This is a genomic window from Anaerosporomusa subterranea (genome assembly GCF_001611555.1).
GTDB lineage: Bacteria > Bacillota > Negativicutes > Sporomusales > Acetonemataceae > Anaerosporomusa > Anaerosporomusa subterranea.
Genome location: NZ_LSGP01000013.1, coordinates 288,357 through 403,699 on the forward strand (window position 1 = coordinate 288,357; position 115,343 = coordinate 403,699).

Genomic DNA, 115,343 nt, shown 5'->3' on the forward strand with positions numbered 1-115,343 from the left:
GTAGGAATGACTATGAGTGGAGAGACGATCTCGTTTTCTCTCTTAGCAGGCAAATTATTAACCGGCTTAGCTGCGGGTGCGCTGGGCGGCTTGGTTGGGGTAAATCTTTCCTAGCAGTGTGCGTTTGTGTGAGTCGAGTTGCCTCACAACAGAGAGAGAAGAGACATGCAAGGGAGCGGAATAGCTCCCTCTTTTTTTATTTTCTTGCTGATTACGCAATTATTCTCTTAGATAATCCGATATTTAATCATCTAACATCATATTAACGCAAATACTGCTTTTATGATTAATTATCTTTTTCTAGTTGACGATAGGGCTTGTTTATGATATTTTAATAGTGCATTTAATATAGGAGGTAGGTCATGAGTACTGGAAATGATCAGAAAGTTCAAATTGTAGTTGCCGATCCGTCTGCGTTAGGTTTGTTTGGTCTTGCAATGGTTTGTTTTGTCGCATCTTCACAAAAACTCGGTTTAACAACAGGATTATCGTTTGTTGTTCCCTGGGCGATCTTTTTAGGATCAATTGCGCAAATGATGGCTTGCGTTTATGACTTCAAGCACAATAATCTTTTTGGCGCTACTGTGTTTGGTGGCTATGGCCTGTTTTGGATTAGCATGGCTGCAGTTTGGTTGATTAACATGGGTGCTTTCGGACCTGAGCTTGCTAAAGCTGTCGATGTTAAGCAACTTGGATTCGCGTTTATCGGTTACCTTATTTTCTCCCTGTTTGGAACTGTCGCTGCTATGGAAACCAACAAAGTAATCTTCAGCATTATGGCTTTAATCAATGTTTTGTTCATCACGCTCGCTCTGGATTCGTTTAAGATGGGTGGCCACTGGGCGCATACGATTGCCGCTTATACAGAATTAATTATTTCACTGCTCGGCTTCTACGGATCTGGCGCTACTTTCCTCAATAAGTGGTTCGGCAAGCCGACTTTGCCGGTAGGTAAACCCTTTGGCATTTTTAAGTAATTAATAGCAAAGAGTCCTTGCCATTTGTTGGCAAGGACTCTTTTTCTATATCAGAGTGCTAGAGAATCTACGCATTGATTAATAGGGGTAGAAATAACTTGGCACATTATAGTAAAATATATATATGCATTGACGGATAATCTCCGCGGGCAATAACATAGACAAGGTGATGAAAATGATAAACATAGCAATTATTGGCGGCACAGGCGTGTATGATCCGCGCATACTGTCGAATATTGGAGAAGAGTCTGTCGATACTCCGTTTGGCGGTGTAAAGTTTTTGGTCGGTGAATATGCAAATAAAAAAATTGCTTTTATTCCCCGGCATGGTAGTAAACACTCAATTCCGCCGCATCTAATTAATTATCGAGCCAATATTTGGGCGATGAAGCATATCGGTGTACGCAACATTCTAGCGACAACGGCCGTTGGTTCCCTTAACCTTGCGATGAAGCCAGGACATTTTGTGGTTGTTGATCAGTTCCTTGATTTTACCAAAGGCCGGGTCTCAAGCTTTTATGAAGGTGGACAGCGGGGAGTAGTTCATGTAGATGTCACGGACCCTTACTGCCCAACTTTGCGCCAAGTTGTCGTGACGGCTGCCGCGGCTGCCGATATTTCAATTCACGCCAGTGGAGTATATGTTTGTACAGAAGGACCGCGCTTTGAAACACCTGCCGAAATCAGGATGTTTGCGAAGCTGGGCGGTGATCTGGTAGGAATGACAAATGTGCCAGAGGTCGTTCTGGCCAGAGAAGCCGAGATGTGTTACTCAACGGTATCGATGGTGACCAATTTTGCTGCAGGCATATCCTCGCAGCCCTTGACGCACGGCGAAGTACTTGATACGATGCGAGAAAACAGTGAAAAAATTAAACGTTTAATTATGAAGACAATAGAGCTAACTGATGTCCAAGATTGCACCTGCCAGCATGCGCTACGCGAATATGGCGGTTTTAAACTATAAGATGGAAATGTGGTGCTGATTTGAAATCAATTCAGTGGTCGAATGACTGTTTGTGTTTGCTGAACCAAACAGCGCTTCCTGGAAGCCTGGAGTACATAGATTGCCGTGATCATCGGCGCGTCGGTGAAGCCATAAAAAGACTTGAGGTGCGCGGTGCGCCTGCCATTGGTGCAGCGGCAGCGTTTGGTCTGGTGCTGGGAGCCCGCGAATTGGCGGCAAATGGAGAAAATCTGCGAATGCTGTTGCCACAGGTTGCAGAGGAATTGCTAAACACGCGTCCCACTGCCGTCAACTTGTCATGGGCCTTGAAACGGATGATGGCTGTGTTGGATAGTGTATCTTCGGATGCGGATATTGTGGTTGCCTTAGAACAGGAAGCTGTTGCAATCATGGAAGAAGATCGCCAAGTGAATGCGGCAATCTCTCGCCATGGTCTTGAACTATTCGAGCAGCCGATTCATGCGATTCTCACTCACTGTAATGCCGGAGCGCTGGCAACTGTTGAGTACGGAACCGCCTTAGGCGTCATTCGTCAGGCGTGGGCGAATGGCAAAATCGGCCGGGTTTTTGCTGATGAGACCAGACCGTTGCTGCAAGGAGCTCGTCTGACAGTATGGGAATTGATGCAGGACGGAATTCCAGTTACCTTAATTACTGACAATATGGCTGGTTGGGTGATGAAGAAGCAAATGGTTCAGGCTGTTATTGTCGGAGCTGACCGAATCGCATTAAATGGTGATGTTGCCAATAAAATTGGCACATATAGCGTTGCGGTTCTTGCACAGAAACACAATATTCCATTCTATGTCGCAGCTCCACTGTCAACCTTTGATTTTAGTCTGCAAACAGGTGATAGCATTCCGATTGAGGAGCGCGACTCCTGTGAGGTGGCGGCATTTGGCGGACAGGTTGTTGCACCTGCCGGAGTCGAAGTCTTTAACCCGGCATTTGATGTTACTCCCCATGAACTGATCACAGCAATCATCACAGAGCATGGCGTTCTTCGCCCACCGTTCTGTACAGCTATAGCTTCTATTCAAAAAGAGAAAGGTGGTAAATAATTTGAAATCGATAATTCGTGATGCGTCACTTGCACCGCAAGGGCTTGCCAAAATTAACTGGGTTAAAGAACATATGCCGGTACTTAATATTCTCAATACTGAATTGTCTGTATCTAAGCCTCTCGCAGGTATTAACTTGGTGATCACTATGCACTTAGAGGCCAAGACTGCATACCTCGCCTTGGTCCTGAAGAATGCCGGGGCAAGTGTGGCTGTTACCGGCAGCAATCCGTTATCAACGCAAGATGATGTTGCAGCAGCCTTAGCGGAGCAAGGTGTCAACGTCTTTGCTTGGTACAATTCGACACAGGAAGAATATGATGACTTCTTACATAAAGCTCTTGATTGCAGACCGCAAATTATTGTCGATGATGGCGGTGATCTGGTTGCGCTGCTACATGGTGAGCGTCAGGAGCAAGCAACTGAAATTCTTGGCGGTTCAGAAGAAACGACTACCGGTGTCCTGCGCTTGCGCGCATTGGCTGGATCAGGGAGAATGCGCTTCCCAATGATTGCTGTCAATGATGCATACTGCAAATACCTCTTTGATAACCGTTATGGCACTGGTCAATCTACCTGGGATGGCATTATGCGGACGACCAATTTGACGGTAGCCGGCAAAACTGTTGTTGTGGCTGGTTATGGATGGTGCGGTAAGGGCGTTGCTATGCGAGCCAAAGGGTTAGGCGCAAATGTTATTGTTACCGAAATTGATCCGATCAAGGCGGCAGAAGCGGCGTTTGATGGCTTTGGAGTTATGCCGATGGCTGAGGCGGCAAGAAAAGGTGATTTCTTTGTCACTCTAACTGGCTGCGCTGATGTTATCCGCAGAGAGCATTTTGCCGTTATGAAGTCTGGTGCTATGCTCGCCAACGCGGGCCACTTTGATGTGGAGATTAATAAACTGCATCTCGCGGAAATGGCAATTTCTAAGCGTAGTGTCAGAAAGAACATTGAAGAGTATGCCCTTGCCGATGGTAGAAAGCTATATCTGTTAGCTGAAGGTCGGTTGGTCAATTTGGCGGCAGGCGATGGCCATCCAACAGAAATCATGGATTTGTCGTTTGCGATGCAAACGCTGGCGATCCTTCATATTTTACGGAACCACCAAGACATGAAGCCCGAGGTTTATACATTACCTGCTGAGCTGGACCAACAGGTTGCTGCTTTGAAAATACGGGCAATGGGCATAGCGATTGATGAGTTGAGTGACGAACAAAAACGCTATCTTCAGGGTGAGTAAAGGGGCAATGCTATGACCGGCAAGGATATACGGTATTGGCGCGAAAAGATCCTGGAGACAGGAATATACCTACTCGATAAGGGCTTGGTGACTGGGACCTGGGGTAATATTAGTGTGCGCATTAGTGAGAATCTATTTGCGATAACACCGTCAGGTCGTAACTACCGAACTATACAGCCAGACGATATTGTCATTGTGAATGCAAGCGGAGAAACTGTCGAGGGGCACCTCTCCCCATCGTCAGAATTGCCACTACATCTGGCAGTTTATGCGGCAAGGCCCGATATCGGCGGTATCGTGCATACTCATAGTGTGTTTGCCAGTGCGTGCGCAGTTTCACGTCGGGCAATACCACCAATAATCGAAGACCTAGTGCAGCTGGCAGGCGGGGAAATCTCTGTTGCACCATATGCGTTGCCGGGCACACAACAATTGGCCGACAATGCTGTCCACGCTCTAGCTAGCAAATTTGCTGTACTGCTCGCTAACCATGGCGTGGTGGCCTGTGGCAAAACTCTTAACGAGGCAATGACAGCCGCGGAATTAGTGGAGAAGGCAGCGCAGATCTTCAGTTGGGCGCAATTGCTAGGAGGAGCTGTCCCCCTCAGTGAAGAAGATGTAGCAGGAATGCACAGTTTCTATCTAGAACACTATAGGCAACGGCAAGGAGGTTAACCCATGGGAAATTTGTTACTGAAGAATGGTGAAGTCCTGTTGCCGAATGGCTCGGTTCAGCAGCTAGACATCGTTATTGAGAATAATGTAATTATGGCGCTCGGTCATGCACCGCTCAATTGGCAAGGTGAAGTGATTGACTGTACAGGAAAGCTAGCGATTCCGGGTTTTATTAATACCCACACCCATGCAGCCATGACGCTTTTTCGCAGCTATGCGGATGATATGCTACTAATGGATTGGCTAAAGAAAAAAATTTGGCCGGCTGAAGCTAAGCTGACAGGCGAGGATGTGTACTGGGGCTCATTATTGGCAATCGCCGAGATGCTGAAATCTGGAACAACTGCCTTTGCCGATATGTATTTCTTTATGGATGATGTTGCCCGCGCTGTAGCTGAAACCGGCATTCGCGCTTCTCTGGCCAGAGGTATGGCTGGCGTCGCGCCTACCGGGGAACAGGCACTTTTAGAGAGTGAAAGCTTTTACACTCAATTTAATGGCGCAGCCGATGGTAGAATCAGCGTGATGTTAGGACCGCACGCGCCGTATACCTGTCCGCCCGCCTATTTACGAAAAGTGGTTGCTATGTCAGAGAAGTTAGGCGCCGAAGTCCATATTCACCTTTCTGAGACTGCTGGTGAAGTGGAAGATTGTCTAAAGGAGCACGGCAAAACCCCGATTGCTCTTATGGAAGAGGTCGGCCTGCTTCAAAGAGGAGTCCTTGCGGCTCATTGTGTTCATGTAACGCCGGACGATATCCAGCTAATGGCTGCACGCAAGGTCCGGGTTGCGCACAATCCAGGCAGCAACATGAAATTGGCCAGCGGCATCGCACCGGTCGAAGATATGCTCAAGGCCGGATTATGTGTTGGTTTAGGTACTGACGGCGCGTCAAGTAACAATAACCTTGATATGATGGAAGAATTGCGGCTGGCTGCGTTATTGCAAAAGGTTAACCGCTATGATCCGTTGGTTATTCCTGCTGGAACTGCGATAGCCATGGCTACAGAGAATGGAGCCCGCTGTCTGGGATTTGAGAAAACTGGAAAAATTGAAGCTGGCTATCGCGCTGACATTACATTAATTAATATGAACGAGCCACACTGGTATCCTCGTCATGATTGTAGTTCACTGTTGGTTTATGCGGCGCAAGGCCGGGATGTAGATACGGTGTTGGTTGATGGTCGCATATTGATGAAAAATCGTCAGTTAACCACCATTGACGAAGAACGGTTGGCCCATGAAGTGCAAAAACGCGCTATGCGATTGGTCAAACAGTAGCGGTTATATATTTGCAAGTTAAATATAGTAGCAGTTTGGGGGAATAAATTTGTACGTCATTGAAAAAACAGAAGAATTATCGCAAGGAGTTAAAAGCTTTATTGTAAAAGCTCCACGCATAGCTAAAAAATGTCAACCTGGACAATTTATTATTCTTCGCACTGATGAAGATGGTGAACGGATTCCATTAACGATCGCCGATTTTAATCGCGAGACTGGCACCATTACACTAATCTTTCAGGAGGTTGGCTGTTCAACCCGTCAGCTTGGCAGACTTCAGGCAGGGCAAGCAATTCTTGATGTTGCCGGTCCACTTGGCAATGCCAGCCATATCGATAAATTCGGCACAGTCGTTTGCATTGGCGGCGGTATCGGAGTCGCTCCCGTTTATCCCATCGCCCGGGCTTACCGGGAGGCGGGAAATAAGGTGGTATCCATCATCGGTGCCAGAAATGAAAGCTTGTTAATTCTCGAAAAAGAAATGGCGGCAGTGAGTGATATTCTGCACGTAACAACTGATGACGGCTCAAAAGGACACAAAGGAATGGTTATCGATCCGCTAAAGTCCATGATTGCGGCAGGTGAGAAAATCGACTTAGTCATAGCTATTGGTCCTGTCGTTATGATGCGTGGTGTGGCAGAAGTTACTCGCCCTTATGGGATCAAGACCATTGTTAGCCTTAACCCGATCATGGTTGATGGTACTGGCATGTGTGGCGGTTGTCGGGTCAGTGTTGGTAATACCAATAAATTTGCATGTGTTGATGGTCCGGAGTTTGATGCTCATCAAGTTGACTTTACCGGACTAATGGCTAGACAAAGAATGTACCTTGAACACGAAAAAGAGGAACGCAAATGCGGAGGTGAATGCTCATGTCACTAAGACACAAAATGCCTGAGCAAACGCCCGATGAAAGGCGCAAAAACTTTAAGGAAGTTACTTTAGGTTATACTGCCGATATCGCTAAGGCTGAGGCGGATCGCTGCCTTCAATGTAAAACAGCGCCCTGTCGGCAAGGGTGTCCGGTTGAGGTTAATATACCGGCGTTTATTAAACATTTACGGGAAGACCGTCCTGATCAAGCTGTTGCTGAGATTAAGCAAAAGAACAATCTGCCAGCTGTTTGCGGTCGGGTTTGCCCACAAGAACATCAATGTGAAAAACTCTGTGTTCTCGCTAAGAAAGGGCAACCAGTTGCGATTGGCCGCTTGGAGCGCTTTGCTGCTGATTATGGTCTAAGCTGTGACTGTGAGCCGCGTGAAGTAGGCGCAGAACCGCTCGGCAAAGTTGCGATCATCGGCGCTGGCCCGGCAGGTCTGACTGCCGCCGGTGATCTAGCTTGTCTTGGCTATGACGTGACCGTGTTTGAAGCCTTGCATGAGCCAGGTGGGGTATTAATGTATGGGATTCCGGAATTCCGTCTGCCCAAGTCAATAGTCCGCAAAGAGATTGACGGTTTGAAGCAGCTTGGTGTTACGATTGAAGTGAACGCCATTGCTGGTAAAACCTTTACGATTGACGAATTGTTTGAGGAGGAAGGCTTTGAAGCTGTATTTATCGGTACAGGTGCCGGTTTGCCTCACTTTATGGACATACCTGGTGAAAATCTCAATGGAGTCTATTCTGCCAATGAGTTTTTGACCCGCGTGAATTTGATGAAAGCCTATCAATTCCCGCAATCAGGTACTCCGGTTCACATCGGAAAAAATGTTGCAGTCGTTGGTGCCGGCAACGTAGCGATGGATTCGGCGCGTACAGCTCTGCGCTTGGGCGCTGAAAACGTTTATATCGTTTACCGCCGTTCTGAAGCCGAAATTCCCGCGCGGGCAGAAGAATTGGAACATGCAAAAGAAGAAGGCGTTCAATTCCATTTGCTGACTGCGCCGGTCAGGATTATGGGCAGTGAAAAAGGATGGGTCAGTGGGCTGGAGTGCATCAGGATGGAGCTTGGCGAACCGGATAAATCAGGACGCCGTCGACCGATTCCGGTAGAGGGTTCCGAATACACCCTTGATGTTGATGCAGTTGTTATGGCAATTGGCCAGGGCCCCAATCCCTTAGTGCAACACACTACCCCGGGTCTAGAGGTGAATAAAAATGGCAATATTATCGCCAATGAAGCAGGTTTCACCTCTAAAGAAGGCGTATTCGCGGGTGGCGATATTGTGACCGGAGCCGCAACTGTTATCCTAGCTATGGGTGCCGGCAAGAAGGCTGCAGTTGCTATTCATCAGTTTTTGCAAGAAAAGCATGCTGTGAAGGAGTAAAGGGGGACTTTCAGTGATTGACCATGCAGTTCGAATGCAGGGTCTGACTTCGGCGATTTTTACACAAGTTGACGGATTGCGCAAACAAGCGGCAGCCGCTGGCAAGGATGTCATCAGTTTAAGTATTGGCAGCCCGGATTTAGCGCCAGCGCCGCATATCATCACTGCCATGAAAGAAGCCATTAATGATCCGAGGAATTACGGATATACTTTATCCAAAGGGGTTCCGGAATTTCTTCGCTCTGTCGCTAATTGGTATAAAAAATTTGACGTTGATTTAGATCCAGAGACTGAAGTGCATTCGCTGATCGGCTCACAGGACGGACTGGCCCATATTGCACTTTGTTTGGTCAACCCCGGCGACGTCGTACTTGTTCCTGATCCTGGCTATCCAATTTTCAGTGCAGGACCATTAGTTGCGGGCGCCGAATTGCGATTAATGCCCCTCACTGCTGAGAATGGTTTTTTACCTGACCTTGATGCCATCGATGAGGCAACTTTGCGCCGCGCCAAACTGATGATACTAAACTATCCCAATAATCCGCTGGCTGCGACCGCGCCCCGCGAGTTCTTCGCTAAAGTTGTTGAAATCGCCAAACGGTATCAAATTATCGTCTGTCATGATTTCGCCTATAGTGAGCTGGTCTTTGACGGCTATCGCCCTGACAGTTTCCTTAGTATTCCTGGAGCTAAAGATGTGGCAATTGAGTTCCATTCATTATCTAAGACGTATAATATGGCTGGTTGCCGAGCTGCGTTTGCGGTTGGCAATGCAGAAGTCATCTCGTTGTTGGGTCGTTTGAAGTCTAATTTTGACTACGGAATTTTCTATCCTATTCAAAAGGCTGCTGTTGCGGCTCTAACCGGCCCACAGGACTGTGTACGGGAAACGGCGCGCGTCTACCAAAACAGACGGGACGTATTAGTGGAAGGCTTTCGTGCTATCGGATGGAATGTTCCAAAGCCGCAAGCTTCGATGTATATATGGGCGCCAGTGCCAACATGTCAGTCGTCGTATGACTTTGTTGTTAGTTTAATTGAACACACTGGGGTATCGGTTACTCCGGGCATCGGTTTTGGCCCCCACGGCGAAGGATATATTCGTATTGCATTGGTGCAACCTGAACAAAGACTGGCCGAGGCTGTCGAACGCATTCGGAATTGGTTAGGAAGAATATGAAGATGAAGGAGGCAAAACCTATGCGTGCCCTAAGCTTCTATTCCGCGCAACATCACGAGCAATTGCAGAACCGGAGAAAAAAATGTACCATCCGTTTAGGCGATAAAACCGGTAAATACTCTGAAGGAGATATTGTCTGGATCACAGCAGGAAAACGCTATGAACCTAAACAAAAAATCTTCACTGCCGTCATTGACCGAGTCTTAGTTAAACCGATTGCCCAACTGACTAGCGACGATATTCATGGTGAAAACCCGGATGTCGACGGTGTCGGTGATGTGCTGGCCTTTTTAGAAGCGATGTATGATAAAACAATGACACCGACTGATAAAGTTACTGTCGTCTACTTTTCAGAGGTTATAGAATAGTTGCGCTTTGATTGCGTCAACAGAAAAAGAAGGAGAGATTGCAATGTCTACACCAAAAATTCCCGTAGGAGTATCTGGTCGTCATCTACATGTATCACGTGAACATTTAGACGTCCTGTTTGGTGAGGGGTATCAGCTTCACCCTATAAAGGACCTGTCCCAACCTGGCCAGTTCGCTTGTCAGGAGATTGTGGATATTGTCGGACCTAAAGGCAGCTTTAAAAATGTTCGCATACTAGGTCCGGAACGCAAAAAAACCCAGATTGAAGTAGCTTTGACTGACGCGATAAAGTTGGGTATTAATCCTCCTGTCCGCGATTCAGGAGATATCGCTGCTTCACCGGGAGTTACTATTGTTGGACCGAAAGGCAGTGTAAATCTTGAAGAAGGCGTCATCGCCGCTAAGCGTCATATTCATATGACTCCAGCAGACGCTCAAACGTTTGGTGTAAAAGACAAAGATATTGTAAAAGTTCGCCTAGGTGGTGAGCGTGGGCTGATCTTTGATGAAGTTCTCATTCGTGTGAATGACCAATTCAGCCTGGAAATGCATATTGACACAGATGAAGGCAATGCTGCGATGGCAAAGACGGGCGGTCAGGTAGAGATTATTGCATAATTTAGTGTGTTAACCCATAAAGCAAGAGCGCTTGGCCAAGCGCTCTTGCTTTATGGGAGTATTCTGTATTCTTGTGCGCTCTGGCAGGACTTTTATTTTGAAAATGGAATATAAATAACAGAACGATGTTCTTCCTGTGGAAACGCTATCGGGAAACGGAGGCGGGTAAGCTGCAAAAAAACAGCCCGTATCTGATCGCATCAGTTGATCGAGCTCTTGAACTGCTCATTATTTTGGGTAAATGTCCACGTGAAATGGGCGTTACCGAATTGAGTAATTTACTCAATGTTCAAAAGAGCACAGTGCATAGCCTGTTGGTAACGTTGGCGCAACGTGGCTTTGTTCGTCAGACGGAGGGATCTCGCTACACCTTAGGCTTACAATTAATACAACTAGGAGCAATATGCTCAGAACGCTTAGATATACGTACGATTGCTCGGCCTATTATGCTGGAATTGGCCGAACAATCGCAGGAAGTCGCGTTACTGGCTATGCTTTCAAAAGAAGAGTTGATGATAATAGAAAAAATCGAACCCCAGCGGGCATTTGTCCTGATCCCAAAATTTGACTTTAGTATTACTCTGCACAGCACAGCTATTGGCAAAGTATTGTTAGCAAATGCTACTACAAGTTTTATCGAAGCTGTGCTGGAACGTGGCTTAGCAAAATATACACCACAGACGCTGACCAACCGAGAAGCCGTGCTGGAAGAGCTCTCTGCTGTTTGCCGTCAAGGATATGCCGTCGGTTGTAACGAAACAATAGAAGGAATCTCTTGCATAGCAGCCCCTATTTACGATTCGACTGGCCAGGTTGCTGCCGCGTTGTCAATCTCCAGCTCAAGCTCTTCATTAACGCTCGAACGTCGCCAAGCCTTGGTTAACATGGTTTGTGATAAAGCGAGTTGTATCTCACAACGCATGGGATTTCATAAGCGATAACAAGACCATTTCATATTGAGTTTTATGAAGGGGGAAAGAATATGCCAAAACCGGTTTTTAATGTGGAGAGGTGCAAAGGCTGCGAATTATGCACTGCCGTATGCCCGAAGAAAATCATCGTGATGTCTAATCGGTTTAATAGTAAGGGGTACCGCTGTTCTTCCTGCTCTGACGAATCTCTTTGCATTGGCTGTATGTTGTGCGCTAGAACCTGTCCTGACATGGTCATTGAAATTCATAAGTAGGAGAGTGATTGGCTTGGCTGAGAAAATCCTAATGAAGGGTAATGAGGCGATCGGAGAAGCCGCCATTGTTGCCGGCTGCCGTCATTATTTTGGCTACCCGATTACGCCGCAAACAGAACTGACTGAATACATGGCCAGACGCATGCCGCAGGTAAACGGGGTCTTTTTACAGGCAGAAAGCGAAATAGCTGCCATTAACATGGTGTATGGAGCCGCCGGAGCCGGCGCGAGAGCAATGACTTCGTCCTCCAGTCCTGGTATTAGCTTAAAGCAAGAAGGAATTTCCTACATCGCAGGCGCCGAACTCCCCTGTGTTATTGTAAATATCCAGCGCGGCGGTCCGGGACTCGGCAGCATACAGCCTGCGCAATCAGATTATTTCCAGGCGACAAAGGGTGGCGGACACGGCGATTATCACTGCATTGTATTAGCGCCAAACTCTGTTCAAGAGCTAGTTGATGTGACCGTAGAGTCATTTGATCTTGCTGACCGCTATCGCAATCCGGTGCTGATTTTAGGCGATGGTGCTCTAGGTCAGATGATGGAACCGGTAGAGTTTCGCGCCAGCGTTGCAACTGTGGTTGAAAAGCCTTGGGCCGCTGTTGGGATGAAAAACCGAAACCAGCCGAATATCATTAATTCGTTACATCTAAAGGCTGATGAGCAAGAACAACATAATCATAAGCTGCAGGCTCGTTATGCCGCGATTACAGCATCCGAGACCCGCTGTGAGGAACTATACACAGATGATGCAGAACTAACGCTTGTTGCCTATGGCATCACCTCCCGCATAGCACGAACTGCTGTTGAGAAAGCGAGAGGGGAAGGCATGAAGGTAGGCCTGTTCCGGCCAATTTCACTATGGCCATTTCCCTCAGACCAGCTATTTTCGACTGCCTCTCGGACAAAAGCATTCTTAACGATAGAGATGAGTGCAGGACAAATGATCGAAGATGTAAAATTAGCCATTCGTTGTTCAAAACCAGTTTATTTTTATGGGCGATATGGCGGAATGATCCCAAGCCCCAGAGAAATTTACCACGAAATTGTTAAAATTTTTGATGGAAAAGGAGGCAGATAGTCATGGCAGAAGTGCTATTTTCACGCCCTAAATCACTTCTAGATATTCCCATGCACTACTGTCCCGGCTGTCATCATGGGATTATCCATCGCTTAGTTGCTGAAGTCTTGGACGAACTGAACGTCAGGGAAAGAACCATTGGGATTGCGCCTGTCGGCTGCTCTGTGCTGGCCTATGAGTACTTCAACTGTGATATGATGGAAGCAGCCCATGGCAGGGCTCCTGCGGTTGCTACCGGCGTCAAGCGGGTATTGCCGGAGTCGGTTGTTTTTACCTATCAAGGTGATGGCGATTTAGCAGCCATTGGTTGCGCCGAAATCATTCATGCTGCGGTACGAGGCGAGAAAATAACCACCATCTTTGTTAATAATGCTATTTATGGGATGACCGGAGGGCAAATGGCGCCAACTTCACTAGAAAGTCAAGTGACTACTACGTCTCCATATGGTCGCAAACTGAGTGAGTCAGGTATGCCGATTCGGATGTCAGAAATGATATCCACTATCGACGGAGCCGCATATATAACTAGAGTTGCCGTGAATAACCCTGCCAATATGGCTAAAGCCAAAAGCTCGATCAAGACAGCCTTTCAACTTCAAATGAGTGGAGCGGGTTTTTCGATGGTAGAGGTTCTTTCTACCTGTCCAACAAACTGGGGTATGACTCCGCTAGAGGCAGTTAAGTGGCTAGAGCAAAACATGATTCCTTATTATCCGTTGGGAGTCTTCAAAACTCCTGAGGGGGTGGCCAAAGTATGACGCACGAAATCATCATTGCCGGCTTTGGCGGACAAGGCGTCATGGTCATGGGTCAACTGTTGACGTATGCAGGAATGATCGAAGGAAAGAATGTTTCCTGGATTCCATCCTATGGTCCGGAAATGCGTGGCGGCACTGCAAATTGCTCGGTTATTATTTCAGATGAGCCAATTGGTGCTCCTATTGTCAGCGAATCAACTGCTGTAGTGGCGATGAACTTACCTTCTCTTGAAAAATTCGAGCCAACCATAAAACCAGAGGGTATCTTGTTAATTAATAGCTCCTTAATTGAACATGACACTCAGCGTTCTGATATCAAAGTCTATAAACTGGCTGTAAATGATATCGCCAACGAATTAGGCAACACCAAAGTAGCTAACATGGTAGCTCTTGGCGCAATTGTCGCCGCGACAAAAGCAGTAAGCCCAGCATCTGTTCTCAAGGCTTTTGATAAGATGTTTGCCAAAAGACCAGAACTATTAGAGATTAATCGGTTGGCCCTTTCAGCTGGCGCTGAGAAAATATAGAATATGGCGTAAATCAATTCTTGTTATCGAGGCGACTTTTCAGTTGCCTCGGTGTTTTTATTTATCGGTAAGAAAAGGCAGGAATTTCTTGTTTCGTGGCGAAAGACTTTTTAACAAACTGTGAGGTGGTTGACCACATGTTCAGAACATATCCTGCAGACCTGATCAAAGCTGTCGTTGACACTCTTCCCGCCGCTTTACTGTTGGTCAATCACGATCGCCAAGTTCAAGAGATATTTATCAGCAACCGTCGTCTGCGCTACTTTCGCGAGAGCGATTTAAGCACATTACTGGGAAAGTTTTTACTACCAGAGACGGTTGGCCAAATAGTTGCCCAATTTGAACAGGCTGTCGCATTCCAGCAAGCTGGTAAAGTTCACCGGATTAGTTTTCAGACTTGTCATGGTCTTGAAGAACATGTAGCTTGTCGCATCACGCCGCTACCCCAGCAACAAGGCGTGGCAATTATATTTCTGAATGAAAGTGAAAATGTTTTGCTGGAGCAAGAGTTTCAACTATTAACAGAACAAGCAGAAGTCGCACAACGGGAGCTGTGTGACGCGATGTCAGCGATGGACTTTCGCCTAATGGATTTAGATCAATCACATAAGCGATTGCAAGTTCTTTACGAAGTTGCTTCTATCGTGCAACGCAATGTCAGTGAACAAGAAGCCTTGGAAGATATCGTAAATATTGTCATGAGTGATTTTGCGTGTGTCCACTCGGCGATCTTTTTACTAAATGACATTGGTGATACGTTGATCATGAAAGCCCATCGTGGCTATTCCGATATTTGCGAAGTCCCACTAGATAGTGGAATTATTGGTTATGCAGCTCAGACTCGAGAACAGGTCTTTGTTCCTGATGTGTCAAATGATCCGCGTTACATTCCTGGAGCGCCTGATTGCGTGAGTGAATTAGCAATCCCCTTGATCGTGCGTGATCGGGTCATCGGTGTTCTTGACCTACAGTGCCCGGCTGAACGTTCACTCAGCCCTTATGATATCGAAATGTTACGAACAGTGGCTGCTCAGGCGGCTGTCGTAATAGCGCATGTTCAACATGTGGCACTGATTGAGAAAGTTGCTATCACCGACGAATTAACGGGATTGTATAATTTTCACCATTTTAGTACACTCTTGGAACAGGAGTACCGTCGGGCTTGTCGGTATCAGCACTCCTTATCGTTGTTGATGATTGATATCGATTACTTTAAACATATTAATGATTCATATGGACACTTAGCTGGTAATGAGATCCTCGCTCAAGTCGCTAAGCTGATCTCGCAGTCGTGTCGTGACGTAGACTGGGTCTGTAGGTATGGCGGCGAAGAATTTGCTGTATTGTTGCCGGAAACAACCTCAACAGAGGCGCAATTTATTGCTGAACGAGTACGCCGAGCCGTAGCTGAATACTCATTTCAGGAAATTATCGACTGCACCTTTCCCGGTCTCAGTATTAGTATTGGTGTTACTAGCCTCGCTGCGAGCATAGCCAACGCGAAGGATTTGGTGGCCCAGGCTGATTTAGCGCTATTAGCGGCCAAGCGGTCAACGAAAAATTGTGTCCGTGTTTATTCGGCAACTACAATGGAGTCCAAGGTGGGTGAAGCATGAACCGGGAACTTTATGATGATAATAAGACGTATTCACCGGTCGGTACGCATCAAGAAGTTGCCTTTATCGTCGAGACTCTCGGCATAGCCCCTCAGGCTAAAATTCTGGATCTTTACTGTGGGTATGGTCGTCACGCGATAGAACTAGCTAAAAGCGGATATCTAGTCACCGGCGTGGATGGTACACAGGCGTTTATTGATATTGCGCGTCAAAAAGCCATCGAAGCGGGGGTCTCAATTTGCTTTGAACAAAAAGATATGCGCGAATTAGCTTATGATAATCAATTTGATGCTGTAATTAATATGTTTGCTGCGTTTGGCTATTTCTCCGATGAAGAGAATGCTTTGGTTCTGAAACAAATTGCTAACGCGTTGCACAGTGGCGGATTTCTGTTGATGGATCTTCTGAATAGAGAACTGATGGCCAGAAGTAATCTTAACCGTTATTGGCGGCATCCAAGCGGCGAATATGTTTTGTCCTATAAAGCGGAACTGCAGCATGGCACTGCAAAAATGAAGCGAGAAGTTATTAACCAAAATTCCGGAAAAAAACTCCGATATGAATTCGACCTTCGCAGCTATTCGTTATATGAGATTGAAACACTGCTTGAAAATAGTGGCTTGAAGATTAGATCGACCTTCGGGAACTTTGATCGAACCCTTTACAACCATGAAAGTCCAAGGCTGATTGTCTTAGCTCAAAAGTTGTAAAAGTCGCCTACATGAAGGCGACTTTTCTCTGTCAATAGGACCCTAACAGATTTGTCGTTCATAAGATACATTACCTATGTAATGTTGAGGTGATCTCTTATGAATGGTAAGCAAGGGCCCAAGGCTAGGCCACGGAAAATTGGCTTAGCTTTGAGCGGCGGTGGGTTACGTGGGTTATCGCACATAGGAGTACTAAAAGCACTACAGGATAACGCAATTCCTATCGACTTTATTGCAGGTACGAGTGCAGGATCAATTATTGCGGCTCTACACAGTTGCGGTTATCGGCCAGATGAAATGCAATCCACTGCCAAATCGTTATCAGTGAGTGATCTTATAAAAGTTAAGATACCGTTTTCGGCTATGATAAAGCAGGGTAAAAAGTGGCTGTTTGGCAGAAAGCATCGGGTGTTGCCACCATTTCCATCAGGAATCATTCAAGGAGACCGAATTGAAAAATATTTTTCCCGCTTCTGGCTTAATCGTACAGTCAGGGACACAGCAATACCGATTGCGCTAACTGCAGTTGATTTGTACTCGGCAGATACTGTTTTTTTCCTTACGCCACATCCGGGAATGCGAGAGATACTGAATGCTCGCTATTATTATAATACCAGTTTGAGTGAAGCTGTGCGTGCGAGCATCTCTATTCCAGGAGTCTTTACACCTGTGAAGTATCGCGGCATGATGCTAGTGGATGGAGCAGTAAAGAACAATTTGCCGACAGATATTTTACGGCACATGGGAGCCGAGCGCATAATAGCAATTGATCTTGGCTATGCAGGACAGCCTGATTATGAAATTCAAAATGTCAGCGATATTTTATTGCGCTGCATTGAAATTATGAATCGTGAAGTGACACTATTAAAAGGGGAAGAGTATGCGGATATATTAATTCGCCCGCAAGCTTACATCGGACTATCTCCTAGCGCGGAACAAATTGATAAGTGCATAAAGAGCGGAGAGGAGGCTGTACTGGCTAAAATAGGAGAAATCCGTTCTTTGTTGACTAAGTAAGTGGGGGCTGGAAACATATTTGCCTGTTTGAAGGTTGATAAATATCTGTCAACTAAGTCACTTATATTTGCAGCCCGCATAGAATGTAGTGAGACTAACGATTTCTTTGAAGGAGGATAGAGACGTATGGGATTTTTTGATGACATATGCAACAGGGAATGGTGCGAAGAACTCGAGTGCAGCTGTGGAACCAACGTCGTCCTGTTTACAGCCGACGGGTTTGCCTTCTTTGGCTTGCTCGACAGGTTTGAAGATGGTATAGTGACCCTGGTTCCCGCATCATGTGAAAGTAACGTTTTTGTTGTAACACCTGGTGGAGAAGTATTACTCGAGGATTTAACATTTATCGATATCTGCATTATTGTGGCACTGTCGAAAAACGCAGTTAAAAATCCATTTGAATGTTTACTTAATTCGCCTACTACCACGGCGTAATGAAGGAGGGGAACGTAATGACTGAAGAATTGGTAGACCGCAACGCTAGGTGCAAACTCATTCACATATTAAAACGTCTTCAAGGTGAAGAAGATGTTATTCTGAGAACAGTAGGTGGCTTTCAGTTCGACACAGGCCGGCTCGTTCGCGTAGAAGATAATCTCGCCTCCGCTACGGATGTTGAGGTCCATCTTCCCGGTGGCGATTCAATCGACCTGGGGAATGTGACCGTTAATCTCTGCGCGGTAACTTCCGTCGGCGTAGACGACTAGGGAAAACTAGGAACTACATCAAAAACTGAGACAACTCCAGATTGAAGTCAAACCCCGCTTTCAAGCCGCAAGGCATGGAAGCGGGGTTTGCTTATGACCGATTTTTTAGCAAGCCGGAGAAAAAATACAGATATACATTCGTTGGTTAGGTGCAAAACCCTGAAACTGTCCAGGGTCTTGCACCTGCAAAAAATGATCTATTTAGTTGGTACTGTTGTAGTTTTGATAGAGGTAGTAAGATTATCCGGAAGTTCAATTTCAATTTCCTCTTCATCAATGTCAGCGTTTACACCGGCGTAAATAATATCACATACATTAACAGCAATGCACGAGCCTCTTTTGAACTCAACGTTTGCTACTGTTATCTCGATTTCTTCTTCACCATTTTCTTCACTTTCAATCTCAAGAAGGCTTACCGACTCAGCGTCTCTTGTCAACTCCAGCAAAATAAAGTCGCACTTGTCATCTACATCCACTTTTACATCCACTTTGGGTTTACAGCACTTATCATCGTGCTTCTTATCATGGTCACAGTCACAGTCGTCGTGCTTGTCATGATCATCGTGCTTGTCATGATGGTCGTGTTTGTCATGATGGTCGTGTTTGTCATGGTCATCGTGCTTGTCGCACCATTCGAACTTTTTACGATCGTCAAATTCTCCTACGATCTTTCCTGTCACTGTTTTAAAATCGCGAAGAATCAGCGTTACTTCCAAACAGCCAAGGAAATCAAAGCATTTTGGAACTCCCATGTTTTATCGCTCCTCTCACATGTTGGCTTTCTGCCTATTACATAATATGTATGTTGATTTTTAATGGTTACAACCAGCCCCAGTTGAATGAAGCTATTTCCTGGGCGGAGACGATGGTAGATCCAAATGGATGTCCTTTTGGGGGCATGTTATGACTATGCACTGACATTAACTTAATCGAACAATATGTCACTTACCGATTTTATCAAGAAAGCAAAGCAACACAGGGAGGAATGCAAGCGTGCAGCAGACAGAGCCATAATTAGAGAATTGAAAGAAAGTGAGGTTATCAAAGAGCAAAAGCAGTTCACATTTGAAGGCTTAATGAATCTATAAGTGGCTAAGGTATTCATACCAACCTCATAAATAAAAATGGCGCATAGGTGAATGTACGAGGTCATGATTGAACCATTACCATCATTACTGGGGCTTATTTCCATCGAACAATAAACCCCAATTAATTCAAGGGTAGTATGCTTGAATCCTTTATCGTGATAAAGGATATGGTGGAGGTAAATGGGGTAGGAGGGTATAAGGATAAATCCCAATATACCCTATACTTCTGACATTCTCAATCGAACAAAATAAAAAAGAAAGGAAGGCATTACGCCTTCCCTAATCCTCATGTTTCTGATTCTCAATATAAGCCTTTACAGCATCAACAGCAGTTCCACCAGTTGTGCTAATAAAATAACCAGTGGAGAACCCATGCCAATTCTCTTTTTGATCCTTGCCTATTGCTCTCGAACTGCAACCCTTAATCAGCTTTGCGAGATAAGCAGGGGAGAAGATGGCGGGGGCTTGAATTAATAAATGAATATGGTCAGGCATAATCTCACCAACATGAATGGTGATAGGATAATTGGCTATAGCAGCTTTGAATAGTTTGAGATCGATGCCCTCGAACTCAGGTTTTCTGCGTTTGGTTACTGTAACAAAGTGGTACACCAATAGACAGATAGAGTGATTATGCTTGATATATGGAATTTTCATACGAACACTTTTCAGTCGTTTTAACGACATACACCGCATAGCGGAAGGAAGTATTTTGGATGAATTTGGGTGAATAGAGGAATTAAACAATTTCCAGTGAATGTAATACGATGAAGCATTGATTGGGGGTAACTCAGTTGCCTACTGAACTAAATGAACCCACCGAAGCGAAGCAACAGACTCTAGAAAAATATCATTGGGGAAGGGATGCGTTAGTAGTTTTAATTGTTGCCTCGCTTTTTTACATAATCGTAGTAGCTATTAGGACTCCACAGCTTGATAAATGGATAATGAAAAACTTGACGAATGAATTTATGATTACTATATTTTGGGACTGGGATATTTGGAAATTAACAGTAGCAATTCTGATTACCTATCTCTGTATTCAGCTAAAGCACTACTGGAAATGGATCACAATTGCTTTGATTATACTCTGCTCAATAGAGAATTTGAAGATAGCTTTAGATTATCCCTGGTGGGGTTCACCACAACCTAATTGGATGTACCTGACTCTAGAACGAGCCTTAGGTGGCGTTTGGGTCTGCTTTATATTATTTTCCGTATTTGTCTATCCAACTGCATTAGGGATTAGGTTATGGCGAGGTAATAGAGCACTCAAATGAAACTTGTAGTGTGTTTACAGTATGCCCCTTTTTTCAAAAAAAGGGGAGGAGTCACTAAATTTTATGTTCTTGAGACGACTGTCCTATTCAATTATGACTATAGTCTATAGGAAGCTATTGGGAATTGGCGTAATTAATCTATAGCCATGCAAAATGAATAAATAAGCAAAGGGGCTATAACTATGGACATTAAGCAGAACTGGAAGGGGTTGCTCTAGATGGGTGATAGTAAGAAGGCAAATATCTCTATTCTGCTTGGAATAGGAACCATTCCACTTGTTGCATATTCGAACTTCTTAGCTTATAAATTATCTAAAATTTCTCCTTACCTAAACGAATTTTATAAAGAAATATGGCGACCGTTTTTGGAAAGTCCAAGTCCCTATAATGGTTGGTATTTTACTTATATTGGTGGTATGTTTTCAATTATTGGTGCATTGTTAGGGATAGCAGTATTAATGAAAAAAGCTACTGCATTTGTAAAAATCAAAGCTGTAATTGGCTTTCTTATGTGTATTTCAGCATTCTTAGCTTCACTTCCTAAAGTACATTGGGGTTTTTTATTCTTTCTGGCAGCACATGGCCCATGGACAATTAAGGGTGCTTTTAATGCTCTTTGGGCCCCAAGCCTATATTTATTAGCACCATTCTTCTTTGTTCAAATTAATCAATTTATTGAGGACGAAGAAAAGAATGTTTACCGTAGAGATGGTGGTCGAGATTAACTTGATTGCGAGATGCTTTCAGCTATCATCATCTATAATCATACAAACTCTAGCTAGTTTGCTATCATCACGAACCCCAAAACCTTGATTCATCAAGATTAGCTTGAAGCAGGTTTCAACCAGAACCATACATATTTAACAGTCACCACAATTCGCCTACGAACTGTGGCAGTTGTCATTGTAATAACGATGACTTCAGCAGTGGGAGTATGTCATTAAATTGATATGTGAAAGATATCTGGTAAAGGATGAGCGTCAAGGGAGAAAAAAGGAGGGTTATCATATTAGTGGATGATTTCTATATAGATTTTTTTCTTTTCTTCTTAACTGGCATAATATCAAGAAAATTAATAAAACAACAAATGTCAGCACAAGGATTATTTGTTAACCTTATTATTTATATTGCATTAGTCTCTACGTGTAAATTTCTCTTAAGATTAATGGATCAACTAGTTTCTTTAGATGATGCAATCATAATCATTACTACCTATCCTATGTTTGCAATAGTCTTACTCTTTGTCTTCTTGATTGAGGCTTATCGAATGGTAATATGGGTATTTAGGAAGGTGAGTAATCCAAACGACGTCTGATAAATAGAAAGCCAATCACAGACCCCAAACCTTGATTTATCAAGGTAAGCCCAGCAGGTTTCAACCAAACTCATATATATTCAACTCTCACCACAATTCGCCTAATTCCTATATACTTGATACTTCACTCGAATATAATGGTAAAGGGTATTTGGAAAGTGAGGTAAGACTATCATACGAAACACTCTTTATAAGATATATCTAATTGCGCTGTTAGGATTTTTAGTCTTTGTTGCTCTAAAATACGGCAAGCTATCAGATTTAGTCGTATTACTTGGCTTCGGTTATGACAAAGACGTTAATTATTCATATAGCTCGTCTGAAATTCTTGGATACATTGTGTTAGCTATTATTATTTTTGTAGTATGTGCCTTTTTGGGATTACCACCATGGTAAGAGGGGTTCTGGGTTCAACCATGTAAATCCTGACCTAATAGTTGTTACATCATGAAGATGCCAGATGGTCACACCAAGAAAAACCTTGATTAATCAATGTAGGCTCAAAGACAGGTTTCAACCATATCCATACATATTCAGCTACCAGCACAATTCGCCTACAGACTGTCATATCAAGCAAGTGACAGATTCATCTGGCTGATTGGGGGAATAGCATTGCGGTTTATTAAGTCAATACTTTTCATTTTCGTCCTCATATCCTTGTTGCCACTATACCTCATTTTTCTGGTATTTTCTTTATTTGTAGCGTTTGAGCCGCCAGCTATCCCGCAAAACGACTCTGCAGGTGGGGAAATGTTGTATCTAGCTATAAAGGCACCATATAGGTTCGTCAAAGAACTATACAAGAATGTTGTACAATGATGCGGTTAGAGAACCCAAAATCCTTGATTAATCAAGGTAGGCTCAAAAGACAGGTTTCAACCATATCCATATATATTCAACTGTCAGCACAATTCACCTACAAACTGTCACACCAAGAAATGAGAAGCATTGCCATCATTACATTCCGCCAGTAGGTAGGGGGAGGGGTCATATACTTGCAGACTTTAGCAGGGGGAGTTTCATTAAGGCTTTGCGAAGTGCTTGCGCTCACTCCACATACTTCCAAATTCGTATCGAGAATATGGGTTAATGTTTTCATGATAGAGATATTGTTTCAAATTTTCTAAGCATGAACAGCATAGTTTTTCGAATAGACCCACTGGAAACCCCAATTCCCATGGTCCATTTATATAACTATGGTAAAATGCCGAAGTATCTTCGTTGTCTTCAATGGCATATCCAGGCTTCCTGTATTCATGAATTAGCCTGTTTCGATATGCGTAGAATAATTCGGAATATCTTGCTTTCGTTACTGCAGATTCTTCCGCATTTTCTATATCAACTCTCTTATCTGGAAACGTCAACATTTTGCTTCCTTCGTCAAAAACGGGGTCAGCACTTGAGTCATAAACATGACCGCTTTCCCATGTGGCAATTTTTTCCCTGGTTGTGAGCAATAGTCGACTACTTTCTTTCTCTTCATCGGTGAGCATAAAATCCAGATTTAACTCAAGTTGAACTAGGCTAATTTTATCTTTATCTGCCCAATTTCCGTAATTTCTAACGAACGTCTTCATTCTATCGGAGGGAGATTTCTTGGGATACCTTGCTCTGCCAAGAGCATCAAGTATCGTAACGTATATTATTTTCTGATATAATTTGTTGTTTAATTCCTTGACTTTATGAATCTCCTCGTTAAAATGACTAATAAACTGATTAATTTTGTCATGCATATACAAGCAACTCCTTTCTTGTAAGTGTTTACCAAATTCGACACCCTGGTTCTAGTTCCTTTCATAATAATGCAAATAATTCTATGATAATCAAAGTAAGTTAAATTCCAACCGATTAGAACTCCTTGTAAGCCATACTCATAAAGTCTCGTAGGGTTTCTATCGTACCCACAGAAGTAAGTTCGTCCTAGAGCCATTAGACCGATGCTATCACCAATAACCCAAACCTTGATTTATCAAGGTAGGCTTGAAGCAGGTTTCAACAATAACCATACATATTCAACTGATACCACAATTCACCTACAGACTGTCACATCAGGCAATGAGCAGCATTGCCATCATTACATTTAGCCTGTCGGATAACATCTATTATGTCTAAGTAACCAGCAAGGGTGGGCGTGAAAATTGCATCTACAGATTAATTCATTCGATTGCAATTTTCATGACGACCCATGCGTTTCAATCAGGGGTCATGAATATGACCTCTCTTTACTGGTTACTTAACATAATAGATATTATCGGACGTAAAAAAGAGAGTAAAAAGAGGCTTAAAACTAGCCTCTTTTTTGTGGCGCTTATTTTGATTTTCCTTTTGTTTTTGCACCAACGCGAACAATCTTGTTGACTGGATTATATGTATCGTCCGCCAATGGTTCACGATTGAGTTCTTGTCCCTTGACGCTTCGTATCCGCGCAGTACTGACATGAAAACCTTTTTGCCCAACCTGGGTCGTAATTTGAACACCGGGATCGAGATCTGGATCTTGAATATATTCCGTCTTTGGCTCGACTGTAGTTAAGTCTGTTGTTACTATTCGAACCATTGGTTTGTCAGGTAGTGATTTGCCAAGTACTTTAACAATTAGTTCATTAGTTTTAGTTTCTATGGAAATATACACAGAGTCAGGCAATGGATTCTTGATCTTTAAATCGAGTTTCGAATCAAAATCAATTGTTGCATCAAGACCAATTGGAACATATCCTGCCGGGCGGAAATGCGGTGAACGCTCGATTATTGTCAAATCGGCCAGCAATGCCGCGTTGTATAAGGTGCTGCTGACTTGGCAGATGCCGCCTCCCCAATCGTCGGCTAGCTGCTCTTCGTTAACATAAGCTGGAGCCTTGCGATAGCCGCGCTGCTCGGTTCGTGGACCAACGCTAGCATTAAAGGAAAGGGTTTGCCCTGGACGTAGCAAAGTTGCATCTAGGCTATTGGCAGCTAAGTAAATATTTTGATTACGTGCTGTTTCGGCCGAATTAAATTCTGTTCTGTATTCACCTAAGACGTAATTGATATGCCGCAGATCCTCTTCGCTAACAGCAGGCACAACATCGCGGGTGGTTAAACTAACGGCTGGTTGAGAATTAAAGATAGCATTCTTCACGGCTTGCAAACTATTTACATCCAGTTCCCGGCCCTTACTCCCTGGAATAATGACAAAGTCATCATCATTTTCATGGCGAATTGACGCTGGCTTGGCAGCAATATAAAATTCTTTTGCTAAATTTTCCAGCAGGGTTGCCAACTTTGCTTCATTGAAAAATAGAACCGGCTTAACATCATGAATGCTGTGTAAAGCAAAAAAACGATGAAACAAATTGCCTTGACGCGGCTGTAAATAGGCGACTTGTGCTGTTCCTATCTCGTCAAAAGCTAAGTCGATATCTTTAGATTCAATCCACCATTGTTTATCCTCAACGGTAATAAGGAGAGAAGTTGAATTAAACGGAATGGAATTACTTAGTGCAGTTCGTGCATCCTCGATTGTTAGTCCGCTGATATCTGTCTCCCCTACTCGCACGGCAGGGAAAATATGCTGATCATGGCTGAGGGCTGTGTCAACAGCAATAATGTTAGCCCCCAAAAGCGCAAAAAGCAAAGCTAGATAAAGTCCTATTCGTTTCAATAACCGACGCAAGGTTACTCTCCTATCCTACATCATACTGGCGCAGGCGCGTCTGATGCGAATTCCCCGCTCCAGGCGGGGAATTACAATTACTTGGCAGTCTGATTAAGAAATACTCATCGATAATTCGACAAATTTGCCAGCTAGCTTAGCTTTTTGCAGCACAGCCTCTGTAATTTCTTCACCTTGTTCGATGACTACTACGCCGCTTTCAGCTTCGATCCGACGACTGGAGGTCTTACCCAGTAGATATTTTCGCTGCTTTTCTTCAAACATCTTTGCTAAGTCATCGGTTTCTTGCGCAGGTTCAACAGGCTCTTGATCCACTTCTAGATTTTGTACTGTTTCTTCACTAATAGGCGTTAGGGCATCGAATACAGGTGATGGAGCAGAGCTTACTGTTTCCAACCGCACAGGCTGCAATTCATTTTCAGCAGAAATGATGAGGACATCTTTGCCATATGTAATAACGCGTTGAGCCGAGAGACTACGAGTCTCTCCTGCTTCCTCAATTAAGCACTCGACGATTTTCCCATCAGCATCAATAACGATTTCGGCTACTGTTCCGCTAATATTGCCAACGCGGGTTAATGCCAAAGCGCCAACCACATTTGCATTTTGAAATAGTAGGTTATCGAACGTTGAAGATGGAGTTACAGACATAATATCTGCTTCAGTGTTGATAGTTACTGCATATTCACCCAGACCACTGATGGCGGAAAAAGGTAATGCCTTAGCTCCTAAATACCATTTTCCATCATCGATCAGCAAAGCCGCGACTCTGCCAGCAGCAGCATCAATTACAAGCTGATTTACGGTTCCCAATTCTTTACCTTCTTGAATACTGACGACAGTTAAGCCAATGATTTCACAGCTCTTTTTCATGTATTAGAACCCCCAGTTTCTTCAGACTCTTGGAGTTGCTGCAATTTTGACAGCAACTCATGGATTTGTCGCTCGATAGCGATTTTACCATGTATAGCAGAAAAGTTAAGACTGTCAGATAAGAGTTTGATCGCTTGCTGATATTCCCTTGCATGCTTCAGTGAATCTACAATCTGCAGAATAACTAATGGTGCGGCTTCACTATGGGGATTTGCGTCAAGTACTTTTTGAAAGAGTTTAGCAGCAGAGTGATAATCTTGCTGTTCTTTCAAATGAAAGGCTAATTCTAGTTGTTCGTCAAAAGTCTCGGGTGTAGAAAAAGCCTCATTAACGCTTACGGTTTCAACGCTGAGTGAGGCTTGTTCTTCCAAACACGATTGTTCACATGGAGGATTGACTATTTCTGTCTCGCACACAAAGTGATTAGCCGATCCTTGTACCATTTCTTGCTCTTGTACAAACAATGTCGCAGATACTGCTTCTAGGGGCGTAGGCTCGCTAAGACAAAGTGCCGTTTCAGACTCTGATTTCTGCGTGCAGTCGTCAAGCTTTTCATCATAGTAAGCCAAAAAATACGCAAAAATCACCGAGAAAACAGATAATACGCCTAACGTTCCCATCCAATCGGAATAACGGATGATAACTTTTGGCAATGCCATACTAACGAATAAGGAACAGGCGACGCATAGAATCAGTGGAATTATCCTCATCTTTATGCGAAGTATTTTATTAAGTAAAAAATATAATACGATAGCTGCTCCAGATGTAGAAAGCAGCGCAATAAAAAAATAATTCACAGCATCACCAGCAATAGTTATTACTTACATTTTATATAAGAGAATGGCTTATATGTATTAAGTCTGAGACTTTTATCCTTGTTATGCGAGGTCTTGTTCAGCAACAATGATCACATCTTTGCCAAAGGTTAGAATGTACTCACTAGAAAGCTGGGCTGAACCTCTTCCATTGGCAAGTTCAAGTTCACAAGCGGTAATTTTGCCTGCATCATCGACTGTATATTCGATGATCTTGCCCTGGATTCTACCTGACTTTGTTAGAACTTTTGCGCCAATAACTTTTACGCCAACGTTCAAGAGGCTGACGATGTCTGGAGAAGCTGCGACAGATGCCAAATTGTCAGAGTTTTCTACCATGACGGCATACTCGCCAATCCCGACAATGGCCATAAATGGCAGTACCTTTGCACCATAAAACCATTTACCGTCGTCCACAACTAGAGCGGCAACAGTTCCGCCAGCAGGGTTAATAACTAGCTCTTTAACGACCCCAAGTTCCTTGCCCTCAGTAATGCTAATTACCTTAAGCCCTAGTATTTCTGCGTTTTTCTTCATCATTTTATGCACTCCTCCTAAATAGCTTCCCCTAGTTTATTCCATTCCGCATATTCCGCATCAATTTCAGCGACAACCGCAGCCGGAATTCGTGAAAATGCTACGAGACTGAATCCTTTAGCCAGTAATACATTTTTAGTTATCCGAAGATAAGCGATCATATTGATAAACTCTTGTTGTAAAGGATGATTACACATAAGAGCCGGAAGTTTTTGTGCATTAGAGAACAATGCAATAGCTTCATCATAACTTCCTTTACTTTTTAGAAGGGCACCTATTTCTATGACTAAATAAGGAACAGTTGAAGCGCTTGGTTGTGAAGCAAGCGCACGCGTAAATGCACTCAGCGCTTCGTCGTATTTTCGTAGTTCTTTTGCCGCAAAACCATCGCTCATCAACAATTCGGCAGATATTGAATCTAGGGTTGAATTCAGAGTGTTGTCAGAATAACTGCAAGAATGCATACGTATACCGCCGCCTCGTTGTCAATAGTTCATTTCCTCAGGATCATTTATTCGACATCATGACGGGAAATCCTGTTAAGAAAGGAAATAAAGAAGAGGTATTTGTCGAAAAATACAAGATTAATTCAATGGGAACGGACAAAATCCAAGTTTCTCCCATGATTTGTTAATACACACCCGTAAAACGCTTTCTACACGACGCGCCATTATCTTTTTGAGTTCTGCTGATGACGATGCAAAGAGTCTGACTGCTGGGCTTGCACTACTGATGCTCACTTGGCGGTAAAATGCTGCTGTTTTTTCAAATATACTATTTACTAGCCATAGCCGAAGAAATTGTTGAGCTGGATCTTGGATTGTTTTGGCGTAAGTGGCAATGACCATCTGCCATTCTGCTTCATCGGGGATAATGTTAGAGGTAATTGACGGGAAGGCTATAGCATCAACCTCCGTTAGAGTAGCATCTTTAAGGGTTTGTAAAAATTGTTGTTGAAACGTAAGAAACACATTCATGGCGGGCAAAAGAGCGTCAGATGACTCCTGTGTTTGCTTCAATAGCTCAGACAAATTATTTTCTTCCATTTGCAACGCAAAGTCGAGGCGGTCTTTACTTTTATTCGCTTGAGTGTTCTTGCTCATAAATAAAATCCTTTCAAAGCCGATTAACGTAGAATCATATTATTTTTAGAAAGCAATATAGAAAAAGACCCTTTAGCATTGGGTCTTCTTCAAGTCACTATCTATCTGAGCGTAAAATTCCGCCTTCGCCAAAATGAGTCTTCTGCATTTCACAGATCACAATTTTGACGGCTTCTATTGGACAGCCTGCTGTTTCGACAATCGCGTCAGTTACTTTTTTCACCATGTCTCGCTTTTGTTCAATACTGCGCCCTTCAAGCAATTCAATGTGGACGATCGGCATAATGATACCTCCTTGTCGATTATAATGTGCTGTATTCGATAGAATACCGGTTATTTCCTGCATTTGTACTTCGCCGATACAGTGACTTCAAAACTATTATTTGGAAAAAAACATCGCCGTCCACCACGGCTTTTAGGGATAAATTTACAAAATAAAAAAACTCGCATCAATTGATACGAGCCAAATATGGGCTAGTATTAATGAGCGAGGAATTCCTTGAATATCTCGCAAGTTCCGTCTGACCAATGCACGCAATCGTCGCAACAACGGTCGAAGTTCTCCGGAGATACATTTACCCAAGAATATCCATAACCCATTGCCTGGATGACATGTTCAAAATGGTCACAGTGGTTAGCAATAAGTCGTAATCTTTCATGAGTGTAATGCGCCATAGTTTTTTTACCTCCTCGGCACAAGCCGTGATGTATAATCTAGTATGCGCTCAAATCGGGATTTTATTATTTTTTTTGCATGTATAGAACCTCGGAATAGTGAGCATAATTAGAATGTAAATTTTCTCCTCTCCCATATTTGAGGTGGCGTAAGCCACCTCCTTTTTTTAGCCTTGGACCCCTGTCATCCAAGTCGTAAAATAGTAATCTAGTGCTGGCCTAATTGTTTCCATCAAGGTGGGCGTGGAAACTGTGGTCTGAGCTGCTTGGCGAGCCTGCAGTAAGATTGGTAAGTCACGGATAACATCAGCTAGCTTCAATTCTGGAATGCCGTGCTGTTTTAGACCAAAGAATTGGCCAGGGCCACGCAGCAATAAGTCACGTTCTGCGAGCACAAAGCCATCCTGCGTTTCGGTCATGCTGCGCAGTCTAAACAGCGATTCGTCGCTTTGACTGTCAGAGATTAAGACACAAAACGATTGCTCCTGTCCTCTACCAATACGCCCACGCAGTTGATGAAGCTGAGCTAATCCGAAACGATGCGCGTTTTCAATGATCATTACTGTGGCATTCGGAACGTTAACGCCTACTTCAATTACTGTTGTTGCCACTAAAAGCTGGATTTTACCTTCACAGAAGTCTTTCATGATAAGTTCTCGTTCAGCATGACTCAGACGACCATGAAACAGTGCACAAGAAATGTTGTGCATATACTTTGTTTTCAATTCATCATAGAGAGCAACAGCAGATTGCATGTCTGAGTCTTCGGATTCATCAATCAAAGGACAAACTACATATACCTGTCGCCCCAATTCAATTTGTTTAACCACTAGATTCGAATAAACGCGGCTACGGAGTTCGCTGGAAACATGATAGGTTTTGATCGACTTTCGGCCTGGAGGAAGCTGTTTGATAGTCGATACATCAAGATCTCCGTAAACCGTTAAAGCCATAGTTCTAGGGATAGGGGTTGCGGTCATGACCAGCACATCAGGTGTTCTGCCTTTTGCTTCAAATTGAGCTCTTTGTTCAACGCCAAAACGGTGCTGTTCATCGGTTACGACAAGGCCTAGGTTTGCGAAAATTACATCCTTTTGTATTAAAGCATGAGTACCAATAATAATGTCAATTTGCCCTGTTCGTAAATTGAAGAGTGTCTCGGCCCTGACTTTTGCGCTGATGCTACCAGTCAATAAGGCTGATCGTACCTCAAGCGGATCAAGCAGTTCCTGCAAAGTCCGGTAATGCTGTTCTGCAAGTATTTCCGTTGGTGCCATCATGGCGCCCTGGAATCCATTTTCAACAGTTTTGATTAAAGCTAAGACGGCAAGCACAGTCTTTCCTGAACCTACATCGCCTTGCAGCAGGCGACGCATTGGCAGAGTTTCTTCCATGTCTCGGGTAATCTCATGCAGCGACAGTTTCTGGTCTGATGTCAGTTGGAATGGCAAAGTATCAAGTGTCTTTTGAAATAAGCTGCCATTGGTAGCATGTTTAATTCCTGACAGTGAATATTGTTGCTGACGTTTGTTATACAGCAAGGCACATTGCATATAATATAATTCCTCGAAAACCAATCTGCGTCTGGCTTCTTCTAGTTCTTGCTTATTACTGGGACAGTGAATAGATACCAAACATTTGTTGCGAGGCAGTAAGGAATATAATTTCATTATTTCATGTGGTAAGGTTTCTTCAAGATTTATAGTAGTTAACGCAATTTCGATAGCTAAGCGTAGCGCATTTTGATGGAGTTTTTCTGTAGAATTATAGATAGGAATGATTCCTCCTACCGTACTAGCATTGCCTGCCTCTTCCCATTCCACTTTTGATAACTGGGTTTTTCCGTAACGTTTTTCAACCAATCCTGATGCAACGATGCTCATATTGGGATGAAGAATTTGTTTGATATGCGGTTGATTAAACCACACAAGTACAGCGCTACCAGTATTATCGTGAACTGCTGCCGTTGTAATCACCAAAGAACCGCGCGGTTTACGTTCAGTAACCTGTACAACACTGGCTTGGATTGTTCCAAACTCATTATTATTCAATGCGCGAATCGGCGTAATGGCCCCGCGATCCTCGTAACGCATCGGGTAATGCTCTAGCAGATCTTGTACTGTTTTGATTCCCAGACGATTCATTTGAGCTGCCTTAACTCGCCCGATGCCTTTAATCGCGGTAACTAACCGAAGATCGTAATACAATAAGTTTCACTCCTTGCTTCCCCCCTAAACGGGTAGAAAAAAGAAATCTTGATGAAAGCTGGCCGAACCCTTGCGTCCAGACGAGTATATGTGATACAATATTTACATTGCAATGGGGATTTTGTGTCCTTTGTAAGGAGGTGGAATAGATGGCAAATATGTGTGAGATCTGTGGGAAAGGCGAACGTAGTGGCTTTAATGTCAGTCATTCCCATTTGAAAACAAAACGAACTTGGAAACCGAACATTCAAACGGTACGAGCTCTGAAGGACGGACAAATTAAACGGACTAATGTGTGTACTCGCTGTCTCCGTTCTGGCAAAGTTCAGCGCGCGATATAACTGAAGCGAGAGCTAAAAAAGACTTGGAAATCCAAGTCTTTTTTATTTTAGCTTAATGCTTGAATCTCTTGTTGTGAAAATTGGTATTTTTGGCTACAGAAATGGCATGTGAGTTCTGCTTGGCCTTCGGCTGCGAGTTGATCCAGCTCCTCTTTACCAAGGCTGATTAGAATTTTTTCTACTCTCTCTCGATTACACGAACAGGCAAATGCGATCGGTTTTTCATCTAAGAGAGTATACTCAATCCCAGTAAACAGCAGATCAAATATGTTCGTCGATTTGGCGCCTTCTTTTATCAATTGCGAAATTGGCGGCATATTTGCAATGTTGTTTTCAATTTGTTGGAGCACTTCATCACTTGCTCCAGGCATGGCTTGCACCATGAACCCTCCGGCCGCACTAACGTGCAGATCTGTTTCAACGAGTACTCCTAAGGCAACAGTAGAAGAAATTTGTTCAGATACCAATAGATAGTTGGTCACATCTTCTGCGATCTCGCCGCTGACCAGAGGTACACTGCCGGTAAAAGGGTCTTTCATGCCGGTAAAGCGAGTCACATGGATAAAGCCCTCGCCAACAGCCTGACCCACGGCCAATTTACCGTTACACAGCGGCAAATCAATTTGCGGATTGTTTACATAGCCTCTAACTGTTCCATTTGCGCGCGCATCAGCTACTACTTGGTCTAATGGACCATCACCTTTAATACGAATAGTGATGGTCTCTTCTGTTTTTAAATTAGCAGCCAGCAAAAGTGCGGCTGTCATAGTCCTTCCTAGTGCTGCAGCAGCTATCGGGTATAGGTTGTGTCTACGACGAGCTTCATCAACAAGGTCAGTTGTTATTGCAACAAAGGCGCGTACTCCGCCGCCTGAGGCACGAGCTAGATGGTCTTGCATAAATCCTCCACAGCAAATAGTTATTTCCTGGAAATATTACCTAAATTTGTTTAAGAAGATTGATCATTTCAATTGCTGAGACTGCTGCGTCGAAACCTTTATTACCCGCTTTTGTACCGGCGCGTTCGATAGCTTGTTCAATTGTTTCGGTCGTTAGTACGCCAAAGATAGTTGGAACCCCGGTTTCCATCCCGACATGGGCGACTCCTTTGGTTACCTCCGAACAAACATAATCAAAATGTGGCGTGCTGCCGCGAATGACCGCTCCAAGGCAGATTACCGCATCATAGTTTCCAGACCGAGCAAGTTTAGCAGCAACTAGTGGAATTTCAAAAGCACCTGGCACCCAAGCAACAGTAATGTTCTGATCAGAAGCTCCGTGCCGGTGAAGAGCGTCAACAGCGCCACCTAGTAACTTATTAGTAATAAATTCATTAAATCTCGCATTAACTATGGCAAAACGGGATCCCTCTGCCAACAATTTGCCTTCGATTATATTCATGATAGTCCCTCCTCTGTTGTTTTTAATAAATGGCCAAGCTTTGCACGTTTAACAGACAAGTAGCGTTTATTAAACTTGTTGGATTTAACTTCGATTGGTAACCGCTCGGTGATAGTTAATCCATAGCCTTCTAAACCGGCTCTTTTCTTTGGATTATTTGTTAGCAGCCGAATACTGGTTAGCCCTAGGTCTGCAAGTATCTGCGCCCCAATCCCGTAATCGCGCAGATCAGCCGGGAATCCAAGTATGACATTTGCCTCGACAGTATCTTTCCCTTTGTCTTGTAAGGCGTATGCCTTAATCTTATTCGCTAAGCCAATGCCGCGTCCTTCTTGTCGCATGTATAGCAAGACTCCCTTGCCTTCTTCTTCGATCCGTTTAAGCGCTAGCGCCAACTGCTCGCCGCAATCGCAACGCAAAGAGCCGAGTACGTCGCCGGTTAAGCATTCAGAATGAACTCTAACCAGAACGTTTGGCTCGCCCTTGACATCGCCTTTAACGAGTGCAAGGTGACAGAGGTTATCAAGGGGGCTCTCATAGGCAAAGACTTCAAAAGTACCATATTTAGTTGGCATACTCGCTGCAGCTGTTCGCTGGACGAGCTTTTCGTGAAATGTGCGGTATTTGATCAAATCAGCAATACTGATGAGTGATAGATTGTGTTTAGTTGTAAATTCGACTAATTGAGGCACTCGTGCCATGGTGCCGTCGTCGTTCATGACTTCGCATATAACTCCAGCCGGATAAAGACCAGCCAATCGGGCGAGATCGACCGCAGCCTCAGTATGACCAGCTCGCCGCAAAACCCCTCCTTCACGATAGCGGAGAGGGAATATATGTCCGGGACGACGGAGGTCTTCGGGGTTTGTACATGGGTCAAGTACTGCCTGAATTGTTGCCGCGCGCTCATGCGCAGAAATACCTGTTGTTACACTTTTGGCATCGATTGACACTGTGAATGCCGTACACAGTGCTTCTGTATTTTCACACACCATCGGACCGATTCCCAATTCATCGAGACGACTACCGGCCACAGGCATGCAAATTAGGCCGCGTCCATTAATAGCCATGAAATTTACAGCCTCAGGAGTAACTTTTTCTGCAGCCATCAAGAGATCGCCTTCGTTTTCTCTGTCCTCGTCGTCTACAACGACCACCATTCTACCTTCGCGTATGTCGCGGATGGCTTCTTCAATTGTACTAAATTTCATCTATTTGCACCTCTTTCATTTTGAACCGATATCTCAGTCAAAGAAACCGTGAGCCGCAAGGAAATTACGGCTTAGTGTTTCCGACTTTGTCTGAACGTCTGCAGACTGAGCCAAATCAAGCAGCTTTTCTGCATATTTGGCCATCATATCTGTTTCAATGTTAACTTTATCGCCTACTGATTTAAAATGCAGAGTAGTAGCTGACAATGTATGCGGGATGATGGAGACTGATAGCCAATCTTTGCCGCAATCTACGACAGTTAGGCTAATTCCATCCAACGCCACCGAGCCTTTGTTTACCACATAGCGAAGTAACCTTGAATCTGTCTGCAGTGTAATCAATATTGCATTATCGAGTGGCTGCTTGGACTGAATAATGCCAACTCCGTCAATGTGGCCGCTCACGATATGACCGCCAAGTCGGTCACTTAAACGGAGAGCTCGCTCGAGATTGACTTTTCGTCCGTTTGTCAGATCACCGAGTGCGGTTCGGTTCATGGTTTCCGGCATAACATCAGCGGAGAACCAGTTCCTGCCATGCTCAGTTACCGTCAAGCATACTCCGTTGACGGCTATGCTATCACCTAACTTAACATTTTGCAAAGTGATATCAGCGGTGATGGACAGCTTAGCTGATTGCCGACTGGTCATCACACTCTTGACTGTCCCTAATTCTTCCACAATCCCGGTAAACATTGCGTCCCTCCCTTGTTGTTAAGTAACCAGTGATCAATAAGTCATTGCCTACAAGTTCAAGCTCGATATCTTCCAACTCAGCAGCATCTTCTAAGCGTGCCACGCCAGTCCCTCCTATAGGACCAGGGGCTCGAACACCGCCCACAAGCTTTGGTGCTATAAACCAAAAGACGCTATCAACTAAATTTTCTTGGATTATCGAGGCATTGATCGTTGCTCCACCTTCTACTAGCACACTGGCCAATCCCTTTTGAGCCAAATATCGGAATAGAGCCCGCAAGTCTATGCCAGACGGTCCTGTTGGCAATTGGACAACCTCTATGTCGGCGTCAGCATATGCCTTCAAGCGGTCACTGGGAGCATTTTGACTAACAGCGATAATTGTATGAGCCGCCTTATCTGTTATTAGCAATGAGTCCAAGGGCGTTCGTGCATGACTATCAACCACTACACGTACCGGATTACGGCCCTGTATATGGCGTACAGTCAGTTGCGGGTTGTCGGCAAGTACTGTTCCGACACCAACTAGTACCGCATCAAATTGATCCCGTAGTTTATGAACGCGATGCCGCGACGCTTCGCCAGTAATCCATTGAGAGTGTCCGCTTGCTGTTACGGTTTTGCCGTCGAGTGTCATAGCCATTTTAATGGCGGTAAACGGTAAGCCTGTCGCGATGTACTTAATAAAAGCTTCATTTAATTTTGCTGCTTCACAGGCAAGAACACCCTCTGTAACCTCTATGCCAGCTTGTCGCAACATGCCAGCGCCGCAGCCAGCGACGCATGGATTGGGATCAGTCATAGCAAACACGACTCGGCGAATCCGCGAATGAATAATGGCATCAGTACAGGGACCTGTCCGACCGTGGTGGCAACATGGCTCTAAAGTAACATATAGAGTAGCACCGGCAGTCAAGGCTCCGGCATCACGCATAGCGTGAATTTCCGCATGTGCTGTTCCAGCCTTTTGGTGCCACCCTTGTCCGACGATATTCCCATCGCGGACAACTAGGGCGCCTACCATGGGGTTGGGGCTTGTTCGACCATAACCATTGCGAGCTAGTTTTAACGCCAAATCCATATAGTATTCATCTTGTGCAAGAATGTCCAACCCAGTCATCTCCAAATAAAAGAATAAAGGCTGACAACCTTTCGGTCGGCAGCCTTTGGCAAACAAAATAGACAGGGAAAGAGTCCCCAATTTCATGCCTTTTCCCATCCAGACTGTACTGTCGGTTCTGGAATCTCACCAGATCAGCCAAAAATGGCTCGCGGACTTTACCGCCGGTCAGGAATTTCACCTTGCCCCAAAGGCTGGCTATATGAATCTAAGCCTTATGTTACCACTTTATGCTGCTGTTTGGCAAGCCTTTCTTACACTTTTTTTAGTGACGCGATGGCTGCCTGGCAATCAACGACACCATAAATAGCTGAACCGGCGACCAAGATATCAGCCCCCGCATCTTTCAACTGAGCCGCATTTTCTGACGTCACTCCTCCGTCCACTTCAATCAATGCAGGAGAATTTATTTGCATTAGCATAGTTTTTAATCGTCTAATTTTTTTGAGGGCAGAAGGAATAAATTTTTGTCCACCAAAGCCAGGATTAACGCTCATAATAAGAATTAAATCAAGATCGTGAAGAATTTCCTCAATTACGCAAAGTGGTGTGGCCGGGTTTAGTGCAACGCCAGCTTGGATGCGGTGTTCCTTTATTGATTGAACTACTCGATGTAAATGAGGCGTTGCCTCAGCATGAATGGTTATTATGTTGGCCCCGGCTTCAGCAAAAGGTCTCACATATTCTTCTGGTTTATCGACCATCAAGTGGACGTCAAATGGCAATTGGGTAACCTTGCGGATAGCTTTAACAACGGGTGGGCCAAAGGTTAAATTTGGTACAAAATGACCGTCCATGACGTCAATATGTAACAAATCGGCGCCAGCGGTTTCAACTTTAAGGATTTCCTGTTCTAGGCGGGCAAAATCCGCAGACAAGATTGATGGAGCTATTTGAATCATTTTTTAATATCCTTTCCGGTTTTCACGCAACTCTGCCATTAGCGCGACATATGCGTCGTAGCGTTCGGGGAAGATGCTGCCTGCCGCTACTGCGTCTTTAACGGCGCATTGCGGTTCCTTTAAGTGAAGGCACGTCGAAAAGCGACACTTTGCTAATAATGGCAGAAATTCGGGAAAGCAACGCATTAACTCATTTTCCTCGATATCAGTGAACTCTGTGAAACTAAAACCAGGAGTGTCAACAACAAAACCTCCCGCCTCAAGCGGCAATAACTCCGCATAACGAGTGGTATGTCGTCCGCGTCCAATCTTTTTACTTACTTCTCCAGTAGTAAGAGTTAGTCCTGGCTGAAGTGCGTTTAAAAGACTGGATTTGCCGACACCGGACGGTCCTGCGAAGACTGTGACCTTATCGTTAAGAATCTCTCGCAGTTGGTCGATGCTCCACGCCTGCTTGGCTGATACCTGAATAACCTGATACCCAATCTGGCGATACCTATCAACAATTTTACCAATGTCTGCGGAATCGGCCATGTCCATTTTATTAATACAGAGTATGGCTGGCAATCCGGATAATTCCACTAAAGCCAGGAAGCGATCTACCAGAATGCAGCTAATATCCGGATTGACGGCGGCGAAGGTGAGCAATACTTGATCAACATTCGCGACCATCGGGCGTTTTAGCATGCTTCGTCTTGGCAGAATTTCTTCAATTACGCCCTTCTCATTTGCTATGTGATTAAACCTGACTACGTCACCAACAAGAAGCGAAAACCGTTCTTGCTTAAATCGGCCACGTAGAGTACATGTAACAACACTTTGACTAGTCTGAACGTAATAAAAGCTGTTGTAAGTTTTGATGACTGTGCCTTGGTTCACTATGGACCTCCCAAACGCTAGAACGTTTTTTCCTGTTTGAGCGTGTTGTTTATATACACTTGAACCCGCACCGGACTAGAAACCTCAAGTGTTTTCTCGATTCGTTCACCTGGCTTGTGAACACCTTCGTACAATACTTCCCTTCCATTAGCATCAGTGGCCACAATTTGTACGGATTGGCGAATTGGACCTTCGGGGACATCAACTTGAATTTTGATCTGTTTGGTCTCTTTCGCAATGTTGTTTTTAGCGACACTAAAATCAATATTAGAGTTTTCTAAAACTTCCGTGCCAGGCATAGGATTTTGATTACTAATGGTGCCGCTGGGATATTTGTCACTCGTTTCTTCAATTACTTTGCCTAACTTGAGTTTTAGAGTTTCAAGTTGTGTAACAGCTGCATTAAGCGTTGCTCCTCGAAAATCCGGAAGCGCAATTTTGCGTGGCTCAGGACCTTTACTGATAGTTAAATCGACTGAAGAACCTTTGCTGATTTGTACAGGTGGACGAGGATTTTGGTTGATGACAGTCTCCGGCTTTGCATCTGCGGAATAGGCCTCTTCCACTTTACCAACTACTAATCCTGAGTTTTTCAATTGAAGCTCTGCATCACGACGGTTAAGCCCACGGACATCGGGAACGCTAGTAATCTCGCCGCCCCTACTGATAATAAGGGCAACAGTTCGTTGTTCTTTAACAGTTGCGCCGGCTTCAGGATTTTGCGAAATGACGTAGCCTAAAGGCACCTTATCACTAAACGCATCCGTTTGAGTAACACGCAGATTTTGTTCTGCCATGATACTGCGAGCTGTCTCGACATGTTTACCAACTACATTAGGAACCGTAATTTCATTAGTAGTCCAAAACTTACCAAATGATAAAAATGCTCCAATTCCAAAGCCGAGCATGAGTATTCCGAGTAGAGCTATCGTGCCCCAACGTGAAGTGAAAGAAAGCTGTTTTGGCTCAGGCGGTGTAGGTTTTGCCCGGTTTTCATTATCTGATTCAGTTAGTTTCGGCAATACTTGGGTTGGGTAATCATCCTTTGCCAGCCGCTTAGTATGTTGGTCGCGCGAGTAATTTTGGGCAAGACGCAAATCAGCAATCATTGCCCCCATATCTGCATAGCGATCATCTGGATTCTTCGCTAGCGACTTTACAACGATCATATCCAAAATGGGTGGAATTTCAGGATTCACTTGACGAGGTGGCTGGACTTCCTCTTGCAGATGTTTAAGGGCAATACTGATCGGAGTTTCACCCGTAAATGGGACATTGCCAGTAAGCATCTCATACATCACTACACCAAGTGAATAAATATCTGATTTGGCGGTTATCATGACACCTTTGGCCTGTTCCGGCGAAAAGTAGTGCACCGAGCCGAGAATTGTACCTGTCTGTGTCATCGTAGCTGATGTCGCGGCACGTGCGATACCAAAGTCAGTAACTTTCACCCGACCTGTCCGGGTTATCAGGATATTATGCGGTTTGATGTCACAATGAATAATCTTATTTTGATGAGCGTTCTCAAGCGCTTCAGCGATTTCAATCGCAATAAATGCGACCATTTCTGTAGGCAGGGGGCCAAGTCTTTGAATACGCTGTTTCAACGTTTCACCAGAAACATATTCCATGACAATATAGTCGACATCCTGGTCTTTGCCAACATCGTAAATATTTACAATGTTGGGATGCGACAAACGCGCGGCGGCTTGCGCCTCACGCTGAAAACGGGAGATAAATTCATCATCGTTATTGAATTGAGAGTGAAGAATTTTTACGGCGACAGATCGATCAAGCAGTTTGTCATGAGCGCGATAGACGTCAGCCATACCGCCGCTACCGACACATTCGAGCAATGTATAACGGTCATCTAGAGTCCGGTTAATCATGCGCATCACCTCCTTAACGTACCACGTAGGATAATATCTGTCCGGCAATAGGCGCTGCCGTAGCACCGCCTGAGCCAGCATTTTCTACAATAACTGCAATTGCGAACTGAGGGTCCTTTACTGGGGCGAAGCCAATAAACCAGGCATGAGCGTCTCCGTGTGGGTTTTCAGCTGATCCGGTTTTTCCTGCAATTGAAACTGAGTAGGCATTTGCTGGTTTTCCGGTCCCCCGCTCAACTACTGTTTTCATCATAGCGGCTACTTTAGTAGCGTTTTCTACAGTCGTGGCTCGCAACCATTCCTGAGGTTGGGCTTGGAAAACAATGTCACCCTCAGAGGATAAAACTTTATCAACAATGTATGGCTTCATAACAACACCCTTATTGGCAAATGCTGCGGCAACTGTGGCCATTTTTAACGGTGTAGTCAGTAAACTGCTTTGACCAATGCCTGCCTGCGCTAGATCGCCATTGCCTAAATTACTAAAGTCTGGGACTTGGCTGGGCACTTCACCCAAATCTTCAATAACCTTCGAGAATCCGAAGCGCTCGTATGTGGAGGACATCTGGCTCCTGCCCAGTTCAAGCGCCAAACCGCCAAACGTAACATTACAAGATACAGCAAGAGCGTTCTCAAGATTGACTTTGCCGTGAATAGCGTTGCCGGATTCGTGTAGTATGTAGTCTGGAGGAACCTTGAGCTGTCCTTCGCAAAGAAATTGCTTATTTAGATTTGTGGCACTTTTCCGTAAGGCTGCGTCGGCAATCATGATTTTTACAATCGATCCAGGCGGATATAGCCCTTGAACGGTACGGTTTAAGAGAGGGCTATTGCTGGCTGTAGAAATAGTATTCCACTCTTTTTCGATTGCATTAGGGGCAAAACTGGGTTTACTAACGGAAATAATTATAGCGCCGGTTTTTACATTTAGCACAACGATAGCACCACGGCGATTGGCAAGAATACTATACGCCTGTTGCTGCAACTTGGCATCAACGGTAAGTGACAGCGAGTTACCGCTTTTAGGATTCAATAAACGAGCAACTGGTCCAAGCTGTCGCCCGGGATGACGATATCCGGCCAGATCGGCGTTATAAACTGCTTCAAGCCCTGCTCGGCCATAGGTAACGCTTTCATAGCCAATAAGCGGTGCAAAAATCGCACTATAAGGATACTCTCTCTCATAGCCACCAGATTTATCAAGTATGCTTTGAGCTAGTATTTCCCCCTTTCGATCGAGAATCTTGCCACGTTCTGTCCCACGGGCAGCGAGCTGAGTGCGTTTATTTAAATTGTGAGTGAACCAGAAGTCATGATGTACGATCTGTATATAGGCGATGTGTGCGAACAGTAGTATCAGTAGGCCAAATATCGATATCGCAACAATTCGAATTTGACGCCTAATTCTATCATTCATAAAACAGCCTCACCCGAGAAAGCCGCAAGCACTCCCATCAACAAAAAGCTGGACAACAATGAACTGCCGCCATAGCTGATGAAGGGGAGTGTGATGCCTGTCATGGGCAAAAGATTAGTTGTTCCAGCTAGTATAACAAAGATTTGAAGACCTAACAAAAGGGTCAGTCCAGCACTAGTTAATCCGCCAAAAACGGTTCGATTACGCATGGCAATTCGAAAACAGCGGTAAAGCAATATCATATATATTAGCAAAATACAGGCAATGCCAGTGAAGCCGAACTCTTCGCCGATCGCGGAGAAAATGAAGTCAGTATGTACTTCGGGAATGAGTTCAGGATGTCCAGAAGCAAGGCCGGAGCCGAATACTCCACCAGAACCCAATGCAAAAAGTGACTGTAGCAATTGATACGCCTTTCCATTTGGGTCAGACCAAGGGGCAAGCCAAATATCAATTCGGGTACTGACATGGGGAAACAATGTATAGGCAATCGATGAGCCGATCGCAAAAAATAATGCACCTAAGTAAGCAATAGACCATCGGCCGCTTGCCATGCAAGTTAGAATGAGAGTCGCGCCAAAGTACAATAGTGCCGCGCCTAAGTCGCGTTGGATGACCAACATTAGCATGGCTAATCCCCACACCATTAACAGAGGAGCCAGGAAACGAAAATGCGGCAACTGTATAGGACCGATTCTCGTAATCGATTGCACGAGCTCTATCTGACGACTACTTAAGTAGCCACTGATAAATAGGACAATACATAGTTTGGCAAACTCAGACGGCTGAACTCTAAAGGCGCCAACCGCGATCCAGTTCTTATTGCCGCCAATCTCGACACCAAAGACAAGTGTGGCTAACAGCAAAACGATGCCCAATAATCCGATGGTGTATTTATATGCATTTAATTGATATAGGTTGTGCCGTTTCCATACAACTGTGCAAAAAGCGCAAGTACCAATTGCTGACCAAATTAGCTGGGCATAAAATAGTGAGGGTCTAAGGCGAAAGATAAAAACGAGCCCGACGGCTGTTAAAAAATAGGTAATAGGCAACAATAAGCAATCAAGCGTTGGCGCATATTTGACGAGAAGGAATTGTGTCATCAACCAAAAACAGACTAGGCCAAACGACGAGAGTAGCGGCGAGAGCGCAATGTGACCAGTGGCTAGGCTGACAGTTGCAATACCTACGACCAAGAACAGACCAATGATCAATGTTAAATCGTACGGAGGACGAGTCATGTTAATGCCTCATGCTGCAACAGAATGACGGTTATATTGTCAAAGCCTCCTGCGCTATTTGCTGCTTCAATCAGTTCTGTTAGTCGCGCATCTAAACTATTGCTGCCGGCTAAGATCGTACAGAGCTGTCGATCGTCTAGCATATTTGTTAGTCCGTCTGTGCATAACATCAGGATATCGCCTTCATCCCATTCAAACTGTTCAAAATCAATTTGAACCGATTCTGCGGTACCGACTGCCCGGGTTAAAATATTGCGTTGCGGGTGGGTTCGCGTCTCTTCTAACGAAATTGTACCTGCACGCGCTAACTCCCATACCAAAGAATGATCTTCGGTTAGTTGACAAAGTTCACCTTGACGGAAGAGATATAGACGACTGTCACCCACGTGACCACAATAGACACTTTTCCCTTTAACCCAAACAGCTGTAAGTGTAGTGCCCATACCAGAGTAACGCGGGTCAGACTGGGATTCGCGAAAAACCACATGGTTTGCCTCAATAATTCCCTGCTCTAATAGCGAAAAAGGGTTATCAACTGATGAAGATAAATTGATATTGCTAATTAATGTGTCAATCGCCAATTTACTGGCAATCTCACCGGCAACATGCCCTCCCATCCCATCAGCGACGACAAACAGTTCAGGGATAAGAGCAGCATAGTTATCCTCATTGACGGGCCTAACCAACCCGATGTGCGACTTAGCGGAAACCAGCAATCTTGTTCACTCCTCAAACAGAAAAATCGTACTACCGATCGTGATCTTATCGCCTCGGTGCAAGACCGAATCGTCCTGTATTCGTAAATCATTATGGAGAGTGCCGTTAGTGCTCTTAAGATCAGACAAAAGATACTCGCCACAATAGTAGGATATACAGGCATGTTCAAAAGAAACAGTCGTCTCGTTGATGATAATATCATTGCCTTCACTGCGACCAATGTTGATAGTCTCACCAATCGGAAATTCGGCTTGATCAGTAACTAGAGAACCACGGTTTATCACTTTCAATTTGCCGGATTTCGGTTTAACCACTAGCAAAGAGGGATTCGTTGAACTATAAAAATCTAAGTATACGAGGTGTATTACCCGATACAGGAAAAGACACATCAACAGCAGCATACCATACTGCAGAACAATAACCAGCAAATTAGAGGCGAGTAGCTTGTTTGCCATGCGCTATTTCACCTCATATAGAATAACCGTGTTGCCGAGTTTGATTCGATCGCCTGAATGAAGTTGCTTGCGTGACACGCGATGCTGATTTACGTATGTACCATTTAGACTCTTAGCATCATAGACGACATGGGAGCCATGTTCAAACACGATGTATGCATGTAGGCGAGAAATATTGACATCACTCAAGGGCAATTCATTGCTATCCCGGCGTCCAAGATTGGCTCGCTTGGCGCCTATATCAACCGCTAATCCTGTATCACTACCTTCGATAACGGTTAACGAAGCGTCAAGTTGAACATGACGCAAGGACGTTTCGCCATACACAGGTTTATCAAATACCTGGGTCCCAGAAATATCATCATGTTTTGAGGAGGGGTCACTTTTACCCTCTTCCTGCTGCAAATTCGAAAAAGAAGCGAGAATTTGAAATGCACCACGCTTAAGCAATTTATCACTTTGTATTTCAATAACAGGCTTACTCGGGAGTGAATAGTCTTTTTTCTTAGCGTATTCTTGTATATAGGTTCGTAGTTCAGCGGTAATCAAGGCGAACGACGGCTCTAATTTTGCAAAGTCCTGCATAGTCAGAAAGACTATATAACGATCAGGAATGTAGATATGAGCAACACCTACCGCCTTTTCACGTTCGATCAGGCGGTGAATCTGTTTTGCAAGTTCAACCGGCTGAACTCCGCTAGAAAATTTTCTGTTAAAGAAATCTTCCAACTGGTTACCAATAAAATTCTCCAGCGAACGCACAAATTTCAAAAGAAACACTCCATTGTTGTAATATGTTACCATTATATGTGATTTGGCTGAGAGAGTCAAAGGCAAGTCTACAATCTGCCAGGAACTCTACGTCTGAGCTGCCCGCAGGCAGCCTGAATTTCTGTACCCATCTCCCGCCTCAGCGTAACACTTATCTGCTTTTGTCGCAATATGGCTTCGAATTGAGCAATAGTTTTCGCATCTGGTCGGGCCAAGCCTTTCTCAGGTACAGGATTTATCGGAATCAAATTGACATGCGCCAACCGACCATGTAACAACTTAGCCAATTCAACAGCATTTTCTTTGCTGTCATTCATTCCAGCGATTAAAATATACTCATACGTAACACGACGACCTGTTTGCTGGGCGTAGTAGTCTGCGGCTTGCAGAACTGACGCGATTGGGTACTGGCGGTTAATTGGCATGAGTTGCGAACGTAATAAATCGTTCGGAGCGTGTAGCGAAACAGCCAAAGTCACAGGAAGTTCTTCTGCGGCGAGCTTGAGGATACCGGGGACGATCCCTGAGGTTGATAGGGTGAAGCTTCGATAACTCATTTCATAACAATAAGGTTGTCGGCAAAGACGGATGAACCGAACCACTTGCTCATAATTGGCAAGTGGCTCTCCCATACCCATAATTACGACCGAGTCAACTTTTTGACCTTCAATTGCTAGAAGTTTATTGATATACGCAATCTGCGCTAGCATCTCACCACAGTCCAAATCGCGGATGATACCGTTTAATGTGGATGCACAAAAGACACAGCCCATGGCGCAACCAACCTGCGTTGAAATGCAAACACTATTGCCATATGGCTGGCGCATAAGGACTGTTTCTATAGTAGCACCATCAGCGAGGGCAAACAGAAATTTTTCCGTTCGCTTATCGCTAGATTGTTGCTTTTCAACTACACGCGGCTCATCAATGGCAAAATGCTCAGCTAGTATTTCACGTTGCTGTTTTGATAAATTGGTCATCGCTTCAAATTGAATTATGCCGCGGCGATAGATCCAATCTGCGACTTGCGACGCGCGGTACTTCTCGAAGCCAAACGGATGCAGCGCGCCAGCGATTTCTTCTGCAAATAAGCCATATAGCTTAGTTTTCAACATCCGTTCATCCTTTCTAGTGTTTTTTTAATCTAGAAATAAAAAACCCGTCTACAAAGTCAAGATGCGGCCACAACTGCACAAACTCCCCCTGGCGTGGGCTTGGCAATCGGCTTCCAGCAGATTGAAGCGAAAAATCTGGTCTTATGGATAAAAATTCACGAATAACCATTTCATTTTCTTCCGGTTCGGTAGTACAAGTACTATAGACTAAGACTCCACCCGGCTTTAGGCATGAAGCAGCACCCGTAAGAATAGATAGCTGCAGTTTGGGTAAGTCCTGCAATTGCGATTCGGTTTTGCGCCAGCGAGAATCTGGCTTGCGTCTCAGAACGCCGAGCCCAGAACAGGGAGCATCGACAAGTACGCGGTCAGCTTTGCCTGAGAACTGATCAGACAAGGTAGCAGCATCAGTCTGTAAAGTTTCCAGACAGGTTATCCCTAACCTCCTGGCATTTTCTCTAGTAATCGCTAGTTTGTGTTCAAATAAATCAACCGATAAAAGGCGGCCGGTGTTTTTCATCAAAGCGGCAAGATGAGTGCTTTTACCTCCCGGCGCGCCGCAGGCGTCAATAACAAATTCTCCAGGTTGGGGATCGACAACATGAGCTACAAGCATGGAACTCTCGTCTTGAACTTGAAATAAACCTTCCTTCAATGACGTTAATGAAGCCAGAGCAGGCAGTTCATGACAAATGATACCTTCTGGGGTCCAATCGCTAGCCGTGCAAGTGACTCCTTCCTGAGCAAGGCGTACTAATAAAGCTTCTCGCGTTATTTTGAGAGTATTAGTTCGCAGCGACAACCGGGGGGGTTTATTGTTTTCTTGAAGTAGTCTTTCGACCGCCTCCGAGTCAAAGCGCTTTAGCCATCGGCTAACCAACCATTCGGGATGGAAGTAGGTCAATGCTAAATAGCGAAGTAGATCTTCCTCTTTTGTGGGATATTTGGCTTTTTCCTGATTACGTGCCGCACTGCGTAAAACTGCATTAACAAACTTTACAGTGCCGGGATGCCCATACTTCTTGGCCAATTCAACCGCCTGATTACAGGCCGCGGAAGGCGGCACTTTGCTAAGAAAAAACAGTTGGTACAAACCTAAACGTAATATATTGCGAATCATCGGCGGAATTTTGGCAGGAGGACGATCGACATAGCGAGACATTATCCAGTCAATGGTTCCCCAAGCTTTAACTGTGCCGTAAACCAATTCGGTCAGAAATCTTCGGTCTTGATCTGAAAAATTGTTGCGATTAATCATATTGGCCAGCGCGATATTGGCGTAGGCCTGTTTAACATCTACATCGTGAATAATCTGCAGGGCAAGTTGACGTATGTTCATAGATTCTCCTACTTCATCTGCGCTGGAATAAGAAAGTTATCGATTGCTTCTGCTACTCTCTCAATGCTGACACGGGTGTTACAGCAAGGACCGTGAGGGCGTTCATTGAGAACACCGACAACCGGTAGCGGAAAAGTATCCTGTATTCCGCTGGTTAAATCGCGCTCACAAGCGATGGCAAGAACAGCTTTTGGGCGTAGACGTTTGACAACCTGCCTGGCAAGAGTGCCTCCGGTGACAATTGCCAGATGGACACCCTTCTCTTCTGTCAGCTTAACCAAAGCTCCTACTGTGCACGCGCCACAACGCTGGCAATTGTTAACATTCTGAGTGATTTTGTGAGGGCAAGTATCTAGTTGGATACAGTGTGGAGAGAGAACAAGTAACTGGTCAGGTCTGATTTTAATACGTTTCCTTTTAACAAGATGATTACTAACCTCAATAAAAGAACGCTCAATGCGTTCCTTATCAATATCAAATAATTTCCCCAGCATGAGAGCTAGCGGAAATAACAGGTTTATAGCAGACCAGGCAGGTCCTTGGAAAAAACCTGGCGTGGGGAATCCGATAATGGCAAGGATAATACCTATGACCCCTACTGTAATCACTATCACAACTGTACCCAGCACTGCGCCCAATAAAAAGGGTAAGTATGTGCTGATATTAGCTAATCCAGGAAAACTAACTCGCCATATCCCATATGTTGATAGTCCAGCAAGCAAAAGACTGGCGAGAATAAGAGCTAAAAAAAGACGCTTTTTCGGTCTGGTAACCGTATTGAACATGAGATATCACCTCTAAATCAGGGTTTCATCAATAAGCAAACAGTAGCCGTTGGCGCAGTCACGGGCATTCATCCGCTGCCGACATTCAGGCTGTAATTCAAGCAATTCTACAGCACCTACTCCTGCTTCAACAATAACTCCATCAGACGTTAACGCATGAATTCTGCCGGGATGTTTGTTAGTGCCAGCCAAGGAGGTCACAGTAGCAACTCTTGATTTGCACAATTTAAGCGACTTCTCTTTGTGGAAGCAGTAAGCACCCGGCCAGGGACAGAGACCACGAATGCGATTATGGATTTCTTGCGCAGATAGGGTCCAATCGATTCGTTCGACTTCTCTGGTCAATAGAGGAGCATATGTAGCTGCGGCATGGTCTTGAGAAGTTCGTGGTGCTTGTCCAGCTTCAGCTAGGGCTAATGTATCCAACAGTAAATCCGCTCCGGCGATCATTAGCTTGTCATGAAGTATGCCGGTTGTATCCTCTGGACCAATAGGAATCTCTTTTTTAAGTATCATATCGCCAGTATCCATACCGACATCCATATACATAGTAGTAACGCCTGTCGTCTGGTCACCATTTATGATTGCCCAATGTATTGGCGCTGCTCCACGATAGCGAGGCAACAGTGACGCATGAACATTGATGCAACCAAGTCTTGGCAGATCAAGCATATTCTTTGGCAGAATTTGACCATACGCAACTACTACGATAACATCGGGCGATAATAGACGTAGCTCTTGAAGAAAAGCCGGGTCCTTAATTTTACCCGGCTGGAGAACCGTTAAATTATAGTCAAGCGCAGCTTGTTTAATCGGCGATGGGCACATTTTTTTGCCGCGCCCTTTGGGACGATCTGGTTGAGTAACGACTGCAGCGACTTCGTGCCCTGCATTGACGATTGCATTCAAACAGGGAACTGCGAAATCAGGCGTACCCATGAAGACAACACGTAACATTTATTTATTCCCCTTATAAATCGTGTTTGAGCGTTCAATAAACAAAACGCCTTCAAGGTGGTCAATCTCGTGCTGCAACGCTCTTGCCAGTAAACCGTCGGCCACTATCCGAACTGATTTGCCATTACGATCAAGCGCTTCAACAGTCACACGGCTAGCCCGTTCAACGTCACCAAAAACACCAGGAATGCTTAAACACCCCTCTGTTGCACATTCGAGTCCTTCATGTTCAACGATTTCCGGGTTGACTAATCCGATTAATCCGTCGCCGACATCAATAACGATAATTCGCTGCGAGACGCCTATTTGCGGCGCAGCTAGTCCTACACCATCTGCAACATACATAGTCTCGGTCATCGATTCAATGAGTTCCTTAATCTTCTTTGTAATCTTTTCCACCGGCGCAGCTTTTTGTTTAAGAACAGGATCGCCTGCTTTACGTATATCTAATATAGCCATTTGGGCCTCACCTTCTGATTTTGATAATAAGAATCTATTTTCTATTTTACTCTGGTTTATGCAGAAAGGCAAATGCTTACAACAGATTATAGGGATCCACATCCACTGTGATTCCTGCTTTTGAAACTTGCAGTAACTGAGCCAGCCTTTTCTTAATATCTGTTGATGATCCACATTTAATGAGGATGTTCATTCGAAATACATCCTTAACTTTAGCGATAGTTGAAGGAAACGGACCGAGAATTTCGACACCTGTGTCAACAATGGAGCTGCGTAAGGCAGCAGTAAAGAATTCCGCATCGCGTCGAGCGCTATTTTCGATTTCCGAAGAAATGGTGCAACGAATTAGGCGAATGAACGGCGGATAGTTTAAACTCCGGCGAAAGTCGACTTCACATCCGAAAAATTGCCGGTAGTCCTGCGCTGCTCCTGACTGAACAGCATAGTGGTCAGGATTGTATGTCTGCACAATGACTGAACCGGCTTTTTGCCCGCGTCCGGCTCGGCCTGCGGCTTGGGTGACTAAGGCAAACGTCTTCTCCGCTGCCCGAAAATCCGGCAGATTTAGGGTACTATCTGCAGCCAAAATGCCAACGGCAGTTACATTGGCAATATCATGTCCTTTGGCAACCATTTGCGTGCCAAGCAGAAGATCATACTTGCCTGCTTGAAAATCCCTCAGAATAGTATCAGTTGCGAATCGGCCGCCAGTCGTGTCTCGATCCATTCGTAGTATTCGGGCATTCGGCAGCAGTCGCTTCAGCTCTTCTTCAGCTTTTTGCGTGCCCGCGCCAAAGTAGCGAATATAGCGACTCTCACAGACTGGGCATACATCGGGAACAGTTTCTTGACGTCGGCAATAATGGCAGCGCAAGCTCTGAGCGTCAGCATGATAGACAAGCGAGACTGCGCAATGCTGGCACCGCATCACGTGACCGCATTCCCGGCACAGCAAAAAAGTCGAGTGTCCGCGCCGATTTAATAGCACGATAGCCTGTTCGCCACGGCTGATGGTATCCTGTAATAAGCAAGCTAAACGGTCAGAAATAACGCTTCGTCTCCCCTGCGCCATCTCTTCTCTCATATCAACAACTTCTACGGACGGCAAAACAGCACCGTCAGCGCGTTCTGTCAATTCCAATAATGTGTATTGGTTCGACAATGCGGTTTGATAGGACTCGATGGCAGGGGTAGCGCTGCCAAGTATAACAATCGCCCCTGCTAATTCGGCTCGTTTTAATGCTACATCACGGGCGTGGTAGCGAGGTGACTCTTCTTGTTTATACGTGAATTCATGTTCTTCGTCAAGAACAATTAGACCTAGATTTGACATAGGTGCAAAAATAGCCGAGCGGGCGCCAATTACGATGCCGGCTTGGCCTTCACGTAGTCGTTGCCAGGCGTCATAGCGTTCTCGTAAGGACAACTTACTATGAAAAACAACGACATCATTGCCAAAACGATTCTTGAAACGATTAACGATTTGACTTGTCAATGCAATTTCCGGTACAAGGACTATTACTTGTCTGCCCTGGTTCCGCGTTGTTGCTGCCGCTTCCATATATATTTCAGTCTTGCCACTGCCAGTAATGCCATGTAACAAAAAGGGTTTAAAGACGTTACTAATAAGAGCGGATTGGATTTTTTCAAGACAGATAGCCTGTTCTCTAGTCAATGGTTTGCGTTCAATGGTCGTGATTTCAGATTCTCTATAGCTGTCACATAGCTGAAGAATTGGCCGACAGGTTAGGACTCCGTCGCTTATTAGTTTCTGTACTCCGGTTATTGATATGCCAAGTTGTTTCAGCGATTCCTTCGTCATCGCGCCTTTTTCTAACAGTGTTTCTAATACACGACGTTGCGCAGGTCTTTTAACATATTCTGGTAGAGACTGACGGGCTAAGGCAGGGTCGGCTAAGCAGTATTCCTGAACAAATCGGCTTTGTTGGCGGGTTTTCGCTTGGCTATCAATTACGACTAGCTTACGGTTGACGAGAAGTTGTAGTTTGCTCAGTATGTCAAGACCGAATCGACGCACCAAAGCATCTCTGTCCACAGGTTGCTTAGCTCCGATGAAAGCAATCAGACTGAGACTACCGTCAAAGACTTCACTGGTGGGCATGGGATCACAACTATTTAAATGGTAGAGTTGCTGAGTCTTAATCCCCTTTTTACCTGGTACGAATAATCGTAAGGCTTCAGCAAGAGTACAGAGATAATAGTCTGATAGCCATTGTGCCAATTGTAACATCGAGTCATCAAACCAAGGAAAATTATCGAGCGCCGTCTTTACTTGTTTTAATTCCGCCGGATCGCCATCGCGGGTTGCAATAATAAAACCCTCAGCCTCTCTATTGCCAAAAGGAACAATAACTCGCCAGCCTGGTGCGAGAAAGTCAAGCTCAGGTGGTATTATATAGCTGAATGCCTGCTGCAAGGAGCGCGTAGGCACATTGATTATGATCTCGCCAATTTTCATGAAGTGTTCCTTTATCCTTAAATAATGCTATTATACTACATTGGCTGTAGAAAGCCAAAATCCTCTTCATCCATGTTTGAAGAATGTCGAAGTTAGTCATAAACTGGTTTGGGCTCCGCCATTAGCGGAGCCCAAACCAGCTATCGAATATGCATTTTTTCCGAATAGGGATGCAATATTTCTCTCAGCGAGCAGTCATCCAAACAACTTGAACCGGCGTATGGGCTAACATCCCATTCCTCTGCAGCCTCCATGGCCGGGCGTTTATAATAATGTTTAAATCTCTGTTTTCCTGGCGGTTTGAAACGCATGAACATAAAATCAACTCCTATTCCCTGATGGAGTAGCCAAGTGTCTGTAGCGTTTCTTCGATATATCCACTTTTAACCATGTTGGGGTCATATTCTACAGATACCTGCTTATTAGTCTGATCCACGTTTACATGGCTTACACCATCAAGATGAGATAGAGTATGCTCGATGCGGTCAACGCAATGTTCACCCATAAGACCGCCGATCCGGTACACAGAATTCGTGGTCTTGTCTCGTGTCTTCATTTCGTCTCACTACCCTCCCTTCTTATCGTGAATAGTGCCAACTGTTGTAGTATAGCCCGATTTTAATGTTTTCACCGCAAAACAAGGCTGCCTAATGAGTGCGGAAATAAAAGGACGGTACTACAAGCGTAGTATCGTCCTTTTGTGAAATCTTATGAGTATTACTTGATCCCTGCATCAGTGCGGAGCAGAGTTGCTTTATCTGTTCTCTCCCAAGGCAGGTCTACATCAACCCGACCAAAGTGGCCATACGCAGCAGTCTGACGGTAAATCGGACGTCTCAAATCAAGTGATTGGATGATTGCGGCAGGTCGCAGGTCAAAATGCTTTTGGACCAACTGAGAGATCAGCGCTTCGTCAACCTTGGCTGTGCCAAAAGTTTCCACTAATACGGAAACTGGCTTGGCAATGCCGATAGCATAGGCGAGCTGAATTTCACATTTATCAGCCAATCCAGCGGCTACTACATTTTTAGCAACATAGCGCGCCGCATACGCCGCCGAGCGATCAACCTTTGTAGGATCTTTTCCTGAAAAGGCACCGCCGCCATGACGAGCCATGCCACCATAGGTGTCAACAATGATCTTTCTGCCTGTAAGCCCAGAATCGCCTTGTGGTCCGCCAACAACAAAACGTCCGGTTGGATTAATATAGTATTTCGTATTTTCATCAAGTAAATGTGCCGGTACGATCGGTTTGATAACGTGTTCAATAATATCGTTGTTAATTTGTATCCCTTCCACGTCAGGACTATGCTGAGAAGATATGACAATGGTATCAACCCGGACTGGTTTGCCCTCTTCATATTCGACGGTGACTTGAGTTTTTCCATCAGGACGCAAATAATTCATCTTTCCGTTCTTGCGAACTTCAGATAAACGGTGCGCAAGCTTATGCGCTAGGGAAATGGGCAAAGGCATATATTCAGGCGTTTCATTTGTCGCAAAACCAAACATCATGCCTTGGTCGCCGGCGCCAATGGATTCAACTGTTTCGAGTTCGCCTTTTTTCGCTTCAAACGATTTGTTAACTCCTAAAGCAATATCAGCAGATTGTTCATCAATGGAAGTTATTACACCGCAGGTCTCACTGTCAAAACCATACTTGGCACGAGTGTATCCGATATCGCGAATCGTGTGTCGAACAATTTTGGGGATATCGACATAGCAGTTGGTGGTGATTTCACCGACAACATGGACTAAACCAGTGGTGATCAGCGTTTCGCATGCTACACGGGCATAAGGATCTTGCGCCAGTATGGCGTCAAGTACACTATCCGAGATTTGGTCGGCGATTTTGTCAGGATGTCCTTCAGTAACCGACTCTGAAGTAAAAAGTCTACGCATAGATATATACCTCCTAATTACTATCCTTTCACAGTAAAAAAAAACTCCCTCAAGAGAGGGTGTTATTCTCTCCCATCTTGCGGCTATTCCGCAGGACTTGGCACCGTTTTGAGAATGCTCAAATGGTTGCCGCGGTTTCATCGGGCCTGTCCCTCCACCAACTCTTGATGAGTAGTACTATGTAATTTTCACCATGATTATTCTACGGGATAAGGGCATAAAATGCAACAGGTTTTTAGCAAATATTTTATAAGAGTTGAGAAACTTTATTCAAAATTACTAGTGCAACCTCATCTTTCGACATCAGAGGTAAATCCTCTATATGTCCATCACGGAAAATCAACTTAGCAATATTCGTATCTGTGTTAAAGCCTGCGCCTGGTAATGTCACATCATTAGCCACAATCATGTCTAAATTTTTGCGAGTTAATTTTTCCTGAGCGTGTAGCAATAAATCTTGCGTCTCTGCTGCAAAACCAACTAAAACCTGCTTTTGTTTGTGTTGGCCAAGCTCAGAGAGAATGTCAGGATTTTTCTCTAACTCTAAAACCAAACTATCGCCGGTTTTTTTTATTTTATGCACTGCAGCCTGTTTGGGACGATAATCGGCGACAGCAGCTGCCTTGATCACGATGTTTGAGTCATCATATTCAGACAATACAGCATCCCGCATCGCTGCTGCTGTTTCGACATCAATCCGCCTAACTCCTTGCGGCGTAGGTAAGGAAACAGGGCCAGATATCAGAACAACATTAGCTCCCATTTTAGCTGCCGCTTTTGCAATCGCATAGCCCATTTTTCCGCTTGATCGGTTTCCAACAAAGCGTACCGGGTCAATTGGTTCTCGCGTTCCTCCTGCGGTGACGATTACCTTCTTATCTTTGAGTATTCCGCGAGAGGAAAGCACGGCCGCAATTTCATCTACAATTCGTCCAGGGGCTGCCAGTCGTCCAGGACCTTCGGTGCCGCAAGCCAACAAACCGGATTCGGGATCGACAAAATAATACCCGAGATTTGCGAGTTTGCTCAGGTTGTTTTGGACAATGGGGTTCTGATACATGTGTGTATTCATAGCGGGAGCCAAGAGAATCGGCGCTTGGGTGGCCATAACCGTAGTAGAAAGCATATCATCAGCAATTCCATTGGCAATCTTACCAATGATATTGGCCGTTGCTGGTGCGATGACCATGATATCTGCTAGAGTTGCCAGTGCAATATGAGCTACATGCCATTGCTTTGGCTCATCCCACATACTAACAGCAACCGGATTGCCGCTCATTTCACGAAATGTTAACGGAGTGACAAATTGGGCTGAGGCCTGTGTCATAATAACATGCACACTGGCGCCAGCCTTTCTTAACAAACTGACAATTTCAACAGCTTTATATGCGGCAATGCCGCCAGTCACGCCAATAACAACGTTTTTCCCTGCTAGCACTTGCGATCCTCCTATTTAATGCCGACTTTCGTTCGTTCAAAGGAAACATGATTTTGAATAATCTCTTCCAACGCTAACGTGACAGGTTTATTGGATTTGCTGTCGGCCGTTGTTGCTTCCCCGCTCATGATTTCGCGTGCTCGTTTAGCGGTTAGGACTACGAGTGTGTATTTGCTATCCACTTTGTTGACGAGCACATCTAATGAAGGATGGATCATAAGTCTGCCTCCTTAGGCGATATTTGCCTGCCGGCAATTTCGTGAACGATTTCCTTATTACGTGCAACAAGGCACTTTTCAGCTTCAACGATAGCGGCAATTTTCCTGACTGCCTCCGGCACTTCATCATTGACAACAACATATTGGTAATTGTAAATAAACGAGAGTTCCTGATATACGCAACTCAAACGCAAATCAATGAGGTCTTGCGTTTCAGTCCCCCGCTTATGTATCCGCGTTTCCAGTTCATTAATTGAAGGCGGAACAATAAAGACAAATACTCCTTGCGGAAATTTATCTTTAACCTGCATAGCACCTTGAATATCAATCTCGAGAATAACATCTAGGCCACTTTGTAGTTGTTCCTTAACATACTTTATGGGCGTGCCATAGAATCGCCCATAAACCTCGGCCCACTCCAGAAGTTCATCATTGGCAGCCATCGATTTGAAGTCTGCCTCGGAAACAAACCAGTAATTAACACCGTTTATTTCACCTGGGCGAGGCGACCGTGTTGTAGCTGAAACAGAATAGTGCAGGTTAGGATAGTTCTGCAGCAATTCTTTGCATATTGTCCCCTTCCCGGTCCCGGAAGGGCCGGAAAGTACGACTAATATTCCCTGCCGCGCCATCATATAGACTCCTTCTATCAGATATAATTTTACTGTTTATTCTGCAGCATCGTCGCTGACATCTTTGCTGACTAACCGATGGGCAACCGTCTCTGGTTGCACAGCCGAAAGAATGACATGATCACTATCAGCAATGATGACCGCGCGGGTTCTGCGTCCATAGGTTGCGTCGATCAGCATGCCCCGATCGCGTGCTTCTTGGATAATGCGCTTGATGGGAGCCGATTCCGGACTCACGATTGATATGATCCGATTGGCGGAGACGATATTGCCGAAACCGATGTTGATGAGTTTGATATCCATTAATAAAAACCTCCTACTCTTATTCGAACTGCAGCCTACATTACTCTATGTTTTGGATTTGTTCTCTGACCTTCTCCAGTTCACTTTTCATTTCAACAACAAGGTTTGCGACAGTAAAATCGTTTGCTTTAGAGGCAATCGTATTCGTCTCGCGATTGATTTCTTGCAAAAGAAAGTCCAGTTTTCGGCCAACCGATTCATCGGAATCAATGGTTCGATAGAACTGATCAAAATGACTGTTTAGACGGACTAACTCTTCTGTAAAATTGGTGCGTTCGGCGAAGCAAGCAACTTCCTGCAACACACGCGCCTCATCAGGTTGGTTCCCAAGCAACGAAAGCGTTTCACGCAGACGCACCAGAAGTCGTTCGTTATATTCCTCGATGATTTGGGGAGCACGCTCTTCGATAACTGCAGCATGTTTAGCGATAATGCCTAGACGATGTGATAGGTCTTTTTCGATATTTGCACCTTCCCTCGTGCGCATTTTGAGTAGATTATCGACTGCGCTATCAAGGGCGACCGATAGTTTGGGCCATAGCTGTTCGGCGTCTTCCACAACCTCTTCCGACTTGAGAACATCCGGATAGGAAGCGATTTGCCTAAGTGCGATATCTGCAGGTAAATCTAGAACATCGGCCAACTCTCTTAATGCTTTATAGTAAGCGATCGCCAATTCTTTGTCAACCCTTAAGGATCGTTTCTTCCCCCCGTACTCATCTAGTGTGATATAAACGTCGATACGCCCCCTGGCTAATGAATCTGCCACGCGGCGCCGAATTCGATCCTCGAGGGAGTTAAGATTTTTAGGCATACGGATAACAATTTCATTATAACGATGATTGACTGCTTTGATCTCCACAGTGAAGCGATGATGGTTGTCCATGAATTCGCCGCGGCCGAAGCCGGTCATACTTTTCAACACCGGAAACTCCTCTCTTCGCATAGCATTATTATATTCTAGAGTACTTTTTCAAGATCAAAGAAAAAAGATCGATTATGCTTGGTATCATCAGTTAGCAACAATAAAACGGGGCGATTTCGTAAGAGCGTTTTGTCAACAAAATATAAATAGAATTGGGCACTAGCCAGTATTTTTCCATTAACGTTGTATTGAGAATAAGTTGGAGGAGATATGTAGTATGCGGTAAGGGTTTGTTTATCTTGCACTAGCTTTGCATTTAGCTTTACCGGCGCAGAGGGGTCTTGCGAATGGATAGTGATACTAAAGACTAGATAACCATTATATTGGGCAAGCGCCTTCTCGCTATTTTCGAGAAGAATAGGTTGATTACTGAGAGCTTTCTCCCGAGCATTTGCAGCAACTAATATATATGGTGTGAAAATTTGAGCCTGCTCAGTGAATTCGCTCAGTCTTTGTGCTTTCTCTTCAAACGCCGTCCATGGCGTCATGAATGACGAATAGTTTTCAAATGCTAAGCGGCGACCATACTCTTGGGCATCACGAATGATAAACGTATTAACAGGAGACATCGCCAGTGTTTGGCTAGCGATTAGCAAAAGCAAAAAAACGCAAACCACAATTTTTTTCATAATGCCCCCCCGCGACAAATAATTCAATCAGTCGCTACAGAGTTTTCAATGGAAATATCGCCAACAAAAGATTCGACAGCAGGACCAGTCATTAACACGTGACCAGTGGCTTCTTCCCATTCAATTTGGAGATCACCGCCTTCAAGGTGAACGACGGCCTTACGATCAGTTTTGTTAGTCAAAACTCCTGCAACTAAAGAAGCGCTGGCGCCGGTTCCACAGGCCAAAGTCACTCCGGCGCCCCTTTCCCAAACCTTCATGATCATCTCAGATCGGTTAATAACCTGAATGAATTCTACATTTGTTTTTTCTGGGAATAGCGGATGAATTTCAATCTTCTTGCCGATATTCTGCCAGTCGAGTCCCTGGAATGAATCCACAAAAATAACGCAATGCGGAACGCCGGTTGACACGCAGGTCGCATTATAGGTTATATCGTTAATTGTAATGGGAACATTGATTGCCGTGGAGGCAGAATCGCCGCTGACAGGAATCTCACTTCGTTTAAGCTTAGGTTCACCAAGATTTACTTTAACTTCAGAGCCATCACCAACTAGGCGAGCATGGATTATACCGGCGAGAGTTTCAATTGTTAGTTCATTCTTCTTTGTCAAACCATTGGTGTGGACATAGCGGCTAAAGCAGCGGGTTGCGTTGCCGCACATTTGCGCTTCACTGCCGTCAGAGTTAAAAATTTGCATTCTAAAATCAGCTTGCGTCGACGGTAGCACAAGCACCAGACCGTCTGCGCCAATGCCGAAATGTCTGTCGCAGAGGGTTTCAGCTAGTTGTTGCAAATTGATCGGGGCTTTTTCAAAGCCGTTAACAAAGATAAAATCGTTGCCTAGTCCATGCCATTTTGAAAATTTCATCATTAGCCTCCATTTTTGCGAAAAGAATGATATAAAAATTTGGTTAGCGGATCTTGACGGCCACAGGCTTAACAGATCCCCGGGCCAGCCGAAGTATATGCTTTAGCAACGACAGAATAAATGTCCAGCCAGCGACTGTGAGAACAATCAACCAATCAAAAGCTGTCATCGGAACGGTTGCAAAAATATTGCTAAGAAACGGCACATAGATAACAGACAACTGCATAATTGTCGATGCTGCTACTGCCAACAACAAATAGGGATTTGTCAGCATGCCAAGTTCGAAAATTGTATAGTTCTCAGACCGGCAATCAAAAACATGAAATAATTGGCAGAATACCAAAGTGCAAAACGCCATTGTTCTTGCTAAAGCCAGGTCGTTGCGCAATAGATAAATGCCAGTAAAGACCAAGATTGTACTGAAGCCGATTTGCGCTCCGCGGCTGGCGATTTTACGGCTTAGTCCGCGTGAAAAGACGCTTTCTTTTGGATGACGTGGCGGACGGCGCATGCAGTTAGCCTCAGTTGGATCGACGCCAAGCGCTAAAGCGGGGAGGCCATCTGTCACAAGATTAACCCATAAGACTTGAACCGGTAATAACGGCAAAGGCAATCCCACTAGTGATGCGACAAACATGGTAAGAACTTCTCCTATATTACATGATAACAGATAACGGATAAATTTGCGAATGTTGTCGTAAATTCCTCGCCCTTCCTCTACTGCGGCTACAATGGTTGCGAAATTGTCATCAGCCAGGATCATGGAGGATGCCTCTTTGGTAACATCAGTTCCTGAAATCCCCATTGATATGCCAATATCGGCTTCCTTTACAGCTGGCGCATCATTGACACCGTCACCAGTCATTGCGACAATGTGTCCGTTTTGTTTGAGCGCCTTGACAATGCGAAGTTTATGTGCCGGAGAAACTCGTGCATAAACTGACACCTTGCTAGCAATTTTGTTGAATTCTTGATCACTCATAGCATCAAGATCGCGACCAGTTAATGCTCTGTTGGCACCCAGCTCGTAAAGCTTTAGTTCATCGGCAATGGCAATGGCTGTGTTGGGATGATCTCCAGTGATCATAACTGCTTTAATGCCTGCATCTCGGCAAATCTGAATTGCCTGCTTAGCTTCGTCCCGCGGAGGATCGATCATACCAATTAGACCTAAGAATACGAGGTCATGCTCAATAGAACCATCCACTTTTTCTGTAGGAACTAGGCGGCGATATGCCAGTGCCAACACGCGAAGAGCTTGTGAAGTCATATCATCATGGACTTTTCTGATGCTTTGCAGATTGTCATCTGTTAATTGCAGTTCGCGTCCATCAACCCAATAGGATTTGCATAAATCGAGAATGGTATCGGGAGCTCCTTTGCTATATACGAATTTGGACATTTCCTGATCTTGATAGACTACAGACATCAGGCGACGCTCTGATTCGAAAGGGAGTTCGTCAATCCGTCTAAGAGTTTTCTCTAAGTCTTCACGCCAAATCGCAGCCTTAGCGGCGGCAACAACGAGAGCTCCTTCAGTTGGATCGCCTTCAATCGACCAGCCAGAATTTTGTTTTTTGCGCCACAGGCCGGTAATCGCTACATTGTTCTGCTTGATGATACTATTGTTGCACAAAGTAGCAGTGATTAGGCATAATTCTAAATTCTTATCCTTTCGAGGCTCAAATTCCTGCTTGTTTCGCAAAAAATCTCCCGAAATATCATAGCCTGAGCCTGTTATCTCATAGGTTGTTCCCGCAGTATATAGTTTGCGTACCGTCATGGCGTTTTGCGTTAACGTACCAGTCTTATCAGAGCAGATGACTGTAACACAGCCTAGAGTTTCAACAGCAGGCAGTCTTCTAATGATAGCGTTCTCTTTGATCATGCGTTGAACGCCTAAAGTTAGGCATACGGTAACGATCGCAGGCAGCCCTTCCGGAATTGCTGCTACAGCTAAGCTAATACCAGCCATGCACATGAGAAAGATTGGTTCACCTTTGAAAATTCCTATGGCGACGACAACCGCACAGATCACCAAACAGCCCCACACTAGCAATTTTCCCAGGTGTTCGAGACGACGTTGCAGTGGCGTATCTTCATCGCCGACATCTTGAATCATGTCTGCAATTCGCCCGACTTCGGAATGTGGTCCTGTGTCACAAACTACGGACTGACCCCGCCCCCGTGTTATGATAGTTCCCGCGTAGACCATGTTCTTGCGGTCCCCGAGAGCGGTATCTTCCGCAAAATGCCGATCACAAATTTTTCGAACCGGCAGGGATTCTCCGGTTAACGCGGCTTCTTCTATCTCCAAGTTATTGACACTAACCAGTCTGGCGTCAGCAGCTAGTTTATCGCCTGCCTCGTGTACAAGGATGTCTCCTGGGACTAACTCTCTGGCTGGCACGTGCTGGAGCGTAGCATTGCGGATAACGAATGCATTAGGTGCCGTCAGTTTTTTTAGGGCTTTAATCGAGCGCTCAGCGCGATTTTCTTGGATAAAGCCTAGGATGGCATTGATAAGAACGATGGCCAAAATCGTGATAGCATCAACATATTCACCTAAGAATGCGGAGATAAGAGTTGCACACAGTAATACAAGTACCATGAAATCCTGAAACTGAGCAATCAACTGTTTCCACCATGGCGTTTCTTGTTTTTCTGCCAATTCATTATAACCATACACATCCAGACGACGGGCGACTTCCGCTGTAGACAGCCCTTCATTGACATCTGTCTTTAAGCTCTCTAATACATCACGCAGAGGCATTGCATGCCAGTTTCTTTTTTCCACTCCCTACACCTCGCAAATCTGTCTGTATCTTCATGGTATTCGTTTTGGCTAGCAAATAGACCAATCGGTCGTGTGTACGGACGGTTCGCTGTTCCTTGAACCAACAGACGGGTAATGGTATACTGATGCCATCAGACAGTATTTGATTGTGGGGGACTTGGAATGAGTTTGGATGGATTATCGCTCTCTTTATTAGTAGCTGAATTAAATAATACACTGTGCGGCGGACGGATAGAGAAAATTTTTCAGCCAGATGCACACAGCTTAACCTTATTTATTCGCATTCCTGGAAAAACGGTGCGCCTGGTTCTATCGGCAGATTCTAAACAGCCACGCATGAATATTTCATTAGATAGTGTGGAAAATCCTAATGTTCCGCCTGCTTTCTGCATGTTATTGCGAAAACATTTAGATGACGGCCGTATTAACTCCATAGTACAGCACAGTCTGGACAGAACGGTCATGATTCATGTTGATGTGCGCGAAGAAGGTGGGACGATTGCCGTCAAAACCTTGATTGTTGAATTAATGGGCAAACACAGCAACATTATTTTTGTGCATAAAGACACCATCATAGATGCTATTCACCGCGTTGGGCCGGCAATGAGCCGTTATCGTCAGGTTCTCCCTGGCAGACAATATAACTTGCCTCCAGGTCAAGACAAGATAAATATATTGGATATAGCCCCGGAAACGTTTGTAAATGGGCTTAAAGCTCAAACAGGTCTATTACAGAAAGTGATCATCAACCAAACTATCGGCTTGGGTCCGGTAACTGTTAAAGAGATTCTTTGGCGAGCCGGAATTGGGTTGGAGAAAATGACAACAGATATTGACAGATCCGGCTGGAGTCAACTACAAAGCGCGATCGAGTCGATTATAGGACCAATAAAGAAATTAGTGGCAATCCCTCATGTTCGCGTCAACACCGCCAATAAGGTAACTGGCTTTGCCGGTTTCACATTAGAACACCTGACCGATGCTACATACGAATTTACGACCATGAGCCAAGCCGTGGACTTTATTAGCGGTCTGACTCCGCAAGCTCCCCCGGAGAAGGAGCGACTACAGAAATTTGTGGCTAATGAGTTGAAGCGCTTGCAACGAAAAAAGGAGGTTCTAACTGAAGAGCACGAACTAGCGAATGCTGCAGATGAGCTAAGACACAAAGCAGATATCCTGATGACTTACCTGTCCACCTTGCAGCAAGGTCAAGCAATAGTGAATTTACCAGATATTTATGCAGAACAGCCGAATACGATTATTCAAATTGAACTAGATCAAAGAGAGACGCCGTCGCGCAATGCCCAGATTTATTACAATCGTTATAATAAACAAAAACGCGCGCAACAGAATTTGGCGGTGCAACTCACACAATTAAATGAGGAAAGCAACTATTTGGAAAGCGTACAATTGATGCTAGAGCACACGCAAACAACGCAAGAAACACGCGAAATTGAGGAAGAACTCATTGCCGGAGGCTATCTTGCCAAAAGGGGAAAACGAAAGCCAGAGCCGGTTTCTGCCCCGTTGACTATTCTATTAGGCGATGGCTGCGTAATCACAGTTGGAAAAAATAATCGTCAAAATGACATCGTAACGTTTAAGATGTCCCGCCCTGATGATCTTTGGTTTCATACAAAGGATATCCCAGGTTCACACGTCATCCTGCGATCTGTTGGCTCTCCTGACAATGGCGCATTACAAACTGCGGCTATGGTCGCAGCCTACTTCAGCAAGGCTCGCCAATCTTCTAGCGTGCCTGTCGATTACACTCTGCGTCGCCATGTAAAGAAACCAAACGGTGCAAAGCCGGGGTTTGTGATATATGACAAGCAAAATACACTGTTTGTTACGCCTGAAGAAAAAACCGTTAATGAACTGCTTAATAATAAAAAATGAATAATAAAAAAGGACCAAACGGTCCTTTTTTATTATTCATCAACAAATTCTTGTAGTACGACTTGCTCAATAGAATCGACGGATGCAAGTTGGACACTGACTACTTCCCGTTTCGACGTAGGTACGTTTTTCCCTACATAGTCCGCTCGAATGGGAAGCTCACGATGTCCACGGTCAATAAGAACAGCAAGTTGAATCGAAGTTGGTCTGCCAATGTCTATTAAGGCGTCTAAAGCTGCCCGAACGGTTCGTCCGGTAAATAACACATCGTCAACCAAGATAATTTTCACATCATCTAAAACAAATGGTAATTTCGTTTCGTGGACAATCGGTTGGTGACTTAGGGTTGATAGATCATCACGGTAAAGAGTGATGTCGAGCACCCCGACAGGGGGCCTTCTGCCCTCGATCTTCTCAATAATTTCTGCCAGCCTAATAGCTAACGGGACACCCCGAGTACGAATGCCGACGAGCGCAACAGCTTGAACTCCTTTGTTCTTTTCAATAATTTCATGCGCAATGCGGGTCAAAGCTCGTTGAATCCCTTGGGCATCCATGAGGGTTGTTTTCTCGACTAATTTACTCAACAAATTCACCTGCCTTTTCGGCCGCGCAGGGCCGATATTATGACTTTCATGTCTTGAGGCATGTCAGCAGTAAACGTAAGGCGCTCACCTGTACTGGGATGGAAAAATGCTAACTCAGTTGAATGCAGCGCCTGACCTTGAATATGAAAATGCGGCTGCTTGGGACCATACTTAGGATCGCCAACCACCGGGTGCCCAATATAGGCCATGTGTACCCGAATTTGGTGTGTACGACCGGTTTCAAGTTTGCACTCCAGAAAAGTATATTCGTTAAAGCGTTCTAAAACAGTAAATCGTGTAATCGCCTTTTTACTGTTCGTAAAAGTGACTGCCATTTTCTTTCGATCAATCGCATGGCGGCCAATTGGGGCATTGATAATTCCCTGATTCTCTTTCACATTGCCATGCACGATTGCAAGGTACTTGCGGCTAGCAACACGAGTTTGAATCTGCTCAGCTAAACTGATGTGGGCTTTATCATTTTTCGCCACAACCATGACTCCTGATGTATCTTTATCCAGACGGTGGACAATGCCTGGCCTAGTTACGCCGTTAATGCCTGACAAGTCTGTGCAACGGCCGAGCAATGCATTGACTAATGTACCAGCCTCATTTCCCACCGCTGGGTGGACTACCATATTACGCGGCTTATTCACTACAATAACATCACGATCTTCATAAACGATATCCAATTTGATGTTCTCGGGCTCAGCCGCAAGCGGGCGAGAAGCGGGGATTTCAATGAGTACGTTATCCCCTTGACGCACTCTATAGTTCGATTTTTCTGGTCGCCCATTAACAGTAACTTGACCGTCGATAATGAGTTTTTGAACATGTGAACGTGATAACTCGTTAATCTGACCAGTCACGAATAAATCTAAGCGTTGATTTTCGACGCAAGGCTCAACACTAAATGTGTAATTTTGCTCATTCATGCTGTCCTTCCTTTTGCTGAGACCGAAGAATGGAAAGGATGATCATGCCTACACCGCCCACAATAGCCATGTCAGCGATATTAAAAACCGGCCAAATTCGAAAATCAAAGAAGTCAATAACATATCCAGTTTTGACGCGATCAATTACATTCCCTACTGCTCCGCCCACCTGTAGTCCGATACCGGTGCGCAGCAACAAATGGCCTGGTGGAATCCGCGGATAGAAATAGACTACCGCCGCCACCAAGAGCAAAGCAACAACGATAAAAAAAGAGGTGCGATGCTCCAACATGCCAAAAGCAGCTCCAGGATTCAGCACATATGTTAAATGAAATACATTTTCAATCAAAGGAATACTCATACCAAGCTGCATATGAGATTCAACATAATACTTTGACCATTGATCGAAAGCCACTACGACAGCTGCTAATAGTAATATAGGCACGATAGTTCTCTCCTATCCATGTAAAACATTATCGCGCCGCAGCAGCGAGTAATAAAAGATGAGCGCAACATGTATTTGTGGCGACGGGAACATTATGAACGTCGCAAACTCGCAGCAGAGCAGTAATATCAGGTTCATGGGGTTGAGCTGTCAATGGATCACGCAGGAAAATGACCAAGTCGACTTCGTGATTTGCAATTTGTGCCCCAATTTGAAGGTCCCCGCCTAGTGGACCCGATAGGTAGGCAGTTACCTCTAAATTTGTATTTTCACGAATAATACGGCCGGTAGTGGCGGTTGCAATTAAGTTCTTATCTTCCAGCATCTCTTTGTGCTCTTTGACAAAACTAAGCATTTCTTCTTTTTTGCGATCATGAGCGATTAATGCAATTGTGAGCAAACTTTCACCATCTTTCTCAAACTGAAGCAGTTTCTATCGATTGTGCCATATGTTACTATGATACCTAATTTTGGGCAAACCGTAAAGGATCATATTAGTAGCAAAATGCATATTTAAAGTCCAGCGTGAGGCTGGACTTTAAATTGCAACAGTTCAATTGGAAGAAAGCTCTACTCGCCAGGGCTGATGGCACCTACTGGGCAGACTGCGGCGCAGGAGCCGCAATCAATACAGTTTTCATCGATTATGTATTGGGAATCGCCTTCTGAAATCGCGCCCACTGGGCAAACCGCGGCGCATGCGCCACATTTAATACACTCACTGCTAATCTTATACATCGATGGTCACCTCCTCTCACTCAATTACGTTATATTATAACATAACAAATCGATAGCAAGTAGTGATGATAATCACGATGAGTCCTTATTGCAAAATAGATTTTCCAAGGTATCTCTGTAACGATAAGCAGTTAATCCAGCAACCACAAGCAAAATAGTGATCATAACTGTAGCAAATAGATTCTTGACTAAGTTTTGGCCTAAAATCGAGTATAAAATAATGGCCGGAGTCTGTCCTATACCTGTCGCAAGCACAAATTGACAGAGAGCGATCGTTGTTAGGCCAGCCCCATAACTAACTACTTTAAATGGCACGATCGGGGTGAGCCTCGTGATAAGCACGGCAATGATACCATGTTTGAGAAAAAAAGCGTCAAAGCTATCTAACTGCTGTGGTCTGATGATCTTCTCAACAAGAGGACGTCCATACCATCGTGCCAGGCAAAAGTCTAGAGTGGCGCCTAACAAGGCACCAAGCCAAGAGTATAGTGCGCCCCACTGCCAACCGAATATCCAGGCGATTGTTATCGTAATCGCCAATCCAGGAACAAGCGGGACCATCGATTGCAGAGCCATAAGCGAGATGCTGGTGATTGGCGCCCACACTCCATATGAAAGAATAAATATTCGTAACCCTTCAAAGTCTCGATACTTTAGATAGGTGATGCCGCGATTGACAAACTCATTGACACAAGGCAAATTTTGATAAGTCAAAGCAGCGAGGCCGAGAAGCGCCAAACGCCAAAGATATGTTACTTTGCCAAATGTCATAACTCTACTCTCCGCAATCCCATGCTTTCTCTATGATAATTAGTATATGTCAATGTATAGAATTGTACAGTATACTAATTCCTTCTACATGCAAAAAAATCCTTCTCTTTATAAAATTCTGCTCATACGTTTGCGAGAAGACTCACGATTGAGCTGGGCGGATTGGTCACGTGAACCATCCATGTGTGCAGGTAAGTTATCTACTTGGTCGACAATGCCAACCTGCTCGTTTGGATCCATATTTAAATCAGAGAAGTCACGCGAACCTGGCAAATCTTGCGGTGAATCAGAGCTTCCATATTGCCAAACGTCTTGCAGACTATCTTCACCGTCGAATCCCACATTTTGTTTTGCGTCCCGGTCAAGAAATGTCCGCCCGAAAGGTGGTTCCAAGGAATATTCTTCTATTGGACGTACAGCGATATCATGCGAATCTAACTTCTGCTGGCAATCGACACACGTCGCCGCCCAAGGCAGAGCTTTCAATCTGGCATCGGGAATGACGGTTTTGCATACATCGCATGTCCCATAGCTGCCTTCTTCAATCTTATCCAAAGCATGTTCGATATCGGCTATTAGGATATTCTCATTATCACGCAACGCGATATCTTTACTCCGTTCGAACACTTCACTGCCTAAGTCTGCTGGATGGTTGTCATAAGCTGATAATTCGCCAGTGCTATCGCCTAGCGCCTGACTGATGCCGTTTTCTTCAATTTTCTCAATCATTCCAGTGAGTTTCTGTTTTTCAATCTTTAGACGTTTGGCAGCTTGTTCGAGCCTATCAGCGTTCATTCTGACTCTCCCCTTACTCAATTATTTTTGCTACTTCCGCAACACGTAATCGTTCTTTAGTTTGCCGCTCCTTTTCATCACTATAACCAATCGCCAGCATAGCAACTGCGCGCAGGCGGGGGGGAGCTTCTAAAAGGGTCTGCACTTTCACTTCATCGAACGCACCAATCCAGCACGAACCAATATCCAAGGCTTCTGCAGCCAATAACATATTTTGCGTTGCGGCGGCCGTATCTTGCAAGCAATACAACTGCGCTCCGCGCTCATGATAGCGTTCATTGGAGCGAGCTGGATCAGATAAAACTACAATGAGTACAGGTGCCTGTTTAATTTGTTCTTGTTCAAAACTAACTTCGAAAATCTTGTCTTTTAGTTGTTGGTTTTTTACAACATAGAAATACCAGGGTTGCAGATTACCGGCACTAGGAGCCCAGCACGCCGCTTCGAGAATACGGGTTAATACGCTTTCCGGAATAGGTTCTGATTTGAAGTGCCGGATACTTTGACTGTCTTTCATACATTCAAAAACATCTTTCGCCATGCTTACAGCTCCTCATTAAAAAGTTCCGCCATTTTTCATTTCAACAATACGTACAATTTCCGCAATAAAATAACCTATGCCGGGAATGTTGAGAACAATTAGTCTGCGCATCAGCTCGATCATTAATGCAAAGACAATTGTAGCGCCAACAGCGATGCCTAACCCACGCGCCAAACCAGCGATAAAATTGAGAAATAGTATACGGCGCGGCTTTTGCATGAGCTCCACATATTCGGCAATGCGTAGCTTTTCTAAATGATTTACCAGTTTTCGCAGATGGGATGTCATCAATCCCACACTATTCACTTTTCGCATGCAACCATTCCCTCCGCCGTTTATTATTCCCGAAATTAAGCAAAAAAAACGAGCTGACAAGGTTTTGTCAGCTCGCAGGATCATGATCTTATAAGGTTTTTACGACAGCCGCGCAACGTGGACATAGTGTATGGTGATCAGGGTCACTGCCAATTGCTTCGTCATAAATCCAGCAGCGCTCACACTTTTCGCCAGATGCAGCGGTGATGACAGCGGCCAATTGCAAGCCTTGGGCGCGGAACGCATCTGCAGGAGCATGTTCCAGTCCCGCGTGAATCGATACTCCCGAAACTATCAGGATAGCCGCCATTTCTTTCGCTACTTCGTTTAATTGTTCTAACTCATGACCGGCAGCGAAGATATCAATTTTGGCGTCAAGTGAATGGCCAATAACTTTATTTCGGCGAGCCGTTTCCAATGCTTTTGTCAATTCACTGCGTATGGATAGAATACCTGCCCATTTCTCTTCTAACGCTGAGTCGAGGTATTGGGGCTTCTCCAGAGGCCATTTGGCTAGTTGCACACTTTCCGGGAAATCTGGCATTTTCGGCATAAATTGCCAGACTTCCTCGGCGGTAAACGTTAGTACAGGTGCGATCATCGGTACAAGTGTTGTCAATATCTCGTAGATGGTCGTCTGCGCTGCCAGTCGCGCTTTAGATCCTGGCGTTGAAGAATATAAGCGGTCTTTAAGAATGTCCAGGTAAATGGCGCTGAGATCAACGGCGCAGAAATTGTGGACTGCGTGGAACAGTTGATGATATTCATAGTCTTCGTATGCGTTGGCTACTTTTTGCTTAAGCTGCTCCAAACGCAAAAGTGCCCAACGGTCGATTTCCTCGAGCTGTTCATAGGGCAGACAATCAGTTTCGGGCCGGAAGTCGTATAAATTGCCAAGAATGTAACGGAACGTATTGCGAATTTTACGATAGACCTCAGACATCTGCTTCAAGATATCATTAGAAATGCGAATATCAGCTTTATAGTCTGATGAAGACACCCACAAACGCAAAATGTCTGCGCCGTATTGTTTGATAACGTCTTGAGGATAGATTGTATTGCCAATGGATTTTGACATTTTACGACCTTCGCCATCAACAACAAAGCCATGAGTCAGAACTGCCTTATAAGGAGCTTGCGCCCGGGTGGCTACAGATGTTAGCAACGATGACTGAAACCAACCACGATGCTGATCGCTGCCTTCTAGATACAAGTCAGCCGGCCAGGTCAACTCAGGTCGTTGTTCAAGAACTGCTCTATGACTGGAGCCGCTATCAAACCATACATCCATAATATCTGTTTCTTTGCGGAAAGACGAGTCTCCGCAATGCGGACAAACAAATCCCTTAGGCAAGATCTCTTCTGCGGTTCTAGCCCACCAAGAGTCGGATCCTTCGTTATGAAATAGATCTGCAACTGCCTTAATGGTATCATCGGTAATGATATGTTCTTGGCACGAATTGCAATAAAAAATGGGAATAGGAACTCCCCAGACACGCTGGCGGGAAATGCACCAATCTTGCCGATCAGCGACCATGTTGCGGATTCGATCTTCGCCCCATGCGGGAATCCACTGCACCTCGCCAATTGCTTTTAAGGCCGCATCGCGGAATCCGTCTACGGATGCAAACCACTGCTCTGTGGCTCGATAAATGATTGGGTTCTTGCAGCGCCAGCAATGGGCATATTGGTGTTTTAGCGAGCTCTTACCTAATAGCATGCCTTTTGCAGCCAACTCTTTTATCACCGGTACGTTGGCGTCCTCAACAAACATACCTTGAAACTTTCCGCCTTCAGCTGTAAACCGGCCGGCATGGTCTACTGGATTAATAACAGGTAGTTGGTATTTCTGACCAATCTCAAAGTCTTCCTGACCATGGCCCGGTGCTGTATGCACGCAACCAGTTCCCGCTTCTAGAGTTACGTGGTCGCCAAGGATAACAACTGACGTGCGATCCAAAAATGGGTGCGCAAATGTAATCCCTTCTAGGTCCTGACCTTTTACTGATTGTAAAATAGTATACTCACCTATATTGCATGCCTTAACAACAGAGTCGATGAGTTCTGTGGCCAACAGGTAAACCTCACCGTTTGCGGCTTTGACCCAAGAATACTCTAACTCTGCATTGAGTGCAATCGCCACGTTTGCTGGCATTGTCCAAGGAGTTGTTGTCCAGATAACAGCGAATACAGGGCTTGCTTTAATTGTTTCGGATAGTTTTCCCTGATCGTCGGCGAGCGGGAACTTAACAAAGATTGCATGTGATTTTTTTTCAGCGTATTCAATTTCAGCTTCGGCCAATGCTGTTTCGCACGATGGGCACCAATAAACTGATTTTAGGCCTTTATAAATGTAGCCTTTCTTTGCCATTTCGCCGAAGACTTCAATTTGCTTGGCCTCGTACGCAGGATAGAGTGTGACATAGGGATGCTCCCAGTCACCGCTGACTCCCAACCGTTTAAAATCTTCCCGCTGCAGGTCTAAGCACTTTAACGCGTATTCTTTGCACTCACGCCGCAAATCAAGTGGATTTAGTTCATGACGATTAAGACCAAGAATTTTAATAGCCGCATGTTCAATCGGCAGTCCATGCGTGTCCCAGCCTGGTACATAGGGGGCATCAAAACCGCGCAAAGATTTGTACTTTACAATGATATCCTTGAGAATTTTATTCAGTGCAGTGCCAATATGTATATTGCCATTTGCATAAGGCGGTCCGTCATGCAGAACAAACTTAGTTTTTCCTTTAGCTGCTTGCAGCTTTTTCTCATATATTTTTTCATTATTCCAGTATTCAAGCATTGACGGCTCTCGTTCAGGCAGACCGGCCCGCATGGGAAACTCTGTTTGTGGCAAATTCAATGTTTTACTATAATCCAAGGATAGCACCTCCAAAAAAAATACGTCCCTCACGCAAAAAAGTGTGAGGGGATCAAAAAACCAACATTGCGCATTAAATTTATTATACTGAGTTCAGAGTACATAGTCAATTTTTGTCGACATTGACTTCTATAGACGCAAGAAATTGTTTCGCAGAGACCCCAAGGATTTTAATTGCTTTAGTACGGCTTTTGTACCCAGATACTAGAAGAACATTACTCTTAGGCACTCGCAGCAATTCGGAAAGCAAAGCAAGACAGGCATGATTAGCGGCGCCATCAACTGGCGGAGCGTTAAGATAGGCTTTGATACTGTCGCTGGTGTCCTTTACGATTCGGTTACGGCTTGAACGAGGCTGAACCTTGACAGTTATAACGACTCCATCCGGCAGTTCTTTAATGCTCAAAGTTATGCTTCTTCATCTTCGGATACGTTGAGCATATCAAGCTGCGCCTGCAGCAATGTGCGCATACGACTTCGATAGATATGGGTTTGTCGTTGCAGGTCTTCATACTCAGTTGTCAATTTGCGTGCCTTATTTCTGGCTTCATCTACGATACGGGACGCTGTCACTTCAGCCTCTTTCGTAATTAGCTCAGCCTCTTTTTTCGCGTTTAGCTTGACGTCTTCTGCCGTTTCCTGGGCCACAACCAGAGTGTTATTTAGAGTGGTTTCAAGATTTTGATAATGTTCCAATTTGCCGCTAAGACGTTCGAGGGTTTCTTTTAATTCGATGTTTTCGCGATACAGTTTTTCGTAGTCTTTGATTACCTTATCAAGAAATTGATCGACATCTTCTTCGTTATAACCACGAAAACCTTTTTTAAATTCTTTGTTATGAATATCTAGGGGTGTCAACATGTCGAACCCTCCCGTGAATTTATGCCCATGCGGGTCGCAATTTTAAAGAAATCGTTTAAGTATAACACTGGTGCGGCCCTTCTTGGTCTGGCCGATAATTTCGCTGATCTCGACACGACCCCGACCACGCATTGAAATGATGTCCCCTTGTTTCACATTTTGTGCGCTGTTTTTGGCTTCCTGCCAATTCACCTTTAGCTTGTCAGCAGCGATATCACTAGCCATTTTGCTTCTAGAGACGCCAAATCCGGCAGCAGCGATGACATCTAGACGCATTGAGGCAACAGTTGTCCGAATTTCCTTTATACGTTCTTCTTTCGCCACCAATTCTTCAAGTGGCAACAAAATCGACTTGGCTGGAGCGGCCCCAATTTTGTCAAGATTCTGCAACACGAAAGGTATCATGGATGAATCAATAACGACTTGACATCCGTCAGGTAGCATAATGATGTCGCCAATTATTTCTCGTTTTAGACCAAGCCCAGTCAGAGCACCCAGAACATCTCGATGCGACAATTGATAATAACGTGGATCAAACTCCATACGAATCGCACCAATTCCATAGTCGACATCACCCATAAAATCTTCATCTGTAAAAGACGCTTTTACTCTCTCCGCTGAGACATATCCGCCATTTGCATCAAGTTGAAGACGTTCAAAATGGGCGGCAATTGTTTCGGCGATCGTATAGCCATACGGATCGAGAAAGTCTGTAATTTTATATTTATGGTAACGTAAAGCCGCTTCAGCCGTATCAAGAAGTTTTGCCGCCAAATCGGCATCACCACTGGCACGATAATAGCGAATAATTTTTTCCCGTTCATTAGCCATGCTATTTGTTCATCTCCGAGGACCGTTTACTTGCCTCAACTACAGCATCAATTAAGGCTGTACGCAGGCCATTTTGCTCCAACACGTGGATACCTGCAATAGTGGTTCCAGCGGGAGATGTAACCATGTCGCGTAACTTAGCCGGGTGTTCACCGGTCTCTAATACCATTTTCGCCGCTCCCATTAGTGTTTGCGCAGCTAGCAAAATTGCCGTCTGACGGTTAAGCCCTACGAGCACCCCTGCATCGGCGAGAGCATCAATGATAACAAAGGCATAGCCTGGACCGCTTCCTGACAAACCGGTTACTCCATCCATCAGATCTTCGGCGATAATTACGGCTCTTCCCACTGCCTCAAATAATTTTACGGCAAGTTGTCCATCTTCTTTGGTCGCAAGATTACCCAGACTAATGGCAGCCATACCTGCGCTAACCGCTACCGGTGTGTTCGGCATAACGCGAAGAACACGAACACCCTGCAACGTTTCTTCCAAACGGCTCAAACAAATCCCGGCTGCGATAGAGATAACCAGTGTGCGCTTATCGACAGTTGGAGCGATTTCATCCAAAACCTTCCCGATGATTTGTGGTTTAACCGCCAGAATTAAAATGTCAGAATGCTTGACAAGAGCAAGATTATCTTGAGTAACACTGACCCCATACTGATTGGACAGATATTGCAGACGCTGTTCGGAGATATCGCTAAGCATACATTGAGAGGCCGTCAGGATTCCAATCTCAAGAAGACCTTTTAGGATGGCTTCAGCCATAGCGCCTGCTCCGATGAAGCCAACCTTTTTATTGTTAAGCAAGAGCATAAAGTCCTCCAACTACTTGTTCATCCAAGATAAGACTGATTTATCTGCCCCATCGTCGCGGCCTGTATAGGCAATATCCACATTACTGGGAACGCAGAAGAAAATATTGTTGCCGATTTTCTGGATATTGCCGCTTAATGCGTATGTTGTTCCGCTAATAAAATCCACCATTCTCTTGGCCACATCTTTATCAGTATTCTCAAAGTTGACAACAACCGGTTTCCGGTTTTTCAGATGATCGGCAATTTGCTGTGCATCGTCAAAGGAGTAAGGCTCAACTACAATGACTTTAATCGGCTTCTGTGAGTTCGTCAAATTGACCAGATTATTTTTTTTAGATGTCTTTGACTCTGGCTCATCTTGTCTTAGTCGATCGTCTTCCGTTTCGACAGGCTCAATTATACCGAGAGTTCCCCAAACTTTTTCCATAATTTTCATCACAATAGCGATACCTCCTTAGTATCTCAGCCGCGTTTTCCGAATATACCTGTACCAATCCTGATCAGATTAGCACCTTCTTCAATGGCAACCGGGTAGTCATTTGTCATTCCCATAGAGACCCATTCTAGACTGGTATTAGGAAAATTCAATGATTTGATTTCCTGAAATAAATGAAATAGCTCTCGAAACACAGGTCGAGTTTTTTCAATGTCATCACATAATGGTGCAATCGTCATACAGCCGCAAAGGCGGATATTTTCCAGTGAAGACAAGAATCCCGCCATTTCGACTGCTTGGTTCGGCGGTACGCCAAACTTCGTATCCTCGCCAGAAACGTTAATTTGCATCAATACATCTTGACGCTTGTTCAACTTTGCGGCTGTCTTCGCAATCTCAATAGCCAGAGATTTGCTATCTAGAGAATGAATTAAATGACAAAACGGAACTATCAGCCTGGCTTTATTTGTTTGCAAATGACCGATAAAATGCCATTCTGCCATCTCGCCAATATCTGCATACTTTTGCACAGCTTCTTGCACTCGGTTTTCCGCAACAGCAGTAATTCCAGCGGCCAAGGCAGTTCGGATTGCCATAGTACTCTGATTCTTTGTCACTGCGAGCACTCTCACATCAGGCAGATCCGAAAAACGATTTTCTCTCATAGCAGCCAATGCGTTTACTTTGTGCAGAATTTGAACTATTTTCTGATCAATGGACATAGAGATACCTCCATCATATAAACTATTCGCTAATAAACATAATTTTCCTCTTGATATTATGTTTTGATTCAAAAAAATATCGAGAATGTGACTGAAGTCCTGCATTGTGGGATAGAAACTAGAAAGGATAGGAAAAAAGCTACCCTAAATTACAGGCAGCTTTGGAAGAATCTATTTGACAAGCTGTGAAGCAAAAACCAGTCGAATTCCGGACGCTTCTATTTCAGGGAGCATTTCGCGAAGAGCGATGGCAGTTGTTGGACGAGCGTGCCCGATAATAATCATTTCATTCTGCTTTAATGCTGTTTTAATTGCTTGCCGTATTTGTGCTTTTATTGCGCCTACGTCAGGATTATTGTCAATGAACAAATCATTTTCCGCTGTGCGGATCCTAGATTGCTTCGCAATGGCCGCGGCAACTGATTCAGATGTGGTCCGGCTATCAACGAAGAAGAGGTTATTCGGACTGATCGCTGCCATCACAGCGCGCATTACTTTGTTATCCGCCGTCGCTTTTGATCCCTGGTGATTATTGACTCCTACCGCGCCGGGGACAGATGCTAGCGCTTTCAGAACAGTTTCTCTAATTTGTTTATCGTTCATAGCTGCAGAAATTACTACTGGCTCTCGGACATTGGCTGGAGCAAGCGGTTCCATTGGCAAATGCAGCATGACCTGATGTCCTGCACTTAGAGCATTGGCAGCTGACTCGTTACTGAAAGGGCGGTGAGGCAGCACTGAGAATGTTAATGGTTGCTTGATGGCAACAAAGGATTGAATGGGTTCTGCCGAATAGCCAAAATCATCGATGATGATCGCCATTTCTGCTTTTACTTGAAGCTTCTTCTGTTCCGATGGTTCGGTAATGATGAAAATTTTATCAGAGATGATTGTTACGGGGTCCTGATCTAGCATATCTTGTAAGCCAATATCCAATCTCTGCGTCTTCGTTCCCTGAAAATCATCAGACTGAATAGCGAGAATCTTGCCTTTTGCCTGTGGTAAAGCAGCCTCTAAAGATTTGATCAAAGCGTGGACCGGCAGGTCTTTGGGCTTTTCTATAAGCAGATTTCGAGAATGCCAACGAATTTTCCCTTCCGCTTGTGTGCGGGGAGCTTGACGCTCAATAGCTTCTGTCTGCTTAATAATTACGCGGTGGTTGGAAAGCACAGTATCAACCGTTGTGTGCAAAACGGTGCAAGCAGCAGTATAATCTGCGCTGGTGCCTGCACCTGTTTTTTCGAGCTTATAACGATCGAGCTGACCTTGCTGATCTTTTTCAGGCCAAAGAACTAAAAAGAAGGCTATTATCGCAGCAAATCCCACGAGCAGTAGCCAGGGGCTTGTCTTTCTTTTGCGCATGGTGATCTCCTATACTAGAATGACGGCATTATAGCTGTACAACTGCAGCCAAGCGACCGGTCGTGCCGTGTTCAGCCCTATGTGAATAGTATAATTGGGTATTACAGGAAGTGCAAATGCCGCTGACCACAATATTGTCTTCACTTGCGCCAACTTCAAGTAACTGACGGCGATTCAATTCCCAAAGATCAAACTGCCAACGGTTATTCTTCTGCAGTGTAAAGTTGGACCAAGTGTTTGTAAACTCCTGTTGCAATCTGTTGATCACAGTTTGATCGACTTCGTAGCAACATTGGCCGATGGATGGCCCAATTCCGATCAAGCAATCTTTAGGATTGACATTGAATTCCGCCTGCAGCTTAGTTAATGTCTTGGCCGCTATCCGGGAGACTGTCCCTTTCCAGCCTGCATGGCTAATAGCGGTAACTCGGCGAACAGGATCAAAAAATAATACAGGTACGCAATCTGCATAAAAGAGCATCAGGGGAACACCTGGTTCAATGGTTGCCAGTGCATCTGTTGAGGAGAAAGCTCGGGAGTAGTCTTTTGCTCCTGATCCCCTGTCATCAGCTGAGACAATTGTGATGGTATCTTCATGAACCTGTTGTGCGGTAACAACTGCTTCTGGATTAATACCGATAGCGGCGGCAAATAAAGAACGATTTCTTAACACCGTTTCACGCGTATCACCAGTATGAAGACCTAGATTCAACGAATTGAATGGGGAAGTGCTGTAACCATGTAGTCGAGTCGAGATGCCATGTATTAGGCCGTGCGCTTCAAAATGGCTAAAGATACCATACCAGACGCCATTATCTGCATGGCGCAAGATAAATTGCTCTTTCATCATTTTCTCCTTCCACGTTTAGCGGCATACGCCGCAACGATGGCAGTCATCAAAACAGGGAGCGGTATATTTCTCTTGCAGCGCGGCTTGATGTTCATGCCGCAAGTAATCGGTTTCGAGTCCGATGTTATACCTATGCCAAGGCAATACTTCTTCATGACTGCGTTCCCTATATAAATACTCATTCTCGTTCAGGCCTTCTTGTTTAATGGCCTGTTTCCAATACTTTCGACCGCCCAATGATTGAGCCAATGCTAGCACCCTCGACAGCCGGCGGTCACCTCTTGCAAGCACAGCCTGTATATATGCTTCCTTCGGGGATTCAACAAGAACCTCTATTCCTCTTATGCCTTTGAGTGAGGCTTGAATCGAAGCTAGGCGTGCCGAGACAATGGCATAGTCACACATAGGCAGCCACTGAAATGGAGTGAAGGGCTTGGGAACAAAAGGATTAACGCTGAGTGTCAATTTGCCTTTGCTGCCGAGAACCTCCATCTGCCGCTTAATCGTTTTAGCCATTACAGCGATGGCTGTAATATCATCGTCAGTTTCTGTCGGTAGTCCGACCATAATATATAAGCGGACATGAACAATCCCTGCTTGGATAGCCAGTTTGACGGCAATCTCAAGAGATTGGTCGCTAATGGTTTTATTAATTACGCGACGTAGTCGTTCGCTACCTGCTTCGGGTGCTAAGGTAATCGTCTTGTGCCCGCTGTTAGCTAGTGCGGATACCAGTATCTCTGTCAAAGAGTCAGCCCGTAGAGATGCGACCGACATCGACAGGCCTTTGTCGGCAATATAGGTGCAAAGGGCGTTAATATCAGGATAATCCGAAATTGCGGCACCCATGAGGCCTACTCTTGCTTGATAGGCAACAGCAGCGTCCACTCCTTTCTTTACGGTCTCAAGTGACCGAGAGCGTGGCCGCCGGAAACAATATCCTGCCATGCAAAAACGACAATGCCGACCGCAGCCGCGAGCAACTTCTACGAGATACATGTTGCTGAATTCTGTATTTGGGGTAACAATGACTGTTTCTCCAGGATATGAATCTAGGTTTTCTACCCAGCGGCGAACAATCTGTTTAGGAACTGAGGCAAGCGTGGTGCTACCGTTAATTATCCCATGTTCATTATACTCATGCTGATAGAGCGCCGGGATATATAGTCCGGGAACCTGAGCAAGCGCTAGTAAGATTTCTTGCCTTGAGGCTCGTCTTTCTTGCTCACGGTAGTATACATCCAACAGTTCGTGAATGACTTCCTCTCCCTCGCCGACCACGCAGATATCCACGAACTCTGCTAATGGTTCTGGATTAAAGGTGGCGCAAGGGCCCCCGATGATTACAAGTGGATCGTTGTCTGTTCGTTCACTAGCTCGAAGCGGGACACGTCCAAGAGCCAGCATGTCAAGTAGGTGAAAGTAATCCATTTCAAAGGATACTGCGAAGCCGATTAATGGGAATTCGCGTAGTGGGCGTTGGGTCTCAATACTCAATAATGGAGTTTTAGTTCGAATGTGCTCACGTAACTGTTCTGGATCGGGAAAAAAGAAACGCTCACAGGCGGTATCTCCACGTAGATTAATTTGCTGATAAATAATCTGCATACCCAGATTTGACATACCAACATGGTAGCTGTTTGGATACGCGAGCGCAAATGGCTGTCTTGCGCCAGGAGCATAAACGCTTGCTCCTTGCTCGGCAGCTAAAATGCTCTGCTGATACTTAATCAAGTTCCACGACATAATGAATCACTACCCTACTTGTAGAAATAACAGCTCACGACTTATTGTGAGCTGTTTCCAAGAAAATAACGCCATTGTTAACTAAAATTTTTCAAATACGGATCTTGCCAGGTAATAGCGCGACCTGCAGTCAGCGATTTGGGGACATCAATCAAACGTTGGTTGCATGAACCGCGAAAAGCTAGCCGTAAATCACGCTCTTCCTTCTTATATGGGCCATCGATGAGAATATCTGTATTGGTTAACAGAGCCAAGACTTTTGTATCAGTTACCGCCCGTTCAAGCAGCTTCTCAAACAAAAAGCCGGTGTATGTTACAATATCCAATCCGTGGCGTCTGGCTGCAATCGCAATTTTTGCAAGCGCATTAGCCTGCAAAAATGGCTCGCCTCCGGAAAACGTTACTCCACGGATCAAATGAGCCTGTTCAATCATGTTGATAATTTCAGTGCTATCCATGAGTTTACCACCAGTTGGGTCGTGTGTCTCCGGGTTGTGACATCCGGGGCAGTTGTGGGGACAGCCTTGAGTAAATATCACAAACCGCATTCCTGGACCGTCCACAACGCTTTCCCGCGTAATGCCTGCTATTCTGAGTTCCGTAAATAATCCCTCTTGTTGGCTCAAAGATTGTCATCCTTTTATTTTAGTTTGTGTAGCATTACAGGGTTGCTCCGCCTTTGGACGGCCGGGCAATTCTGCGAATTTTCCGGACACTGGCTACACCGCATCCTGGACAAGTATCTGTATCGATAACGCCAAGATAGCCGCATGCGTCACAGAAGTCGATTGGGAAATTGATGCCAGCATATCCGATGTCGCATTGTTGCATCTGGTGCAAGATGTCTTCTACTGCACTGAGATTGTTTATCGGCGGCGAGCTAAACTCGATATAGCTAATATGACCTGCATTGGCATATTTATGATAGACGCCTTCGATCTTCATTTTATCAAATATACTAATCGGATAATCAACAGGTACGTGGAAGGAGTTCGTATAGAACTCTTTATCTGTTACACCCGGAATCAGTGAATATTCTTGTTTATCCATTTTAACGAAACGGCCGGACAGTCCTTCAGCAGGCGTCGCTAGGAGGGTATAATTCAAATCATATTTTTCCGCAGCCCGATCTATTTTATCGCGCATGAAAGCTACAATCTCTTCACCTAAAACCTGTGACTCTTCGCTCTCTCCATGATGCGATCCGGTCAGTGCTACTAGTGTCTCTGCGAGACCAATGAATCCAACGGACAGAGTGCCATGCTTGATGGCTTCCTCAATCGGGTCATTTGGTGACAGCATTTCAGAATCAAGATACAATGATTGTCCCATAAGAAAAGGCATGTCTTTCACTTTCAGCTGCGCTTGAATTTGATAACGATGATAAAGTTGTTCACACGCTAAATCAATCATAGCTGACAAGCTTTCGTAGAACTTCATTAAATCCCGTTCCGCTTTTAAGGCCAGACGCGGTAGGTTGATCGTAGTAAAGCTGAGGTTGCCTCTTCCATCAGTGACGGCAGGTCCGCGACGATTAGCCATCACTCTGGTCCGGCAGCCCATATAACTGATTTGATCGCCATATGGCGAGTTAAATGATGAATCCATAAAGCTAAATGTTGGATTCATGCGTTGAGAGGCTACACGAATTGCTAATTGGAACAAGTCATAATTCGGATCACCTGGATCGAAATTCACCCCTTTTTTGACACGGAAAATAATGTTGGGGAAAATCGGATTCTCCCCATGTCCCAATCCTTTTTCGTAGGCTAACAGGAGATTGCGGATTATTGAGCGGGCTTCAGGGGTTGTTTCGGTACCAACATTGAGACTAGAAAATGGAACTTGCGCACCGGCACGTGAATGCATGCTATTAAGGTTATAGATGAGGGCTTCCATTGCTTGATAGACATCATCATCTGACGCGCCTCGCATGAATGGGGCCATATCACGGTCAAAAAAAGCAAAGGACTGACCGCCATGCATATCATTCTGCGAGCTTTGCAGGATGATTGCAGCTAAAGCAGTAGCTGAAGCCGGACGTTTCGGCGGACGGATAAAACCATGACCGTTCGAAAAGCCTTGCGCTAACAGACGGCCCAACGGTATTTGCACACATGTCAGAGTCTTTGCGTAAAAATCGAGATCATGAATATGAATGTCGCCACGTTGATGCGCTAAGGACATCGATTCTGGAATTAGCCGATTAAGGTAGTAGGCCTTACTAGCGGCGCTGGCAATTTGCAGCATTTTTGCTGACGGCGAGTTGGAGACATTAGCGTTCTCACGGCTGGTTTCAACCAGAATCTCCTTGACTGTATCCATCAGATCTGAGCGGCCTTCACGGATGCGGGTTCGCTGGTTGCGATAGAGTATGTATGCCTTTGCAGTTTTTGCGTGACCTTTATCAATCAAAATTTTCTCGACCGCGTCCTGTACATCTTCAACAGTGAATACGCCGCCATTATACTTTTGCTTCAGATAGCGCAAAACATCTAAGGTCAACTCCATGGCAAGTTGCTTATCCGCACCGCCAACCGACTTAGCTGCCTTAAAAATCGCTTCCGTAATTTTGGCCTCATCAAATGATGCTTCGCGGCCGTCACGTTTTTTAATGTTCGTAAACATCGATTTCCCTCACTTTTTTGGTTCTGTATTCATGCTTTGTGGCTTCATTAAAACTTCCAATTCTTGCATGAAGTTATTAATGTCAGCAAACTGTCGGTATACTGATGCAAACCTTACATAGGCAACCTGATCTACGTCTTTTAGAAGGCGCATTACAGTTTCGCCAATCACTTGGGTAGTGATTTCACGCTCCATACCATTTAGTAGTTCTTTTTCGATCTGATCAACTAAGGCTTCAATTGCATGTAAAGGAATTGGCCGTTTTTCACATGAACGCAGTAGTCCATTTAATAACTTTGATCTGTCAAACATTTCTCTGCGGCCATCTTTTTTTATAACCATGAGCGGAGTCTTTTCAACAACTTCATATGTAGTAAATCGACGAACACAACGCAAACACTCGCGGCGACGCCTGATTGACGCACCTTCGTTGACCGATCGGGAATCTATTACTTTACTTTCCAAATAGTTGCAGAAAGGACATTGCACAAGCTCGACCTCCCTATCAATGGTGTGGTACTAGATATTGTGTTCGGATATACATATACTCCATATCTAGTGTTATTCCTGCAAATACCTCAAATTTATTTATTACTTACTGCCCGTGCTCCCAAAACCGCCAGATCGCACTAATAATGCCTCTTTATCATGATCGGCGATAAGATATTTTTGAAATATGCCTTGCGCAATTCTTGTCCCCTTGGAAATCGTTACATTAATTTGACTGTGATTGTATAGAGCAATCAGAATATGACCTTCATTCTCGGCATTGTTGTAATAGTCACTGTCGATGATCCCTTGCCCATTGATTAAACTGAGACCATTTTTAACTGATAATCCAGAACGAATATGCACAGCTAGATATTCATCTGCAGGCATATAAGCTTTGATCCCAGTCGCTACGAGACAAACAGCGCCTGGGCGTATGATTGAATCATCTGCGGCGGCTATGTCATAGCCTGCGCTTGCCTGCGTTTTCCGGACAGGTAAAGTAATGTCTGACTGGTGATAAGAGCTCACCACTTCGAAACCCCGTTGGTGCATAATGACCTCCTAAATGAACTTGCCAAATTTGATATCTTGCTCTGGCCCAAGAATATAGCAACTGATCATTTCCGGCTGGAATAATGCACTAGCAACAGACGCGATATCCACAGCGGATACACGATCTATCTTTGCGATAACTTCATCAAGTGTAACATATTTGCCTACTGTCATTTCTAAAGTGCCGATACGCGACATCCGACTGCTGGAACTTTCCAATCCAAGGAATAAATTGCCTTTAAGCTGTTCTTTGGCTTTATGCAGTTCGGTCTCAGAAACACCATTTTTGCGAAGATCAGTCATGTTACGCCAGATTAGATCAAGCACTTCATTTACATTATCCGGTCTAGTTCCTGCGTAAATCGTGAGTAGCCCGGTATCCTTATAACTACTCTGGTAGGAATATACAGAATAGGCTAAGCCTCTATCTTCACGGATGCTTTGGAACAGACGTGAACTCATACTGCCCCCTAAAAGATTATTTAAAATATGAAGACTGTATAGTTCGTCGGCATCATATTTGAAGCCAGGGGCACCAAGGCAAATGTGAGCTTGTTCTGTATCTTTAGTTCGGCTGGACTGGATTGGTAAATAGCGCGGTGCTAAAGCAGTTTGTCCGCCGGCGGCGCCGCTCATTTTGCCAAAGTAGCGTTCAGCCAAAGTGAGAACCTGTGCATGAGTCAGATTGCCGGCAGCAGCTATGACTATATTATCAGGAGTATAATGGCTCTGGCGATAGTCGAGAATCATCTGGCGATTAAATCGCTCGATAGATTGGCGCGAGCCGAGGATGCTTTGTCCCAAAGGGTGATCCTGCCAAACTTGCTGTACATATAGATCATGGACCAATTCATCAGGTGAGTCTTCGTACATATTATATTCTTCCAGCACGACCCCCTTTTCTTTGGCGATATCATTAGGGTCAAAGCGGGCATTAAGCAGCATATCGCTAATTAATTCAATAGCAAGGTCAAGATGTGTGTCCAAAGATTTCATGTAATAGCAAGTATATTCTTTGCCGGTAAATGCGTTCAGTTGTCCGCCAACTGAATCAACTTCCTCGGCAATCGCTTTAGCCGAACGCGTAGTCGTACCTTTAAACAGTAAATGCTCTATGAAATGGGATATCCCGTGATTGTTAGGCTGTTCATAGCGCGAGCCGGTCGCTACCCACGCTCCTAGTGTAACTGATCGAAGATGGGGCATTGTTTCGGTTACAACGCGAATACCATTATTCAAGACTGATTTTTCGTACATAAGTGCTCCTTTGCATCCTTTAATCATGTATTGTTATATTTACCTCTAACATCAAAAATTCCTGCATTCGACATAAATCGCTATCACCCTAAGTAGGAAAAGAGCCTGGGGAGATACCCAGGCCGCTAGTTAATGACTTTGTAAATAACGGATAACCCCGTTATACACACCTTGTGCGATTTTGTTCTGGTAGGAATAATCGTTCAGCTTAAGTGCTTCTTGTTTATTAGTGACAAATCCTGTCTCAACCAAGATGCTGGGCATAGTTGTATTGCGAAGGACATAGAACGTTGCTGAAGCAACGCTTTTGTCAACAGCCCCAGTCTGTTCAATCAATGCCTTCTGAACATCAATCGCCAATTGCGACGAACTGTCCTTTGGATAGAATGTCATGGCGCCTGCAATGTTCTTGTCTGGGTTTGAATTCGAATGAATGCTAATAAACAGATCAGCATTATTCTTTTCCGCGATATCAACCCGCGCCTGAAGTTCTTGACCTAGACTACTGTTGTTGCTGGCTACTGCATTGTCGGACTGACGGGTCATAATGACCTTAGCGCCTTCTTTCGATAGCTTGTCCCGCAAGAGTGTGGATATCGAAAGATTGATATCAGCTTCCTGCACACCATTACTTACCGCACCGGGATTGTGACCACCGTGTCCAGGGTCGACAACAATCACTTTTCCACGTAAAACGCCCTTATCGAGGATACTTCCCGATTCTTTCGGAGGCAATGGTTTGACCACACTCGGAGTATCTGATTCAGACTTCCCATTGGTAAAGATACCTAAGATCGGTCCCAAAATCCCGTCAAAAAGGAGGCCAAACAATCTTTCAATAAAACTGCCGCCACCTGCGGGCGAAGGCAGAGTTGATTTACCGATAGTGTCATTCGGCGCTGCATACGCCGCCTGAACCGGAACGAGCAATCCGAAGGCAAAGAGAGCTAATAAGGCATATGATAATAGTTTTTTATTCTGTAGCACGTTTACCTCCTATTGCGTTTGTTGTTCAGAGTTATGTAAACATGATATCACACATTAGGCAATTAGGCAATAAAAAAAGCAGGATATATCCTGCTTAAATGGACTACTTTATGATATCAGATACAGTTTCAATCGTATATCCTCTAGCTTTAATCAGTCTGATGAGTACAGGTAATGCCTTTAAAGTCGGTTCTGTTGGATGCATCAAAATGATGGCTCCATTCTGAAGTTTACCTTCTATTCGTTTGATAATTACGTCCGGGCTAGGGCGCCTCCAGTCAATTGTATCCGCAGTCCACATGATTGTTAAATAATTGAGTTCCTGGGCGGCCTCCAGGACTAAATGATTGTATTCTCCATAAGGGGGAGCATATAGTCGTGTTTTTATACCGGTAACCTCTTCTATCAATTTTTCTGTACGAATAATTTCAGCTTGGTTTTGCTCTTTACTGAGCCGGTTTGGATGAGGGTGAGTAAATGAATGATTGCCTAATTCATGTCCGGCATCGGCGATAAGTTTTAAACTTTCCGGATGGCGTCTTGCCCAACTGCCGCCGATAAAGAATGTTGCCTTTACCTGATTGTCTGCTAAGATATTTAGCATATCAGGCATAATGTCTTCTCCCCAAAAAACATTGCAGGCAAAAGCAACCTTAGGCGTTTCCCGATTCCCCTGAAAGATAGGAGTAAGTCCCGGGCGGGTCGGGATACCGTAACCCAGATCAGCGAGAGAATTCGTAAAAAAAATTGTCGTCAGAGTAAACAGGGTAAACATAACATACCAAGGTGGAATACGGGCGCTGAAAATAAATTTCACAGAATGCACCTCGTTTTCTTCGTTGGTATCAATGTATTACTAGAAGTGAAAAATCATGTAAAAAAAACGAAACATAGACTGGGCAGTCTATGTTTCGCATCGGAGGACTTTCTCTGAAAAGTGCTCTTTATTCGGCCTGTTTTTGCTCTGCTCGCAATAATTCTTTTCTGGACAGATTGATGCGGCCTTGACGATCGATTTCCGTTACCTTTACTGTAATCTCATCGCCAACCTTAACAACATCTTCCACTTTGTTCACGCGTTCGAGAGCAAGTTGAGAGATGTGAACAAGACCTTCTTTACCTGGGAGAATTTCAACAAATACGCCAAAAGTCATCATCCGAGTGACTTTACCGTTATAGACTGTGCCAACTTCAACAGAACGGACCAATCCTTCGATGATACGGACTGCTTTTTGGCCAGCTTCCCTATCGACAGCAGCAATAAATACTTTGCCATCATCTTCAATATCAATGGTAACTCCGGTTTCATCAATGATTTTCTTAATCGTCTTTCCGCCTGGTCCGATTACATCACGAATTTTGTCTGGATCAATTTCCATCGTAATAATGCGGGGAGCGAACGGAGAAAGATCTGTTCGTGGAGCAGAGAGCGCTGATAGCATGATGTTTAGAATGTGTAGTCTTCCTTGTTTTGCTTGTTCGAGCGCATCGTGAAGGATTTCTTTCGTTATTCCGGCAATTTTAATATCCATTTGTATGGCAGTAATGCCTTTAGTTGTGCCCGCAACCTTGAAGTCCATGTCACCTAAGGCATCTTCCATACCTTGGATGTCTGTCAGAATTGTGTAATGGTCGCCATCTTTGACTAAGCCCATTGCGACGCCAGATACTGGAGCTTTAATGGGAACTCCGGCGTCCATTAACGATAATGTGCTACCACAGACACTTCCCATCGAGCTAGAGCCGTTAGATTCGAGAACTTCAGATACCAGACGGATCGTATAGGGAAACTCAGCTTCTGGTGGAATTACTGGTATAAGGGCTCGTTCTGCAAGGGCGCCATGTCCAATTTCACGGCGACCCGGGCTACGCATTGGACGAGCTTCCCCTACGCTATACGGTGGGAAGTTATAATGATGTATGTAACGCTTCGAGTCTTCTACCCCTAGCCCATCTAGTATTTGTTCGTCACCAAGTGCACCAAGAGTTGTAATCGTTAACACCTGAGTTTGTCCACGCGTAAATAAGCCGGAGCCATGAGTTCTCGCCAACACTCCCGCTTCGCAGGACACGGGGCGCACTTCGTCAAGCTTTCTGCCGTCAGGACGGATTTTATCGACAGTGATCATCTTGCGTACAATTTCTTTTAATACTTTTTGCATAACATAAGAAATATCTTTTTTGTTGTCCGGGAAGAGCCCAGCAAAATGAACTGCAGCTTCGGTTTTAACTTGTTTTATATTTTCTTCGCGAGTTAATTTATCCGAGTTAAAAACTGCTACTTTTAGCTTTTCGGTAACATATTCGCGAACGACCTGATTAATTTCCGGCAGAGGCTCATATTTTTTTAACTGTTTTTTGGGCACGCCGATTTCTTCGCGAATCTTTTCTTGAAATGCGACCAGCTCACGAATAATGTCGTGTCCAGTTGCAATGGCTTCGAGGATGACTGACTCAGGGAGTTCACTGGCAGCAGCTTCTACCATCAGAACGGCATCCTTAGTTCCTGCGACTACCAGGTTAAGTACGCTTTGTTCTTGTTGGGCGATCGTCGGGTTGATAATAAATTCATCGCCGATCATGCCAACGCGAACGCCGCCGATTGGGCCGCCGAAAGGAATGTCAGAAATAGTCAGAGCACAAGAAGCGCCAATCATCGCCGGAATCTCCGGTGGATTATTTTGGTCGACCGACATAACTGTTGCAACAACTTGCACATCGTTACGGAAGCCTTCATCAAATAATGGGCGAACTGGGCGGTCAATTAATCGACCGGCAAGGATAGCTGCCTCACTGGGGCGACCCTCGCGTTTTATAAACCCTCCAGGGATTTTACCTACGGAATACAGTCTTTCTTCGTAGTCCACTGTTAACGGGAAGAAATCGATTCCCTCACGTGGATCCGCTGAAGCTGTTGCAGATACCAATACTGCCGTATCTCCGTAACGTACCAAGACAGCACCGTTGGCCTGTTTAGCCAGTTTGCCTGTCTCGATGGTTAACTGCCGTCCACCTAACTGCATCTGAAAACTATGCATTGCAGTTTTCCTCCTCTTACCATCTTTTTTCAAAGCTTATTACTTCGACATTTTTTGTAGTATTCCCTTTTTTATTGGTTGTCAATACCAAATAATATGTATAACGAGTAAATTGAGCGATTTTTTCATATCGATTATGTACACATGAGAAAAGACTTGGCTTACGCCAAGTCTTAACATGTCTTGCGCTACTTGCGCAAGTTCAGCTTCTGCAGAATCGTACGGTAGCGTTCAATATCGCTATCACGAAGGTAGTTAAGCAAACCTCTGCGCTGACCAACCATCTTCAACAGTCCACGACGGGAATGATGATCTTTCTTGTGTTCTTTTAAGTGATTTGTCAGGTAGTTGATCCGCCCAGTTAAGATTGCAATCTGTACTTCTGGTGAACCAGTGTCATTTTCATGAATGCGGTAGGTTTCAATGAGTTGTTGTTTTTGATCTGGAGCTAACATATGGCACCTCCTTTTTTAGTCAATCCCCACTAGCCAAGACGTCGTCGGAGCTTCGGTCATCCTCGCTATGGTTCATAATCATAATGTTGCGCGGCATATAAGTAGACAAGCCACACAACTAATTATAGTTTAGCATATCAAGCGAAACAAAGCAAATCGTTGGATGAAAAATTATCTATTTTACATGCGATTTGAAATACTGTTTTCCTTCAATCACATCGAGTGCGATACGATCTTTCAGTTCTTGAATGCTTGAGAATATTTGTTCTCCCCTTAGCCGCTTTAAAAATTCTACTCCTAGTTCTTGATCATATAAATCGGCTTGAAAGTCTAACACATAGACTTCCACTCGTCTATTCTGATTGTTGAACGTAGGGTTAGTTCCGACATTAACCAAAGCAGGCAAGCGTTGGGTACCGATAATTGCATGCGCGGTATAGACGCCATCAGCAGGCAGAAGTTGTTCTGCCGACGGTTGAATATTAGCTGTCGGGAATCCCAAGACACGTCCCCGCATATCTCCGTGAATCACTTTTCCGAAAAGGCAGAATGGACGGCCCATTAATTTTGCAGCCTGTTCCATATTACCGCTGCTGACACATTGGCGAATACTCGTGCTACTTACCATATTGCCATCAATATAAACAGCTTCCTGCACTTCAACTACAAACCCCTTTTCCTTTCCGATCTGTGTCAGCAGTTCAGGAGTACCTGAGCTACGATAGCCGAAGGAATAGTTGGGGCCAATAACGACATAGGAAGGCGAAAAGAGAGAAACTAGTTTGTTGACAAATTCCTCTGGTGTAAGATGAAGCAGATCGTTGGTGAAAGGAATGCGGCATAGTATATCTACCCTCATATCAGCCAATAGTCGTTCTTTTTCCGCCAAGCTGGTAATTAGAGGCGGACATTGGTGTGGAGCAAGAATCGAAAGAGGATGGTTCTCAAATGTAAAGACAGCGCTTTCTCCTCCTGAACGGTTGGCAAATTCGACAGCACGGCCAATTACTTTTTGATGCCCCAAATGCACTCCGTCAAATGTACCTAAAGCGATAGAAACTCCTGAAAAGCTCTCGTTTAATTCCATGCGAGTAATGACTTTCATATTCGCTCCTCTGTCTTACATGCTTACTTCCGGCGGGAGCACTTTTTGCGGAACAAGCAGTTCGCCACAAGTGCCGCCAATGCCGATAAACGTATTATCAGAGCTATATACTTTGAACTTCGGCTGCATCGCAGCCTCCTGCAAGTAGGTTTTCTGTCCAGTCAGGAACTTTGTTGTATCTGCATGTGACAGTGTAATTGAGGGCATACGTATTAAGGCGGAGTCGGCAGGCAAAACCACCTGCTCCGGAGCATGCGCAATCTCCTCTAAAGAAACAGCGTTTTGTAACGAAAAACAACCCACTCCGGTTCGGAGCAGGAATGTCATGGTTGCGGCTGAGCCGCAACGCACGCCAATATCAGAGCAGAGGCTGCGGATGTATGTCCCCTTCGTACAAGATACATCAAACAGCGCGTTTTGACCTTCCATTTGCAACAAGGAGATCGAATGAATAGTAATGCTCCTCGCTTTACGTTCCAGGACTATGCCTTGTCTCGCTAACTCATAGAGCTTACGTCCGTCAACCTTGATTGCAGAATACATTGGCGGAATCTGTTGGCTTTGACCTAAAAATGAATTTAAGACGTGACAAACTACTTCTGGGCTAGGGATGTTATCAGAGGTCCGAGTAACAGACCCGGTATAATCTCCACTATCAGTCTCTTGACCAAAGCGAAGCTCAGCCCGGTACTGTTTGTCATCATCGGTGAGATATTCAACAAGTCGTGTTGCTTTACCGAGAAAGATCGGCAGTACACCTGCAGCCGCCGGGTCAAGTGTGCCCGCGTGGCCGACTTGCTTTTGCCCATAAGTTCGCCGAATAAATGAAACGGCATCATGAGAAGTCATTCCAGGGGGTTTAAGTAGGTTAATTACTCCTGTAATCATTTTACTTCCTCTAGCGCGCTGGCAACAGCAACGAATATTTGTCTTTTTGCCTCATCGAGTGGGCTGGCGATCGAGCAACCTGCGGCGCGTTTGTGGCCTCCGCCACCAAAGGACAGCGCAATCGCGCTGACATCAACATTGCGTGAACGGAGACTAATTCGGGTGAATGAGGCATCTGTTTGTTTAAACATGATGGCAACTTCAACGCCTTCAATGCTTCTAGGGTAATTGATGAAGTCATCCGTGCTTTCGCCAATTTCAAGAACATCTGATGCCACTGTCACACAGGCGACCTTGCCCTCAAGAACTATTTCCAGGGTTTCCAGAACATGAATCAAGGTGAAGATGTTGCTGGCTGGTTTTGTTTCAAGCGCTTCGGCAACTAGCGCCGGCTGGACACCACAGTCTAATAGCTCTGCTGCATAGCGAAGCGTATCACTTGTCGTATTGGCATAACGAAAAAAGCCACAATCTGTTGCAATCGCAGTATAGAGACAAGTTGCGGTTAACTCATCTGGCTTAATCCCTTCTTGACGGAAAAGAGAATATAAAATTGATCCTGTTGCCGCAGCTAATGGGTCTAAAAATAAGTAATCTGCAAAACCGGTATTTGAGATATGATGATCAAGATTCAAAACAGGAGCTGAAACATACTCCCGTACCTTGCCTATCCGCTCAATATCGCTAGCATCGAGGACAATTAACAGGTCTGCCTCAATAGGTTCTATCGGTCTTTCAATCTCATGCAGGTCAGGCAAAAAAGCATAAAGCGAGGGTATTTCATCATCCAACAATAGCCGAGCCTTCACTCGTTTTTGCTGAAAGAGCCTAAATAACGCCAACATCGAGCCGAGGCAATCACCATCAGGGTGGACATGGCCAGTGATGACAACGCTCTCGGCTGCAAACATATATTGGCTAGCTTGCGACAAGGAAATATTCATATTAGTTGCCAGACTCGTCTTGCTTGATTTCATCAAGCAGTTTTTGAATGCGAACACTATGGTCAAGAGACTCGTCAACAGCTAATGCCAGATCCGGAATCATTCTTAAACGTAGCCGTTTGCCGATTTCCGTTCGCATGAATCCAAGTGCTCTCTGCAACCCTTGTAAAGTAGATTCTTTTTGTTCTGGGCTACCCATTAAACTGATGAATATTTTCGCATGTTGCAAATCGCCGGTAACCTCCACCCGAGTCACAGTGACAAAGCCAACACGTGGGTCTTTGAGGTCAGTGAGAATAATTTGACTGATTTCCTGTTTAATGAACTCCTGCACTTTTTCAATCCGCAGTTGACCCATGTACTTACCTCCGATTGTTTAGCTACTTTGCTTGACCAGCTCCATAGTAAATGCTTCTAAAATATCGCCTTCTTTTATATCACGATACTTTTCGACTGAAACACCGCATTCGTAGCCGGCGGCAACTTCTTTTACTTCGTCTTTGAAACGACGGAGTGATTCAACTTTGCCTTCATGAACCACAATACCGTTGCGAACAATACGCAATTGCGAGTTGTTAAATATCTTACCTTCTAATACATAACAACCTGCGACAACGGCCTTTGGCACGGAAATTACCTTTCTGGCTTCGAGACGCCCTTGAATCACTTCTTTATATTCAGGAGCTAACATACCGGTCATCGCTGCTTCAACATCATTGACGACATCATAAATGACTCGATACGTACGAATATCTACCTTTTCTGCTTCCGCAGCTTTGCGCGAATTGGCATCAGGACGAACATTGAACCCAATAACCAACGCATTGGCTGCAGAGGCGAGCATAACGTCAGACTCGTTGATTGCGCCTACACCTGCATGCACTAAGCTAACGCGTACTTCTTTATTTTGCATCCCTGCAAACGCTTGACGTAGCGCCTCAATAGAGCCTTGTCCGTCAGCCTTGATAACAATGTTTAAGTCCTTAAGTTTACCTTCTTGAATTTGAGTAAACAGATCATCCAACGTGATCTTTTGCATTTGTCCCATATCTTCAATGCGTTTTTTCGAAACACGTTTTTCAGCGACAGAGCGGGCAGTATTTTCATCTACCACAGCTAAGATATCTCCAGCCATTGGCACATCAGATAGTCCCAGAACTTCTACTGGCGTTGAAGGAGTCGCTTTTTTTACTTTGTCGCCGCGATCATTGATCATGGCTCGCACTTTACCATAGGCTGTGCCAGCTATAATAGTATCGCCAATACGAAGAGTGCCTTTTTGAACGAGTACTGTCGCTACAGGGCCTCTCCCCTTATCTAACTCAGCTTCAATGATGGTACCGATTGCCAAACGGTTGGGGTTAGCTTTCAAGTCTTGTACTTCAGCGACCAGCAAAATCATTTCTAAAAGCTCGTTTATACCAGTCTTGGTTTTGGCTGAGACAGGAACAACAATCGTTTCACCGCCCCATTCTTCGGTGACTAATCCTTGTTCGGTTAATTGTTGCTTAATCCGATCAACATTCGCGCCAGGACGATCTATTTTATTGACAGCCACTATAATTGGTACTTTTGCTGCTTTTGCATGATTGATTGCTTCAATGGTCTGCGGCATAACGCCGTCGTCCGCAGCAACCACCAGAATAGCAATGTCTGTGACCTGCGCACCGCGAGCTCGCATTGCTGTGAAAGCTTCATGACCAGGAGTATCTAGAAAAACTATTTTATTATTTTGATAGTTTACTTGATAAGCGCCAATATGTTGGGTAATGCCGCCAGCTTCTTGTCCAGTAACGTTCGTCTGACGGATTGCATCAAGCAAGGAAGTTTTCCCATGGTCAACATGACCCATGATCGTGACAACTGGAGGACGTGGCAACAGACTTTCGGCACTATCCTCAATATCAGGAATCTCGGTTGGATCTTCTGCAGGCGGCAGTTCCTCCACCGTGATGCCAAATTCGCTTGCGAGAATTTTAGCAGTATCCATATCAATTTCTTGATTAATCGTGGCCATGACTCCAAGCATCATCAGCTTTTTAATAATTTCGCCGACTTCGCGGCCAAATTTGGCTGACAGTTCTTTTACCGTCATCGATTCGGTGCCCAATTTGACTACTTTAGGTTTCGGTGGTTCGGCCTTTGCCTGAATTGATTGACCGCTATGCGGGCGATGACGGTTCTGTTGCTGCTGTCTATTTTGTGAATTTGGTCCTCTACGGTCTTGTTGCCCAGTGGGGCGTTGGCGGTTTCCCTGTTGACCGGGACGGTTGTTGTTGCTGCGATTATTATCGTTACGCTGCTGGTTTTGTTGTCCGGCAGTATGTTGTTGCGGTGCTCCAGTAGGGCCTGCTGGTCTCGGTTGATTGGTTTGTGGACGCGGCCGTTGCTGTCCTTGTGGTTGGCGATTATCAACCGGACGAGCATCAGTGCGCCGTTGGTTTGGATCATTGGGGCGCTGGTTCAAATCTTGGGGGCGCTGATTATGCATTGGTGGCCGCTGATTTTGCGGAGCGCCATACTGTTGTCCTCCTTGCCGGGGAGCAGGTGATTGGTTCCCGGACATAGGCTGATTGGTTGGTCTTGGTTGTTGGTATTGAGGATTGCGAAATGGCTGAGAGCCAGGACGCTGTGGTTGCTGTTGCTGAATCGGACGATTAGGTTGTCCGGCTGGGCGAACTGGTTGTTGCCCTTGTTGTGTCGGCCCGGACACAAACTGGGATGAATTTGGCTGGCGTGGCTGCTGATTTGACTGGTATGATTGCTGCGGTTGTTGCATGGGCCTTTGCGGTTGTTGTACATTTTGTCGTGGCAGCTGTTGCTGCTGAGGCTGCTGCGGCGTACCTGGACGCTGTGGTTGCTGAACCCCAGGTCGATTCTGCATCGGACGGGCCTGTTGTTGACCAATTTGAGCCGACCGCAGGTCTTCCACCGGGCGGGTAGGTAATATTGGGCGCTTTGGCTCTTCGCTTGAAAACTCAACGCCGGTTTTACGCGCAAAGGTGCGTTCAATAACCGCTTTTGCGTCATCGTCCACACTGCTCATATGATTCTTGGCTAACATATTATTACGAGATAAGATATCTATTATCAGTTTACTCGTAGTATTATAATCTTTTGCTAACTCATATACTCTATATTTAGACATCAATCCACCCCCATTTTTTTACGGTGCTTCAGATAACAGTTTCTTCAATGCCTGAGCCATCCCAGGGTCGGTAACCGCAATTGCTGCTCGGTTCTCCTTGCCTATTCCACCACTAAGCGACTCTTTGGATAAGACTTCGAAGCAAGGTACTCCATAGTATTGAGACATATCACGGTACTTCTTGCGTGTATTTTCCGATGCGTCAGATGCAACGATCAAGCATTGAACTTTGCCTGAACGGATATTTCTTTCTATCACGAACTCGCCTGACAGCGCCTTGCCAGCACGTTGCGCCAGTCCAAGCAGAGACAAAAGTTTTTGTTCATTCATTGGTTTCTATACGGGAAACTAAGTCTTCATAAATTTGTTTATCAACTGCGTGTTTCAAAGCCCGCTCCAATCGTTTCTCTTTATATGCTTTCGCAAAACAAGCTGAATCAGGACAAATATACGCTCCGCGTCCGGCGAGTTTCCCTGTTGGATCAATACGGATTTCACCCTCTGGAGTTCTTACTACGCGCAAAAGCTCTTTTTTGTTTTTGCTATCTTGACAGCCAACGCACATCCGATTGGGAGTTTTTTTTACTTTCATAAAAAATGCACCTCTACGTCAGCATGGCTGCTTGGGATTCACTCTTAATATCAATCTTCCAACCGGTTAATTTCGCGGCAAGGCGTGCATTCTGACCCTCTTTGCCAATGGCAAGCGATAGCTGAAAATCGGGAACAACTACTTTAGATATTTTTTCTAATTCGTTAATTTCTACGTCTACTACCTTCGCCGGGCTGAGTGCATTAGCAATATACTTCGCAGGATCTGGGCTCCATTTGACAATATCAATTTTTTCGCCCCGCAGTTCGTTGACAATGGTCTGGACTCTCATGCCTTTATGACCAACGCAAGCCCCCACCGGGTCGACATTTTCGTCACGAGAGTAGACTGCGATCTTTGATCGCATACCTGGCTCGCGTGATACAGATTTGATCTCCACAACGCCATCATGTATTTCTGGCACTTCAAGCTCAAATAGACGTTTCAACAGACCGGGATGGGTCCTAGATACAAGGATTTGTGGTCCCTTGGTAGTTTTACGCACTTCTGTGATATAGGTTTTTACTCGATCCCATTGCCGATAGCTCTCACCAACTATTTGCTCAGAAGGTGCTAGGGTAGCCTCTGCTTTGCCTAAATCAATAAAAACGTTTTTTTGCTCTATTCGTTGAATTATTCCTGTTACGATATCGCCCTCTCGATTGGAAAATTCTTCATAAATGATTCCACGCTCGGCTTCACGAATTCGCTGAACAACCACCTGTTTAGCAGTCTGAGCGGCAATACGACCAAAGTTTTTCGGTGTGACTTCCAGTTCAATGACATCCTCTAACTCAAAACGCGGGTCAATTTTTTTCGCATCTTCCAAAGAAATATCCAGTCTCGAGTCTTTCACGTCATCTGTAACAGCCTTGCGGGCATATACGTGAATTTCTCCTGTTGTACGGTCAAGAGATACTCTCACATTCTGGGCAGATGCGAAATTTCGCTTGTATGCAGAAATGAGAGCTGCCTCAATGGCATCAAATAAAATTTCTGTAGAGATTCCCTTTTCTCGGCCGAGTTGTTCAAATGCCTGCATGAATTCGGCATTCATGTATTATTCCCCCTATTCAATTATAACGGTGTGGTTAGAATTCAATATATAAACGGACTTGCGAGGTTTTATCTTTAGGAATGCTAACCTCTGTCCCGTCAATATCCAAGACAACATTATTATCTACTAGTCCTTTTAATGTACCGACAACAATCTTTTTCCCATTAATTGGTGCGAATGTATGGAGTTCAACCTTCTGCCCTGCATGTCGAACAAAATCCTTCAGATTCTTTAACGGACGATCAAGCCCGGGTGACGAAACTTCAAGATAATAACTATCGCGTATAAAATCGGCTACGTCTAATTTTTCTCCAATGCGTTCGCTCAGCCACTGGCAGTCCTCGACACCAATACCGCCCACTTTATCTATGTATATCCGCAAGTACCAGTCGCGTTCTCGTACATATTCGACATCGACCAATTCGAGGTCGCTACCTTCAATGCACTCTAACACAAGCTTTTCCACCGCTTGTTCAATGTGATTGGCCATTTATCCCCACATCCTTCTTTTGGCTCTGGGTTTAGTTTTACCTTTTCAGTGTTCTCTATGCCCAGCCACGTCTTGTATTCCATAAGATGAAAGAGTGGGTAAATACCCACTCTTGTCACAGACAACATAAACCAAATATAGTATAACACGAAAGGATTAATTTTACAACCGATCAACAAAATTTACGCAAACAACAGTAATTGGTCAGTCGGTGGCAATCCGTCCAAACACCCGTGTTTCTCCAACATCTCAATTACAGTCTTAGACACCCGCGACCTGACACGTAAATCTTCAACAGATGAAAACGGTTTGTCATGCCTTGATTGAACGAGATTGTGCGCAGCTGACGTGCCAACTCCCTGTAGAGATCCAATCGGCGGCAAAAGTCCGTCATCACAGACCAAGAAGCGTTCGGAATCTGACTGGTAGATATCGATTTTACGGAAGCGAAATCCGCGAAGATTCATTTCCAGTGCCATCTCTAAAATTGTTAGTTGGCCTTTCTCTTTTGCAGATAGTGCATTACCTTTCTGCTCAAGTTCTTTCAGTTTGGCTCGCAGGAAGGATTCACTGGCACCAACAATCAAATCTGCATCAAAATCTGTTGCCCGAACCGTGAAATAAGAAGCATAAAAAGCAAGCGGGTGATACACTTTGCAATACGCGATGCGAAATGCCATCATGACATAGGCGACAGCATGGGCTTTGGGAAACATATATTTGATTTTTTGGCAGGATTCGATATACCACTCAGGAACGTTCTTTTCGCGCAATTTTGCACAATCTTCCGGTTTGACACCTTTGCCTTTACGAACGTTTTCCATCACCTTAAAAGCCAATTTGGGAAGAACGCCTTTATGGATAAGATAGATCATAATGTCATCTCGTGCAGAGATGGCCTCAGACAGTTTAGCCACCCCGGATTTAATAAGATCCTGAGCATTATTCAACCAAACATCAGTACCGTGAGAGAATCCGCTGATTCTGACTAATTCACTGAAGGTAGATGGCTTAGTATCTTCTAACATCTGACGAACAAATTTCGTACCAAATTCCGGGATTCCAAACGTACCTACAGTCGAATTGATTTGATCTGGTGAAAGCCCAAGCGCTTGAGTAGAAGAAAATAAACTCATTGTTTTAGGGTCGTCAAACGGAATTTTCTTGGCGTCAATGTGGGTCAAATCCTCAAGCATACGAATAACGGTCGGGTCGTCATGACCGAGTATATCTAGCTTAACAAGCCGACTGCTGATCGAGTGATAATCAAAATGCGTGGTGATAGTTGATGAATTTTTGTCGTCAGCTGGGTATTGAATTGGCGTGAAATAATGAACATCCATATCGCGGGGTACAACCATGATTCCGCCAGGATGTTGCCCTGTTGTGCGCTTGACTCCAGTACAGCCACCCATCCAGCGCTCAACGAACGAGTTACGGACTCCCTCAGCACCTTTTTCAATAAAATAATTTTTTGCATAACCGAACGCAGTCTTATCGGCGATAGTGGCGATGGTACCTGCCCGGAATACATTATCTTTGCCAAATAACTCTTCTGTATATTTATGAGCGACAGGCTGGTAGTCGCCGGAAAAGTTCAAGTCAATATCCGGAACCTTATCACCCTCAAAGCCTAAAAAGACTGCAAAGGGGATGTCATGGCCGTTTTTCGCCATCGGCGATTGACAATCTGGACAAATTCTGTCTGGCAAATCGAAGCCGCCACCAATACTGCCATCAGTGACAAAGTGGGAATGTTTGCACTTCGGACAAAGCCAGTGCGGCGGCAACGGATTAACCTCTGTTATTCCGGTCATGGTAGCAACAAAAGAAGAACCTACCGATCCTCTGGAACCAACTAAATAGCCGTCGTCAAGCGACTTCTTTACTAATTTATGAGCAATTAAGTAGAGTACAGCAAAGCCATTGTTGATAATAGAGTTTAATTCATTCTGTAGCCGTTCTTCCACGATAACCGGCAGAGGATTGCCATATAATTCCTCAGCTCGTTGGTAAGACATAGAACGAATTTCTTCCTCGGCGCCTGGAATTTGCGGTGAATAAAGTTCATCAGGTATTGGCTTAAACGATTCAATGCTGTCACTGATTTTACAGGAATTCTCAACAACAACTTCGAACGCTTTTTTTTCTCCAAGATATTGAAACTCAGCCAGCATTTCGCGCGTCGTTCGGAAAAATAGCGGCGGCTGATTATCAGCGTCACTATACCCCCGTCCGGCCATTAATATCCGGCGATAGACTTCGTCCTCCGGATTAAGGAAATGAACATCACAGGTCGCAACAACCGGCTTATCGAGTTTCTGACCTAATTCACAAACCTTACGATTGATATTAAGAAGACCTTCCCGGTTGGCGATCTTTCCTTCTCGTAACAGAAATGCATTATTGTCGGCCGGCTGAATCTCAAGATAATCGTAAAAATTAGCAACGGCTAATAGTTCGTCATCGTCAGCTCCGCGCAAGATTGCCTGAATTAGCTCCCCAGCTTCACAGGCTGATCCCAGAATTAGCCCTTCCCGGTGTTCCATTAAGATCGAGCGAGGAATGCGAGGCGTTCTGTGCAGATATTTCAGGTGGGAAATCGAAATTAAACGATATAAATTATATAAACCAGTGCGGTTTTTCGCCAGCAAGATAATATGTCTGGCTTGATTGATGTCTTGATCGAACAGGTAGCCTTCTAAGCCATAAATCAGTTTTATGCCGTGCTTTGAAGCTTCTTCATAGGCCTCTGGAAATGCCTGTACGACTCCGTGGTCTGTGATTGCAATTGCAGGATGTCCCCATTTGGCGGCAGTTGCAACAAGTTGTTTTGCCGGGACTATCGCGTCAAGTGCACTCATTCTCGTATGAGCATGCAATTCAACGCGCTTATGCTCATAATCGTCAAATCGTGGTGCCGCTTTTTCCATAGTCACAATACTGTCAACAAAGAACGACAAGTCGTTATTGGCGAACTTATCTTGCTGGGCCTTGCCCTTGATACGGACGATCATGCCAGCTTTTAAATTACCTAATAGCTTTGTGTATTGTTCTTGTTTCTCCAGAAATAGTTTAGCGCTAATTCCGTTTGTATCATCGGCAACGTCGAAGCTGATTAGGAAACGGCCAGTTTTAAGTTCGCGACAGTCAACTTTAACAATTTCACCTTGGATAACCAGGTTGCGGTCCTCTTCTTTTATTGATTCGATCGTTCTCGGTTCATCTTTTATATTTCTGCCATACAGTATTGGACTTATTTTTTCTTGCTTAACCTCAGTAGTGGCTGCAGATAGTGCTTCTAAGTATTCTGGAGTGAATATGTCTTCACAGCCAGTTTCTTCACTGCAGGCAGCGGTGATCTTAACAGTGCAACTAGCGCCAAATTGGCTGCTCAAATAGTCACTGATGCGTTGCTCTGCCCCACGCTCAAGCAACATTTGAGCAGCCAATTCTCCGTCTGTCTCGACGTAGAGGATATCTTCTTCAAGTTTACGACTGGCTTGAATCAATACATGATGCAATGCTGAACTATCTACTGCTCCGGCAACAATCTTTGCCCAATGGTCTCTAACACATGTAGATAAGTCTATTACTTGAATTTCAAGCGAAACTGAGGCTAGCTGGCAATTTTTAGCCAAGTGCCTACATAAGGCGGTTTGCAGAGTATTAGGCACGGGCTGTGGTGTATTTACTGACAACAGCCACGTATTTAAAGTGGGGTCAACTGTGACTTTAGTTATGACACTTTGATTCAGTAAAGTACGGTCAGATGAGGACAGCGACATATCAGCTGTAAATAGCTGAAAATCGCGCTGACTCTCAGGTATTATGCAGTAATTATTCATAGTATTCTCCTCTAGCCCCGGGGCATGCGTTCATTTGAACGGAAGCAGGGCGGCGAAGAGGGGTTTCTTTACAGCGCCGCCAGCATATTTTTTATTGCTGTAATATAGTCATCAGCCAAGGAGAGGAAGGTTGTTTCTCCTGTTTTGCGTACTTTGACTTCTAGCAGTTGTTCATTTATAGTCTTAGGTCCGACCGTAATCTTTAACGGATAGCCAATTAAATCAGCATCTTTAAATTTAACCCCTGGTCGCTCATTCCGGTCATCTAGTACTGACTCAATGCCTGCTGATTGCAGTCGGGAATATACTGCTTCTGATAACTCTAGCTGCACATTATCTTTGACGTTGATCGGTACGACGACAGCGTGATAAGGAGCTATGGCCGCAGGCCAGATTATGCCATGCTCGTCATTGTTTTGTTCAATCGCAGCTGCCATGGTGCGCGAAACGCCGATTCCATAACACCCCATCACGAGAGGCTTTTCTTTACCGTTCTCGTCCAAGTAGGTAGCCTGCAGGGCTTTGCTGTACTTTGTAAAGAGTTTGAATACTTGTCCGGCCTCAATGCCGCGTGCAGTTTTAACAGCCTGGCCACAATGCGGACAAGGATCATTTTCCTGAATTAAGCGAATATCGGTAATAATGGCAGGTTTGAAATCGCGACCTGGATTCACATGGAGATAGTGCTTTCCCCTGCTGTTGGCGCCACAGACAGCATTACTCATCAACATAACAGTTTCATCAGCAACCACCGTAACGTTGCTTGCGCCGACAGGGCCGATATAACCCGGCACACAGTCTAAAGCAGTGTTGATTGCATCTTCACTGGCCAATTCTAGTTGTAGACAACCCAGCTTATTCTGTAGCTTGATTTCATTGACTGCATGATCACCCCGGACCAGCGCCAGCACTAAGCCCTTTTCTGTCTGATAAGCGATTGTCTTAATTGTTTTATCAGCAGTAATGCCAAGAAATGCACTGACTTCTTCAATTGTTTTTGTGCCAGGTGTTTCTTTTTCAATTAACGACATTTGCGTCTCATGCATTTGCTGGATTGGCTTGAGTTCAGCTTTTTCTACATTGGCAGCGTAATCGCAAACAGAACAATAAGCAATTGCCGCTTCACCCGATTCAGCGATGACCATAAATTCATGTGAGCCGCTACCACCGATTGCGCCGGAATCGGCTTCAACTGCGCGGAAAGTAAGTCCGCAACGGCTAAATACGTTGGTATAGGCATCATACATTTTGCGATAACTTACATCAAGGCCTTGCTCATCACGGTCAAAAGAATATAAGTCTTTCATGATAAACTCTCTGCCTCGCATCAAGCCAAAACGCGGACGAATTTCATCCCGATATTTATTCTGGATTTGATATAACATAAGTGGCAATTGGCGATAAGACCGTACATCAAAACGGACTAGAGCGGTAATCATTTCTTCATGTGTCGGCCCAAGGCAGAAGTTTCTGTTGTGTCGGTCCTGAAGGCGAAACATTTCATCACCGTATACATCCCAACGACCTGTTTCTTGCCACAACTCCGCGGGTTGAATAATCGGCATCAGCAGTTCTTGCCCGCCTTTTGCATCCATTTCTTCTCTGACAATATCTTCGATTTTCCTTAATACTCGCCATGCCAACGGCAGATATGAATATACGCCGCCCGCGGCCTTGCGGATCATTCCGGCCCGTAGCATCAATTGATGACTAATTACCTCTGCTTCTGCCGGAGTTTCACGCAATGTAGGTGCGTATAATTGTGTCGCACGCATGTTATGTTTCCTCCTCAATTAGACGATTGATTTCAACAAATAGTTCTTCTAGAAGTTTGTCCTCTGGGACCTTCTTCAGGATTTCACCTTTACGAAAAATAAGACCAAACTCACGACCGCCGGCAATGCCGATATCTGCTTCTCTTGCCTCACCGGGCCCGTTGACAACACACCCCATGACTGCTACTTTAATCGGCTTTTTTATGGTTGCCAGTTTTTTCTCGACAGCTTCAGCTATACTCACAAGGTCGATTTGTGTTCGTCCGCAGGTTGGGCAAGAAACTAGGGTTGGACCATATTGACGCAGACCCAGTGCTTTTAAGATTTCACTGGCGACTTTGACTTCTTCCACAGGATCACCAGTCAGTGACACTCGAATCGTATCGCCAATACCTTGCGCAAGCAGTGCACCTATGCCGACAGCAGACTTGATGACACCGGAGGTTACTGTGCCTGCTTCGGTAATACCGAGATGCAAAGGATAATTAACCGTTTCAGACATAAGTTGATAAGCCTTGATGGTCATGGGAACGTCGTTCGCCTTGAGGGAAAGCTTAATGTCGTGAAAGTCATGACTCTCCAGAATTCGAATATGACGCAACGCACTTTCAACCATGGCTTCCGGAGTTGGATGACCGTGACGCATAAGCAGCTCTTTCTCCAGTGAACCGGCGTTAACTCCTATACGTATAGGAATATTGCGCCGCTTTGCAGCCTTCACCACAGCGATAACATTCGCTTCTTCGCCAATATTTCCAGGATTAATCCTTAGTGCGTCGATTCCCTGCTCAACAGCAGTCAAAGCTAACCGATAATCAAAATGAATATCCCCCACTAGCGGCGTCTGGGGCTGTAGACTTTTAATCGCCGAGATTGCACCAGCAGCAGCCATATCAGGTATTGCGACTCTGACAATATCACAGCCAGCATCATGTAAACGCCCGATCTGCGCAGCAGTTGCCTGAACATCTTCAGTTCGAGTGTTAGTCATCGATTGAATAGAGATCGGGGCTCCCCCGCCAACCGCAACTGATCCAATAAATACCTGCTTTGTATTTTTCGGCTCCATCATATCACCTACATTGCATTCACTTATGTCAGATCTCAAAATAGTTTTAATCGCGTTAAATCTTTAAACGTTGCAAGTAACATTAATAAGATCAGCAGGCTAAAGCCAATCATTTGAATGAACTGCATGCTGCCTTTTTCCAACGGCTTGCGTCTGATGGCTTCGATTGCTAGAGTGACAACATGACCACCGTCTAACACTGGGACAGGCAAAAGGTTAATCAAACCAAGGTTAATGCTCAAAAATGCGGCAAATTGCAGCAATGGAATAAAACCTAGTTGAGCTACCTGACCTGCCATTTGTGCAACTCCGATTGGTCCTGCCACGTCGGCAGGCGCCTGACCGGTAATCATTTGGACAATCCCTGCCAGCATGGCAGCGGCAAGCATATATGTCTGCTTTATCGCCAACGTCACTGATTCAATAGCACCTGGCTGTCTATGCTCTATCAGCGGCATAACGCCAATGATGCCTCGATTTGCTTTTTCATCATATTCCGGCTTAATAGTCGTTTTTCCTGCTACACCATTGCGTTCAAAGACGATGGTAAGTTCATTGCCTGCATTGTCTTGGACAATGGCAACAAAATTCTTCCAAGAATCGACGTTTTGCCCATTGATGGTTTTAATCTTATCACCTGGCTGGAAATTAGCTCTGCTTGCCGGTTTATCAGCCATGATTGTACCCATAATCGGTTCGTTTGAGGGAATATCAATTCCTGTTGTCAGAAATACCATGGTAAACAGCAAGACAGGCAAAGCGAAATTCATCGCAGAGCCGGATATGATAACAAGCATTCTTGCCCAGATGGGCTTTGTCTGAAATGATTTCTCATCTTGCGGCTCATCCGGATCCATGCCGGCAATTTTATTAAAGCCACCCAATGGGATTAAGCGGAGCGAATATACTGTGTCGCCAATTTTTTTACTAATAATCTTGGGTCCAAAGCCAATGGCAAATTCATGAACACCCATTCCAACCAACTTTGCGGAGATGAAATGACCAAGTTCATGTACCATGACCAGCAAACCAAATACAAAAATCGTCGCCAAAACGGTTGTTGACAAAAGCGCCACCATCCTTAGTCGATTTAAGTCAAACTAGCAATATCTTCAGCCGCACGCTTTCGAGCCCAAGCATCTGCTTGTAGTAAGGCTTCAAGCGTAACAGAGTCTGAGGCTTCAAATGCATTTAGACTACTGCGGATAATATCCGCAATATGAAGAAACTCGATTTTCCCGGATAGAAACGCCTGGACTGCAATTTCATTGGCGGCATTAAATACACAAGGAAAAGCACCACCTTTTCGTCCTGCTTCATATGCCATGGATAAGGCGGTAAAAATATCTGTATCTGGTTGTTCAAAGGTAAAAGACTTTATTTTTGAAAAGTCTAGTCTGCCGAAATTTGCAGTTGATCGTTCAGGGTATGTCAAGGCGTATTGAATGGGTGCCCGCATATCTGGCAAACCAAGCTGCGCCAATACGCAGCCGTCAATCAGTTCAACCATTGAATGGATAATACTTTGCGGGTGGACTATGACCTCAATTTGGTCATAGCTGACGTCAAATAACCATCTAGCTTCAATAACTTCTAGTCCTTTATTGGCTAAGGTCGCTGAATCTACTGTGATTTTCTTGCCCATTGACCAATTTGGATGTTTTAAACAATCTGACACTCCAACTGTTTTCAACTGTTCCTTATTCAATGTACGAAAGGGTCCACCGGAAGCAGTCAGCAATAGTTTTCGGACACTGGTCATATTAATTCCTTGAAGGCATTGAAATATAGCGCTGTGTTCACTATCAACAGGAATAATGGCTACATGATTTTCCTTAGCTGCTTTGGTGACGATTTCCCCGGCGGCAACTAGCGTTTCTTTGTTGGCGAGGGCAATTGTTTTCTTTGCGCTAATCGCAGCGAGAGTCGGTCGAAGGCCGGCGAAGCCAACTAATGCGGTGAGTACTATATGGCTTCGCGGATGGATTGCGGCCTCGATTAGCCCTTCTTCGCCAGACAATATCCTTGTCTTTCCCTTGTAACGCTTAGCTAATCTCTCAGCCGCGCTTTTATCGGTAAGAACAACTAATTCAGGACGAAATTTTTCAATTTGTTCTTCAAGTAGGCTATCGTTACTGTGAGCCGACAAGACACTGACAGAAAATTGTTCTGGGTTGGCCTCAATCACTTGCAAAGTTTGAGTCCCAATAGAGCCAGTACTGCCTAGTATAGCAATATGTCGCAATCCGCATTCTCCTTTGCTATTGCAGAATGATTAGACGTACATAATAGTAAATCACTGGTACGCTAAATAAGATGCTATCAAAGCGATCAAGCACTCCGCCATGTCCAGGAAGCAATGAACCAGAATCCTTAACGCAGCAAAAACGCTTCAACGCAGATTCAGCCAAATCGCCAATTGGTGAGACCAGCCCTACAAGCATGCCGGTCGCTATACGATGAACTATGGGAATAGCGGTAAAATGGCCAAATACTAAGACCGCCAACACGGCGCCAATCACCCCTCCAACAAATCCTTCCACCGATTTGTGAGGACTGATATTTGGGGCAAGCTTATGCCTACCAAGTGCGGTTCCGACAAAATAAGCGAAGGTATCACTGGCCCACGTGGCTAAAAAAGCAACCCAAAGATAAACTGTACCCAAACTCATGTTGGCAAAGTGAGTTTGGGTTATAACCATTGTACTGACTTCACGAAGCAAAATCAGATGCATAAACGAAAACCCTATATATATCACACCAAACAGGCTAAATGCAGCTGGCACGAAGGAGTGATTGTTGTTTTGCCATATGCGTAACGTTCGCAGCAATGTCCAAAGTAAAACAATCCATATTGCCATAATAATCTCTTCTGAATTTCCGCACCAGCCGCTCAACAAGAGCAATAGAGTCGACGCCGCACCGCCCAGCATACCAATCTCAATATTCTGTTTGCGCAGCATGAGTCCATATTCACGCCATGCCGCCAATGCAAGGGCAATAATTGCCGATGCGAATAGCCAGCCACCAAATTGGATGATATACACTGTGATGGGTATTCCCACTGCAGCTGTTAAAATACGCTGTAATAGCATATGGCACCTACTTTATTTTCAGTCCGCCAAATCTTCGGTCTCTCTGCTGAAAATCGTGCAGAGCTTGGAGAAAATATTCTGGCGTAAAATCAGGCCAATTGACATCAGTAAACCATAACTCAGCATACGCACTCTGCCAAAGCAGAAAGTTACTAATTCGAAAATCGCCGCTTGGCCGGATGAGCAAGTCTACATCTGGTAAATCTGCGGTGTAGAGGTGCTGTTGGATGCTATTTTCTGTAATCATTTCTACTGGTAGGTTGCCTGATTGCACATCGAGCGCGATTGCTTTCATGGCGCAAAGCATTTCTGCTCTGCCTCCATAATTGATGGCAGCATTAAAAACAAGTCCAGTGTTTTTTGCCGTTCGTGCTTGCGCATCTTGAAATTTTCGACAAAGAGTAGTTGATAAGTCCTGAATTTGGCCAATAAAGCGAATCTGTACATTATTTTCGTCCAACTCGTCAATATCGGCAGTTAGATATGTGGAAAATAAGTCCATCAATAAATTGACTTCTTCTGCCGGACGCTTCCAGTTTTCTGTAGAGAATGCATATACGGTCAGTACTTCAAGCTCCAAATTGCTAGCGGTACGCACAATCTTGCGGAGAGACTCGACTCCAGCGCGATGTCCAAATACCCTAGGCATCCCCTTTGCTTTTGCCCAACGGCCATTTCCGTCCATGATAATCGCTGTATGGCGGGGGAGCTTGTCTTTATCTAGTTGGTTATCAGCAATAACATATTGTTCTGTTTTGCCAAACCATTTTTTCCACATGTTAAAACCTCCGCGATGTCGCAAGAAACTGTCCTCTAAATCGAAGCCCCCTCTGGCGAGGGGGCTTCGATTAGAAGGAACCTTACCATCATGACAGATTAAGGTGCCTCAATAGCGGCGACAGGGCAGACAGCGGCGCAAGCGCCACACTCAACACATTCATCGGAAATAACATAGATTGGGTTACCCTCACTGATAGCTCCCACTGGGCAAGTGGCCGCGCAGGTGCCACAGGCAACACAGGTATCGTTAATCTTATAAGCCATTCAAAACACCTCCTTTCCCATTTTGGCAGCAGCCAAAAGACAAAAAGAGCCATCAGCCTGTTGACGCTGCCTTACTACATACCACGACAATTCATCGACTACAAATGATCGACTATATGGGCGAGTAAACTCGACAGAATACTGAACACCCAAATCATTTAATCGTCTTTTTGCTTCTTCTAGCTGAATGGCAACTAAATCCATCTTATACTTCCATTATCTCTTTTTCTTTAGCTGTCATGACTTGGTCAATTTCTTTAATGTACTTATCAGTTACTTTCTGAATGTCTTCTTGTGCTTTCTTGGCCTCATCTTCTGAGACTAACTTATCTTTTTCCATTTTTTTAAACGCATCGTTAGCATCACGGCGCAGATTGCGGATTGCAACCCTAGAATCCTCTGCTTTTTTATGTACGACTTTTACCAATTCAGTACGACGTTGCTGCGTTAATTGAGGAATGATAAGCCTAATGACCGATCCATCGCTCGTTGGCGTTAATCCCAGGTCAGACTTCATAATCGCTTTTTCAATCAAACTTAACAGCTTCTTCTCCCAGGGTTGAATCACAATCATACGGGGCTCAGGCACGGAAATATTTCCAACTTGGTTGACTGGAGTTGGTGTGCCATAATAATCCACAGTAATTTTGTCAAGTAATGCTGGGGTTGCTCTACCAGCCCTTAACGTCGAATAGTCTTTACGCAACATGTCAAGAGCCTTCTGCATTCGTTCCTCATGTGAAGACATAATTTCCTTAACTATCACGTTTCGTCCCTCCCACGATAGTTCCTATGTCATGCCCTAAGACTGCCTTCAAAATATTTCCTGGTTCATCAATGCTGAATACAATGATTGGTATTTTGTTATCCATACACAGGCTAGTCGCCGTAGAATCCATGACTCCCAACCCGCGTTGCAAGACTTCCTTATGTTCTAATTCTTTAAACATCTTTGCGTCCGGATTATTTCGCGGATCAGAGTCGTATACTCCATCTGCATTGCGCTTGGCCATTAGAATGATATCAGCTTCAATTTCAGCAGCTCGCAAAGCTGCGGTTGTATCTGTTGAAAAATAAGGATTGCCAGTGCCTGCGGCAAAAATAACAACCCGTCCCTTTTCCAAGTGTCGTATTGCTCTACGACGAATATACGGTTCAGCAACCTGACGCATTTCAATAGCGGTTTGCACTCGCGTATCCACGCCGCATTCCTCAAGAGCGTCCTGTAGTGCCAGCGAATTCATCACTGTTGCTAACATCCCCATATAGTCAGCGGTCGCACGATCCATGCCTTTAGCGCTTCCTGCCAATCCGCGCCAAATATTGCCGCCGCCAACAACAATACCAATCTCTAGACCCTCAGTTTGTGATTTAATATCTTTAATCTGGTGAGCTATTGACTCGACAACTTCGGGATCGATACCAAAACCTTTATCTCCAGCAAGCGCCTCGCCACTCAATTTCAAAATGATTCGTTTATATTTGCAGGGTACCAAGCGACAACCCCCTTATTAATGACCATTTCTACAACAATGCGTCAAATACCTGTATTCTAATTGCCGAAAATAAAATCTCACCTATTGGCAAAAAGAGAACACATCGGTGTTCTCTTTCTAGGTTATTTGTTCACAGCAGCCATAACTTCAGCAGCAAAATCAGATGATTTCTTTTCTATTCCTTCGCCAACATGATAACGACTAAAGCGACGAATCGAAATCTTTTCACCAATCTTGGAGATATATTCATTAATAACACTAGTGATAGTTTTATCCGGATCTTTGATAAATGGTTGTTCCATCAAACAATTTTCCTTGTAAAACTTTTCAATCCGTCCCACAATCATCTTGTCGACGATATTGGCAGGTTTTCCTTCATTAAGTGCTTGTGCGCGTAAAACTTCTCTTTCATGCTCGACGATTTCCGCGGGGACCTCTTCACGGCGTACATAGCCAGGGTTTGCAGCTGCAATTTGCATGGCTATGTCACGTGCCAGTGCGTGGAAAGTATCGGTTTTAGCAACAAAATCGGTTTCACAGTTTAATTCAAGGAGGACACCGATGCGCCCGCCACCATGAATATATGCCTCAATTATTCCTTCAGCGGCAACACGGCTACTTTTTTTGGCAGCTGCAGCCAAGCCTTTCTCGCGAAGGTGATCAATCGATTTTTCCATATCGCCCTGCATTTCGGTCAATGCCTTTTTGCAATCCATCATGCCGGCCCCGGTACGCTCGCGCAATTCTTTAACCATTTCAGCCGTAATCATATGTATTGAATCCTCCTGTCATCATATGTCATGAATCATGTAATTTTTAAGTTTTGAGGCCGCCGACGGTTCGTCCCACGATGCATCGAGGCAACAATTCGCCGGGCGGCCTCACCATTTTATCTGTTACTATTCCCCAGCTGCAGCATTCATTTGCTCGCCTTGACGTCCTTCGAGAACAGCGTCAGCCATTTTGCCTGTCAGAAGCTTGACAGCGCGAATAGCATCATCATTACCCGGAATAATTACGTCGACTTCATCAGGATCACAGTTAGTATCAACAATGGCAACAATGGGAATACCCAGGTTGCGTGCTTCGGCAACAGCAATTCGCTCTTTGCGGGGATCAATGACAAACAGGGCGCCTGGTAGCTTCCGCATATTTTTAATGCCGCCTAGGAACTTTTGCAGACGTTCCATTTCGTGGCGAAGAGTGATAACTTCTTTTTTCGGTAGAACTTCAAACATGCCCTTGGTTTCCATATCTTCAAGCGCACACAAACGACTAATACGTTTCTGGATAGTTTGGAAATTGGTAAGCATTCCGCCCAACCAGCGCTCGTTAACATAGTACATATCACAACGAGTGGCTTCATCTTTTACCGCTTCTTGTGCTTGCTTTTTGGTGCCAACAAAAAGAATCGTCCGGCCCTCGCCAGCGATTTGGCGAACAAAATTATAAGCATCTTCAACCTTTTTTACGGTCTTCTGCAGATCGATAATGTAGATTCCGTTGCGCTCTGTAAAAATATAGGGCGCCATTTTCGGGTTCCACCGACGAGTTTGATGACCGAAGTGTACACCAGCTTCTAAAAGCTGTTTCATGGATATTACTGACAAAATAAAGCACCTCCTGTTTTTCCTCCGCATTACTCATCTGTTGCTTTCTCCGGTAACCCCCGGCACAGACCGCAAAATCATAATGCGTGTGTATTTTACACCGTATGATAGTATACCACAGCCAGCACGAGATCTCAAGGGCATTAAAAAAAATCATAGGATTATTTCAATACAATTTATATTCACAGAAATACAATGGTAGTATTTTCAATTTATCCATTTTTATTCAGTTCAAGAACTAGCATAACTTCCCCTTTTCCCATAGAGGTAGCTTTGGCAATTTCGATAACAGTATATCCTTGACGGTGCATCAACATGACTTGTTGACGTTTATCTTGGGCAACCTCCTGTAACTTGTCTGCAATTTGCGCCGGTTGTGACTGCGGAATCGATGTCGATAGAGGAGAGTCACTTGTGTATGGTACTGAAGCGGGAGCCGAGGGAATGCCTTTCTGTTCTGCCTCACGCAACCGGTTTTCGAGTGTTATTATCTTGGCATCAGCTTCTTCTAACATATATTCAAGTTGGGCCATCTGATTCTCTAACTTTTTGACTGCTTGATCAGCTGTGACTTCCATTTGAGTGCGAAATTCATCTGCCATTGTAGCAATATTAATAGAAAACATCTTCAACAGCATTTGGCGTTTATATACAAAAATAAATACAGTTACCAACAGTAAAACGACTAGTAGTATCCCGGTTGGCACAACCATCACCTCTTAGGTTTTTATGTCAATTGTATGCCCAAGCGAAGTATCTGGAAACGCCTGAGGTGCGTGAGGCAGTTGGACTCTATCGTCTTTACGCTGTGCTTGTTCTTTCGTCCTACCCTGGTCCCGGCGTTTGTCTTGCGCCTCTTTCTTTTCTTTAATTTTTCCGCCTTCTGATTGATTAATTGTTTGGACTTGCTGTTGGCGATCCTGCGATATTTTTTGCCACTGAGATGCAAAATCATGTTGCTGCGATGCAGTCTGCTGGTTAGCGGTATGTTGTATTTTACTGACCTCAGTTGCGTGCGGAATTAATACCTGCAGGTCAATTGACCGGATGTTCATGGTGATCCCGCCTGTTCATTAATTGTAGGTGCTAGTTTTCAATTCCCCATCATCTACATAGAAAGTTACGAAGCGAAGCGTTTCACGCACAGACTTGACATTAGTACCCACGACAATTTTTACACCAGGATATACTCCTTCAGCAATACGAATACGTCCTTGCCGAATTTGATCAAGATCTGCTTCAATCTGTATAATGCGATTGCGCATAGTCTCAGCTTGTCCTGCGAGTTGAAACTGCGCTTTTGTCAACTTAAGCAACAATTCTCGCTTTTCGTTAGTCAAAGAGCCTTGATCTACAGAGCGCATGACTTGTAAAGATTTTTGTGTTTGATCGAGAGTGTTTTCTACTTTGTGTATGTCTTTACGTAAATTATGGTATTCTTCACGCAGAGCAGGATTAACCCCTACCTCTAACTCGGTTACGATCGCAAGTTGTGTGCCAGCGACCTTGGACCGAATTTCTTCACCTGCAGTAATTTGTCCGCCGACAATGCCACGGCGGCCTTCTACAACCACTTTATGTTTTGCATTTACGCGACTATGCAAAATCACATCACTGACGTATACATCTCCGTCAGCGAATACGTTTGAATTTTCGATAAATTTGGCATATACATTCTGACTGGCCTTTACGTGGCCGCGGTGCATTCCTTGAATCCCCATGCGAATGGTAATATTTCTTCCTTCAACGATCCCGCCGCTAACTGTTCCCTGGACTTCGATGTCGCCTCCAGCCTTAATAGAAAAACCAGGCTGAACAGACCCCTTTACAGTCACATTGCCAGTAAATTCAATATTTCCACTTGAAAAATCGATATCGCCATTAATAACAATCACAGGAACAACGTGAACTTTATTATTAATAAACATGACCTGGCCGGATATGCCAGCGATTATTTTTCCTTCAACTGCGATAACATTCTTACCGATTGGCAATGGAAGATCGCGTCCCGGCTTTGGTTGAATAGAGTTTCCTAAGACGTCAATGCCCGGTTTGCCTGGAACAGCCGGTATTTTTTCAGCTAAGATGTCGCCTTCGCTGACAGTTGTGAATAAATTGATATTTTTATAGTCAACGCTTCCATTCTCATTTTCAGCTGGCTTGGAATTCTTATCCAAATTAAATGTATACACAATCTGAGCATCTTGGCCATCTTTCGGATGCTGACCAGTTGCTACAGATAATTTTGGCCCTGGTTGTTGACAAACACGTTTGATGCTCTCCTGATTCACCCCATAACGAATACCAGCGGCTTCTAACTTAACCATGACTTCGTCTACGGTCGCTAGTCGAGAGTTGGTTGACGCAGAGATAATAACAAAAGCTTCCATTCTGTCACGTTCAACAAGAACTTGAATATCTGGCTCTTTCAGTTGCGCCTGTGGGGCAATAATTCTTACAGGTGATCCAGTGGCCTCTTTCACAGTCTTAAGGATCAACGGATATTGATAGTTTGTTATTTCCTTTACCCTTAAAGCCTCGACGACCTCCGGTTCAGTAACCGGCTTGGCTCCCGCCACAGGGGGATATACGGTCAGGAAGGTCCCATTGTTATCAGTACTGATGACAATGCGTTGGTCTGCTGATTCGCTTTTGTCTATATTAAATCCACCTAAACCGTTTTTATCCATGCCCCGCTCCTCCAATCAAGTTCATATTAGGCTGGACTGAATGCGCGTCAATGCCCCCCTAAGACGAAGAATTGCTTTTGTATGCAATTGAGAAATACGTGCTTCAGTAAGCTTCAGCACAAGGCTGATTTCTTTCAGTGTAAGCCCATCATAATAATATAAAGAAACAATAATTCGCTCCTTTTCCGGCAATGCATCAATTGCTTCAGCTAAGGTGGTTTTTACAGCTTCATCCTCAACATATTGTAATGGGCTGATCGTACTATTGGTCAAAGACTCGTCTTTGATAAACTCATCTAGTGGAATGATTGCGGCGGCATTAAGCTGCGCAAGCATGCTATATAATTGGTCGAGGCTGATCTCAAGTGTTTTTGCAACTTCCTCATCAGTTGCAGAGCGGCCTAACTGGGCCTCTAATGTCGCAAGTGTTTGTTCGTATTTCTTTGCCTTCTGTCTAACACTAATTGGCGCCCAATCCTGAGCTCGCAGAGAATCAAGAATCGAACCACGGATGCGAGATACAGCGTAGGTTTCAAACTTAATGTTTCGAAGTGGATCGAATCGCTCAATGGCATCAAGCAGGCCAAAGAAACCGTTACTGACCAAATCATCCTTGTCAATATGCATTGGCAGCCCGACTGCGATACGTCCGGCCACTAATTTAACAAGTGATAAATAATTCGCGATTAATTTTTCTCTGATTTCAGGTCGCCTTTGCCGATGGTATTCTAACCAAAGATCGGCGATTTCCGTCGCCTGAAGACCAGTACGTTCTATCATGAGCCCAACCTCCAAGCGCCTACGGATCACGACCTATCTATGCGTTCAAAGTTATTAGGCGTAAACGGATCGAAGTTTCCAGAATCCTTAGCTGGCTCGCTTGCCGCATCGAAATGCTGTCCTTTTGTGTCTTCAGGCGGCAAAGAGGGGAGACGTCGTTCTAGCCAAATACCCACCACATAACCAATTATAGAAAAGAACATGACAGATATCGTTATTCTCTGCAACAGACTTAACCAGGGTATCTGTGACGAAATACCAGCTAGTAAAGTAAAAATTAGTGCAGTTGTGGCTGTAATCAGCGTTAATAGATGTGTTAACGTCATCTTCATTACTTACAATTCCTTTTCTCCTTTATCAATCGTTTTGATACGGAAACCACCACTATCAAGCTTTAATTCTACTGTTCGACCGTAATTCCCTCCAGTATCATCAGCAATAATTGAAATATCTAATGCTTTTAACACTATCCGCACAGACTCAGCATTACGCTCACCAATGCGCATGATATCTGTTAAATTTGAGAACGTAAACATTTGCGCTCCGCCTGCAATTTTGGCTCGTAACCGCATCTTGCTCGCACCCAATTTAATCATATCATTAACCATTAGCGGAATGGCTGTATCCGCGAATTTAGCTGGATTTTCCGATGAGCGCGCCTGTTTACTGTCAGGCAACATAATATGAGCCAAACCGCCAACTTTTGTTGCAGGATCATAAATAGCGATTCCAATGCAAGAGCCAAGTCCATAGGTAATAAGACTTGCAGGAGCGCGACCCACTTTATAGTCTGCCATACCGACCTTAATCAGTTCTGACATCATTCCTTCACCCCTATTGCCGTTAAGATGACGTTGAGTGAGCCGGGGTCAGGAATTAGAAAAAAGTGGCCTTTTACTCCACCGCCTGCTGAAGTGAATTCTGTTTCAATGACTAGAGCGTGATCACCCATTTGGCCAATCTGGATTAGAATAATACTGAGAATAGCCCCAGCCATATCTACTGCCAAGGCAGGAATCGAAGGTAGCAGAGTAAACTTAGTAAAATACGAGAGTGCATTCAAATATGCGCCAGATAGAATGTT

General features: G+C 44.7%; 124 protein-coding genes and 2 riboswitches (2 of these 126 cut by a window edge). Of the genes, 26 read left to right on the forward strand and 98 right to left on the reverse strand.

Annotation, left to right across the window (positions count from 1 at the left end; translation table 11 throughout):
* The 22 genes from AXX12_RS04950 to AXX12_RS05050 all read left to right on the forward strand — a co-directional run.
* A protein-coding gene (locus AXX12_RS04950) for a TIGR04086 family membrane protein (protein ID WP_066238974.1) crosses the window boundary here: on the forward strand, window positions 1–114 show its 3' end. 306 nt of this gene lie to the left of the window's left edge; 114 of the gene's 420 nt are visible here — the last part of the coding sequence; its start codon lies off the left edge, out of view; it ends in the stop codon at window positions 112–114.
* Between the two features lie 248 nt (window positions 115–362).
* Window positions 363–977, forward strand: coding sequence for an acetate uptake transporter (locus AXX12_RS04955; protein WP_066238977.1), 615 nt, complete (start codon window positions 363–365; stop codon window positions 975–977).
* Between the two features lie 175 nt (window positions 978–1,152).
* Window positions 1,153–1,944 (forward strand): S-methyl-5'-thioadenosine phosphorylase, encoded by a 792-nt coding sequence (gene mtnP / locus AXX12_RS04960; protein ID WP_066238980.1) that lies wholly within the window; start codon window positions 1,153–1,155, stop codon window positions 1,942–1,944.
* A 20-nt stretch (window positions 1,945–1,964) separates the two neighbouring features.
* Complete coding sequence (gene mtnA / locus AXX12_RS04965) at window positions 1,965–3,005, forward strand: S-methyl-5-thioribose-1-phosphate isomerase (protein ID WP_066238982.1); 1,041 nt, start codon at window positions 1,965–1,967, stop codon at window positions 3,003–3,005.
* A 1-nt stretch (window position 3,006) separates the two neighbouring features.
* Window positions 3,007–4,248, forward strand: coding sequence for an adenosylhomocysteinase (locus AXX12_RS04970; protein ID WP_066238986.1), 1,242 nt, complete (start codon window positions 3,007–3,009; stop codon window positions 4,246–4,248).
* A 12-nt stretch (window positions 4,249–4,260) separates the two neighbouring features.
* A complete protein-coding gene (locus AXX12_RS04975; RefSeq protein WP_066238991.1) occupies window positions 4,261–4,923 on the forward strand; it encodes a class II aldolase/adducin family protein in 663 nt (220 codons plus the stop codon).
* A 3-nt stretch (window positions 4,924–4,926) separates the two neighbouring features.
* Window positions 4,927–6,204 (forward strand): amidohydrolase, encoded by a 1,278-nt coding sequence (locus AXX12_RS04980; protein ID WP_066238994.1) that lies wholly within the window; start codon window positions 4,927–4,929, stop codon window positions 6,202–6,204.
* A gap of 49 nt (window positions 6,205–6,253) precedes the next feature.
* On the forward strand, window positions 6,254–7,087 hold the full coding sequence (locus AXX12_RS04985) for a sulfide/dihydroorotate dehydrogenase-like FAD/NAD-binding protein (RefSeq protein WP_066238997.1): 834 nt from the start codon (window positions 6,254–6,256) through the stop codon (window positions 7,085–7,087).
* A complete protein-coding gene (gltA, locus tag AXX12_RS04990) occupies window positions 7,072–8,472 on the forward strand; it encodes an NADPH-dependent glutamate synthase (protein WP_066239000.1) in 1,401 nt (466 codons plus the stop codon). Before AXX12_RS04985 ends, gltA begins: the two co-directional genes overlap by 16 nt.
* Window positions 8,473–8,485: 13 nt before the next feature.
* The gene (locus AXX12_RS04995; RefSeq protein ID WP_066239002.1) at window positions 8,486–9,652 is read left to right on the forward strand and encodes an LL-diaminopimelate aminotransferase; all 1,167 of its coding nucleotides are present in this window, start codon (window positions 8,486–8,488) and stop codon (window positions 9,650–9,652) included.
* A gap of 20 nt (window positions 9,653–9,672) precedes the next feature.
* Window positions 9,673–10,020, forward strand: a complete 348-nt coding sequence (locus tag AXX12_RS05000) for an ASCH domain-containing protein (protein ID WP_066239005.1) — start codon at window positions 9,673–9,675, stop codon at window positions 10,018–10,020.
* A 43-nt stretch (window positions 10,021–10,063) separates the two neighbouring features.
* Entirely contained in the window at window positions 10,064–10,639 is a 576-nt protein-coding gene (gene pduL / locus AXX12_RS05005; RefSeq protein WP_066239008.1) for a phosphate propanoyltransferase, read from the forward strand.
* A 125-nt stretch (window positions 10,640–10,764) separates the two neighbouring features.
* Window positions 10,765–11,580 (forward strand): IclR family transcriptional regulator, encoded by an 816-nt coding sequence (locus AXX12_RS05010; protein ID WP_066239010.1) that lies wholly within the window; start codon window positions 10,765–10,767, stop codon window positions 11,578–11,580.
* 41 nt (window positions 11,581–11,621) lie between these two features.
* On the forward strand, window positions 11,622–11,825 hold the full coding sequence (locus tag AXX12_RS18710; protein ID WP_074431338.1) for a 4Fe-4S binding protein: 204 nt from the start codon (window positions 11,622–11,624) through the stop codon (window positions 11,823–11,825).
* Between the two features lie 13 nt (window positions 11,826–11,838).
* Entirely contained in the window at window positions 11,839–12,906 is a 1,068-nt protein-coding gene (locus AXX12_RS05015) for a 3-methyl-2-oxobutanoate dehydrogenase subunit VorB (protein ID WP_082816720.1), read from the forward strand.
* A gap of 2 nt (window positions 12,907–12,908) precedes the next feature.
* Window positions 12,909–13,664, forward strand: coding sequence for a thiamine pyrophosphate-dependent enzyme (locus AXX12_RS05020; protein WP_066239012.1), 756 nt, complete (start codon window positions 12,909–12,911; stop codon window positions 13,662–13,664).
* Window positions 13,661–14,191, forward strand: a complete 531-nt coding sequence (locus AXX12_RS05025; protein WP_066239015.1) for a 2-oxoacid:acceptor oxidoreductase family protein — start codon at window positions 13,661–13,663, stop codon at window positions 14,189–14,191. The genes AXX12_RS05020 and AXX12_RS05025 overlap by 4 nt, the downstream gene beginning before the upstream one ends.
* 137 nt (window positions 14,192–14,328) lie before the next feature.
* On the forward strand, window positions 14,329–15,807 hold the full coding sequence (locus AXX12_RS05030) for a GGDEF domain-containing protein (RefSeq protein WP_066239017.1): 1,479 nt from the start codon (window positions 14,329–14,331) through the stop codon (window positions 15,805–15,807).
* Window positions 15,804–16,517 carry a class I SAM-dependent methyltransferase gene (locus AXX12_RS05035; protein WP_066239020.1) on the forward strand — a complete coding sequence of 238 codons (714 nt, stop codon included), beginning with the start codon at window positions 15,804–15,806 and terminating at the stop codon, window positions 16,515–16,517. The genes AXX12_RS05030 and AXX12_RS05035 overlap by 4 nt, the downstream gene beginning before the upstream one ends.
* A gap of 99 nt (window positions 16,518–16,616) precedes the next feature.
* Complete coding sequence (locus AXX12_RS05040) at window positions 16,617–17,534, forward strand: patatin-like phospholipase family protein (protein ID WP_066239023.1); 918 nt, start codon at window positions 16,617–16,619, stop codon at window positions 17,532–17,534.
* 126 nt (window positions 17,535–17,660) lie between these two features.
* Complete coding sequence (locus AXX12_RS05045) at window positions 17,661–17,969, forward strand: hypothetical protein (protein WP_066239026.1); 309 nt, start codon at window positions 17,661–17,663, stop codon at window positions 17,967–17,969.
* 17 nt (window positions 17,970–17,986) lie between these two features.
* Window positions 17,987–18,241 carry a hypothetical protein gene (locus AXX12_RS05050; RefSeq protein ID WP_066239029.1) on the forward strand — a complete coding sequence of 85 codons (255 nt, stop codon included), beginning with the start codon at window positions 17,987–17,989 and terminating at the stop codon, window positions 18,239–18,241.
* Between the two features lie 197 nt (window positions 18,242–18,438).
* On the opposite strand, the gene AXX12_RS19570 is transcribed toward AXX12_RS05050, so the two are convergent.
* Together AXX12_RS19570 and tnpA are read right to left on the reverse strand one after the other, a co-directional pair.
* Entirely contained in the window at window positions 18,439–18,993 is a 555-nt protein-coding gene (locus tag AXX12_RS19570) for a hypothetical protein (protein ID WP_066239031.1), read from the reverse strand.
* 615 nt (window positions 18,994–19,608) lie between these two features.
* Window positions 19,609–20,016 carry an IS200/IS605 family transposase gene (tnpA, locus tag AXX12_RS05060; RefSeq protein ID WP_197470647.1) on the reverse strand — a complete coding sequence of 136 codons (408 nt, stop codon included), beginning with the start codon at window positions 20,014–20,016 and terminating at the stop codon, window positions 19,609–19,611.
* 107 nt (window positions 20,017–20,123) lie between these two features.
* Here tnpA and AXX12_RS05065 point away from each other — a divergent pair, with 107 nt between their 5' ends.
* Window positions 20,124–20,609, forward strand: coding sequence for a hypothetical protein (locus AXX12_RS05065; protein WP_066239037.1), 486 nt, complete (start codon window positions 20,124–20,126; stop codon window positions 20,607–20,609).
* Window positions 20,610–20,827: 218 nt separating this feature from the next.
* Window positions 20,828–21,334, forward strand: coding sequence for a hypothetical protein (locus AXX12_RS05070; RefSeq protein ID WP_066239040.1), 507 nt, complete (start codon window positions 20,828–20,830; stop codon window positions 21,332–21,334).
* A gap of 1,612 nt (window positions 21,335–22,946) precedes the next feature.
* Here the strand turns inward: AXX12_RS05070 and AXX12_RS05085 are convergent.
* From AXX12_RS05085 to recG, 9 genes are all read right to left on the reverse strand, one after another.
* Complete coding sequence (locus AXX12_RS05085; RefSeq protein WP_066239049.1) at window positions 22,947–23,657, reverse strand: hypothetical protein; 711 nt, start codon at window positions 23,655–23,657, stop codon at window positions 22,947–22,949.
* A gap of 575 nt (window positions 23,658–24,232) precedes the next feature.
* Window positions 24,233–25,576 carry a VanW family protein gene (locus AXX12_RS05090; RefSeq protein ID WP_066239052.1) on the reverse strand — a complete coding sequence of 448 codons (1,344 nt, stop codon included), beginning with the start codon at window positions 25,574–25,576 and terminating at the stop codon, window positions 24,233–24,235.
* A 93-nt stretch (window positions 25,577–25,669) separates the two neighbouring features.
* Window positions 25,670–26,449, reverse strand: coding sequence for a PRC-barrel domain-containing protein (locus tag AXX12_RS05095; protein WP_066239055.1), 780 nt, complete (start codon window positions 26,447–26,449; stop codon window positions 25,670–25,672).
* The gene (locus AXX12_RS05100) at window positions 26,446–27,246 is read right to left on the reverse strand and encodes a tetratricopeptide repeat protein (RefSeq protein ID WP_066239058.1); all 801 of its coding nucleotides are present in this window, start codon (window positions 27,244–27,246) and stop codon (window positions 26,446–26,448) included. Before AXX12_RS05100 ends, AXX12_RS05095 begins: the two co-directional genes overlap by 4 nt.
* An 81-nt stretch (window positions 27,247–27,327) precedes the next feature.
* Window positions 27,328–27,804, reverse strand: coding sequence for a PRC-barrel domain-containing protein (locus tag AXX12_RS05105; protein WP_066239061.1), 477 nt, complete (start codon window positions 27,802–27,804; stop codon window positions 27,328–27,330).
* A 14-nt stretch (window positions 27,805–27,818) separates the two neighbouring features.
* Complete coding sequence (locus tag AXX12_RS05110) at window positions 27,819–28,196, reverse strand: hypothetical protein (protein WP_156478590.1); 378 nt, start codon at window positions 28,194–28,196, stop codon at window positions 27,819–27,821.
* 189 nt (window positions 28,197–28,385) lie between these two features.
* Window positions 28,386–28,904: a hypothetical protein gene (locus AXX12_RS05115; RefSeq protein WP_066239067.1), complete on the reverse strand. Its 519-nt coding sequence runs from the start codon at window positions 28,902–28,904 to the stop codon at window positions 28,386–28,388.
* A gap of 97 nt (window positions 28,905–29,001) precedes the next feature.
* Entirely contained in the window at window positions 29,002–29,187 is a 186-nt protein-coding gene (locus tag AXX12_RS05120; protein ID WP_066239069.1) for a 2-hydroxymuconate tautomerase, read from the reverse strand.
* A gap of 559 nt (window positions 29,188–29,746) precedes the next feature.
* Window positions 29,747–31,786: an ATP-dependent DNA helicase RecG gene (gene recG / locus AXX12_RS05125; protein WP_066239073.1), complete on the reverse strand. Its 2,040-nt coding sequence runs from the start codon at window positions 31,784–31,786 to the stop codon at window positions 29,747–29,749.
* Window positions 31,787–31,935: 149 nt separating this feature from the next.
* Here recG and rpmB point away from each other — a divergent pair, with 149 nt between their 5' ends.
* The gene (gene rpmB, locus AXX12_RS05130; RefSeq protein WP_066239077.1) at window positions 31,936–32,127 is read left to right on the forward strand and encodes a 50S ribosomal protein L28; all 192 of its coding nucleotides are present in this window, start codon (window positions 31,936–31,938) and stop codon (window positions 32,125–32,127) included.
* A 47-nt stretch (window positions 32,128–32,174) separates the two neighbouring features.
* Here rpmB and hslO read toward each other — a convergent pair whose 3' ends face one another.
* The 30 genes from hslO to AXX12_RS05275 form a co-directional block, all read right to left on the reverse strand.
* Window positions 32,175–33,026, reverse strand: a complete 852-nt coding sequence (gene hslO, locus AXX12_RS05135) for an Hsp33 family molecular chaperone HslO (RefSeq protein ID WP_066239080.1) — start codon at window positions 33,024–33,026, stop codon at window positions 32,175–32,177.
* Window positions 33,027–33,066: 40 nt separating this feature from the next.
* Window positions 33,067–33,528: a 6,7-dimethyl-8-ribityllumazine synthase gene (gene ribH / locus AXX12_RS05140; protein ID WP_066239083.1), complete on the reverse strand. Its 462-nt coding sequence runs from the start codon at window positions 33,526–33,528 to the stop codon at window positions 33,067–33,069.
* The gene (locus AXX12_RS05145; RefSeq protein ID WP_066239086.1) at window positions 33,525–34,739 is read right to left on the reverse strand and encodes a bifunctional 3,4-dihydroxy-2-butanone-4-phosphate synthase/GTP cyclohydrolase II; all 1,215 of its coding nucleotides are present in this window, start codon (window positions 34,737–34,739) and stop codon (window positions 33,525–33,527) included. The genes ribH and AXX12_RS05145 overlap by 4 nt, the downstream gene beginning before the upstream one ends.
* 33 nt (window positions 34,740–34,772) lie before the next feature.
* Entirely contained in the window at window positions 34,773–35,435 is a 663-nt protein-coding gene (locus AXX12_RS05150) for a riboflavin synthase (RefSeq protein ID WP_066239090.1), read from the reverse strand.
* Window positions 35,368–36,555 carry a bifunctional diaminohydroxyphosphoribosylaminopyrimidine deaminase/5-amino-6-(5-phosphoribosylamino)uracil reductase RibD gene (gene ribD, locus AXX12_RS05155; RefSeq protein WP_066240289.1) on the reverse strand — a complete coding sequence of 396 codons (1,188 nt, stop codon included), beginning with the start codon at window positions 36,553–36,555 and terminating at the stop codon, window positions 35,368–35,370. The genes AXX12_RS05150 and ribD overlap by 68 nt, the downstream gene beginning before the upstream one ends.
* A gap of 83 nt (window positions 36,556–36,638) precedes the next feature.
* A riboswitch (FMN riboswitch) is annotated at window positions 36,639–36,754 on the reverse strand.
* A gap of 55 nt (window positions 36,755–36,809) precedes the next feature.
* Entirely contained in the window at window positions 36,810–37,457 is a 648-nt protein-coding gene (gene rpe / locus AXX12_RS05160; protein ID WP_066239094.1) for a ribulose-phosphate 3-epimerase, read from the reverse strand.
* Between the two features lie 3 nt (window positions 37,458–37,460).
* Window positions 37,461–38,336 carry a ribosome small subunit-dependent GTPase A gene (gene rsgA, locus AXX12_RS05165; RefSeq protein ID WP_066239097.1) on the reverse strand — a complete coding sequence of 292 codons (876 nt, stop codon included), beginning with the start codon at window positions 38,334–38,336 and terminating at the stop codon, window positions 37,461–37,463.
* 17 nt (window positions 38,337–38,353) lie between these two features.
* A complete protein-coding gene (pknB, locus tag AXX12_RS05170) occupies window positions 38,354–40,228 on the reverse strand; it encodes a Stk1 family PASTA domain-containing Ser/Thr kinase (RefSeq protein WP_066239100.1) in 1,875 nt (624 codons plus the stop codon).
* A 13-nt stretch (window positions 40,229–40,241) separates the two neighbouring features.
* Window positions 40,242–41,645 carry a peptidoglycan D,D-transpeptidase FtsI family protein gene (locus tag AXX12_RS05175; RefSeq protein WP_066239102.1) on the reverse strand — a complete coding sequence of 468 codons (1,404 nt, stop codon included), beginning with the start codon at window positions 41,643–41,645 and terminating at the stop codon, window positions 40,242–40,244.
* The gene (locus AXX12_RS05180) at window positions 41,642–42,889 is read right to left on the reverse strand and encodes an FtsW/RodA/SpoVE family cell cycle protein (protein WP_066239105.1); all 1,248 of its coding nucleotides are present in this window, start codon (window positions 42,887–42,889) and stop codon (window positions 41,642–41,644) included. The genes AXX12_RS05175 and AXX12_RS05180 overlap by 4 nt, the downstream gene beginning before the upstream one ends.
* Window positions 42,886–43,605, reverse strand: a complete 720-nt coding sequence (locus AXX12_RS05185; protein ID WP_066239109.1) for a Stp1/IreP family PP2C-type Ser/Thr phosphatase — start codon at window positions 43,603–43,605, stop codon at window positions 42,886–42,888. Before AXX12_RS05185 ends, AXX12_RS05180 begins: the two co-directional genes overlap by 4 nt.
* Window positions 43,606–43,611: 6 nt before the next feature.
* Window positions 43,612–44,061, reverse strand: coding sequence for an FHA domain-containing protein (locus AXX12_RS05190; RefSeq protein ID WP_066239112.1), 450 nt, complete (start codon window positions 44,059–44,061; stop codon window positions 43,612–43,614).
* 3 nt (window positions 44,062–44,064) lie between these two features.
* Window positions 44,065–44,823, reverse strand: coding sequence for an FhaA domain-containing protein (locus AXX12_RS05195; protein WP_231881830.1), 759 nt, complete (start codon window positions 44,821–44,823; stop codon window positions 44,065–44,067).
* Window positions 44,824–44,900: 77 nt separating this feature from the next.
* Window positions 44,901–45,947: a dual-specificity RNA methyltransferase RlmN gene (gene rlmN, locus AXX12_RS05200; RefSeq protein WP_066239119.1), complete on the reverse strand. Its 1,047-nt coding sequence runs from the start codon at window positions 45,945–45,947 to the stop codon at window positions 44,901–44,903.
* A gap of 13 nt (window positions 45,948–45,960) precedes the next feature.
* Complete coding sequence (rsmB, locus tag AXX12_RS05205; RefSeq protein WP_066239122.1) at window positions 45,961–47,286, reverse strand: 16S rRNA (cytosine(967)-C(5))-methyltransferase RsmB; 1,326 nt, start codon at window positions 47,284–47,286, stop codon at window positions 45,961–45,963.
* Between the two features lie 8 nt (window positions 47,287–47,294).
* Window positions 47,295–48,071, reverse strand: coding sequence for a DUF116 domain-containing protein (locus AXX12_RS05210; RefSeq protein WP_066239125.1), 777 nt, complete (start codon window positions 48,069–48,071; stop codon window positions 47,295–47,297).
* A gap of 12 nt (window positions 48,072–48,083) precedes the next feature.
* Complete coding sequence (gene fmt / locus AXX12_RS05215; protein ID WP_066239128.1) at window positions 48,084–49,028, reverse strand: methionyl-tRNA formyltransferase; 945 nt, start codon at window positions 49,026–49,028, stop codon at window positions 48,084–48,086.
* On the reverse strand, window positions 49,029–49,487 hold the full coding sequence (gene def / locus AXX12_RS05220) for a peptide deformylase (RefSeq protein WP_066239130.1): 459 nt from the start codon (window positions 49,485–49,487) through the stop codon (window positions 49,029–49,031).
* A gap of 76 nt (window positions 49,488–49,563) precedes the next feature.
* The gene (gene priA / locus AXX12_RS05225; RefSeq protein WP_066239132.1) at window positions 49,564–51,966 is read right to left on the reverse strand and encodes a primosomal protein N'; all 2,403 of its coding nucleotides are present in this window, start codon (window positions 51,964–51,966) and stop codon (window positions 49,564–49,566) included.
* A 140-nt stretch (window positions 51,967–52,106) separates the two neighbouring features.
* Window positions 52,107–52,283, reverse strand: coding sequence for a hypothetical protein (locus AXX12_RS19195; RefSeq protein ID WP_156478591.1), 177 nt, complete (start codon window positions 52,281–52,283; stop codon window positions 52,107–52,109).
* A gap of 11 nt (window positions 52,284–52,294) precedes the next feature.
* A complete protein-coding gene (locus AXX12_RS05230) occupies window positions 52,295–52,522 on the reverse strand; it encodes a heavy-metal-associated domain-containing protein (protein ID WP_066239135.1) in 228 nt (75 codons plus the stop codon).
* Between the two features lie 161 nt (window positions 52,523–52,683).
* Complete coding sequence (gene metK, locus AXX12_RS05235; protein ID WP_066239138.1) at window positions 52,684–53,868, reverse strand: methionine adenosyltransferase; 1,185 nt, start codon at window positions 53,866–53,868, stop codon at window positions 52,684–52,686.
* A gap of 69 nt (window positions 53,869–53,937) precedes the next feature.
* Window positions 53,938–54,042: riboswitch (SAM riboswitch) on the reverse strand.
* Window positions 54,043–54,115: 73 nt separating this feature from the next.
* A complete protein-coding gene (gene coaBC / locus AXX12_RS05240; RefSeq protein WP_066239141.1) occupies window positions 54,116–55,306 on the reverse strand; it encodes a bifunctional phosphopantothenoylcysteine decarboxylase/phosphopantothenate--cysteine ligase CoaBC in 1,191 nt (396 codons plus the stop codon).
* 11 nt (window positions 55,307–55,317) lie between these two features.
* Window positions 55,318–55,524 carry a DNA-directed RNA polymerase subunit omega gene (gene rpoZ, locus AXX12_RS05245; RefSeq protein WP_066239144.1) on the reverse strand — a complete coding sequence of 69 codons (207 nt, stop codon included), beginning with the start codon at window positions 55,522–55,524 and terminating at the stop codon, window positions 55,318–55,320.
* A complete protein-coding gene (gene gmk / locus AXX12_RS05250) occupies window positions 55,521–56,156 on the reverse strand; it encodes a guanylate kinase (RefSeq protein ID WP_066239147.1) in 636 nt (211 codons plus the stop codon). The genes rpoZ and gmk overlap by 4 nt, the downstream gene beginning before the upstream one ends.
* A gap of 36 nt (window positions 56,157–56,192) precedes the next feature.
* The gene (remA, locus tag AXX12_RS05255) at window positions 56,193–56,459 is read right to left on the reverse strand and encodes an extracellular matrix/biofilm regulator RemA (RefSeq protein ID WP_066239149.1); all 267 of its coding nucleotides are present in this window, start codon (window positions 56,457–56,459) and stop codon (window positions 56,193–56,195) included.
* A gap of 40 nt (window positions 56,460–56,499) precedes the next feature.
* Window positions 56,500–57,384 (reverse strand): YicC/YloC family endoribonuclease, encoded by an 885-nt coding sequence (locus AXX12_RS05260; RefSeq protein WP_066239152.1) that lies wholly within the window; start codon window positions 57,382–57,384, stop codon window positions 56,500–56,502.
* Window positions 57,385–57,419: 35 nt separating this feature from the next.
* Window positions 57,420–58,013, reverse strand: coding sequence for a hypothetical protein (locus AXX12_RS05265; RefSeq protein WP_066239155.1), 594 nt, complete (start codon window positions 58,011–58,013; stop codon window positions 57,420–57,422).
* 23 nt (window positions 58,014–58,036) lie between these two features.
* Entirely contained in the window at window positions 58,037–58,885 is an 849-nt protein-coding gene (dapF, locus tag AXX12_RS05270; RefSeq protein WP_066239158.1) for a diaminopimelate epimerase, read from the reverse strand.
* A gap of 43 nt (window positions 58,886–58,928) precedes the next feature.
* Window positions 58,929–61,682: a calcium-transporting P-type ATPase, PMR1-type gene (locus AXX12_RS05275; RefSeq protein ID WP_074431340.1), complete on the reverse strand. Its 2,754-nt coding sequence runs from the start codon at window positions 61,680–61,682 to the stop codon at window positions 58,929–58,931.
* 162 nt (window positions 61,683–61,844) lie between these two features.
* On the opposite strand from AXX12_RS05275, the gene AXX12_RS05280 reads away from it, so the two are divergent.
* Entirely contained in the window at window positions 61,845–63,584 is a 1,740-nt protein-coding gene (locus AXX12_RS05280) for an Rqc2 family fibronectin-binding protein (protein WP_066239161.1), read from the forward strand.
* A gap of 32 nt (window positions 63,585–63,616) precedes the next feature.
* Here AXX12_RS05280 and pyrR read toward each other — a convergent pair whose 3' ends face one another.
* From pyrR to AXX12_RS05565, 57 genes are all read right to left on the reverse strand, one after another.
* Window positions 63,617–64,171, reverse strand: a complete 555-nt coding sequence (pyrR, locus tag AXX12_RS05285; protein ID WP_066239163.1) for a bifunctional pyr operon transcriptional regulator/uracil phosphoribosyltransferase PyrR — start codon at window positions 64,169–64,171, stop codon at window positions 63,617–63,619.
* Window positions 64,172–64,176: 5 nt separating this feature from the next.
* On the reverse strand, window positions 64,177–65,106 hold the full coding sequence (locus tag AXX12_RS05290; RefSeq protein ID WP_066239166.1) for an RluA family pseudouridine synthase: 930 nt from the start codon (window positions 65,104–65,106) through the stop codon (window positions 64,177–64,179).
* A complete protein-coding gene (lspA, locus tag AXX12_RS05295; protein WP_066239169.1) occupies window positions 65,099–65,551 on the reverse strand; it encodes a signal peptidase II in 453 nt (150 codons plus the stop codon). Before lspA ends, AXX12_RS05290 begins: the two co-directional genes overlap by 8 nt.
* Before the next feature lie 28 nt (window positions 65,552–65,579).
* Window positions 65,580–65,951, reverse strand: coding sequence for a methylglyoxal synthase (locus AXX12_RS05300; protein ID WP_066239172.1), 372 nt, complete (start codon window positions 65,949–65,951; stop codon window positions 65,580–65,582).
* A gap of 170 nt (window positions 65,952–66,121) precedes the next feature.
* Window positions 66,122–66,289 (reverse strand): DUF362 domain-containing protein, encoded by a 168-nt coding sequence (locus tag AXX12_RS05305; protein ID WP_066239175.1) that lies wholly within the window; start codon window positions 66,287–66,289, stop codon window positions 66,122–66,124.
* A 72-nt stretch (window positions 66,290–66,361) separates the two neighbouring features.
* Window positions 66,362–67,060 carry a TVP38/TMEM64 family protein gene (locus AXX12_RS05310; RefSeq protein ID WP_066239178.1) on the reverse strand — a complete coding sequence of 233 codons (699 nt, stop codon included), beginning with the start codon at window positions 67,058–67,060 and terminating at the stop codon, window positions 66,362–66,364.
* 108 nt (window positions 67,061–67,168) lie between these two features.
* Window positions 67,169–67,855, reverse strand: a complete 687-nt coding sequence (locus AXX12_RS05315) for a TraR/DksA C4-type zinc finger protein (RefSeq protein WP_066239181.1) — start codon at window positions 67,853–67,855, stop codon at window positions 67,169–67,171.
* A 13-nt stretch (window positions 67,856–67,868) separates the two neighbouring features.
* The gene (locus AXX12_RS05320; RefSeq protein ID WP_066239184.1) at window positions 67,869–68,396 is read right to left on the reverse strand and encodes a nitroreductase family protein; all 528 of its coding nucleotides are present in this window, start codon (window positions 68,394–68,396) and stop codon (window positions 67,869–67,871) included.
* A 15-nt stretch (window positions 68,397–68,411) separates the two neighbouring features.
* On the reverse strand, window positions 68,412–68,711 hold the full coding sequence (locus tag AXX12_RS05325) for a DUF5665 domain-containing protein (protein ID WP_066239188.1): 300 nt from the start codon (window positions 68,709–68,711) through the stop codon (window positions 68,412–68,414).
* A gap of 88 nt (window positions 68,712–68,799) precedes the next feature.
* A complete protein-coding gene (gene ileS / locus AXX12_RS05330; RefSeq protein WP_066239191.1) occupies window positions 68,800–71,592 on the reverse strand; it encodes an isoleucine--tRNA ligase in 2,793 nt (930 codons plus the stop codon).
* A gap of 106 nt (window positions 71,593–71,698) precedes the next feature.
* Window positions 71,699–71,998, reverse strand: a complete 300-nt coding sequence (locus tag AXX12_RS05335; protein ID WP_066239194.1) for a DUF167 domain-containing protein — start codon at window positions 71,996–71,998, stop codon at window positions 71,699–71,701.
* Window positions 71,999–72,000: 2 nt separating this feature from the next.
* The gene (locus AXX12_RS05340) at window positions 72,001–72,453 is read right to left on the reverse strand and encodes a DivIVA domain-containing protein (RefSeq protein ID WP_066239197.1); all 453 of its coding nucleotides are present in this window, start codon (window positions 72,451–72,453) and stop codon (window positions 72,001–72,003) included.
* A 42-nt stretch (window positions 72,454–72,495) separates the two neighbouring features.
* On the reverse strand, window positions 72,496–73,284 hold the full coding sequence (locus tag AXX12_RS05345) for a YlmH family RNA-binding protein (protein ID WP_066239200.1): 789 nt from the start codon (window positions 73,282–73,284) through the stop codon (window positions 72,496–72,498).
* A 1-nt stretch (window position 73,285) separates the two neighbouring features.
* Window positions 73,286–74,095 (reverse strand): pyrroline-5-carboxylate reductase, encoded by an 810-nt coding sequence (gene proC, locus AXX12_RS05350; RefSeq protein WP_066240298.1) that lies wholly within the window; start codon window positions 74,093–74,095, stop codon window positions 73,286–73,288.
* Between the two features lie 18 nt (window positions 74,096–74,113).
* Window positions 74,114–74,539, reverse strand: a complete 426-nt coding sequence (locus tag AXX12_RS05355; RefSeq protein ID WP_066240296.1) for a cell division protein SepF — start codon at window positions 74,537–74,539, stop codon at window positions 74,114–74,116.
* 26 nt (window positions 74,540–74,565) lie between these two features.
* The gene (locus AXX12_RS05360; protein WP_066239203.1) at window positions 74,566–75,261 is read right to left on the reverse strand and encodes a YggS family pyridoxal phosphate-dependent enzyme; all 696 of its coding nucleotides are present in this window, start codon (window positions 75,259–75,261) and stop codon (window positions 74,566–74,568) included.
* Window positions 75,262–75,432: 171 nt separating this feature from the next.
* Window positions 75,433–76,623, reverse strand: coding sequence for a divergent polysaccharide deacetylase family protein (locus tag AXX12_RS05365; RefSeq protein WP_066239206.1), 1,191 nt, complete (start codon window positions 76,621–76,623; stop codon window positions 75,433–75,435).
* Between the two features lie 28 nt (window positions 76,624–76,651).
* Window positions 76,652–77,473 carry a peptidoglycan editing factor PgeF gene (pgeF, locus tag AXX12_RS05370; protein WP_231881807.1) on the reverse strand — a complete coding sequence of 274 codons (822 nt, stop codon included), beginning with the start codon at window positions 77,471–77,473 and terminating at the stop codon, window positions 76,652–76,654.
* A 15-nt stretch (window positions 77,474–77,488) separates the two neighbouring features.
* On the reverse strand, window positions 77,489–79,219 hold the full coding sequence (locus AXX12_RS05375; protein ID WP_066239210.1) for a TIGR03960 family B12-binding radical SAM protein: 1,731 nt from the start codon (window positions 79,217–79,219) through the stop codon (window positions 77,489–77,491).
* A gap of 77 nt (window positions 79,220–79,296) precedes the next feature.
* Window positions 79,297–79,845, reverse strand: a complete 549-nt coding sequence (nrdG, locus tag AXX12_RS05380) for an anaerobic ribonucleoside-triphosphate reductase activating protein (RefSeq protein WP_074431341.1) — start codon at window positions 79,843–79,845, stop codon at window positions 79,297–79,299.
* 34 nt (window positions 79,846–79,879) lie between these two features.
* Window positions 79,880–81,847, reverse strand: coding sequence for an anaerobic ribonucleoside-triphosphate reductase (gene nrdD / locus AXX12_RS05385; protein WP_066239212.1), 1,968 nt, complete (start codon window positions 81,845–81,847; stop codon window positions 79,880–79,882).
* Between the two features lie 9 nt (window positions 81,848–81,856).
* Window positions 81,857–82,336 (reverse strand): transcriptional regulator NrdR, encoded by a 480-nt coding sequence (nrdR, locus tag AXX12_RS05390; protein WP_066239216.1) that lies wholly within the window; start codon window positions 82,334–82,336, stop codon window positions 81,857–81,859.
* A 102-nt stretch (window positions 82,337–82,438) separates the two neighbouring features.
* A complete protein-coding gene (gene dut / locus AXX12_RS05395) occupies window positions 82,439–82,891 on the reverse strand; it encodes a dUTP diphosphatase (RefSeq protein WP_066239219.1) in 453 nt (150 codons plus the stop codon).
* 9 nt (window positions 82,892–82,900) lie between these two features.
* Window positions 82,901–84,148, reverse strand: coding sequence for a M16 family metallopeptidase (locus tag AXX12_RS05400; RefSeq protein WP_066239222.1), 1,248 nt, complete (start codon window positions 84,146–84,148; stop codon window positions 82,901–82,903).
* 129 nt (window positions 84,149–84,277) lie between these two features.
* Entirely contained in the window at window positions 84,278–85,135 is an 858-nt protein-coding gene (locus AXX12_RS05405) for an N-acetylmuramoyl-L-alanine amidase family protein (RefSeq protein WP_066239224.1), read from the reverse strand.
* A 103-nt stretch (window positions 85,136–85,238) separates the two neighbouring features.
* The gene (locus AXX12_RS05410; RefSeq protein ID WP_066239227.1) at window positions 85,239–85,952 is read right to left on the reverse strand and encodes a polysaccharide deacetylase family protein; all 714 of its coding nucleotides are present in this window, start codon (window positions 85,950–85,952) and stop codon (window positions 85,239–85,241) included.
* A gap of 127 nt (window positions 85,953–86,079) precedes the next feature.
* Window positions 86,080–88,173 carry a polyribonucleotide nucleotidyltransferase gene (locus AXX12_RS05415; RefSeq protein ID WP_066239229.1) on the reverse strand — a complete coding sequence of 698 codons (2,094 nt, stop codon included), beginning with the start codon at window positions 88,171–88,173 and terminating at the stop codon, window positions 86,080–86,082.
* A 188-nt stretch (window positions 88,174–88,361) separates the two neighbouring features.
* A complete protein-coding gene (rpsO, locus tag AXX12_RS05420; protein ID WP_066239232.1) occupies window positions 88,362–88,628 on the reverse strand; it encodes a 30S ribosomal protein S15 in 267 nt (88 codons plus the stop codon).
* A gap of 175 nt (window positions 88,629–88,803) precedes the next feature.
* On the reverse strand, window positions 88,804–89,733 hold the full coding sequence (locus AXX12_RS05425) for a bifunctional riboflavin kinase/FAD synthetase (protein WP_066239235.1): 930 nt from the start codon (window positions 89,731–89,733) through the stop codon (window positions 88,804–88,806).
* Between the two features lie 15 nt (window positions 89,734–89,748).
* Window positions 89,749–90,621: a tRNA pseudouridine(55) synthase TruB gene (gene truB, locus AXX12_RS05430; protein WP_066239238.1), complete on the reverse strand. Its 873-nt coding sequence runs from the start codon at window positions 90,619–90,621 to the stop codon at window positions 89,749–89,751.
* Window positions 90,618–91,565, reverse strand: coding sequence for a DHH family phosphoesterase (locus AXX12_RS05435; RefSeq protein ID WP_066239241.1), 948 nt, complete (start codon window positions 91,563–91,565; stop codon window positions 90,618–90,620). Before AXX12_RS05435 ends, truB begins: the two co-directional genes overlap by 4 nt.
* A gap of 1 nt (window position 91,566) precedes the next feature.
* Window positions 91,567–91,923: a 30S ribosome-binding factor RbfA gene (rbfA, locus tag AXX12_RS05440; protein WP_066239243.1), complete on the reverse strand. Its 357-nt coding sequence runs from the start codon at window positions 91,921–91,923 to the stop codon at window positions 91,567–91,569.
* Between the two features lie 18 nt (window positions 91,924–91,941).
* A complete protein-coding gene (gene infB, locus AXX12_RS05445) occupies window positions 91,942–94,713 on the reverse strand; it encodes a translation initiation factor IF-2 (protein ID WP_066239246.1) in 2,772 nt (923 codons plus the stop codon).
* An 18-nt stretch (window positions 94,714–94,731) separates the two neighbouring features.
* Window positions 94,732–95,043 (reverse strand): L7Ae/L30e/S12e/Gadd45 family ribosomal protein, encoded by a 312-nt coding sequence (locus AXX12_RS05450; RefSeq protein WP_066239249.1) that lies wholly within the window; start codon window positions 95,041–95,043, stop codon window positions 94,732–94,734.
* Window positions 95,036–95,305, reverse strand: a complete 270-nt coding sequence (gene rnpM, locus AXX12_RS05455; protein WP_066239253.1) for an RNase P modulator RnpM — start codon at window positions 95,303–95,305, stop codon at window positions 95,036–95,038. Before rnpM ends, AXX12_RS05450 begins: the two co-directional genes overlap by 8 nt.
* 13 nt (window positions 95,306–95,318) lie before the next feature.
* The gene (gene nusA / locus AXX12_RS05460) at window positions 95,319–96,362 is read right to left on the reverse strand and encodes a transcription termination factor NusA (RefSeq protein ID WP_066239256.1); all 1,044 of its coding nucleotides are present in this window, start codon (window positions 96,360–96,362) and stop codon (window positions 95,319–95,321) included.
* A gap of 34 nt (window positions 96,363–96,396) precedes the next feature.
* Window positions 96,397–96,852, reverse strand: a complete 456-nt coding sequence (locus tag AXX12_RS05465; RefSeq protein WP_066239259.1) for a ribosome maturation factor RimP — start codon at window positions 96,850–96,852, stop codon at window positions 96,397–96,399.
* A 182-nt stretch (window positions 96,853–97,034) separates the two neighbouring features.
* The gene (locus tag AXX12_RS05470) at window positions 97,035–100,700 is read right to left on the reverse strand and encodes a PolC-type DNA polymerase III (protein WP_066239261.1); all 3,666 of its coding nucleotides are present in this window, start codon (window positions 100,698–100,700) and stop codon (window positions 97,035–97,037) included.
* A 68-nt stretch (window positions 100,701–100,768) separates the two neighbouring features.
* On the reverse strand, window positions 100,769–102,475 hold the full coding sequence (locus AXX12_RS05475; RefSeq protein ID WP_066239264.1) for a proline--tRNA ligase: 1,707 nt from the start codon (window positions 102,473–102,475) through the stop codon (window positions 100,769–100,771).
* Between the two features lies 1 nt (window position 102,476).
* Window positions 102,477–103,547: a flavodoxin-dependent (E)-4-hydroxy-3-methylbut-2-enyl-diphosphate synthase gene (ispG, locus tag AXX12_RS05480; protein WP_066239267.1), complete on the reverse strand. Its 1,071-nt coding sequence runs from the start codon at window positions 103,545–103,547 to the stop codon at window positions 102,477–102,479.
* 32 nt (window positions 103,548–103,579) lie between these two features.
* Complete coding sequence (rseP, locus tag AXX12_RS05485; RefSeq protein WP_066239270.1) at window positions 103,580–104,623, reverse strand: RIP metalloprotease RseP; 1,044 nt, start codon at window positions 104,621–104,623, stop codon at window positions 103,580–103,582.
* A gap of 11 nt (window positions 104,624–104,634) precedes the next feature.
* Window positions 104,635–105,789 (reverse strand): 1-deoxy-D-xylulose-5-phosphate reductoisomerase, encoded by a 1,155-nt coding sequence (locus AXX12_RS05490; RefSeq protein WP_066239272.1) that lies wholly within the window; start codon window positions 105,787–105,789, stop codon window positions 104,635–104,637.
* Between the two features lie 16 nt (window positions 105,790–105,805).
* Window positions 105,806–106,639 carry a phosphatidate cytidylyltransferase gene (locus AXX12_RS05495; protein WP_066239275.1) on the reverse strand — a complete coding sequence of 278 codons (834 nt, stop codon included), beginning with the start codon at window positions 106,637–106,639 and terminating at the stop codon, window positions 105,806–105,808.
* 7 nt (window positions 106,640–106,646) lie between these two features.
* A complete protein-coding gene (locus AXX12_RS05500) occupies window positions 106,647–107,417 on the reverse strand; it encodes an isoprenyl transferase (protein ID WP_066239278.1) in 771 nt (256 codons plus the stop codon).
* Window positions 107,418–107,515: 98 nt separating this feature from the next.
* Window positions 107,516–107,683, reverse strand: coding sequence for a 4Fe-4S binding protein (locus AXX12_RS05505; RefSeq protein WP_066239280.1), 168 nt, complete (start codon window positions 107,681–107,683; stop codon window positions 107,516–107,518).
* Window positions 107,684–107,887, reverse strand: coding sequence for a hypothetical protein (locus AXX12_RS05510; protein ID WP_066239283.1), 204 nt, complete (start codon window positions 107,885–107,887; stop codon window positions 107,684–107,686).
* Between the two features lies 1 nt (window position 107,888).
* A complete protein-coding gene (gene frr, locus AXX12_RS05515) occupies window positions 107,889–108,449 on the reverse strand; it encodes a ribosome recycling factor (RefSeq protein WP_461781727.1) in 561 nt (186 codons plus the stop codon).
* Window positions 108,439–109,179 (reverse strand): UMP kinase, encoded by a 741-nt coding sequence (gene pyrH / locus AXX12_RS05520; protein ID WP_066239284.1) that lies wholly within the window; start codon window positions 109,177–109,179, stop codon window positions 108,439–108,441. Before pyrH ends, frr begins: the two co-directional genes overlap by 11 nt.
* 122 nt (window positions 109,180–109,301) lie before the next feature.
* Complete coding sequence (gene tsf / locus AXX12_RS05525) at window positions 109,302–109,949, reverse strand: translation elongation factor Ts (protein ID WP_066239287.1); 648 nt, start codon at window positions 109,947–109,949, stop codon at window positions 109,302–109,304.
* 129 nt (window positions 109,950–110,078) lie between these two features.
* Window positions 110,079–110,789: a 30S ribosomal protein S2 gene (gene rpsB / locus AXX12_RS05530; protein WP_066239290.1), complete on the reverse strand. Its 711-nt coding sequence runs from the start codon at window positions 110,787–110,789 to the stop codon at window positions 110,079–110,081.
* A gap of 212 nt (window positions 110,790–111,001) precedes the next feature.
* A complete protein-coding gene (locus AXX12_RS05535) occupies window positions 111,002–111,496 on the reverse strand; it encodes a DUF6115 domain-containing protein (protein ID WP_066239293.1) in 495 nt (164 codons plus the stop codon).
* 12 nt (window positions 111,497–111,508) lie between these two features.
* A complete protein-coding gene (locus AXX12_RS05540; protein ID WP_066239296.1) occupies window positions 111,509–111,844 on the reverse strand; it encodes a hypothetical protein in 336 nt (111 codons plus the stop codon).
* 18 nt (window positions 111,845–111,862) lie between these two features.
* A complete protein-coding gene (locus AXX12_RS05545) occupies window positions 111,863–113,479 on the reverse strand; it encodes a DUF342 domain-containing protein (protein ID WP_082816723.1) in 1,617 nt (538 codons plus the stop codon).
* A 21-nt stretch (window positions 113,480–113,500) separates the two neighbouring features.
* On the reverse strand, window positions 113,501–114,259 hold the full coding sequence (locus tag AXX12_RS05550; protein WP_066239300.1) for a FliA/WhiG family RNA polymerase sigma factor: 759 nt from the start codon (window positions 114,257–114,259) through the stop codon (window positions 113,501–113,503).
* Window positions 114,260–114,285: 26 nt separating this feature from the next.
* Window positions 114,286–114,591 carry a hypothetical protein gene (locus AXX12_RS05555; protein ID WP_066239302.1) on the reverse strand — a complete coding sequence of 102 codons (306 nt, stop codon included), beginning with the start codon at window positions 114,589–114,591 and terminating at the stop codon, window positions 114,286–114,288.
* Window positions 114,592–114,594: 3 nt separating this feature from the next.
* On the reverse strand, window positions 114,595–115,080 hold the full coding sequence (locus tag AXX12_RS05560; RefSeq protein ID WP_066240310.1) for a chemotaxis protein CheD: 486 nt from the start codon (window positions 115,078–115,080) through the stop codon (window positions 114,595–114,597).
* A protein-coding gene (locus tag AXX12_RS05565; RefSeq protein WP_066239305.1) for a chemotaxis protein CheC crosses the window boundary here: on the reverse strand, window positions 115,080–115,343 show its 3' end. Its footprint extends 357 nt past the window's final position; 264 of the gene's 621 nt are visible here — the last part of the coding sequence; the start codon falls outside the window, past its right edge; it ends in the stop codon at window positions 115,080–115,082. The genes AXX12_RS05560 and AXX12_RS05565 overlap by 1 nt, the downstream gene beginning before the upstream one ends.

Excerpts from the sequence above, each read along its gene's own strand:
- AXX12_RS04955 (WP_066238977.1), top strand. The coding sequence starts at position 363 with ATGAGTACTGGAAATGATCAGAAAGTTCAAATTGTAGTTGCCGATCCG.
- mtnP (WP_066238980.1), top strand. The coding sequence starts at position 1,153 with ATGATAAACATAGCAATTATTGGCGGCACAGGCGTGTATGATCCGCGC.
- AXX12_RS04975 (WP_066238991.1), top strand. The coding sequence starts at position 4,261 with ATGACCGGCAAGGATATACGGTATTGGCGCGAAAAGATCCTGGAGACA.
- AXX12_RS04980 (WP_066238994.1), top strand. The coding sequence starts at position 4,927 with ATGGGAAATTTGTTACTGAAGAATGGTGAAGTCCTGTTGCCGAATGGC.
- gltA (WP_066239000.1), top strand. The coding sequence starts at position 7,072 with ATGCTCATGTCACTAAGACACAAAATGCCTGAGCAAACGCCCGATGAA.
- AXX12_RS05000 (WP_066239005.1), top strand. The coding sequence starts at position 9,673 with ATGCGTGCCCTAAGCTTCTATTCCGCGCAACATCACGAGCAATTGCAG.
- pduL (WP_066239008.1), top strand. The coding sequence starts at position 10,064 with ATGTCTACACCAAAAATTCCCGTAGGAGTATCTGGTCGTCATCTACAT.
- AXX12_RS05010 (WP_066239010.1), top strand. The coding sequence starts at position 10,765 with ATGTTCTTCCTGTGGAAACGCTATCGGGAAACGGAGGCGGGTAAGCTG.
- AXX12_RS18710 (WP_074431338.1), top strand. The coding sequence starts at position 11,622 with ATGCCAAAACCGGTTTTTAATGTGGAGAGGTGCAAAGGCTGCGAATTA.
- AXX12_RS05020 (WP_066239012.1), top strand. The coding sequence starts at position 12,909 with ATGGCAGAAGTGCTATTTTCACGCCCTAAATCACTTCTAGATATTCCC.
- AXX12_RS05025 (WP_066239015.1), top strand. The coding sequence starts at position 13,661 with ATGACGCACGAAATCATCATTGCCGGCTTTGGCGGACAAGGCGTCATG.
- AXX12_RS05030 (WP_066239017.1), top strand. The coding sequence starts at position 14,329 with ATGTTCAGAACATATCCTGCAGACCTGATCAAAGCTGTCGTTGACACT.
- AXX12_RS05035 (WP_066239020.1), top strand. The coding sequence starts at position 15,804 with ATGAACCGGGAACTTTATGATGATAATAAGACGTATTCACCGGTCGGT.
- AXX12_RS05040 (WP_066239023.1), top strand. The coding sequence starts at position 16,617 with ATGAATGGTAAGCAAGGGCCCAAGGCTAGGCCACGGAAAATTGGCTTA.
- AXX12_RS05045 (WP_066239026.1), top strand. The coding sequence starts at position 17,661 with ATGGGATTTTTTGATGACATATGCAACAGGGAATGGTGCGAAGAACTC.
- AXX12_RS05050 (WP_066239029.1), top strand. The coding sequence starts at position 17,987 with ATGACTGAAGAATTGGTAGACCGCAACGCTAGGTGCAAACTCATTCAC.
- AXX12_RS19570 (WP_066239031.1), bottom strand. The coding sequence starts at position 18,993 with ATGGGAGTTCCAAAATGCTTTGATTTCCTTGGCTGTTTGGAAGTAACG.
- tnpA (WP_197470647.1), bottom strand. The coding sequence starts at position 20,016 with ATGTCGTTAAAACGACTGAAAAGTGTTCGTATGAAAATTCCATATATC.
- AXX12_RS05070 (WP_066239040.1), top strand. The coding sequence starts at position 20,828 with ATGGGTGATAGTAAGAAGGCAAATATCTCTATTCTGCTTGGAATAGGA.
- AXX12_RS05085 (WP_066239049.1), bottom strand. The coding sequence starts at position 23,657 with ATGCATGACAAAATTAATCAGTTTATTAGTCATTTTAACGAGGAGATT.
- AXX12_RS05095 (WP_066239055.1), bottom strand. The coding sequence starts at position 26,449 with ATGAAAAAGAGCTGTGAAATCATTGGCTTAACTGTCGTCAGTATTCAA.
- AXX12_RS05105 (WP_066239061.1), bottom strand. The coding sequence starts at position 27,804 with ATGATGAAGAAAAACGCAGAAATACTAGGGCTTAAGGTAATTAGCATT.
- AXX12_RS05110 (WP_156478590.1), bottom strand. The coding sequence starts at position 28,196 with ATGAGCGATGGTTTTGCGGCAAAAGAACTACGAAAATACGACGAAGCG.
- AXX12_RS05115 (WP_066239067.1), bottom strand. The coding sequence starts at position 28,904 with ATGAGCAAGAACACTCAAGCGAATAAAAGTAAAGACCGCCTCGACTTT.
- AXX12_RS05120 (WP_066239069.1), bottom strand. The coding sequence starts at position 29,187 with ATGCCGATCGTCCACATTGAATTGCTTGAAGGGCGCAGTATTGAACAA.
- rpmB (WP_066239077.1), top strand. The coding sequence starts at position 31,936 with ATGGCAAATATGTGTGAGATCTGTGGGAAAGGCGAACGTAGTGGCTTT.
- hslO (WP_066239080.1), bottom strand. The coding sequence starts at position 33,026 with ATGCAAGACCATCTAGCTCGTGCCTCAGGCGGCGGAGTACGCGCCTTT.
- ribH (WP_066239083.1), bottom strand. The coding sequence starts at position 33,528 with ATGAATATAATCGAAGGCAAATTGTTGGCAGAGGGATCCCGTTTTGCC.
- AXX12_RS05145 (WP_066239086.1), bottom strand. The coding sequence starts at position 34,739 with ATGAAATTTAGTACAATTGAAGAAGCCATCCGCGACATACGCGAAGGT.
- AXX12_RS05150 (WP_066239090.1), bottom strand. The coding sequence starts at position 35,435 with ATGTTTACCGGGATTGTGGAAGAATTAGGGACAGTCAAGAGTGTGATG.
- ribD (WP_066240289.1), bottom strand. The coding sequence starts at position 36,555 with ATGACTGGGTTGGACATTCTTGCACAAGATGAATACTATATGGATTTG.
- rpe (WP_066239094.1), bottom strand. The coding sequence starts at position 37,457 with ATGATTCAAATAGCTCCATCAATCTTGTCTGCGGATTTTGCCCGCCTA.
- pknB (WP_066239100.1), bottom strand. The coding sequence starts at position 40,228 with ATGATTAACCGGACTCTAGATGACCGTTATACATTGCTCGAATGTGTC.
- AXX12_RS05175 (WP_066239102.1), bottom strand. The coding sequence starts at position 41,645 with ATGAATGATAGAATTAGGCGTCAAATTCGAATTGTTGCGATATCGATA.
- AXX12_RS05180 (WP_066239105.1), bottom strand. The coding sequence starts at position 42,889 with ATGACTCGTCCTCCGTACGATTTAACATTGATCATTGGTCTGTTCTTG.
- AXX12_RS05190 (WP_066239112.1), bottom strand. The coding sequence starts at position 44,061 with ATGGCAAACAAGCTACTCGCCTCTAATTTGCTGGTTATTGTTCTGCAG.
- rlmN (WP_066239119.1), bottom strand. The coding sequence starts at position 45,947 with ATGTTGAAAACTAAGCTATATGGCTTATTTGCAGAAGAAATCGCTGGC.
- rsmB (WP_066239122.1), bottom strand. The coding sequence starts at position 47,286 with ATGAACATACGTCAACTTGCCCTGCAGATTATTCACGATGTAGATGTT.
- AXX12_RS05210 (WP_066239125.1), bottom strand. The coding sequence starts at position 48,071 with ATGTTCAATACGGTTACCAGACCGAAAAAGCGTCTTTTTTTAGCTCTT.
- fmt (WP_066239128.1), bottom strand. The coding sequence starts at position 49,028 with ATGTTACGTGTTGTCTTCATGGGTACGCCTGATTTCGCAGTTCCCTGT.
- def (WP_066239130.1), bottom strand. The coding sequence starts at position 49,487 with ATGGCTATATTAGATATACGTAAAGCAGGCGATCCTGTTCTTAAACAA.
- priA (WP_066239132.1), bottom strand. The coding sequence starts at position 51,966 with ATGAAAATTGGCGAGATCATAATCAATGTGCCTACGCGCTCCTTGCAG.
- AXX12_RS19195 (WP_156478591.1), bottom strand. The coding sequence starts at position 52,283 with ATGTTCATGCGTTTCAAACCGCCAGGAAAACAGAGATTTAAACATTAT.
- AXX12_RS05230 (WP_066239135.1), bottom strand. The coding sequence starts at position 52,522 with ATGAAGACACGAGACAAGACCACGAATTCTGTGTACCGGATCGGCGGT.
- metK (WP_066239138.1), bottom strand. The coding sequence starts at position 53,868 with ATGCGTAGACTTTTTACTTCAGAGTCGGTTACTGAAGGACATCCTGAC.
- rpoZ (WP_066239144.1), bottom strand. The coding sequence starts at position 55,524 with ATGATCCATCCTTCATTAGATGTGCTCGTCAACAAAGTGGATAGCAAA.
- gmk (WP_066239147.1), bottom strand. The coding sequence starts at position 56,156 with ATGGCGCGGCAGGGAATATTAGTCGTACTTTCCGGCCCTTCCGGGACC.
- remA (WP_066239149.1), bottom strand. The coding sequence starts at position 56,459 with ATGGATATCAAACTCATCAACATCGGTTTCGGCAATATCGTCTCCGCC.
- AXX12_RS05265 (WP_066239155.1), bottom strand. The coding sequence starts at position 58,013 with ATGAAAAAAATTGTGGTTTGCGTTTTTTTGCTTTTGCTAATCGCTAGC.
- dapF (WP_066239158.1), bottom strand. The coding sequence starts at position 58,885 with ATGAAATTTTCAAAATGGCATGGACTAGGCAACGATTTTATCTTTGTT.
- AXX12_RS05280 (WP_066239161.1), top strand. The coding sequence starts at position 61,845 with ATGAGTTTGGATGGATTATCGCTCTCTTTATTAGTAGCTGAATTAAAT.
- AXX12_RS05290 (WP_066239166.1), bottom strand. The coding sequence starts at position 65,106 with ATGAATGAGCAAAATTACACATTTAGTGTTGAGCCTTGCGTCGAAAAT.
- AXX12_RS05305 (WP_066239175.1), bottom strand. The coding sequence starts at position 66,289 with ATGTATAAGATTAGCAGTGAGTGTATTAAATGTGGCGCATGCGCCGCG.
- AXX12_RS05310 (WP_066239178.1), bottom strand. The coding sequence starts at position 67,060 with ATGACATTTGGCAAAGTAACATATCTTTGGCGTTTGGCGCTTCTCGGC.
- AXX12_RS05315 (WP_066239181.1), bottom strand. The coding sequence starts at position 67,855 with ATGAACGCTGATAGGCTCGAACAAGCTGCCAAACGTCTAAAGATTGAA.
- AXX12_RS05320 (WP_066239184.1), bottom strand. The coding sequence starts at position 68,396 with ATGGCGAAAGATGTTTTTGAATGTATGAAAGACAGTCAAAGTATCCGG.
- AXX12_RS05325 (WP_066239188.1), bottom strand. The coding sequence starts at position 68,711 with ATGCGAAAAGTGAATAGTGTGGGATTGATGACATCCCATCTGCGAAAA.
- AXX12_RS05340 (WP_066239197.1), bottom strand. The coding sequence starts at position 72,453 with ATGTTGACACCCCTAGATATTCATAACAAAGAATTTAAAAAAGGTTTT.
- AXX12_RS05345 (WP_066239200.1), bottom strand. The coding sequence starts at position 73,284 with ATGGCTAATGAACGGGAAAAAATTATTCGCTATTATCGTGCCAGTGGT.
- AXX12_RS05355 (WP_066240296.1), bottom strand. The coding sequence starts at position 74,539 with ATGAAAATTATGGAAAAAGTTTGGGGAACTCTCGGTATAATTGAGCCT.
- AXX12_RS05360 (WP_066239203.1), bottom strand. The coding sequence starts at position 75,261 with ATGTCCATTGATCAGAAAATAGTTCAAATTCTGCACAAAGTAAACGCA.
- AXX12_RS05365 (WP_066239206.1), bottom strand. The coding sequence starts at position 76,623 with ATGCGCAAAAGAAAGACAAGCCCCTGGCTACTGCTCGTGGGATTTGCT.
- pgeF (WP_231881807.1), bottom strand. The coding sequence starts at position 77,473 with ATGATGAAAGAGCAATTTATCTTGCGCCATGCAGATAATGGCGTCTGG.
- AXX12_RS05375 (WP_066239210.1), bottom strand. The coding sequence starts at position 79,219 with ATGTCGTGGAACTTGATTAAGTATCAGCAGAGCATTTTAGCTGCCGAG.
- nrdD (WP_066239212.1), bottom strand. The coding sequence starts at position 81,847 with ATGTTTACGAACATTAAAAAACGTGACGGCCGCGAAGCATCATTTGAT.
- dut (WP_066239219.1), bottom strand. The coding sequence starts at position 82,891 with ATGCACCAACGGGGTTTCGAAGTGGTGAGCTCTTATCACCAGTCAGAC.
- AXX12_RS05400 (WP_066239222.1), bottom strand. The coding sequence starts at position 84,148 with ATGTACGAAAAATCAGTCTTGAATAATGGTATTCGCGTTGTAACCGAA.
- AXX12_RS05415 (WP_066239229.1), bottom strand. The coding sequence starts at position 88,173 with ATGCATAGTTTTCAGATGCAGTTAGGTGGACGGCAGTTAACCATCGAG.
- rpsO (WP_066239232.1), bottom strand. The coding sequence starts at position 88,628 with ATGTTAGCTCCAGATCAAAAACAACAACTCATTGAAACCTACCGCATT.
- AXX12_RS05425 (WP_066239235.1), bottom strand. The coding sequence starts at position 89,733 with ATGAAAGTCATTACTCGCATGGAATTAAACGAGAGCTTTTCAGGAGTT.
- truB (WP_066239238.1), bottom strand. The coding sequence starts at position 90,621 with ATGATTACAGGAGTAATTAACCTACTTAAACCCCCTGGAATGACTTCT.
- AXX12_RS05435 (WP_066239241.1), bottom strand. The coding sequence starts at position 91,565 with ATGAATATTTCCTTGTCGCAAGCTAGCCAATATATGTTTGCAGCCGAG.
- rbfA (WP_066239243.1), bottom strand. The coding sequence starts at position 91,923 with ATGGGTCAACTGCGGATTGAAAAAGTGCAGGAGTTCATTAAACAGGAA.
- infB (WP_066239246.1), bottom strand. The coding sequence starts at position 94,713 with ATGTCTAAATATAGAGTATATGAGTTAGCAAAAGATTATAATACTACG.
- AXX12_RS05450 (WP_066239249.1), bottom strand. The coding sequence starts at position 95,043 with ATGAATGAACAAAAACTTTTGTCTCTGCTTGGACTGGCGCAACGTGCT.
- rnpM (WP_066239253.1), bottom strand. The coding sequence starts at position 95,305 with ATGAAAGTAAAAAAAACTCCCAATCGGATGTGCGTTGGCTGTCAAGAT.
- nusA (WP_066239256.1), bottom strand. The coding sequence starts at position 96,362 with ATGAATGCCGAATTCATGCAGGCATTTGAACAACTCGGCCGAGAAAAG.
- AXX12_RS05465 (WP_066239259.1), bottom strand. The coding sequence starts at position 96,852 with ATGGCCAATCACATTGAACAAGCGGTGGAAAAGCTTGTGTTAGAGTGC.
- AXX12_RS05470 (WP_066239261.1), bottom strand. The coding sequence starts at position 100,700 with ATGAATAATTACTGCATAATACCTGAGAGTCAGCGCGATTTTCAGCTA.
- AXX12_RS05475 (WP_066239264.1), bottom strand. The coding sequence starts at position 102,475 with ATGCGTGCGACACAATTATACGCACCTACATTGCGTGAAACTCCGGCA.
- ispG (WP_066239267.1), bottom strand. The coding sequence starts at position 103,547 with ATGATGGAGCCGAAAAATACAAAGCAGGTATTTATTGGATCAGTTGCG.
- rseP (WP_066239270.1), bottom strand. The coding sequence starts at position 104,623 with ATGGTGGCGCTTTTGTCAACAACCGTTTTGGCGACGATTTTTGTATTT.
- AXX12_RS05495 (WP_066239275.1), bottom strand. The coding sequence starts at position 106,639 with ATGCTATTACAGCGTATTTTAACAGCTGCAGTGGGAATACCCATCACA.
- AXX12_RS05500 (WP_066239278.1), bottom strand. The coding sequence starts at position 107,417 with ATGTGGAAAAAATGGTTTGGCAAAACAGAACAATATGTTATTGCTGAT.
- AXX12_RS05505 (WP_066239280.1), bottom strand. The coding sequence starts at position 107,683 with ATGGCTTATAAGATTAACGATACCTGTGTTGCCTGTGGCACCTGCGCG.
- AXX12_RS05510 (WP_066239283.1), bottom strand. The coding sequence starts at position 107,887 with ATGGATTTAGTTGCCATTCAGCTAGAAGAAGCAAAAAGACGATTAAAT.
- tsf (WP_066239287.1), bottom strand. The coding sequence starts at position 109,949 with ATGATTACGGCTGAAATGGTTAAAGAATTGCGCGAGCGTACCGGGGCC.
- AXX12_RS05540 (WP_066239296.1), bottom strand. The coding sequence starts at position 111,844 with ATGAACATCCGGTCAATTGACCTGCAGGTATTAATTCCGCACGCAACT.
- AXX12_RS05545 (WP_082816723.1), bottom strand. The coding sequence starts at position 113,479 with ATGGATAAAAACGGTTTAGGTGGATTTAATATAGACAAAAGCGAATCA.
- AXX12_RS05550 (WP_066239300.1), bottom strand. The coding sequence starts at position 114,259 with ATGATAGAACGTACTGGTCTTCAGGCGACGGAAATCGCCGATCTTTGG.
- AXX12_RS05555 (WP_066239302.1), bottom strand. The coding sequence starts at position 114,591 with ATGAAGATGACGTTAACACATCTATTAACGCTGATTACAGCCACAACT.
- AXX12_RS05560 (WP_066240310.1), bottom strand. The coding sequence starts at position 115,080 with ATGTCAGAACTGATTAAGGTCGGTATGGCAGACTATAAAGTGGGTCGC.